This window comes from Frigoribacterium sp. PhB118 (assembly GCF_003751725.1).
Taxonomy (GTDB): Bacteria; Actinomycetota; Actinomycetes; order Actinomycetales; family Microbacteriaceae; genus Frigoribacterium.
Genome location: NZ_RKID01000006.1, coordinates 56,702 through 138,526 on the forward strand (window position 1 = coordinate 56,702; position 81,825 = coordinate 138,526).

Genomic DNA, 81,825 nt, shown 5'->3' on the forward strand with positions numbered 1-81,825 from the left:
GATGGAGCGTCGGGGCCCGACCGGCGGCCGGCCACCTGCACCCTCGCTGTGAGTCGGGGCGACCCCGGCGCATCGGCAGGTCGGACCGAGCCTGTTTCCAGGCGACGTGTAGTTAGCTCGTCCGGTGACTGCTCACCCGACCCTCTCGACGACGCCTGCCGTCCGTCGACGGGTCACGGGTCGTTGGGTGGTCGCGTCGTCGGCCTCGCTCGTCGTGCTGGCGGGCGTCTACACGATCGCGGTCCTCACCGAGACCGGCCAGTCGATCGAGGACAGCATCCTCCGCTCGGTCGACGGCACCACGTTGTTGCAGTCCGGGGTCGCGCTCGACGCCATCTCTCCCCCGGCCGTGCTGCTGGTCGTCGCCCTCACGATGGTGGTGGCGTTCCTCCGCCGCCGGCCCGGGTCGGCCGTCCAGGCGGGCGTGCTGATCATCGGCGCCACGGTCACCACCCAGGTGCTCAAGCAGCTCGCGCCCCGTCCCGAGCTGACGGGCGAGCTCTACGGCAACAGCTTCCCCAGCGGGCACGTCACGGTCGCCGTCGCCGCCGTCCTGGCGATCATGACCACCTTCGGCCGGCACGCCCGGCCCCTGTTCTACATGGTCGGTGCGGCGTTCGCGGCCGTCGTCGCCGAGCAGACCGTCGCCTTCGGCTGGCACCGCTGCAGCGACGTCGTCGGCGCCTGCGCCGTGGCCCTGCTCTGGCTCGGCCTCGTCCGCATCGCCGCCGCCCGCCTCTCACGTGACCCTCGCGGCCGCGACGACGTGGGCCCCCGGTCGCACGGGGCCACCTCGGTGGTGCTCGGCCTCGCCTTGGTCGTCTGCCTCACCCTGTCGGGCGCGATCTGGAGCATCGGCATCGGCTCCGACATGAGCCTCACGACCTCGACCGGCCAAGGGGTGCTGATGGGCGCGCGCCTCGCCGCGGCCGGCGTCGTCCTCGTCACGTGCTGGATCGCCTGGAAGCTCGACCGCAAGGCCTGACGCGCACGTGGCCCGATCGGCTCAGCCCGCGGCGCCGGTCCCGAACAACAGCCCCAGCAGGTAGGTCACGGCGGCCGCCCCGAACCCGATGCCGAGCTGGCGCAGCGCCCGCCTGACCGGGCTCGCCCCCGACAGCAACCCGACGACGGCGCCCGTGCCGAGCAGCGCGACGCCGACCAACGCCGACGCCACGACGACCGCCACGAGCCCGGACAGCCCGAACAGGTAGGGCAGCACGGCGATCACGGCCCCGGACGCGAAGAAGCAGAAGCTCGAGGCGGCAGCGCCGAAGGCCGTGCCGAGGGTCTCGTGGGTGGCGGGCTCGTCGGCCGAGCGCGCCTCCTGGTCCGGGGCGTCCGCCCAGCCAGCCGTGGCGGCGCCCGGCGCGGCCCCCGCAGGAGGCGCGCTCGGCGACGAGGCCCCTCGCCCCGCGCCCGCGAGCACCTCCCGCGCGTGGGCCTCGGCCTCGACGGGCGACATGCCCCGTGCCCGGTAGACCAGCGCCAGCTCGTTCGCGTCGACGTCGAGGTCGGGCAGCACGTGTCGCGCCGCCGGGTCGGGGGTGGAGGCGTCGAGCAGCTCGCGCTGCGACCGCACCGAGACGTACTCGCCCGCACCCATCGACAACGCCCCGGCGAGCAGACCCGACAGCCCGGTCAGCAGCACCACGTGGTTCGCGACGCCCGAGGCGCTGATGCCGAGCACGAGCGCCAGGTTGCTGACCAGGCCGTCGTTCGCCCCGAACACGGCCGCGCGGAACGACCCCGACAAGCGGTTGCGTCCGCGCTCGGCCAGGCCGCGCACGACCTCGCCGTGGATGCGTTCGTCGGCGGCCATCGCGTCGGTGGCGTCGGCGTCGGTCGCGTACGGCGACCGCGCCTCCGCGCTCTGCACGAGGGCCAGCACGAAGATCGAGCCGAAACGCCGGGCGAGCACCCCGAGCACGCGGGTGCGCAGGTCGGTGCGGGCCGGACGCCCGACGTCGGCGCCGAGCAGGTCCACCCAGTGCTGCGCGTGGCGGCCCTCGGCGTCGGCCAGGGCGACGAGGATCGCACGCTCCTCGCCGTCCCGGCGGCGGGCGAGGTCGCGGTAGGTCGACTCCTCGGCGCGCTCGTCGGCGAGGTAACGCCGCCAGCGACGCAGGTCGGCGGGGGTGCGGGTGCTCGTGCCGCCGCTGGTGCGGGTGCTGCTCGTGGGCATGGGGACAGTATCGGCCGCGAGTACGGTCGAGCGGTGACCACACCCCGGCCCCGCTACCTCGGCGTCGACCTCGCCTGGCGCGACTCGACGCCCGAGCGCCCCGCGAACGAGACCGGCCTGGCCGTGATCGACGCCGACGGCACGGTGCTCGACGCCGGCTGGGCGCGCGGCGTCGACGAGGTCGAGGCCTGGGTCCGACGCTGGTCGACGCCCGGCTCGGTCGTCGCGGTCGACGCCCCCGTGCTCGTGCCGAACGCCACGGGCATGCGGGCGAGCGAACGCCTCGTGGCGCGTGCCTACGGTCGCTGGCACGTGTCGGCCAACGCGAGCAGCGCCTCCCTGCCCTGGCTCGGCGGGCGCACCCTCGGCGAGCGCCTCGAGCGTGCCGGCGGCGTCTACGACGACGGCGTCGTGCCGGTGGCGGCCGACGCGGTGGGGCACTTCGAGTGCTACCCGTACACGACGCTCGTCGGCATGACCGAGCTCGCCTACGACGACAAGCGTCCCCGCTACAAGCGACCCGACCTCACCCTGCCGAAGGAGGCGCGGCGCGAGGCCCGCGCGGCGGCCTGCGACGAGCTGCTGCGTCGGCTGGGCGGGCTCGCCCGGGCCGAGGTGCCGTTGCGCCTCGACTCGCACCCGGTGTCGGCGGCGCTGCTCGAGGAGCCCTCGCCGCTGGTCGACCGGGCCTACAAACACCGCGAGGACCTGCTCGACGCACTGGTCTGCGCCTGGACGGCGGCGCTCCGCGCGCGGACGCCCGAGCGCCTGCAGGTGCTCGGCGTCGACACCGAGCCGGACGACCGCGGGAGGCGCGCGACGCTGATCTCACCGGCCCGCCCCGAGCAGCGCCTCGGCCCCGCCCCCGTGGCGCGGGTCGGCTGAGGGCCGCACCGCGCCTCCTGACGCGACGACCCCGGGGCGGGTCGGCGTCGGGACGCGACCCGCGCCTCCTGACGTGACGACCCCGGGGCCCGACCCGGCGTCGGGACGCGACCCGCGCCTCCTGCACCCGCCGCGTCCCGCCCGTGTGGCAGGGTGGCGGCATGCCCGCACGACCCGTGACCGTCCGCCGCACGACCGCCGACGACTGGCAGCGCGTCCGCGACCTGCGCCTCGCGATGCTCGCGGACACGCCGATCGCCTACGGCGAGACGCTCGCCGTCGCCCGTCGTCACGCCGAGGCCGAGTGGCGGATGCGCGGGGCCCGGGGCGAGGCCGAGCACGGCACCTCGCTGGTCGCGATCGACGACGGGACGGGCGACTGGGTCGGCGCCATGGGCGGCTTCCTGCAGTCGGCGGGGCAGCCCCTGCTGGTCGGCGTGTACGTCGCCCCGAGCCATCGAGGGCGCTCGGCCGGGGTCACCGACCTGCTGCTCGACGGCGTCGAGACGTGGGCCGCGACCGAGGGCGACACCCTGCGCCTGCACGTCCACGAGCAGAACGAGCGGGCCATCGCGTTCTACCGTCGACGCGGGTACGAACCGACCGGACACACGAACCCCTACGCCCTCGACCCCACCGCGCGCGAGCTCGAGATGCTCGCGCCGCTGCGCTGACCGCCGCACCCGTCCGGTGGCGAGCACGCACGACGTCTTCCTCGAGGGCGCACACGACGAGTCGCGACACCTCGTCGAGCAGACCCTGATCGATCACGGCTTCACCCTGTCGCTGGTGTCGGACGGCAGCACCCGGGCCGTCCGGGGCACGCTGGCCTCCACCCTCGCGCTGCGCGCCTTCGCCGGGCGGGCGCAGTTGCTGACCCTCGGCGTGCAGTGGTTCGTGGACGACCGGGGACGCCTCGTGGTGCGGGTCGTGCACGAGCCGGTCCTGTCGGTGCTCGGCGGCCCGGTCGGCGTCGTCCGGGCGCAGCGGGCCGTCGGCGAGGTGGTCCGGGCACTCGAGGCGGTCGCCCTCGCACGCCGCGCCCCGTGACGGATGCGACCCGCGCGCGTCCTGTCCCCCGAAACACGCGTCTCGACGCCCTGCCTGTGAGGAGCGTCCACGTCTGAACCGCACCATCTCGTGCGGCCTAGCGTTCGTCGAGATGGAGGGCGCGAGCCCTGCATCGGTGTCGTCCGGACCGTGGGTCCCTGCCCGTGAAGCTCTCCCTGCGGCCCGGCGGCGTCACGGAGAGGATGCCGGGCCCGACGGACCCGCCGTCCTCTTCGTGACGCCCGATGCCGACGTCTCGCCTCCGCCCTGCCGGCCCCGGCAAGGCCCGAGCGTGCTCGGAGCGCCTCTGGTCAGCCCGAGATCCCGTCGACGTAGAGCCACCGCCGGTCGACCCGGGCGAACCGGCTGACCTCGTGCTGCGTCCCCACGCCGTCGTCGTCGCGGAAGTGCGCCTCGAACTCCACCGTCCCCTCGTCGTCGAACGGTCCGCCCGCCTGCGTCCGCACGACGTCGAGCCGGAACCAGCGCGTGCCCGGATCGACCTCGAGCGTCGCGGGCCGCGTCGTCGGGTGCCACGTCTCGATCAGGTAGGAGGCGCGGGCGAGCACGAACGCCGAGTACCGCGAGCGCATCAACCGTTCCGCCGTCGGGGCGGGCGTCGTGCCCCGGTGCAGCGGCCCGCAGCACGATCCGTAGGTCTCGCCGCTGAGGCAGGGGCACCGGGCCGAGTCGTCGAGGTCGCGGCCGGAGCCGGCGGCGGGGGCAGCAGGAAGCATCGGGCCATTCTCCGGCACGCCCCGGCGCCGCGTCTCCGGACCCGCCTCGCGCCCGCCCCCCTCCTCTTCGCCCCGTCCCCGCGCCTCCTCTCGGCCGCGTCGGGAACTCCTGCCTCACGTCACCACCCACCCGCGCCACGCCCACCCCCACGACCCGACGCCGCACCAGCCAGGACTTGCCGACACCGACCACGCCTGCCAGTCGGCCCGAGCTACACCGTGGGCGGGCACCGGGTACACCCGGTCGGCTCCCCAGTCCGGGTCGCACCCCAAGGGGCCGCCCCCGCACTGGGCGTCGCGCTCCACGCCACGACCTGCCACGGTGATGCCGTGACGAACTCGCCGACCTCCACCTCGCACCCCGTCCACGAGCAAGAGCTCGTGTTCGCGCACGTGCGCGCGGTGCTGAGCGCGGCGGAAGCCGGTCCCGTCCTCCCCCGACTGTCCCGGCGCAGGACCGCACGGGCCCTGGCGTCGGCCGGTTTCAGCACCCTGACCGGCGAACCCGTCCGGGCGTCCGCCCTCAAGCACGACGGGACGCAGTTCTTCGACCGCTCCGAGACCGTCCTGGTCGAGTCGCTCAACAGCGGGCGACGGTTCTACGGCCTGTTCGTCGAACCGACCTCCCCGACCCACGAGGACTGGGCGACCGTCACCGACATGTTCGCCGAGCTCGGGCGTCGCGTGCACGGCCGCCTCGCCCCCGCCGACCAGTTCCGCGGCTGAGCCCTCCCGCCACACGCGAGGTCGCACCACGGTTGCGTCGTCGAACCACCCCCGTGCGTGGTTCGACGCCACGTGCGTGGTGCGACCCGACCGCCCGAGCCGCCCGAGGCGCCCGGGCTGCCCCGGCACCCCGGGCCACGCGCACGCGCCGCCCCGCACCCGGTAGCGTCGCGGCATGCACGCCCTGCCGCCCGGAGCCCTCCGCATCGTCCACCTCAGCGACGCCCACCTGCTCGCCGACGGTGCCCTGCACCAGGGTGTCGTCGACACGACCGAGGCCCTCGACCTCGTGCTGGCGGAGGCCGCGCGGGTCGAGGGGGTGCGACTGCTGGTGGGGTCGGGTGACCTGTCGGACGACGGGACCCGCTCCTCCTACCGGCACCTCCGCGAACGCACCGACGCCTGGGCCCGAGCGGCCGGTGCCGAGGTGGTGCTCGTGCCGGGCAACCACGACCTGCGCGAGTCCTTCGCCGAGGTGCTCGGCGGCGACCCGGCGAGGCCGCTCGACCTCGTGCGCGACGTCGACGGCTGGCGGGTGGTCGGGCTCGACACCTCCGTGCCCGGGGCCGGCTACGGACTGCTGCGACCCGAGCAGCTCGCCTGGTTGCGCGACGAGCTCGCGACGCCCGCCGCGCGGGGCACCGTGCTCGTGCTGCACCACCCGCCGATCGCGGCGCCGACGACCCTGCACGAGTCGCTCGCCCTGCAGGACCCGGAGGCGCTGGCCGCGGTCCTCGAGGCGTCGGACGTCCGCGTCGTCCTCGCCGGGCACTACCACCACCACGTCGTCGGCCACCTCGCGGGCGTCCCCGTGGTGGTCGCGCCCGGGGTGGCGAACGACACGGACGTGCTGGCGACCGTCGGCACGGAGCGGGCCGTGCGCGGCTCGGGCTTCGCCGTGGTCGAGGTGGCGGCCGACGGGTCGGTGCGCTCGACCGTCGTGCGCGCGCACGACCCGCGCGACGGCGACGAGGTCTTCGTGCTCGACGAGGCCGCCGTCGCCCGCATCGCCGCCGAGGCCGGACCGTCGCCCAGCGGCCGCGCGTAGGCTCGGGGCAGGCCTGCCGCCCACCCGGGGTCGGCACCTGGCCGATCGTCGAGTCGTGAAAGTGAGACCCCCATGCGCGTGGTCGTCGTCGGAGCCACGGGCAACCTGGGCACCGCCCTGCTCACCCGTCTGCAGGCCGAACCCGAGGTGACCTCCCTCGTCGGCGTCGCCCGCCGGGGGCCGCGCATGGCGACGCCGCCGTACGGCGAGGTGACCTGGTTCTCGATCGACGTCGGGGCCGACGACTCACCCGTGGCCCTCGAGCGGGCGTTCGCCGGGGCCGACGCCGTCGTGCACCTCGGCTGGGCCCTGCAGCCGAGCCACCACAAGGCCGTCATGTACCGCACGAACGTGCTCGGCACGTCGCACGTCCTCGACGCCGCCGCCCGGGCCGGCGTGCCGCACGTGCTCGTCGCGTCGTCGGTCGGCGCCTACTCGCGGGGCCCCAAGGGGCGACGGGTCGACGAGACCTACAAGACCAGGGGCGTCCGCCGCTCGAGCTACTCGAAGCACAAGTCGATCAACGAGCGCGTCATGGACGCCTTCGTCGAGCAGCACCCCGAGGTCACGCTGACCCGCATGCGCCCGGGCCTCGTGTTCCAGGCCTCCGCGGCGAGCGAGATCGTGGGACTCTTCGCCGGACGCTGGGTGCCCACCCGCTGGATGCAGCGCGTGCGCCCCCCGTTCATCCCGCTCGCCCCGCGCTTCGTGTCGCAGGTCGTGCACGCGAGCGACGTCGCGGACGCGTTCTGGCGGGCCATCGACCGCCGCGCCGGTGGGGCGTTCAACCTCGCCGCCGAACCCGTGGTCGACCCCGACCGCATCGCCCGGGCCTTCGACTCCCGCCTGCTGCCCGTGCCCTACCGCCTGTTGCGCGCCGTCGTCCAGCTCACCTGGCTGGCCCGCCTGCAGCCGACCGAGCCGGGCTGGCTCGACATCGCGGCCAAGATCCCGGTCATGTCGACCGAGAAGGCCCGAGACGTCCTCGGTTGGACGCCCCGTCACACCTCGGACGAGACCCTGCGCGAGTTCGCCCACGCCCTCGCCCACCGGACCAACCACGAGGGGTCGCACCCGCTGCACGGCTGAGCGGCGGGCCCCAGCTCGAACCGCGAGGCCGGGCCCGCGCCCGCGCCCGCGCGAGCCGCGCGCCCGTGCCACCTGCCAGCCCGCGCGAGCTCCAGGCCCTACGGCAGCGTGAGCTCGAGCAGCCCGTCGGCCCGCACGGTCACCGACACGTCCTCGTACCCGGCGACGCGCGGCAGCCCGTCGGCCGCCGGCCCGTCGTGGTCGCCCACGACCACGACCGAGGCTCCGGAGGCGCGGGCGGCCTCGAGCCCCGCCGCGGCGTCCTCGAAGACGACGACCTCGCCCGGGTCGACGCCGAGCAGCTCGGCAGCCAGCAGGTAACCGTCCGGGGCCGGCTTGCCCACGGCCACCTGCTCGGACGCCAGCACGACCGCCGGCCAGGGCACACCCGCCTCGGCCATCCTCGACCGCGCCAGCTCGTGGTTCGCGCTCGTCACGAGGGCCACCCGGTCACCCGGCAGGCTCGCCACGAAGGCGGCGGCGCCCGGGATCTCGACGGTCCCGTCCCGGGTGCCGGCCTCGACCGCCTGCAGCCCGTCGGTGAGGGACCGTGCCTCGTCCTCGGGCAGCCGGGGCAGGAACCGCGTGACGGTGTCGTGGGTCTGACGGCCGTGCGCGAACGCCAGCAACTCGACGACGTCGAGCTGGTGGTCGGCCGCGAAGTCGCCCCAGATGCGTTCGACCAGGGCGGTCGAGTCGACGAGCGTGCCGTCCATGTCGAACACGATCGCGCGGCAGGTGAGGGTCGTCATCGCCACAGTCTGCCCCGGCGCACATGCGGCACGCACCCCCACGGCGTACCGTGCCCGCATGCACGAAGACGAGCAGGACACGAAGACCGGCACCACCACGGGCGACGCCACGACGGCCACGGACGGCGTCGGCTACGCAGGCACCGCCGAGACCGCACCGGACCGTCGCGACGCCGACGACCCGACCGCGGACTTCCCGCGGAGCGAGGCGACCACCGCCGAGATGCAGCGGTCGGCGACGGAGGACTCCCCCGCCGTGGACTCCGACACCGACCTGGACGCGGTCCAGGCCCTGCCCGGTGAGGGCGGGCCGGACGACGGCGGCGACATCGAGGTCGACCCCGACGACCTCAACCTCTCGGGCGACTCGATCCCCGGCCACCCCAAGCCCGGCGAGCCCGATCCCGCCGACGCGCCCTCGGGTGACGGCGCCGCGCCGTCGCACCCGAAGCCCGGGCCGCCCCGGCCCCGCGGCTGACGCCTCCCGGACCGACCACGAAGGGCCGCACCGTCTCGACGGTGCGGCCCTTCGACGTGCGCGCCGTGGCGCGGGTGGTCCTACGTGTGTGGTGTGGTGCCGGGCGGGCCGCCCCGTGAAGAAGCTCCCGGCCCACCGGGCACCACGCGCCCACCGTGGGCGGGCTCGCTCACGGTACCGCTGCAGTCTGGGCGGGCAAAGAGCACCCTGCCAGGAAAACGCCTGTTCAGCGCCCGGAATTAGCTAGACGCACTAGTCACCGTGGCGAGCGGGTGCCCGATGCGCACCTCCGAGCAGCCATCGGGCCGATCGAGATCCCGTGGACGTCTAACCTCTCGACGACGAGTGATTCTCCACAGCCTGTCCACAAAGCGAAAACCCGCGCCCGAGGTACGGTCGAGGGCGTGACCGACCTCGCCGCAGACGCCTCCCCCACGACCGACACCGCGCCTCCTGCCCCCGTGCTCGTGGTGATCGACCGGGCCCGGGCCGGCGCCCGAGGCGATGGTCCCGGGTGGCACCTCGCCGACGCGGCGGAGCCGACCGTGAACGTCGTCGACCTGGGCGTGACCCGCGGCGACGGCATCTTCGAGGCGTTCGGCGTCGTCGACGGAGCCGTGCAGGCGCTCGAGCCGCACCTGACCCGCCTGGCACGGTCGGCGGCCCTGCTCGACCTGCCCGTCCTCGACCTCGACCTGATCCGCGAGGCGGTGCTCGCCTCGGCCGCCGCCCACGCGCCCGTCCCGTTCGCGTTGACCAAGCTCATCGTGACGCGCGGCCTCGAGGGCGTGCCCGACAGCGAGCCGACCGCGTGGGCCCGGACCGAGGTCTACGAGGACCACGCCGTCGAGCGCCGCGACGGCATCCGCGTCGTGGCGCTCGACCGCGGCTACCGGCACGACGTCGCGACGACCTCGCCGTGGCTGCTGCAGGGCGCCAAGACGCTCTCGTACGCCGTGAACAAGAGCGTGCTGCGCGAGGCCGCCCGCCGGGGCGCCGACGACGTCCTCTTCGTCAGCAGCGACGGGTACGCGCTCGAGGGGCCGTCGGCCTCGCTCGTCGCGCATTTCGGCGACCGCTTCGTCACCCCGCGCACCGACCAGGGCATCCTCGAGGGCACGACCCAGGCGGCCGTGTTCGAGGCCCTGACGGACCTCGGCCACGAGACCGCGTACGAGCTGCTGCCGCTCACCCGCGTGCACGAGGCGGACGCCCTGTGGCTGCTGTCGAGCGGGCGTCAGATCGCACCCGTGTCGGACCTCGACGGCCGGCCGTTCGCGATCGACCACGAGCTGACGACGTCGCTGGTCGAGGCGCTCTGGGCCCGTCGCACCTGAGCCCCCGCCGTTCGAACAGATGTCCACCTTGCGAACGATGTGTCGGGCGATGGTGGCGATCACCCGGTGACCTGCGAGAGTCGGGAACGCGTCGATTCACGGCGACGCGACCCGCATCACCCCGTTCCGCACGCGGTCGCAGGGCCGCAGAGATGAGCTGAACACATGAACATCGTCCACGCCTCCGGGCACCACCCCCTCGCGCACGACCTGGCTCCCACCGAGCCGATCGACATCAGCGCACTCCTCCTGGCCGAGGCCGCGGCATGAGCGCCGCCGACCTCGCCCGCCTCAGCCACGACCAGCTCGTGGCGCACGTCCGTCGCTCCGTCGACGTGACCGGCCACTACGCCGCCGACCAGCGGGTGCCCGCCGCTCGCATCGAGGTCTACCCCAAGCGTCGACCCGCCGGTCGAGCCCACCGGTCGCCGGTCGACCACGGGCCCGTCGTCTGCGGCACCGTCGTCGACATCACGCCGGGACCGAGCTACGCCGACTTCTTCGCCCCCGAGGCGCAGCAGCTCGCCACCGCCTGATCCCCGTTCGGCCTCGGCCGACCCACACGACGACCGCCGTCCCCTCGGGGCGGCGGTCTTTCGCGTTCCCGGGGGACGCAGGAGGCGCGGTGCCGATCCCGAGGACCGGCACCGCACCTCCTGCGCTCGCCCCTCCGCCTAGGAGGCGCGGCTCCGCAGCAGCGTGAAGCTCGCGTCGCGCACGAGCAGCGTCGTGACGGCGCCCTCGACCTGCTGGCCGGGGTCGCTCGACGCGGCGAGCTCCCACTCGCCGTGGGGGGCGTCGGGCACGTTGAACTCGACGACCGCCGTCGAACCGTTGACGAGGTAGGCGAACGCGTCGGCGTCCTTGTGGGTCAGCACGAAGGTGATCGCCTTGTTCTCGCCCTGCTGCCAGTCACCGCTCGAGAACGAGTGGTCGTCGGCACGGCGGACCTGCACGTGGTCGTCGCTCTCGACCTCGGGGGCGTACCGGAACCAGTCGGGCCGCAGCGCCGGGTTCTCGCGACGCAGCGTGATCAGCTCGGTCGTGAAGGCGAGCAGGTCACGGTCGGCGCGCTCCCAGTCGAACCACGAGATCTCGCTGTCCTGGCAGTAGGCGTTGTTGTTGCCGCCCTGGCTGCGGGCGATCTCGTCGCCGCCGAGGATCATCGGCACGCCCGCGCTGAGCAACAGCGTGCCGAGGAAGTTGCGACGCTGGCGGTCGCGGTACTCGTTGACCGCGGGGTCGTCGGTCGGGCCCTCGGCACCGCCGTTGAACGACTTGTTGTCGCTCTCGCCGTCCTGGCTGTCCTCGCCGTTCTCCTCGTTGTGCTTCTCGGCGTAGCTCGTCAGGTCGGCGAGGGTGAAGCCGTCGTGCGCGGTGACGAAGTTGACGCTCGACAGCGGCGAGCGACGGTCGCCCTCGTAGACGTCGGGGCTGCCGAGCACGCGGTCCGAGAACGTCGAGAGGACGCCGGGCTCGCCGTTCCAGAACTCGCGCACGTCGTCGCGGAACTTGCCGTTCCACTCCGACCAGTCGGCCGGGAAGCCGCCGACCTGGTAGCCGGCGGTGTCCCAGGGCTCGGCGATCATCTTGACGCTCTGCAGCACCGGGTCCTGGTGGATCAGCGTGAGGAACGCGCTGTGCTCGCTGGCCTCGCCGCCCTGACGGGTGAGGGTCGTGGCGAGGTCGAAGCGGAAGCCGTCGACGTGCATCTCGGTGACCCAGTAGCGCAGGCTGTCCATGATCAGGCCGAGCGCCGCCGGGTGGCTGACGTTCAGGCTGTTGCCGGTGCCGGTCGTGTCGAAGTAGTTGCCCTCGTCGCCCTCGACCAGTCGGTAGTAGGCGGCGTTGTCGATGCCCTTGAACGAGATGGTCGGGCCCATGTGGTTGCCCTCGGCCGTGTGGTTGTAGACGACGTCCATCCACACCTCGAGGCCCGCGGCGTGGAGGTCCTTGACCATCTGCTTGAACTCGGCGACCTGGCCGCCGGCCGTGCCCGCGGCCTTCGAGGCGTACTCGTCGTGCGGGGCGAAGAAGCCGATCGAGTTGTAGCCCCAGTAGTTGCGGAGGCCCTTCTCCTCGAGGTGGCTGTCCTGCACGAACTGGTGCGTCGGCAGCAGCTCGACGGCGGTGACGCCCAGGTCGGTGAAGTGCTTGATCGCGGCGGGGTGCCCCATGCCGGCGTAGGTGCCCCGGATGTCCTCGGGGACGTCGGGGTGCGTCTGCGTGAAGCCCTTGACGTGCACCTCGTAGACGACCGTGTCCTCCATCGGCGTGAGCGGACGCTGGTCGTCGCCCCAGTCGAAGTCGCGGTCGGCGATGACGTTGCGGGGCCTGGCCGCGGCGGAGTCGGACTCGTCCATCGTCTCGGGCTCGTCCATGTCGTGCCCGAAGACGGCCTGACCCCAGTCGAACGTGCCGTCGAGGGCCGTCGCGTACGGGTCGAGCAGCAGCTTGTGCTCGTTGTGGCGGAGGCCGGCGGCCGGGTTCCAGGGGCCTGCGACACGGAGGCCGTAGCGGGAGCCGACCCGCGCCTCCTCGACCACGGCGTGGAAGACGTGGCCGGTGCGGTTCGTCAGCTCGAAGCGGCGCTCGGTGCCGCCGTCGGCCTCGTCGTCGAACAGGCAGAACCAGACGTGGTCGGCGGTCTCGGAGTACACCGCGACGTGGGCGCCGCCGTCGGGCAGGGGCGTCACGCCGAGGGGGTAGGGCAGGGAGCGGGAGTCGTTCATGCTCCCAGCAGTACAGGAGGAGCGCCGCCGGCGGCCAAGCTGAGCGCCGTACCCCGCCGAGGCGTCCCGCCCGCCCGGCCCGCGCCTCCCCGCCCATGCACCCCGTTTCGAACCATGCACCCAGAAGCTTCCGGGTGCATGGTTCGAAAACGGGCACATCATTGGTCCACATGCTTCCTGCTCAGCGTGAGTCCACGGCGGGTTCTCCACCGTCCAGGAGGCGCGGGACACGCCGAGGAAGGCGCACGACACGATGGCCCGGTGCCGCACACCGAACCGATGACGTGTGAGCTGCGATTCACGGCGACCCACGGCGACGGCGCACCCGAGACGATCGCCCTCCGTGCGGGCGTGGCGGACGGCTCCCTCGTCCGCATCCACCGCGGGGTCTACGCGCAGGCGTCCTGTTGGGCTCGACTGGACTCCCGCGGGCGACACGTCCTCCGCACGAGAGGGATGGTGGCCGGCGCGGCTCGCGACTGCGTGGTCTCGCACGTCTCTGCAGTCGCCGTGCACGACCTCCCGCGCGTCTCGGACGAGTTCGACCACGCCGTCACCGTCATCGACGGCCGCCGAGTCTCGACGAAGACGTCCCCGCACCTCCTTCGACGACCGGGGAACGTGCCGGCCGACGATCTCGTGCGTCTCGGCGAATTGTCGGTCACCGGGCTCAGGCGGACGGCCGTCGACGTCGCCGGAACGACCAGCTTCGCCGATGCCGTCCTGTGCGCGGACGCGGCCCTCCGCCGACTCGTCCTGCCCGACGGGCACCGGACGGGCGCGTCGGTGACCGCCGCCGTCCTCCGCGAACGTGAGGCCTTGCTCGGCAGGCTCGGCCCCACCACCCACCCGGGTGGTCGCGCTGCGCGGCGAGCACTCCAGTTCGCCTCACCCTTCGCTGAGAACGGCGGAGAATCGCTGCTCCGCATCGTCCTGTTCGAACTCGGCCTCTCGAATGTCGAGCTGCAACGGGGATTCCGCCTCGCGGACGGGCGCACCGCACGGTGCGACGCCTTCCTGGCCGCCGACGGTGTGGCCGTCGAGTTCAACGGCTTCGTGAAGTTGACCGATCCCCGCATGCTCGCCGGCCGGACGCCCGCCGAGGTGATCCGCGACCGGACGCGACGTGATCGAGCCCTGTGCCAGCTGCCCGAGGTGCACGCCGTGGTCAACTGCGAGTTCCTCGATCTCGTGGTGCCCGCGCGACTCGCCGGCCTGCTCGGCGACGCCGACGTGCGACTCGACCCACGCCGTGTCACGGCCGCCGCGCGCGAAGCCGCTCGTCGCTTCCGCGGTGACGCCTCATGAACCCGGTTTCGAACCATGCACCCAGAAGCTTCTGGGTGCATGGTTCGAAACCGGGTGCGACGTGGGTCGGGTGGGGGTCCGGGGAGGCGGCACGGGCAGGGGCGGCTAGCTGACGTGCACGTCGGGGCGGCGGCTGCGCGAGGGCTCGGCCCGGCGCAGCACCTCGCGGGTCACCGGTGCGACCTCGCCCACCCCGGTCAGGAAGAACCGCCCCATGTTGGACAGCGGGTTGCCCTCGGTCCACTCGAAGTAGATGTCGGGCACGACGCCGGTCTCGTCGCGGATCGCCAGCAGCACGCTGGCCACGGCGTTCGGCACCGCGCCGCTCGTCGTGCGCAGCACGCGGTAGCCGTGCAGCGCGTGCCCCGTCACGACGAGGTCCTCCTCGAAGTTCGACGAGTCCCCCTTGTGCACCTCGAGGAAGATGACCGGCGAGCGCTGCGGGATGCCGCTGTACTTCCGCTCGGCCGTCAGCTTCTTCTTGTAGATCTCGGCGACCTCGCGCCCCGGCTCGTGGGCGATGACGCGGATCGTGCCGTACTCGTCGGCGTCCTCGCGCACGTACGCGAGCGCGGTGTCGTCCAGGGTGACCGAGGTCGCCCGCAGCTGGAACGACCGCTGCACGCGCGAGACGAGCGACACCGCGATGATCCCGATGATGAAGATCGCGGCGATGCGCACGCCGTCGGGACGCTCGACGACGTTGGTGATGGTCGTGTAGACGAACACGAGGGCGACGACGCCGAAGCCGATCGTGCGCTTCCGCTGGCGCGCGCGTCGTGCCGACAGCGTCACGGCCACGGAGGCGCTGGTGATCAACACGAGGACCCCCGTCGCGTAGGCCCCGCCCTGGGCGTCGACGTCCGCCTCGAACACGATGGTGATGACGAAGGCGATCACCGTGAAGACCAGCACGAGGGGACGGACGGCCCGGGCCCACTGCGGCGCCATGCCGTAGCGCGGCAGGTAGCGCGGCACGAGGTTGAGCAGCCCGGCCATGGCCGACGCCCCGGCGAACCACAGGATGCAGATGGTGCTGACGTCGTAGAGCGTGCCGAAGCCGTCGCCGAGGTACTGGTGCGCCAGGAACGCCAGGGCTCGGCCGTTGGCCGACCCGCCGGCCTGGAACTCGGCCTGGGGGATCAAGAGCGTGGTGACGAAGCTCGACAGGATCAGGAACGAGCTCATGATGATCGCGGCCGTGGCGAGCAGGCGACGGGCCCCGCGGATGCGTCCCACCGGCTTGGCCGGGGTGTCGGTCGGGTCGCCGGTGATCTGGGGCATGACGGCCACCCCGGTCTCGAAGCCCGACAGGCCGAGGGCCAGCTTCGGGAAGACGATCAGGGCGATGCCGACCATGACGAACGGGTTGCCGTGCTGCACGGTCAGCGCTTCCCACCAGTTGCCGATGACCACCGGGTTCTCGCCGATGTGGAAGAGCGACACGGCGATGACGACGAGGTTGAGCGTCAGGAAGATCGCGACGAGCACGACCGCGATGCCGATCGCCTCGCGGAAGCCCCGCAGGAAGACGGCGGCGAGCAACGCGACCAACACCAGCGTCAGCGGCACCTCGGCCCCGTGGAACCACGACGGGGCGAACGGGTTCTCGACGGCGTGCGCCGTGGCGTCGGCCGCCGACAGGGTGATGGTGATCATGAAGTCCGTGGCGGCGAAGCCGAGCAGGACGAGGACGAACAGCTTGCCGCCCCACCAGGGCAGCAGGCGCTCGAGCATCGCGATCGAGCCCTCGCCGCGCGGGCTCTCGCGGGCGACGCGGCGGTAGACGGGGAGCGCGCCGAACAGCGTCAGCAGCACCAGCACGATGGTCGCGAGGGGCGAGAGCAGCCCCGCCGCGACGGCCGCGATGGCCGGTTGGTACCCGAGGGTCGAGAAGTAGTCGACGCCGGTCAGGCACATCACCCGCCACCACGAGTGCGTCTTCTCCGGGGTCTCGGCGTGCGGACCCTGGTGCGTCCCGGCGGTCTCGGTGAGGCCGTGCAGCAGCCAGCTCCGCATCCGTCGCGTGGTCGGGTGCGGGGTCGGCGGTGCGACCCTGGCGGGTGACTCGGGCTGCGCGGACACGGGTTCCTCTCGGACGTGCGGGGCGCACCGACCGGGAGGCGGGCACGCGCCCTGCAACGTTAGGCCTCGTGCGCCTCCCGGTGGTGACGTCCAGCGTTAGGAAACCGTGAGGATCCCGACGGCGACCGCGGTCACGCCTCCTCGACGACCTCTGCCCCGGCGTCGGGCACGAAGCGGTAGCCCATGCCGAGCACCGTGACGAGGTGTCGCGGTGCGGCCGGCACGGGTTCGAGCTTCTTGCGGAGTTGCGCGAAGTAGAGCCTCAGGTAACCGGTGTCCTTCGCGTGGAAGGGGCCCCAGACCTCGGTCAGGATGGTCTCGCGCGTGATCAGCTTGTCGGGGCTGTGCAGCAACAGCTCGAGGATCTTCCACTCGGTCGGCGTCAGCCGGACGGCCGTGCCGCCGCTGCCCGCGCCGCTGCCCGCACCCGCGCCGCCGCCCGCACCCGCGGCACCGCCCGCACCTGGGCCGCCGCCCGTGCTGCCGCCCGGACGACGGACCACGGTCTTCGCCGCGAGGTCGACCTGCACGTCGCCGAACGTGACCACGGGCTGCTCGTCGTCGGTGCCCGACGGCAACCGGCGGGTCTGCGCCCGGATGCGGGCGAGCAGCTCGTCCATCGAGAAGGGCTTCGTGACGTAGTCGTCGGCGCCCGCGTCCAACGCCTCGACCTTGTCGGCGGCGTCGGTGCGGCCCGACACGACGAGGATCGGCACGGTCGACCAGCCGCGCAGGCCGGTGATCACCTCGACCCCGTCGAGGTGGGGCATGCCGAGGTCGAGCATGACGAGGTCGGGGTGCCGGCTCGCCGCGAGGTCGAGCGCCTCCCGCCCGTCGGCGGCCGTGACGACGTCGTAGCCGCGCGCCCCGAGGGTCACCTTGAGCGCCCGCAGGATCTGCGGGTCGTCGTCGGCGATCAGGATCTTCACGGCGCTCACGTGGCCGACCGTACCCGATCGGCCTCGCCTGCCCCGCCCGGCCCGGCCTCGCCTGCCCCGCCCGCCCCGGGCACCACCGGCAGCCCGACCACCATGGTCAACCCGCCGCCGGGGGTGTCGTCGAGTGCGAGCGTGCCGCCCATCGCCTCGACGAACCCCTTGCTGAGCGCCAGCCCGAGCCCGAGGCCCGTGCCGTTGTCGGTGTCGCCCAGCCGCTGGAACGCGACGAGGATCTCGTCCCGTCGTTCGACCGGGACCCCGGGGCCCCGGTCCACGACCCGCAGCTCGACCCGGTCGCCGAACGCGCTCGTCGAGATGCGGACGCTCGCGTCCGGCGGCGAGTGGCGCAGGGCGTTGTCGAGCAGGTTGACGACCACGCGCTGCAACAGCACGGCGTCGGCCCGCACGGGCGGCACCGTCGCCCGCAGCGCGAGCTCGACGTCGGCCGGCCCGAGGCCGAGCTCGTCGAGGGCGCCGAGCACGACCTCGTCGACGTCGACGTCCGCGGGCGTCACGGCGAGGGCCCCGGCCTGCACGCGGCTGACGTCGAGCAGGTCGGTGACCAGGGTCGAGAGCGAGTCGAGGCTCTCGTGGGCGGTGGACAGCAGCTCGTCCCGGTCGGAGTCGCTCCAGGCGACGTCGGTCTGCCGCAGTCCGCTGACGGCGGCCGTCGCGGCGGCCAGCGGGCGACGCAGGTCGTGACCGACGGCGGCGAGCAGGGCGCTGCGCATGCGGTCGACCTCGGCGAGCGGGGCGACCTGGCCTGCGGCCCGGCTCAGCTCGGAGTGCTCGAGGGCCGCCTCGACCTGCGCCGCGACGACGTCCAGGAGGCGCCGGTCGGCCGCCTGCAGTTCGGGTCCGGTCAGCTCGAGGGTCGCGTCGGCGCCCGCGGCGATCGACGTGGTGGTCCCGGCCGGGGACCCGGCTCCGGGACGGCCGTCGCCGGCGAGCCGCGCCTCCCCGATCTCGACCCCGCCCTGGACGACGCGCACCCGGGTCATGCCCAGGGCCTCGCGGGTGCGGCCGATCAGGGCTTGCAGGGCGTCCTGGCCGCGCAGCACGCTCCCCGCGACCGTGGCGAGCAGCTCGGTCTCGGCGAGCGCCCGGGCGGCGGCACGGCTGCGTCGTGCGGCCTGGTCGACCACGTAGCTGACGATCGCGGCGTTGAGCACGTACAGCACGAGTGCCGCCAGGTGCAGCGGCTCGGCGATGGTCAGCTGGTAGATCGGCGCGATGAAGAAGAGGTCGAGCGTCACGCCCGAGAGCAGCGCCGCGAGCAGGGCCGGCCAGATGCCGCCCGTGACGGCGACCACCACGACCAGCAGCTGGAAGACCAGCACGGTGCCCGCGATGCCGTCCTCCGAGCGGTGCCCGGCCAGCAGCCCGGTGAGCAGCGGCCCGGCCACGAGGGCGAGCACGAACCCGGCGATCACGCGGCGTCGCGACAGGGCCCCGCCGAGTCGCGGCAGCACCCGGTCGCGTCCGGCCGAGGAGTGGGTGACGATGTGCACGTCGATGCGTCCCGACTCGCGGATCACCGTCGAGCCGATGCCGGGCCCGGTCAACGCCGCGGCCAGGCGCCCCCGTCGGCTCACGCCGATGACGAGTTGCGAGGCGTTCACCCCGCGGGCGAAGGCGACGAGCGCACGGGGAACGTCCGAGCCGACGACCTGGTGGTACGTGCCGCCGAGCTTCTCGACCAGGGCCCGCTGGGCCGCCAGGGCACCCGGTGCTCCCTGCCGGAGGCCGTCCTGCGCACTGACGTGCACGGCGACGAGTTCTCCTCCGGAGGACCGGGCGGCGATGCGGGCACCCCGTCGGATCAGCGTCTCGCCCTCGGGGCCGCCGGTCAGGGCGACGACGACGCGCTCCCGGGCCTCCCAGGTGCTGTCGATGCCGTGCTCGTCGCGGTACGCCTTCAGCGCGCTGTCCACCTCGTCGGCCAGCCAGAGCAGCGCCAGCTCGCGGAGGGCCGTCAGGTTGCCGAGGCGGAAGAAGTTCGAGAGCGCCGCGTCGACCCGGTCGGCCGGGTAGACGACGCCCTCGGCCAGTCGGTCCCGGAGGGCCTGAGGGGCGAGGTCGACGAGCTCCACCTGGTCGGCCGCCCGCAGCACGGCGTCGGGCACCGTCTCGCGCTGCGTCGCCCCGGTGATGCGCTCGACCACGTCGGTGAGCGAGTCGACGTGCTGGACGTTGACGGTCGAGACGACGTCGATGCCGGCGACGAGCAGGGCCTCGACGTCCTGCCACCGCTTCTCGTGGGTGGAGCCGGGGGCGTTCGTGTGGGCGAGCTCGTCGACCAGCGCGAGCTGCGGTGCCCGCGCGAGCACCGCCTCCAGGTCGAGTTCGTCCAGCGCGACGCCGCGGTGGACGACCGCCCGGCGGGGCACGACCTCGAGGTCGCCGACCAGCGCCGAGGTCGCGCGCCGCCCGTGCGTCTCGACGACGGCCACGACGACGTCGACCCCTTCGGATCGCAACCGTGCCCCTTCTTCGAGCATCGTGTACGTCTTGCCCACGCCGGGCGCCGCCCCCAGCACCACCCGCAACCGCCCTCGCTTCATGGGCTCAGCCTGTCACCCCTGCGGACCCGAGCGTGCCGGACGGGGACCACCCGCCGGGCACACGGGAACGCCCCGTGACCACGGGGGCCACGAGGCGTATGTCTCGAGGGGACCTGGCCCCCTCCGTGGTTCAGCTGGAGGGTCGCACCCGACGCGACCCTGCGCGATCTCACAGGGGGTTGTGTGCCTGGTGCCTCTCGAGGCCGTCCGACCCGAATCGGACTCTTGCAGGATACGCGATCCGGAGGCTCCGTTGCCCATTGGGCATGGAAATTCTCAGGAAGCCCCGGCACGATGGTCCGATGCAGCAGACTCCGGCGCGTGGGGACCTCACCCGATTCGGCACGGAAGCGGTCGGCGGGCGCGACGAGAAGCGTCGGGCGACGAGCCGTGGGCTCGCCGACGCGGCCTTCCGACTGGCGACCGAGAAGGGCTTCGACGGCTTCGTCGTCGAGGACGTCACCGCTCTGGCCGGTTACTCGAGGCGCACCTTCGCGAACCACTACTCGTGCAAGGAGGACGCCGTGGCCTCGGTGCTCCTGAACAAGGCGGGCGCGGCGGTCGACGCCTCCGACCTGTCGATGCTCGCGTCCTTCCAGGGCACCGACATCGACCTGCTCGAGCTGCTGCTGCTGTCGGCCGTCGACGCCCAGCTCGTGGACTACATGATCAGCCTCCGCCACCTGCTGCGGACGCACGAACCCCTGCTGCCCTACGTGCTCGCGGTCGGCGTCCCCATGACCGAACGCGTCGGCGACGTGATCGGCCTGGCCGTCGGCCCCTCGCGGGACGACCTGACCACGTCCTTGCTGATCCACTCGACCTGGGGTGCCGTCATCGCCGTGCTGCGCGGCGTCTACGACCCCTGGGTCGACACGACCACCGACGACGAACGCGTCGACGCCCTCCGCGCCTACTGGGCGACGACGTTCGAGCGCTTCCGCACGGGCTTCGGGCCCGTCGCCTGAGCCGTGGACGCGGCGACTCCGGCCGACGAGGACATGGCCGACGAGACCCCCACCGGCGAGGTCCTGGCCGGCGGGAACATGAACGCGGTCGTCCGACAGGGTGACACCGTCCTCCGCGTCGCCGGCCCCTGGACCCCCACCGTCCATCGCTTCCTGTCGTACCTCGCGTGCGCCGGCGTCGGCGGCATCCCCCTGCCGTTGGGCGTCGAGGGCAGCCGTGAACGCCTGAGCTTCGTCGACGCCGACGTGCCCGTGTACCCGCTGCCCGACCACGTCTTCACCGACGAGGCACTGGTCGAGGGTGCGCGCCTGCTGCGCCGCCTGCACGACGCGAGCATCGGCTTCGGCCTCGACGGCGCCGTCTGGCAGGCCCCGGCGAAGGTGCCGTCCGAGGTGATCTGCCACAACGACTTCTCCCCGCACAACCTCGCCTACGACGCCGCCGGCCACGTCGTCGGGGCGATCGACTTCGACTTCGCCTCGCCCGGCCCCCGCCTGTGGGACCTCGCCTACTACGCGACGCGCGCGGTGCCCCTCACCGACCGCACACCCCCGAACGCCCCCGGCATGACCGACGCCGAGCGGCGGGTGCGGCTGCTCCTCGACGCCTACGGCAGCGAGGCGACCTGGTCCGACGTGCTGCGGGTCGCGATCATCCGGTTGCACGACCTCGCCGACATGAGCCGTGACAAGACGGTCGAGCTGGGCAACCCGCGCCTCGCCGACGACGCGGACGGGTACGAGCGCGAAGCCGCCTACCTGGCGACCCTGCGCGACTGACCTGCACGCGCCTCCTGCGCTCGTCACGACGGCGGTCACCGGACCGCAGGCGACGAGGAGGCGCGGTGCCGGCCTCGTCAGGCCAGCAGGTCCACGGCGAGGTAGCCGGCGTAGCCGCCCGACGTGCGTCCGTCACGCCGTCCCGAGGTCAGCACCTCGCCGACGTCCGAGGCGACGAGCGTCGCGCCGGCGTCGCGGAGCCGGTCGACGAGGACGTTGTCCTCGTGCAGGTCGACGGGCGCGAACCCGCCGACGGACCGGTACGACGACGCCCGCACCCCGAGGTTGGCGCCGTGCACGTGGCCGTTCGGCCGCCCGGGCGTGTGCCGGGCCGTCCAGGCCGCGATCTGCCGCGGCGAGAGGTCGGCGAAGTCCGGGCGCACGGTGCCGATCACGACGTCGGCGCCCGAGGCGGCCCGGTCGAGCTGGTCGTCGATCCAGCCCGGCGGCACGACCGAGTCGGCGTCGGTGCAGGCGAGCCACACCGCGTCGAGCGGCAGGTCGTCCGAGGGCGCGCCGAGTTCGTCCAGGGCGACGTCGACGCCGACGGCCCGTGCGACGCCGACCCCGCGGGCCTCGATCTCGAAGACGGTCACGCGGGCGTGCGCACGAGCGGCCGCCACCGTCCCGTCCGTGCAGGCGTCGGCCACGAGGACGACGACGACCCGCACCTCCGGATGGGTCCTGGCCGTGTGCCGCCGCGCGACGTCGACGCCGTCGAGGGCGCGCGAGACGAGTTCCTCCTCGTCGTGCGCGGGGACGACGACCGCGACGGCCCGCACGGGGCGGGCCGGGGTCGGGGCCGGAGTCGGTCGGGCGGGCGCATCGCTCATCGCAGGCCCGTCCGCTGGGCGACCGACCGGGGGTCGCGCGAGAAGACGTCGAGCACGAAGTCGCCCTCGACGTGGTGCGAGACCCGGTGGAGGCGCGGGTCGGCGCCCAGCCGGGCGTGGACGTCGTCCGCGCCCTGCCGGAAGTCCCCCTCGGGCTGGGTCCAGTGGCAGGCCAGGACGTCGCCGTCGTCGGCCAGACCGTCGACGATCGAGTCCACCAGCCGCCCGAACGCCTCCGGGGCCAGGTAGTAGCCGACCTCGCTGAGCACGACGAGGTCGAAGGTGCCCGACGGGTAGTCGGCGGCGGCGTCGGCCTGCTCGACCGTGACGTGCAGCAGGTTCGCGAGCCGCTCGCGAGCGGCTTGCACGGCGACCGACGACACGTCGAGGGCCAGCAGGCGGTCCGCCGCGGGGGCCAGGTCGCCCGTCAGCACGCCGATCGAGCAGCCCACCTCGAGCACGCGGCCGTAGCGCTCACGAGGCAGCGACGCCACGGTGAGGGCGCGCTTGCGGCGCTCGTACCAGCGCGTCGTGACCCGCCACGGGTCGGCGCGGCGGGCGTGCGTCCGGTCGAACGTCGCCTCGGTCGCCGGGACCGACGCCGCGGCGCCCCCGCCCTGGCCGTCCGCGTCCTGGCCGTCCGCCTGCGACCCGGCCACGACGAAGACCTCGCGCCCGCGGGTGAAGTGCCGCTCGAACACCGGGTGCAGCACGGGTGCATCCTCGGGCGCGCTCGAGAGGGGTCGGCGCTGCGAGACGTACGCCGCGAGGGCCGAGCGCTTCGCGGCGTCGGCGACGGCGTCCAGGGACGACAGCCGCAGCGACGGCCAGGGCACGTCGGGGTGGTCGGGCGTCCCCCAGTGCCACAGCCAGATCGGGTACTCGAGCAGCGTCGTGCCGGCCTGGTCCCCCTCGGCCACCAGCTCGGCGGCGATCTCGCCGAGCACGCGGTGGTCCCGGTGGCCGTCCCCGCGCCAGGGCGCCACGACCAGGCCACCCGGACCGGGCAGCAGGGGCCGCAGCCGCTCGGTGATCTCGGCACGGGCCTCGCGGACCGCCCCGTCGGCGATGCTCCACTGCACCAGCTCGACGTCGTGACCCAGCAGGTGGACCGCGACCCGCGCCTCCTCGGCCCTCGTCGCGACGAGGTCCTCGGCGCTCGTGCTCGAGCCGGGGTGCGAGGCGGCGCCGTCGGTGACCACGACGACCGTGACCGGGACGCCGCGGGCGGCCGCGTCGGCGATCAGCCCGCCGGCGCCGAGGGTCTCGTCGTCGGGGTGGGCGGCCAGCACGACGAGGCGCGACGCCGCGGACGGGTCGACGGCGCCGCCGAGCGGCGGCAGGCCGAGGAGGCGCGGGTCGGCCTCCCAGGTCTCGACCGGGGTCCCCGGCGCGCGACCGTCGAAGCTCACCACGTGGGGAGCCCGTCGCGGACGGCGTCGCGGAGCACCGTCTGACCCAGCGACGCGTCGTCGCGTTCGCCGTGGTGCTGGCGGAGGTAGAGCTCGAGGTCGGCGACGCGCTTGGCGTGGGCGGCGTCGGTGGCCAGCGGCGCGGGGCCGAGCGCACGGGACGCCCGGGCCAGCACCTCGTCGCAGGCGTGCGCGACCGTCCCGCGGACGCGCTTGACCAGCAGCCGCCCGGCGTCACCGGTCGCCTCACCGGCGTCGACGAGGTCGGCGGCCTCGACCAGAGCCCGGCGGGCGTCGGCCAGTCGCGTGTCGACGAGGCCGAGGGCCTGCAGGAGGTGCGGGTCGGCAGGGCGCTCCGGCGTGCGCGACGAGGCGGTCACCGCCGCGGCCAGCAGCGTGCGGGCCACGCCGACCGCGCCGCCGTACCAGCACGCCGCGACGCCGATCCCGCCCCACGAGAAGCCGGGACGCTCGAGGTACCACCCGGGAGCGCCGACCTCGCGTGCCTCGACGTCGTCGAAGTCGACCGGGCCGGAGGGGATCTCGACGAGGCCCCTGGCGTGCCAGGCGTCCGCCGTCACGGTCACGCCCGCCTGACGGAGGTCGACCGAGAACAGGCGACGCTCGTCGCCGACCCAGGCGGTGACGAGCGCGCCGTCGAGGGTGCCCGCCAGGGAGCACCAGGGCTTCGTGCCGGCCAGCGACCACGGACCCGACCCGTCCGGGCCCCGGGTCGCCGTCAGACGGACGCCGGGCCCCTCGGCGGCGAACACGCCCCAGGTGAACGGGTCGGCGGTCCGAGCGCGCGGGGGGACGGAGGAGCGGTCGCCGTCGCCCTCGTCGGGCAGGGTCTCGATCGCGGTCGCGGCGCCGACCTCGGCGTGCTGGTCGAGGATGGCGAGGGCGTCGAGGTGCGGTTCGGCCGCTCGGGCCGCACCGAGATCGTGCGCGGCGAGCGTCGCCAGGGCCTGCCAGAGGTCGGCCGTCGAGCCCAGTCCGGGCAGGGCCCCGTGTCGACCGAGCTCGACGGCGAGGTCGAGTGCGTCGCCCACCGAGGGCGCCTGACGGGATCGCAGCCCCTCGACGACGAGAGCGGTGGCCGTCCCGACGACCGGACCCGCGCCTCCCAGGGTGACCGGCTCGATCGGGTCGGTCGAGCGCGCGGGCGCGGAGGGACTCATGGTCTCGACGCTAGTCGGTCGTCCGATCGAGCATGGGGGTTGACAACGGGGTGGACGACAGGCGTCGGGCAGTGCGGGAGGGTCAGAACTCGTCGCTGTCGAGCGGGATGCGCTCGGCCGCTTCGGCGGTCTGGGGCTCGATTCCGCGGAGGCGGCCGATGCGCCCCTCGATGTCGTCGACCAGGGCGCCGTCGTCGATCTCCGCCTCGTCGGTCTGCTCTTCGGAGACCAGCATCTGACTGGCGGGACGGAGCAGCACCTGGAACCGCTGGTGCACCCCGCCACGATCCATGCCGGGCAGGTCGACCATGTCGGACTTGTTCTGCATGGCCAGCGCTCGCGCGTACTCGACGACGGCCGCCGCGATCGCGTCGCCGGTGACCAGGTACTCGTCGGTGTAGTGGATGCGTTTCACCCGTGGTTCTCCCTGCAGTCGAGACGACTCGTCGTCACCGATCACGCTACGCGCGACGGGGCGGGAAGGCCCCGTGCCGGGCGACGTCGGTGGGCCCTCGAGCGGGCAGAAGAAAAGCCACCCCGGAACATCTCTGGCGAGAGAGAGAACCGACGTGGCTTTCCGCGGAGCCGGTGGGATTTGAACCCACGGTTCCCACAAAGGGAACTCCACCTTAGCAGGGTGGTGCACTAGGCCGAACTATGCGACGGCTCCATGCGGCTCGCGAGCGAACGCGCAGGGACAAGCATAGCGGCCCGCAGGCCAGATGCCGAACCGGGGCCCGGGGCCGGTCGGACGTCCGGCCGGGACGGGCGTGGACAGAACCACCCGTGCCCCACCCGCTCTGGGGGGCGTGATCGGCTTGTCGGCATTTGTGCCGACACATAGAGTACCCCTGACGCCGACGACGGCCGAGGGGCCGGGGCCCGACAGCACGGGCCCGTTCACCCTTGCCGAACACGCCCCCCGACGGTCGCCGCGTCACGTGCCCCACCATCGGGCGCCGCACCCGAACGGCTGCGCCCGAGGGGCTCGCCGCCGGCACCGACGCCGGCCTCCACACCCCCCACGGTGCCGCACCCCTGATCCCGGCATCGCGGGGTTCTCATGCGTGCCGGTTCGGGCCGCCGCTTGAGGTCACCGGTCGTCCCGGCGAGCTGGTTACTCGCCGGGGCGACTTCTCGGCGGAGCGCCTAGTTCGAGCCGAACGCCACCGAGCAGGTCTGGTCGGCCGCCGTCTGGCCGGTGAGGCCCTCGATGACCTCGGTCGTCGGAGGCGTGGTCGACGCCCCCGAGCCCGGGTCGGTGGGTGCCGCCGTGTCGGCCGGAGCAGCGGTCTGGGCCGGAGCAGCCGTCTCGACCGGAGCGGCCGGGGCCTGGGTCGCCGCCCCACCGTCAACCGTGCCGGTGTTCTCGGAGCCGATGCCGGTGCTGCCCTCGGGGATCGAGAACGGGACGTCGTTCGCGATCGCGTCGAAGAGCTGGGTCGCCACGGCCTCGTCGGGCTGCACCTTGTTCTCGTAGACGCCCGAGCCTCCGGTCGTGCCGGGGTACTGGACGAAGTTGACGGCGTCGAGCGGCAGGTCCCGGAGCGCGAGACCGATCTGCACCATGGTGTCGATCTTGGTCAGCTGGTCGGACAGGGTCATGTTGCTCGCCGCGGCGCGGGCCAACGAGTAGAGCTTCGTGGGGTTGCTGAGGGTGTCGGCGCTCTTCACCGTCCGCAGCAGCGACGAGAGGTAGACCTGCTGGCTGCTGATGCGGCCGAGGTCGGACCCGTCGCCCACGCCGTGGCGGGTGCGGAGGAAGGCCAGGGCGTCGGCACCCGAGAGCACGGTCTCGCCGGCCGGGATGTCGAGACCCGTGTAGCGGTCCTTGATGGGCGTCGCGGCACACACGGGGACGCCGCCGATGGCGTTCGACATCTCGATGACGCCGTTGAACGAGATCATGCCCGCGAAGGGGATGTCGAGACCGGTCAGGCTCGAGACGGTCGAGGCGACGCAGCTCAGCCCGCCGTACGAGTAGGCCTCGTTGATGGGTCGGGCCGACATCGCCGAGTAGTACCCCGAGCCGTCCTCCTTCGCGCACGACGGGATCGGCACGACCATGTCGCGGGGGATGCTGACGGCGGTCGCGTTGGTGTGGTCGGCCGACACGTGGAGCAGGATGTTGACGTCGTTCAGGGTCGCGTCCCGCTCGCCGAACGCCCCCTGGTCCTGGCTGGCGTCGTTGTCGGTCCCGACGACGAGGATGTTGAAGCCGCCTTCGTACTCGCTGATCGACGGGGGCGCGGGCTTGGTGGTCTCGCCCTGGGCCGCCTGCAGCTCGACCCCGTCACCGAGGTCGCTGCGCACCTGGTACGCCGCGATGGCGCCGACCGAGGCTCCGCTCACGAGCAGGACGGCCACCGAGGCGGCCACCACCTTCGTGACGGCCCGCACCGCGCCTCCGCTCTTGAGCCGGCCGTGTCGGGCGACTCCCGTCGTCGCGGGGGCGGAACGGCGTCCGGAGGCGGTCGCCTCGGGTCGGGCAGCTCGTCGGCCACGGCCGGATCGGTCGCGAAGGTCGCTCACGCGGTGTCCTCTCGGTCATCGAGGGCGACCCTCGCTCGCGCGGCCTCGGGATCGTTCGAGGATCGAGCGGGCAGAAGGGCACCGTTCGGTGTACGGGCAGATGGAGATACTACCCAGGCGGTCCTGGGCCGCTGCCGGGACTCAGCCGGTCGCACGGTTCGCGACGAGCTGGACGGCGTACGAGGCGTGCCACTTGCCGGCGGCCGGTCCCCCGTTGCACTCGCCGTCGCTCGCCCCGGGCGTCTTGATCCAGAGCAGGGCGTCGAGCTTCGTCGTGCCGGTCTGCACCGAGGGCACGACCCCCAGGCCGGCCCCGGGCGCGTTGCACCACGTGCCCTTCCAGCCACGACCGTTGCGCGACGTGTCGATCACGTACCGTGCGCCTCCCGTCGCCTGCGACACCTTCTCGGCGTAGACGCGCTCGGATTCGACCGGGTAGTAGTTCGACACGTTGGTCGCGAAGCCGCGCGCGCGGTCGACACCGGCCGCCTTGAGGCGCGCGGCCATGGTCTGCGGCGGCACCCAGTTCGAGTTGCCGGCGTCGAGGTAGGCCGGGACGCCCGCGTCCGCCAGGGTCGCGACCGCCGAGGCGATGGTGGCCTCCCGCCCGCTCGTCTGCTCGGGGCAGTTGCTGATGAGCGTGAGGGCGTCGGGCTCGACGACCACGGCGACCCGGTGGCCCGCCAGCCGCGAGGCGACGAGGGAATTCCAGCGCAGGTACGCCGCGTTGTCGGCCGACCCGCCCGCCGAGTGGCTGCCACAGTCGCGGTTCGGGATGTTGTACGTGACGAACAGGGGGGTCGCGCCGACCTTCTCGGCGGCGGCGACGGTGCCGTCGATCTTCTTCACGAGCTGGGCGTCGGTCAGCCAGCTGCCGAGCCAGGTCGCCACCGGCTGCTTCGAGATCGTGCGGGCCGCCGCGGCCTCGGCGGTCCGACCCTCGGACGTCAGCGTGGTCGCGGCGCGCGCCGCCTCACCGGCGGGGTCGACGTACAGACCGCCCCGGAACAGCGTCGTGGTGGGCGTGGAGCGGATGGTCTGCGAGACCGCGGCAGGCGTCGTCACCGTGGGGACCGACGTCGAGGCCGGGTCGGGCGACACGGGCGACCCGGTCGACCCGCGCTCCCCGCGCGAGGTGAAGGCGGCGATGGCGCGCTCGGCCGACTTGGACGACCGTGCGGGCGGGCTCGACGCCGTGGTCGGCGAGGCCGTGACCGAGGTCGACGAGGGGTCGACGGGGGCCGCATGCGCTCGCGCGGGAGCGACCGCGAGGCCGACCGTCAGGGCGACGGCGACGCCGAGGACGACGGCGGCGCGGGTCGTCGGGGTCATGTGGGTCATGGCTGGGGTCCTGGTGTCGAGGGGCCCGGGCGGTGTTCGGCCCACCCGGGGTGCCGACCGGTGCGGGACCGCAACGGGGGGCTCGATCAGTGCAACACGGGGGTGCCTCGGCGTTCAGTCCCTGTTCGGGGGGACGGAGCGTTCCACTTCGGGGGCCACGGGGGTCGGAGAGGGCCTCTGGCGGGGTTCCGGGCACGGCACCAGAGGCGGTCGTCACGGCGGCCCTCGCGGCGGCCGACCTGGGAGACTGGATGGGCGGTCGCGGACGCTCCCGCGCGCGCACCAGGCCCGGGAGGACCACATGAACGGCGAGACCAACCGAGACGCATGGCGGGACTCCGTCGAGACCTGGCTCAAGGGCGACGAGCGCAACGACGTCTTCGACGGCTACCTAGACTGGTACCGCGCGCCGGTGATGGCCGACACCGACGACTGGACCCGCGACTTCTTCGTGCTGCCGGCCGTCGGTTCGGACGTGCTGCACAAGCACGCGGGCTTCGTCGACGGCGACGCCGCCGTCTCGGTCGACGACACCACCTGGCGCGACCTCAGCACCCTGATCGGCGAGGCCTTCGCGACCTACGCCGCCGCCAAGGCCTAGGAGGCACGGGTCGCGTCATCTGCGGAACGCGCGACCCGTCTGGCGGAGGGCGTGGGATTCGAACCCACGAGACATCTCTGCCCACTTGTTTTCAAGACAAGCTCCATCGGCCGCTCGGACAGCCCTCCCGGTGGCCGGACGAACTACGCCGCCACGATGTGATCACTACGCCACTTTCAACCGTGGCGTCGTGTTCATGTCGTGGCGGGATGCACGCATCGGGCAACCGGGGCCGAGTCTACCGGCTCAGAGCGTCGCGAGCACCTCGGCGAGCCCGTCGTCCAGGTCGCTCGACGTCTGCTCGCTGGCCACCGCGGCGACGTCGTCGGGCGCCTGGCCCATGGCCACCCCGCGGCCCTCGGCCGCGGCCCAGCGCAGCATGTCGATGTCGTTGCGCCCGTCGCCGGCGGCCAGGACCTGCGACCGCGGCACGTCGAGCCACTGCCGCACGCGCTCGAGGGCGGTCGCCTTCGTGACGCCGTCCGGGGCGATGTCGAGCCAGGCCGTCCAGCCGACGTTGTAGTTCACGTGCTGGAGGCCCATGCGCTCGACGGCCGTGAGGAAGTCCTCGGTGTCGTGGTCGGGCGAGACGACGACCACGCGGGTCGCCGGCCGGCCGACGAGGTCGTCGAACTCGACCTTCTCGGCGTTCAGTGCCGCCGCCGCCGCGGGGAACGACCCGCAGTACCGCAGCAGCCCCTCTTGGTCTTCGACGGCGTACCCGGCCCCCGCGTCGGCCAGCGCGTCGCGGATCGTCGACAGCACCTGGGTCGGGTCGAACTCCTCGACGTGCACGCGGCGGTACCCCGTCGGGGCCGACTCGTCACGGCCCAGCGTGATGGCACCGTTCGCGCAGACGACGTAGTCCGAGACGAGACCGAGACGCTCCATGACGGGCAGCGTCATCGACACCGAGCGTCCGGTCGCGATCATGACCTGGTGACCCTGGTCGTGGAGGCGCGTGATCTCGCCGAGGACGGCCTCGGAGATGGTGCCGTCCTCGGGCATGATCGTGCCGTCGACGTCGAGCGCGACCAGCCAGCGGTCGGCGGCGGCCACGGGCTCGTCGCCGGGCCGGGGTGCGGCTGCGGCCTGGCTCACGCGACCGGCTCGATGACCTCGAGGCCACCGAGGTAGCCGCGCAGCGCCTCGGGCACGACCACCGAACCGTCGGCCTGCTGGTGCGTCTCGAGGATCGCGACGAGCCACCGCGTGGTCGCGAGGGTGCCGTTGAGCGTCGCGACGGGAGCCGTCTTGCCGCTCTCGGTGCGGTAGCGGGTGTCGAGGCGGCGGGCCTGGAAGGTGGTGCAGTTCGACGTGCTGCTCAGCTCGCGGTAGGTGCCCTGCGTCGGCACCCAGGCCTCGATGTCGAACTTGCGCGCGGCGCTCGAACCGAGGTCGCCGGCGGCGACGTCGATGACGCGGTAGGTGAGGCCGAGTGCCTGCAGCATGCTCTCCTGGAACCCGACGAGGGCGTCGTGCTCGGCCTCTGCCTGGTCGGGGTGCACGTAGCTGAACATCTCGAGCTTGTTGAACTGGTGCACGCGCAGGATGCCCCGGTTGTCCTTGCCGGCGGCACCGGCCTCGCGGCGGTAGCAGGTCGACCAGCCGGCGTAGCGGATCGGGCCCGCCTCGACGTCGAGGATCTCGTCGGAGTGGTACCCGGCGAGCGCGACCTCGCTCGTGCCGGTCAGGTAGAGGTCGTCGGCGGGCAGGTGGTAGACCTCGTCGGCGTGGGAGCCCAGGAACCCGGTGCCGGCCATGACCTCGGGTCGCACCAGCGTCGGGGTGATCAGCGGCGTGAAGTCGTTCTCCAGGGCGAGGTCGAGGGCCATGTTCATCAGGCCGAGCTCGAGGCGGGCACCGATGCCGCGCAGGAAGTAGAAGCGCGAGCCCGAGACCTTGGTGCCGCGCTTGATGTCGATCGCGCCGAGCTTCTCGCCGAGGTCGGCGTGGTCGAGGGCCTCGAAGTCGAAGGAGGGGCGGGTGCCGTGCTCACGGAGCGTCACGAAGTTCTCTTCGCCGCCCGAGGGCACGCCGTCGATGATCAGGTTGCCGATGCCGCGCGCGGCCGCGTCGAAGACCGCATCGGCCTCGTTCGAGGCGGCCTGCGCCTCCTTCACGCGGGCGGCGAGCTGCTGTGCCTGCGCGACCAGGGCCTTCTTCTCGTCTTTCGGCGCCTTGGCGACGGTCTTGCCGAAGGCGTTCTGCTCGGCGCGCAGGTCTTCGAAGGCGGCGATCGCCGCGCGGCGGGCCTGGTCGGCCGCCACCGCGTCGTCGACCAGCGACTCGGAATCGCCCCGGGCCCGCTGGCTCTGCTTGACGAGGTCGGGGGATTCACGAAGCAACTGGGGATCGATCACCCGCCCATCCTAGGCAACGGCACCCGCGCGGCCGACGTTCTGCACAGAGCCTTCGCCTTCCCGTTACCTCACGGGGGTGCGTCCAATACGCTCGCCCCATGACCGCCACCTCCCCCTCCCCCGCCGAGCACGCCTCGGCATCCGAGCCCGAGACGGCTCGCCAGACCGCCGCGGTCGTCTACAACCCGATCAAGGTCGACCTCGACGCCATCAAGACGGCCGTCGGGCGCCACGAGTTCTCGAACGGCTGGGCCCCCACGAAGTTCTACGAGACCAGCAAGGAAGACCCGGGCGGCGAGGTGACGAAGCAGGCCCTCGCCGAGGGCGTCGACATGGTGATCGCCGCGGGGGGCGACGGCACGGTGCGTGCCGTGGCCGAGGCCCTGCAGGGCACCGACGCGTCCCTCGCCCTGCTGCCCTCGGGCACGGGCAACCTGTTGGCCCGCAACCTCGAGCTCTCGCTCGACAACCTCGACGACTCGATCGCGACGGCGTTCAGCGGTCGCGACCGTGACATCGACCTCGGCGTCGTCGACGTCGAGCGTGAGGACGGCTCGCGCGAGACCAAGGCGTTCGTCGTCATGGCGGGCGTCGGCCTCGACGCGAAGATGCTCGCGAACACCAACGACGAGCTGAAGAAGCGCGTCGGGTGGCTCGCCTACGTCGACGCCATCGCCCGCGCGCTCCGCGACGACAACAAGATCGACGTCCGGTACGAGCTCGACGACCAAGGCCGCAAGTCGATGCGCGCCCACACGATCATCGTCGGCAACTGCGGCCTGCTGCCCGCCAACATCATGCTGCTGCCCGACGCGGCGATCGACGACGGCATCTTCGACATCGTCGCCCTGCGCCCCGAGGGCTTCTTCGGCTGGGTGCAGATCTGGGTCAAGATCGTGTGGGAGAACGGCGTCATGCGCCGCACCCAGGTCGGCCGCCGCATCCTCGCCGCCAACAGCCGCGAGGTGCGCACCCTGCGCTACAACAAGGGCAAGAAGCTCGTGGTCCGCCTCGACTCGCCCCAGGACTTCGAGATCGACGGCGACTCCGTCGGCAAGGTCGTCGCCCTGCGTGCGGTCGTCGACCCGGGCGGCCTGACCGTCCGCGTGCCGGCCGACGCCTGATCGGCACGGGCGGCCGGCCGAGCGAGGCCGGTCGTCAGTGCAGGCCGCTGATCAGCGCAGGCCGCTGATCAACCCGCGCAACCAGTCGCGGGCGTCGACGAAGGCCTCGTCGTCGTACCGCGGCGAGACCTCGGCCGGGGCGCCGTCGGCACGAGGGTACGACCCGAGGAACATCACGCTCGGGCTGAAGCGCTTCAGCCCGAGCAGGGCGTCGGCCACGCGTTCGTCGAGCACGTGCCCCTCGAGGTCGATGACGAACCGGTAGCGCCCGAGGGCGTCGCCGATCGGCCGCGACTGGATGAGGCTGAGGTTGATGCCGCGGGTCGCGAACTGCTCGAGCATGTCGACCAGTGCCCCCGAGCCGTCGGCCGGCAGCTCGACGATCAGGCTGGTCTTGTCGGCACCGGTCGCGGGCGGCACGGGCACCGTCCGGCTGACCAGCACGAAGCGCGTGACGGCCTGGTCGTTGTCGCCGATGTCGCGGGCGAGCACCTCGAGGTCGTGGTGGTCGGTGATTCCGGGAGGCGCGACCGCGGCGTCCGCGGAGCCCCCGGCGCCGCCCGGCTCGAGCAGCGAGGCGGCGGCGGCCACGTTCGACGAGGCCGGCAGGTGACCGTGGCCGGGCAGGTTGCGTTCGAGCCAGCGGTGGGTCTGCGCGTAGGCGACCGGGTGCGCGTTGACGACTCGCACCTCCTCGATGCGGGTGCCCGGCCGGGCGACGAGCACGAAGTTGACGCGCACCAGGTACTCGCCGACGATGCGGAGGCCCGGCACCGTGGCGAGGGCGTCCTGCGTCGCACTGACCCCGCCCTCGACGCTGTTCTCGATCGCGATCATCGCGGCCGTGCTGACGCCCGAGACGACGTCGGCCAGGGCCTCGCCGACGTTGTTGACGCTCTTCCAGGTGGCCCCGACGGCCTCGGGCACCTGCTTGAGCGCCGCCTCGGTGAACGTGCCCGCGGGCCCGAGGTAGCTGTAGGTCGTCGAGGAGGCGCGGGTCGGCATGACGAGGAGCCTACTGAGAGCCGCCCGGGTACCGCGACGAAGGTCGGCGGCGGGTGCCAGGATGTCCCCATGACCGACCGTGCCGGAACCCCCGCAGAAGCCAGCGACCTGATCGACCCCGAAGAGGTCACGGCCGCGTACTACGAACTCGTCCCCGACGTCGGCGAGGTCGAGCAGAAGGTCGTCTTCGGCACCTCGGGCCACCGCGGGTCCTCGCTCGACGCCGCCTTCAACGAGACCCACATCGCCGCCATCACGCAGGCGATCGTCGAGTACCGCGCGGGCCAGGGCATCACCGGCCCGCTGTTCATCGGGCGCGACACGCACATCCTGAGCGGCCCCGCCGAGCGCACCGCGGTCGAGGTGCTCACCGGCAACGACGTGAAGGTGCTGGCCGACGCCGAGGGCGGCTACGTGCCGACGCCCGCGCTCAGCCACGCGATCCTGGTCTACAACAACGACCCCGCGAACACCGACAAGGCCGACGGCATCGTCGTCACCCCCAGCCACAACCCGCCCCGCGACGGCGGCTTCAAGTACAACCCGCCCCACGGCGGGCCGGCCGACAGCGACGCCACGAACTGGATCGCGAACCGCGCCAACGAGATCATCGCCGCCGGCAACGTCGACGTGAAGCGCGGCGTCGGCACGCCCGGCCGGCACGACTTCCTCCGCGGCTACGTGGGCGACCTCGTCAACATCATCGACATCGACGCCATCAAGAAGGCCGGCGTGAAGATCGGTGCCGACCCGCTCGGTGGCGCGAGCGTCGAGTACTGGGGCGCGATCCGCGACGTCTACGGCCTCGACCTCACCGTCACGAACCCGGGCGTCGACCCCACCTGGCGCTTCATGACGCTCGACTGGGACGGCAAGATCCGCATGGACCCGTCGAGCCCCTCGGCGATGGCCAGCGTCGTGCGCCGCAAGGACGAGTTCGACGTCCTGACCGGCAACGACGCCGACGCCGACCGGCACGGCATCGTCACGCCCGACGGCGGCCTGATGAACCCGAACCACTACCTCGCGGTCGCCATCGACTACCTCTACACGCACCGCCCCGAGTGGCGCGACGACGCGGCCATCGGCAAGACCCTCGTCTCGTCGAGCATCATCGACAAGGTCGCCGAGTCGCACGGGCGTCGCCTGTGGGAGGTCCCGGTCGGGTTCAAGTGGTTCGTCCCCGGCCTGGTGGACGGCTCGGTCGCCTTCGGTGGCGAAGAGAGCGCCGGCGCGTCCTTCCTGCGCAAGGACGGCACCGTCTGGACGACCGACAAGGACGGCATCCTGCTCGCCCTGCTCGCGAGCGAGATCATCGCCGTCACCGGCAAGACCCCCTCGCAGCTCTACGCCGAACTGGTCGAGAAGTACGGCGACCCGGTCTACCAGCGGGTCGACGCGGCGGCGACGAAAGAGCAGAAGACCCGTCTCGGCAAGCTCGACGGCGACGCCATCGAGGCGACCGAGCTCGCGGGCGACCGCATCACGGCCAAGCTCAGCAAGGCTCCGGGCAACGACGCGGCCGTCGGCGGCGTCAAGGTCGTCACCGACAAGGCCTGGTTCGCGGCCCGCCCCAGCGGCACCGAGGACGTCTACAAGATCTACGCCGAGTCGTTCGAGGGCCCCGAGCACCTCGCCCGCGTCCAGGCCGAGGCGAAGACCATCGTCGACGCCGCGCTCGGCGCCTGACCCGCACCGCCCGACGGGCGTGTTCGTGACGGACGGGCGACGTCGATCGCCCTCGTCCGACGAACACGCCCGTCGCGCGGTTCGCGGGGGGCGCGGCGGGCAGGCGGCGGCGGCCAGGCGGCAGGCTCAGCCCGCGTAGTCAGGGGCGGCCGGTAGGCCGAAGAACTCCTCGAGCGTGGTGACGCCCGTGTCGTGCATCTCGGTGGCGAGGGGCACGCCCACGTACCGGAAGTGCCACGGCTCGAAGGTGAAGCCCGTCACGGCGACCTTGTCCGCCGGGTAGCGCAGCAAGAACCCGAAGCGCCACGCGTTGGCCGCGAGCCACTGCCCCTGCGGTGTGTCCCCGAAGCAGGCCTGCAACGCGCAACTGAGCGGCACGGGGCTGATGTCGAGGGCGAGCCCGGTCTGGTGCTCGCTGAAACCCGGACGGGCGCTCTGTGCATCGGCCTGTGCCTGCCCGAGACGTTGGACCCAGCCGGCGTAGACGCCCACCTGGGTGTCGTACGAGCGGTAGGCGCTCTGCACCTGGAACGCCCCGGCCCCCTCGGCCTCGCCCGCCCGGAACATCTCGACGACCGCGGCAGCCGCCTCGGCGCGGAGGGTCGGCGGGTTCTGGTGCGCCACGTCGGGCGTGACGAGATCGCCGGGGACGTAGTCGACCGGGTCGAGCGCGCGCAGCTTGTCGCTGACGACCCAGAGGCTGGCGGGGTCGTCGACCGACCGGGCCGCCTTGTCGAACGCGGGTGTCGTGGGGGACGTGGGAGGCGCCTCCTCGGTCGGGGACGGGGTCGGGGTGAGCGTCGGCGAGACGGTCGCGGCCGACGTGCTCGGGCTCGGCTCGGGCGCGCCCCCCGAGCACGCGGCCAGCAGGCCGGCCGAGAGGACGACGGCCAGGACGGTGGCCGCGGGGTGCGGCAGGGAGGGGCGGCGTGACATCGCGTCGAGCCTAGTCACGAGCAACGGACCGACAGGGACGGACGATTCCTCTTGTTGTCGGATGCTTGCCCGTGAAGTAACTTTGCGTACTGCGCAATTCCTCGTCGCGCCTTCCCCTTCCAGACAGAAGAGACACCATGTCGAGCGCCGCCTCCGCACCCACGACCACGGCCCCCGCCGAGCGCCAGGGCCTGATGACCCACCGCCAGATCCTGTACGTCATCTTCGGCCTGATGGCCGGCATGTTCCTCTCGGCCCTCGACCAGACGATCGTCGGCACCTCGATGCGGACGATCGCGGACGACCTCGACGGGCTCAGCCTGCAGGCCTGGGTGACCACCGCCTACCTGATCGTGTCGACCATCTCGACGCCCATCTACGGCAAGCTCAGCGACATCTTCGGGAGGCGACCGCTCTTCCTGATCGCCATCACGATCTTCTTGCTGGGGTCCGTCGCGGCCGGCTTCTCCGAGAGCATGTACCAGCTCGCCATCTTCCGGGCGATCCAGGGCATGGGCGCCGGCGGCCTCATGGCCCTGCCGCTGACGATCATGGGCGACATCCTGGCCCCGCGTGAACGCGCGAAGTACCAGGGCTACTTCCTCGCCGTGTTCGGCATCTCGAGCGTCATCGGCCCGCTCGTCGGCGGGCTGTTCGCCGGGGCCGACCAGATCCTCTTCGTCACCGGCTGGCGCTGGGTGTTCCTGATCAACGTGCCGATCGGCATCGTGGCGCTGTTCATCGTCGTGCGGTTCCTGCACATCCCGGGCCAGAAGCGTCGCGAGAACGTGCGCATCGACTGGTTCGGCGCCGCCGCCGTCATCGTGGCCGCCGTGCCGCTGCTGCTGGTGGCCGAGCAGGGCCGCACCTGGGGCTGGAGCTCACCCGGAGCCTTCGCCTGCTACGTGATCGGGGCCGTCGGCATCGTCGCGTTCGTCGTGATCGAGCGATCGATGGGCGACGACGCACTCATCCCGCTCAAGCTGTTCCGCAACCCCACCTTCTCGATGGCGACCGTGCTCGGCGTGCTCGTCGGGTTCGGCATGTTCGGCGCCCTGCTGACGGTTCCGCTGTACCTGCAGCTCGTGAACGGGGCGACCCCGACCGAGAGCGGCTTCCAGATGCTGCCGATGATCGCCGGCCTGATGATCTCGTCGATCGTCGCCGGCCAGCTCATCTCACGGACGGGCAAGTACAAGATCTTCCCGATCACGGGCACGGCGTTCATGGCGGCCGGGTTCTTCTGGTTCACGAACCTCTCGTTCGACAAGCCGTACTGGTTCATGATGGTCGGCATGCTGTTGGTCGGCCTGGGACTCGGACAGCTGATGCAGACCCTGACCATCGCCTCGCAGAACTCGGTCGGGGCCCGCGACATCGGCGTGGCCACGTCGGCGTCGACGTTCTTCCGACAGATCGGCGGGACGCTCGGCACGGCCGTGCTGTTCTCCGTGCTCTTCAGCCGCATCCCCCAGACGATCGCGGACGCCTTCGCCGACTCGAGCCTGCAGGGCCGTGCCCAGGCCGCCCTCGCCGACCAGTCGGTGCTGAGCGACCCGGCGAACGCCGCGATCCTCAAGCTCTACCAGGCGGCCGGAGGCGGCGACACGTCGCAGGTCGGCGGCGCACTCGACGGCAACACGTCGTTCCTCAACACGGCCGACCGCCGTCTCGCCGCGCCGTTCCTCGACGGCTTCGCGAACGCAGCCGTGACGGTCTTCTGGGTCGCCCTGGTGGTGGTGCTCGTGGCCTTCGTGCTGAGCTTCTTCCTCAAGGCCACGCCGCTGCGCCAGAAGTCGGCCATCGACGAGGCAGCCGACGACGCGCGGGCCGCCGTGGCCGCCGACGCCGCGCTCGCGGCGCAGGCCGCCGCCGCGCAGACCGGTTCGCTGGTCGCCCCCGACACGGGTTCGATCGACGTCGTGCCCGCGGAAGAAGGGCGGGGCGACACCTCGCCTCGGCGCTGATCGGGTGCCCGGCGCGACGTTCGCCCGGCACCCGATCCGCTCGAGCTGGTGTCGCGACACGGCAAGTGTCGGGTAGCGTTCCCTCGACGGCGCTTCGGTGCCGAACGGTTCGTCCCGCGTCCGGCGTTCCCTGCCCGTGAAGCTCACGCGGGAGGCGAGACGACCGAAGGCCGCACACCCACGGGGTGTGCGGCCTTTCTCCGTCATGGGACGCCCCACCGAATCGATTCCCTGCGTGAAGCTCTGGTCGACACGGCGGGACGCCTCTGCCCACTCGAGGCGGACGTGTCGAGCCTAGGACGGCCACGAGCCGCAGCACAGGGGTTGACAACGAGAAAAAACCTGGTCAGTAATGATTTTTTGCTAGACGGACTAGCGACGTGGGCTAGACTCCCCCCCATGCCCGATCAGCACGCCACCGCCGCGCCCTTCGATGCGTCCGGCTATTGGTACAGCAGCAGCACCGAAGAGCGCGGCGTCACGGTGTTGAACACCCTCCGCGCCTACCGTGCCGCCGAGGTCGCGATGCGGGCCCGCACCCGCAAGTCGATGAAGATGAACGACACCGACCTCGCCGCCCTGCGGTTCCTGCTCCGGGCCCAGCGGCTCGGCGACCCCGTCAGCGCGAAAGAACTGGCCGCCCAGCTGAAGATCACCTCGGCATCGACCTCGGTGCTGATCAACCGCCTCGTCGCGAGCGGGCACATGCTGCGCCACCCTCACCCGTCCGACAAGCGCGGGGTCCTGCTGACCGCCACGGGCGACTCGAACACCGAGGTGCGCGACACCATGGCGGCGATGCACGCGCGCATGATCTCGACGGCCGAGTCGCTCGACGCCGACGAGGCGGCCGTGGTCGTGGGCTTCCTGCAGCGCATGACGGCAGCGATCGAGATCGACGACCACCACGTCGACGGCGATCCGGCCGACCGAGCGGGCACGGGCACGGGCACGGGCACGGGCACGGGCACGGGCCACCATCCGTCCTAGCCGTTGAGCGAACAACTGGTGAACTGACTAGATCGACTAACCATCGACGTGACAGTCTGACCGCACGACACCGATTCACGGCGGTGTCGTGACCGTCCGAAGTCCCACCGTTCCGCCAGGCATCGCAGGGGTGCCAGAGACGAGCCGAACATGACCACGATCGACGTCGCTCGCAGCGACCGCACCAGCGCCCGCAGCACCTTCTCCGAGGTGCGCGACACCGCCCACCAGCGAACGCTGGCCGTCATCGCGACGGCTGCCACCGGCGCGAGCGTCAGTCTCGTCGCCGCCCTGCTCCTCGCGCTCGGCGTCGTGCGATGACGTGCCCGTCGGGCTTCTCCGCCCAGCAGATGCAGGGTCTGACCCACGAGCAACTCGTGTCGTTCGTCCGCGGGTCGGTCACGACGGCCGTCTCGGCCGCCGACCTGCACGCCGTCAGACCGACTCGACCTGCGCCGACGGGAGCCGTCTGCGCATGACGGCCACCGCCTCCTCGTTGCTGTCGACGAGCAGGTAACGACGACCGAGGGCATCCGCCACCGCCCCGGTGGTGCCGCTGCCGGCGAAGAAGTCGAGCACCCAGTCGCCTTCGCGGCTCGAGGCCTGCACGATGCGACGCAGGACGCCCTCGGGCTTCTGCGTCGGGTAGCCGGTCTTCTCGCGACCGGTCGGCGACACGATGGTGTGCCACCACACGTCGGTCGGCAGCTTGCCCCGGGCGACCTTCTCGGGCGTGACGAGCCCCGGGGCCATGTACGGCTCGCGGTCGACGCTCGTCGAGTCGAAGTGGTACTTCGTGGGGTCTTTGACGTAGACCAGGATCGTGTCGTGCTTGGTCGGCCACCGGGTGCGACTCTTGGCGCCGTAGTCGTAGGCCCAGATGATCTCGTTCAGGAAGCAGTCCCGCCCGAACAGGGCGTCGAGCAGCACCTTCGCGTAGTGCGCCTCGCGGTAGTCCAAGTGCAGGTAGAGGGTGCCGTCGGGGGCCAGCAGCCGCCAGGCCTCGGCCAGGCGCGGTTCGAGGAACGACCAGTAGTCCTCGAAGCGGTCGTCGTAGCCCATCAGGTCGCCCCGGATGCGCTCGTACCGCACGCCCTTGAAGCCCGCCACCGAGGTGGTCGAGTCCTCGGCGCTGCGCACGGACGTCGTCGACCGGCGACGCTGCTGCCGCCCGGTGTTGAACGGAGGATCGAGGTAGACGATCGTGAACCCGCCGTCGGGCAGCTGCGCCGTGACGCCGAGGGCGTCACCGTGGACCACGAGGCTCGGGGAGGCGGTGGTCCAGTCGAGGGGCATCCGACCATTCTGCTGCCTGGCGGGCACCGACACGCGCCCGACTCCCGGCCCGGGGCGCGTAGCGTGTCGGGATGACCACCGAGGTAGAGAACCGCCCCACCCAGAACCAGTACGCCCTCGTCGAGGACGGCGAGACGATCGGCTTCGCGGCCTACGACGTCGCCGGCCACGAGATCCGCTTCACCCACACCGAGATCGACCCCAGCCGACGATCCGCCGGCCTCGGGGCCCGGCTCGTCCAGGGCGCCCTCGACGACGTGCGCGCGAACACCGACCTTCGCGTCGTGCCGCTCTGCCCGTTCGTGGTCGACTTCGTCGAGGACCACGTCGACTACCGCGAGCTGCTCGACCGCTGACCGCGGTGCGGCCGCCGAGGCGACCGCGGCGAAACCGCCGAGGCGGACCCCCGGCAGGAGGCGCGGGTCGCCTCGACGGCGACCCTCACGTGCTCAGGGCACGCGCGCCAACCACTCGGGCGTCGCGAACTTCGAGGTGACGAGCTGCTCGGCCTTCTCGAGCTCGGCCTCGGTGACGTGGCCTTCGGTCGCCCCGTAGAGGCCGGTGAAGGTCTGCTTGAGCCGCTCGATGATCTCGGCGCGGGACAATCCCGTCTGGCTCCGGAGGGGGTCGACGCGCTTGGCGGCGCTGGTGGTGCCCTTGTCGCTCATCTTCTCGCGGCCGATGCGCAGGACCTTCACCATCTTGTCGCCGTCCATGTCGTACGACATCGTGGCGTGGTGCAGCAGGGCCCCGTTGCCCAGGCGCTTCTGCGCGGCCCCGCCGATCTTGCCCTTGGCGCTGGTGATGTCGTTGAGCGGCTGGTAGAAGGCGTCGATGCCGAGCGACTTGAGCGCCGTGATGACCCACTCGTCGAGGTACGCGTACGAGTCGGCGAAGCTCATGCCCTGCACGAGCTCGCCCGGAGCGTAGAGCGAGTACGTCACGATCGACTGGGCGTCCATGAACATCGCGCCGCCGCCGCTGATGCGGCGCACCACCTCGAAGCCGTGGGTCGAGGCGGCGTCGAGGTCGACCTCGTTCTTCAACGACTGGAAGCTGCCGATGACCACGGCGGGCTGGTCCCACTCCCAGAAGCGGAGCGTGGGCCCGCGGCGGCCCGCTCCGACCTCTTCGGTGAGCACCTGGTCGAGTGCGAGGTGCACGTTGGGCGACACCGGGGCGTCGTGGATGATCTGCCAGTCGTAGTCGCGCCAGTCGGTCGCTTTCGAGAGGCTGCGGCGGATCGCCACGGCGATCGCCTCGGGCGAGAAGCCGAGCAACACCGCGTCGGCCGGCAGCCCCTGCTTGATCGTCGCCGCGATCGTCGCCGCGTCGGACTCGACCGGCAGGCCGTTCACCGCCCGGTCGACGGCGTCGAGCGCCGTGTCGGGCTCGAGGAAGAAGTCACCGGCGAGACGGAACCCGGCGATGCGCCCCTCTCTGACGTCGAGGTCGACGACCACGAGCTTTCCGCCTGGGACCTTGTACTCACCGTGCATGGTCGCAGCCTATGCCTGGTGCCCCACGCGGTCGTCGAGCCACCGCACCAGGTCGGCGACGACCTCGTCGCGGTTGGTCTCGCGGAACACCTCGTGCCGGGCGCCCTGGTAGACCACGAGCTCGACGTCGCTGAGCCGACTGCGGTTGACGTACGCGTCGGCGAGCTTGCGGGCGCTGGCCTCGCCGCCGAGCGGGTCGTCGTCGCCGACGAGGACGAGCACGGGGAGGTCGCTCGCGAGCCGGGTCGAGGGGCGACCCATCAGCCGCAGCGTGTCGGCCGTGCCGAACAGCTGTCGGGCCGTCGCCTGCACCGACAGGGGGTCGGCAGCCATGGCGTCGACCACGGCCTGGTCCCGGCTGAGCCACTCGTAGCCGGTGTCGCCGAGGTGGGCGTGCCGGGCGTTCAGGTCGCCCGCGTTCATGCTGCCGGGCATGCGGTAGGCCGTGCCGCTCAGCACGACGGCGTCGAACCGGTCGGAGCCCTCGTCGACGAGCTTCTGCGCCATCAACGAGCCCCACGAGTGCCCGAGCAGCACGAGCGGCGAGCCGGGGTTCTCGGAGCGCGCGATGCCCGTCAACCGGACCACCGCCTCCATCGCCCCGCGCAGCCCCGACGGGCCCAGGCGGCCGAGCTTCGTGTGGTCACCGCCCCACTGGCCGAGGCCGGTCTCGCCGTGACCGAGGTGGTCGTTCGCGTAGACCGTGTAGCCGGCCCGCACGAGGTCCTGGGCGAGGTCCTCGTAGCGCAGGGCGTACTCGCCGAGGCCGTGGGCGAGCTGCACCACGACTTTGGGCGACGCCGCCTTCCAGACGTAGTAGTGCACGGTCACGCCGTGGGCATCGGTGAACTCGTAGTCGCCTCGGGCGGCGGAGAAGGTGGGCACGGAGCCAGTCTCCCATCACGGAGCCCCGCGGGCCGGGCCGGTCCGGCCCGGGCCCGCCGGGCCCCGTCCCGTCAGCGCCGGGCGTCGACGTCCGTGCGCACCACGCCGAACGCCTGGTCGAGGTCGACGTCGACCTCGGTGCCGTCGTCGAGGCGCACGTCGACCTCGTAGGCCACGCCGGTGTCGTCGCTGCGGTCGGCGTCGGTCACCGTGCCCCCACCGGCGGCGGCGAGGGCGGCGGCCGCGGCCCGGTCGTAGTCCGCGCCGGTCAGGTCGTCGTCACGGGCCGAGTCGTCGCGGGTCGAGTCATCGCGCCCCGAACCGGCGACGGGCGTCGGGGTGGCGTCCGACCCGAGCGAGTCGTCGTCGCGGTCCTCGCCGGCGACGGGCGTCGGGGTGGCGCCGGACCCGCGCGAGTCGTCGTCGTCGACGCGGCTCGAGGTGACGGAGTAGTCGTCGTCGAGCAGCACCGTCGCCCCGCGACCGTCGGGCAGGACGACCTCGACCTCGTAGCCGACGAGTCCGTCGTCGAGGGTGTCGACCTCGGTCACGGTGCCGCCGCCGGTCTCGGCGAGCGCCGCCTCCTGGGCCCGGTCGCGGGTCTGCGCGGACACGCCGTCGTCGAGGCCCGAGGCGAGGGCCACGCCGCCGCCGCCCAGCACGAGGACGCCCGCGATTCCGCCGGCGATCAGCAGGGACTTCTTCTTGGTGAGGGTGTTCTTCAGCATGGTTCGCTCCGTTCGTGGGGCCGCCGGGCGGCCGGGTCTGTCGCTCTCTCGAGCCGATGGACCCCACTCTCGCGAGAGGGCACTGAAGCGGTCCTGAAGCGACCTGAAGATCCGTTCAGGAGGCGCGGGTCGCGTCACCGGAGCGGGCGGGTCCACGTGCCCCTCGGCGGGTCGGCGCGCACCCGCCCCGCAGGGCGGGAACCCGCCGACCACCCGGTGGGGCGCTCGGGTCAGGCGGGACCGGCGGGGAGGTGGACCACGAACCGGGCACCTCCGAGAGGCGAGGCCGTGACCGACACCGCGCCTCCGTGGACCCGGACGATCTCGCGCACGATGGCGAGCCCCAGTCCGCTGCCGCCCGCGTCGCGGGCGCGGGCCTCGTCCAGGCGCACGAACCGGTCGAACACCCGCTCGCGGTCCGCCTCGGCCACCCCGGCGCCGTCGTCGTCCACGGTGAGGACCACGCCTCCGTCGCGCTCGGCGAGGGCCACGGCGACGCGGGCGTCGGCGTGCCGGGCCGCGTTCGCGACGAGGTTGTGCACGACCTGGCCGAGCAGCCCCTCGTCGCCGTCGACGCGAGCCGGGCCGACGGCCGTGGCGTCGACGGCGAGCGGCCCCCGACCGTCGGGACGGGCGACGCCGCGCAGGCGGGCGGTCTCCGACACCACGAGGTCGTCGAGGTCGACCGGGCGGCGGGTCACGCCCAGGGCGCCCTCGTCCGCCCTGGCGAGGACCAACAGGCCCTGCACGAGCGCCGTCAACCGCGCCTCCTCGCCGAGCACGGTGCCGGCCAGGGCCGCACCGTCGATGCTGCCGGGGTGCAGCAGCGCGACCTCGGCGTGCTGCCGGATGGTGGCGAGCGGCGTCTTCAGCTCGTGCGAGGCGTCGCCGACGAAGCGCCGCTGGGCCGTCGCCGACGAGTCGAGCCGGTCGAGCATGCCGTTCAGCGTGCGGGCGAGGCGGGCGATCTCGTCGCCGCCGCCCGGGTCGGGCAACCGGTGCGACAGGCTCTGGGCCGTGACCGTGTCGACCTCGCGGCGCATCGACTCGACCGGGCGCAGGGCACGGCCCACGACGAGCCAGGTGGTGACGCCCAGCACGAGCAGGGCCATCGGGATCGCCACGCCGAGCGTGACGAGACTGGCCGAGGAGGCGGCGCTCGCCTCCTCGAGGGAGCGCGCGGCCACGACGCCGTACCCGGTCGTGACGACCCGGGCGGGGACGGGGGTGGCGTCGTCGGTGGAGGACGTGGCGTCGTCGTCCGCCTCGCCGTCGTCGGAGCGCGAGCCGCCCGACCCGGAGTCGTCGTCGGCGTCGTCGTCGTCATCCGTGGGGGTCGGCGTCGGGGTCGGGGTCGACGCGGCCGGCGTCGGCGTCGCGGTGCTCTCGACCCCGACGTCCTCGCGTTCGACGACGAACGCGTCGCCGTCGAGCGAGACCCGGTCCCCCGAACCGGACGAGGCGATCGACGAGGCGACGTCGGCGAGGTCGTCGTCGCCTCCCACGGCGAGCACGCGCCCGGACGCGTCGGTCACGACGACCAGCGACCCGTCCGTCTCGCCCGCGACGGCCACGCTCGGCGTCGAACCGATCGCGAGGGCCGACACGGCGCGGTCCACGTCGGCCGAGGCGGCCTGGCGCGGGGCGTCGGCGAGCACGGCCTGTTGCACGAGCGCGAAGACGAGGGCGAACACCCCGAGGGTCAGCGCCACGGCGAGCACGGCGGCCACGGTGATGCGCGACCGCAGCGACGCCCGTCTCACCCGACGCGGCCCGGTGCCGGCGGACGGCCCAGGCCCGGGAGCCGGGACGCGAGGGGCCCGCTCAGCCACCCCGCGCCTCCAGACGGTAGCCCGCCCCCCGGAGCGTGACGATGGCTTCTCGGCCGAACGGCCGGTCGACCTTGTTGCGCAGGTGACGCACGTACACCTCGACGATGTTGGGGTCGCCCTCGAAGTCGTCGTTCCAGACGCCGTCGAGCACCTCGCGCTTGGTCACGACGCTGCCGGCGTGACGCATGAGGAACTCGAGCACCGCGAACTCGCGGCTCGTGAGCTCGACCTCGACGTCGCCACGGTGGACGCTCCGCGAGGCGGGGTCGACGCGGAGGTCGCCGGCCTCGAGCACGACCGGTCGTTCGCGGGCACCGCGGCGGACGAGGGCGCGCAGCCGGGCGAGCAGGACGGCGAACGAGAACGGTTTGGTGAGGTAGTCGTCGGCGCCGGTGTCGAGGGCCTCGACCTGGTCCCACTCGCCGTCCTTGGCGGTCAACACGATGACGGGGGTCCAGTCGCCTCCCTCGCGCATCGCCCGGCACACGGCGTAGCCGCTCATGCCGGGCAGCATGATGTCGAGGACGACCACGTCGTAGCTGCCCTCACGGGTCCGCCAGAGCCCGTCGGTGCCGGTCGCCGCGACGTCGACCGCGATCCCCTCGGCCTCGAGCCCGAGCCGCAGACCCTCGGCCAGGGTCGCCTGGTCCTCGACGACGAGCACGCGCACGGGGCCTCCCTCGGTCGCGCCGGGTGCGCGTCGTGCCCATCATGGCGGGAGCGCGCTGAAGCGGCGCTGAAGCGGCGCTGAAGCGGACCGGCCGCGGAGGCGCGGCGCAGGACTCCCCGCACCGCGCCTCCTGAGGGACCGTCGTCAGTGCGCCGAGTAGCCGCCGTCGACGAGGTGGTAGCTGCCCGTGACGAACGACGCCTCGTCGCTCAGCAGGAAGAGGACGAGCGCCGAGACCTCGGCGTCGGTCCCGAGGCGACCGGTCGCGTGCTGCGACTCGAGGTACGAGAGCGCGTCGCCCTCGAGCGAGGCGCGGACGAGGGGCGTGTCGATGAAGCCGGGGCCGACCGCGTTGGTGCGGACGCCGCGCTTCGAGTACTCGAGCGCGGCGACCTTGGTCAGGCCGACCAGGGCGTGCTTGCTCGCGACGTAGGCGGCGTTCTGGGCGATGCCGACCGAGCCGAGCACCGAGCTCATGTTGACGATCGACCCGCCGCCCGCCTCGACCATCGCGGGCAGCTGGTAACGCAGGCCGTAGAAGACGCCGTCGAGGTCGACCGAGCGGACGCGGTCCCAGGCGGCGATGTCGTACTCGCCGATGTCGGCGGCGGGGGCGCCGATGCCCGCGTTGTTGACCGCGAGGTGGAGGGCACCGTAGGTCGTCTTCGCGAACTCGACGGCCGCCTCGGACTGCTCGGGCTTCGCGGTGTTCTGCTCGAACGCCACGGCCGTGCCGCCCGCGGCGACGATCTGGTCGACGACGCCCTGGGCCGCGTCGAGCTTGATGTCGGTGACGACCACCGATGCCCCCTCGGCCGCCAGGGAGCGCGAGATCGCGGCGCCGATGCCGCTGCCTCCGCCGGTGACGAGTGCCGTCTTGTCGCTGAACCGTGCCATGGTGCGTGCCTTCCTCGTTCGTGGGCCGACCGTCGGGGCCGGTCGGGCTCGTCGACGAGCCCGTCTGCGAACGTACGCCCGCAGGGACCCATGAGCAACAGGTGTCGTCTTGCTCCGGGCCGATCTCGTGCAGTCCGTGCACCTTCGCTCGTTCGGGGGCAGGGTGGCGGGATGACCTCCCCCACGTCCTCCCCTCCGTCCACCGCCGTCCTCTTCGACATCGACGGCACCCTGGTGGACTCGAACTTCGCGCACGTCGACGCCTGGTCGCGGGCCTTCACCGACGTCGGCCACCCCGTCGACAGCTGGCGCATCCACCGGTCGATCGGCAAGGACTCGTCCCTGCTGGTCGAGGGGCTGGTCGGGAAGGACGCCGCCGCGCGCCTCCTCGACGACGCCAAGGACGCGCACTCACGCCACTACGCCGAGAACCTCGGCGAGCGGGGCGACCTGCACGTCTTCGGGCGGGCGACCGACCTGCTCGCCGAGCTCGCTCGCCGGGGGCACGGCGTCGTGCTCGCCACGAGCGCGCCCGAGGAGGAGCTGAAGGCGCTGCGCGACCTGCTCGACGTCGAGGACGCCCTCTGGGCCGTCACCTCGAGCGAGGACGTCGAGACCGCGAAACCCGACCCGGGCATCGTCGAGGTCGCCCTCGACAAGGCGGACGTGCCGGCCGAACGCGCCGTCATGGTCGGCGACGCCGTGTGGGACGTCGAGGCCGCGCACCGGGCGGGCGTGACCTGCATCGGCGTGCTGAGCGGCGGCTTCTCCCGGGCCGAGCTGGTCGAGGCGGGGGCCGAGGAGGTCTACGACGACGTGGCCGACCTGCTCGCCCGACTGGACGAGAGCGTGATCGGTCGGCTCGGGCACGACTGAGGCGGGGCGGGCCTGGCAGGCAGGGCGGGCGGGGCGTCCTCGGCGACCGCCACCGCGCCTCCTCGTCCGTCGGGCGTGCCCCGGCTCAGGCCGCGGTGCCGGCTCAGGCCGCGGTGCCGACTCAGGCCGCGGTGCCGCCGACGTTGACCATCCAGTGCTGGCCGAAGCGGTCGTCGAGCATGCCGAACGAGTCGCCCCACGGCGCCTGCGACAGGGCCTCGTGCACGGTGCCGCCCTCGGCGAGCGCGTCGAACCATCCAGTCAGCGTCTCGGCGTCGTCGGGTCCGCCGAAGAGCGAGAGCGACACGCTGCTCGCCTCCTCGAGCGGGTACGAGTCGGGGCGGTCCGCCCCCATCAGCAGCAGGCCCGACGGCGTGGCCAGCTGGGCGTGCATGACCTTCTCGGCCTCGCCGGGGGTGCCCACGCCGAACTCGCCGAAGGTGCTGAAGGTGGGGCTGCCGCCGAAGACGGAAGCGTAGAAGTCGAACGCCTCCCTCGTCTCGGAGCGGAACGCCAGGTACGGGGTGAGCTGCACGGTCACGGGGTCCTCCTCGGGTCACGGCGCCGGTCGGCGTCGAGCCCAGGGTGGCACCGCCCGGTCCGGCGCACCAGCCCCGGATGGACGGCAGGAGGCGCGGGTCGCGCCCCCCGGGGTCGGGTCGCGTGGGTGCGCCCCCCGCCCCGGGGGTCAGGTCGCCGGGGTGCCGCCTCGCGACGACGCCCACACCTGCACGGCCAGACCGGCGGCGATGAACCCGAGCATCAGCGCGCCCATGACCACGGCCGTGCCGCCGAGTGCCCCGGCGAGCGGGGTAGCGGCACCGCCGAGCCCGAACTGCAGCCCACCCGCGAGCGCGGCGGCCGTGCCGGGCGCGCGGTGCCCGAGCGCCTGCGTCAGCGTGATCGACCCGGGGATGACCCAGCCCCAGCCCGCCGTCACGAGGGCGAGCGCGGGCCAGATCAGTGCCGGGCCGACGCCGGTCAGCGCACCGACGAGCACGAGGGCCGAGCCCACGGTGCAGGTGACGAGGCCGGCGGTGAAGAGGTGGTCCTCGGCGAAGCGCCCGACGAGTCGGCGGAACACCAGGGTCGAGGCGATCATGCACGACGCGTTCGAGGCGAAGACGAGCGTGTAGAGGCCCTCGCCGAAGCCGTACTGCTCCTGGAAGACGAACGACGACGTCGCGATGTACGAGAAGAACCCGATCGTCGCGGCGCACCCTGTCACGAGGTACCACCGGAAGCGCGGCATCGCGAGCAGCGTGCCCATCCGTCGCAGCGAGGCGACCAGCGAGCCCGCACCCGGCTCGGGGTGGACGAGCGTCTCGGGCAGACGGCGCGCGGCCGCCCAGGTCAGGGCGGCCCCGAGCACCGCGAGCACGACGAACGTCGCCCTCCAGCTCGACACCGAGAGCACGACACCGCCCACGAGCGGGGCGACGACCGGGCCGACGGCGTTGATCGCGGCGAGCGTCGCGAAGAGCCTGCTGCGCACGAGGCCCGTCGTCGCGTCGCCCACCATGGCCCGGGCGGCCACCGAGCCCGCCGCGCCGCCGAGGCCCTGCGCGACGCGCGCGACGACGAGGGTGGCCGCGTCGGGAGCCACGGCGCAGGCGAGGGAGGCGAGGGCGAAAAGGACGGTCCCGCCCAGCAGGATGCGCCTCCTGCCCCGACCGTCGCTGATCGGCCCGATCACGATCTGCCCGACCGCGAACGCGACGAGGAACGCCGTCAGGCTGAGCTGCACCTCGGCCGTCGACGCCCCGAGGTCGCGCGCGATGGCCGGCAGCGCGGGGATGTACATGTCGGTCGCGAAGGGCGAGATGCCCACGACGATCGCCACCGTCAGCACGGCACCCCTCGCGGACAACCAGGAGGGGCGGCTCGGCTCGGCCGGGACGTCGTCGTCTCTCATCGGCACGAGCCTAGGCGCGGGGCGCCCCCGGGGGTCGCGTCGCACCCGGACCGCGACCAGACGTTTACTTAGCCGAACTAAACGAGTATCGTGGCCCGGCGATGACCGACTCCGCGCCTCCCGCCCCCTCCGCCACCCGGGCCGTGCCGCACGCCCACCTCGCGACCGACGTGCGCGGCGCCGTGCTGCGGCTCGCCCGCCGCCTGCGCCAGCAGAAGGCCGACGCCGACGTCACCGACGCCCAGATGGCCGCCCTCGGCTACGTCGTGCAGAACCAACCGCTGACGATCGGGGCGCTGACCGCCCACGAGGGCGTCACTCCCCCGTCGATGAACCGGACCGTCGGCAAGCTCGTCGACGCCGGGCTGCTGCGTCGCACGGTCGACGACGACGACAAGCGCCGCGTGCTGCTCGAGACGACCGAGGCCGGCGCCGCCTTCGTCTTCGAGACGCGTCGACGTCGGGACGAGTGGCTCGTGCCCCGCCTCTCGGCCCTCACCGCGGACGAGCGCCGCACCCTGGCCGACGCCACCGAGATCCTGCGGAAGCTGACCCGCTCGTGAGCGCCATGTTCCGCAGCCTGTCGCTGTTCAACTACCGCCTCTGGTTCGCGGGGGCGCTCGTGTCCAACATCGGCACCTGGATGCAGCGCACGGCACAGGACTGGCTCGTGCTCACCGACCTGACCGACAACGACGCCACGGCCCTCGGCATCACCATGGCGCTGCAGTTCGCCCCGCCGATCCTGATGGTGCCGATCACGGGGCTGATCGCCGACCGGTTCGACCGGCGGCGACTGCTGATGGTCACGCAGCTGAGCATGGGCCTGCTCGGGCTCGGCCTGGGCGTGCTCGTCCTCACCGACAGCGTGCAGCTCTGGATGGTCTACCTCTTCGCCCTCCTGCTCGGCGTCGCAGCCGCCATCGACGCCCCGGTGCGGCAGAGCTTCGTGTCCGAACTCGTGCCCCCCGGCCACCTCACGAACGCCGTCAGCCTGAACTCGGCGTCGTTCAACGGCGCACGCCTGGTCGGCCCCGCGGTCGCCGGCGTGCTGATCGCGACGATCGGCACGGGGTGGGTGTTCCTGATCAACGCCGGCTCGTTCGCGGCCGTGCTGCTGTCGTTGCGGTTCATCCGGGTGGCCCAGCTCGAGCTGAAGCCGGCCGTGTCGCGGGCCAAGGGCCAGATCCGCGAGGGGTTCCGGTACGTGCGCGAGAGGCCCGACCTCGTCGTCGTCTTCGTCATGGTCTTCGTCATCGGCACCTTCGGCCTGAACTTCGCCATCTTCACCTCGACCATGGCCAGCGTCGAGTTCGGTGTCGACGCGAGCGGGTTCGGCCTGCTGTCGTCGGCGATCGCGGTGGGGTCGCTGGTCGGCGCCCTGCTCTCGGCCCAACGTGAGAAGCCCCGCTGGCGCGTGCTCGTCACGGCGGCCCTGGCCTTCGGCGTGACCTGCCTCGTCGCCGCCGTCATGCCGACCTACTGGAGCTTCGCGGCCGTGCTCGTCACCGTCGGACTCGCCTCGATCACCCTGATGACGACGGCGAACGCCACCGTGCAGCTGACCACGGCACCCCGCATGCGCGGGCGCGTCATGGCGCTCTACATGGCCGTCTTCACCGGCGGCACGCCCCTCGGCGCACCGATGGTCGGCTGGGTCGCGAACGTCGCCGGACCGCGGTGGGCCATCGGCGTCGCGGCGGCGTCGGGCTTCGTGGCGGCCGGCGTCGCGATCGTCTGGCTCGTCCGCGGGCAACACCTGCGGGTGCGCCGCGTCCGTGGGGGCGAGCCCGAGCCCGTCACCGGAGCACTGCCCGTGCTCGGGGCGGGCCGGTTCCACTACCGCCTGCAGCACGACGGCGACGCGGCCGCCGTCCGGGCGCGCGACGAGACCGCGGCCGAGCTCGCCGTCGACGAGGGCACGGCGACGCGACCGTCCTGACCAGGAGGCGCGGCGCCGGCGGGTCAGAGGCGCGCGTAGACCAGCAGGGACGCCAGCAGCACGACGAACGGCGCGATCAGCAGCACGTTGAGCAGCTTGTGCTCGACCATCACGGCGACCCACTCGCGCAGGAAGGCGCTCGGCACGTAGTACGCGGCGGTGGGCGCCCCGACCACGTCGGCGCTGCTGCCGGCATCCCGTGCCAGCAGGGCGGCGCGCAGCACGTGGTAGTTGTTCGTCACGGCCAGGGTCGACCCGGTCCGACCGGCGTCGGCGAGCACCTTCCCCGACAGCACGAGGTTCTCGCGGGTCGAGCGCGACTCGGTCTCGGGCAGCACGTCGGCCGGGTCGGCCCCCTGGGCGATCAGGTACTCGGCCATGGCCTCGCCCTCGGGACGCGGTTCGTCGGCCCCCTGACCGCCCGACGGCACGAGCACCGGCCGCCTCACGCCCTCGGGGGTCGCGCGGTAGATCGCCAGCGCCCGGTCGAGTCGGCTGCGCAGCAGCGGCGGCACCTCGCCGCGGATCAGCCCGGAGCCGAGAACGATCAGGGCGTCGGGCTGCTCGCGCACCCGGGGTCGGGCGTAGACGAGCGACCACAGGGTGAACGCGGCGAACGTGAGCGCGGCGTAGCCGGTGACGAAGACCACGACGATGCCGAGCCCCACGGCTGCGTCCTGGAGGGCCGCGACGTCCGACCGGCGACCGGCCTCGACGATCACGACGACGAGCAACGGCACGCCGATCAGCGCGATGCCGACCAGCAACGACAGCAGGTTGCCGAGGCTGCGCCCCTCGGACCGGAGCATGGTGACGCCGTTCGCGATCGCGAAGACGGCGAGCGCGAGGACGAGCAGGGGCACGAGCGCCACGGCGACGAGGAACACGAAGACGAGCGGCGGGAACGCCGCGACGAGGACGTTCGCGGCGGCGACGACCCCGAAGCCCCCGGCCATCAAGAGGAACACCCCGTTGCGGAACCGCCGGGCGTCCCGCCGACGCGACGCGGCGAAGAGCAGCAGGAAGACGACGGCGATGCCGGCCGAGATCGCGGTCATGAGCAGAGGCTACCCGCAGGGCGCAGTGCAATCCGGAGGGCGGCAGGGGAGAGAATCTCGGCGCGAAATAAGGGAGCTTGCGACCGCGTGCCGAAAATCTCGGAGGAGCCGGTGGCGTAGCCACTTGAACGGAGACCCGGAGGTGGCTACGAGGGAGCGCAGCGACCGAGCCGCCGAAGGCTTCACGGCAAAAAGACGTGCCCGAAGGGCATTGAGCGCCGCGCAGCGGCTCCCCGGGAGCGCATCGACTCCCCCGGACCGCAAAACGGTCCGTTCGCTACTGTCGACCCGTGCTGATGCGAGTCGTGATCCTCCTAGGCGTCGGCCTCATGGTGGTCATTGCCGTGGTCGCAATCGTGCTCACGGTGAAAGACATTCGCGCCAATCGCTCCATGTCTCCCCGAGCGCTCATGACGTTCTGTGCGGCCGGCATCGTCGCGGCCGCGACCATCGCCTACGCCATCATCTGACACGAGCGCTCGTCGGCCGGCACCGGACTCGAGAACGGCCGGCGGGCACGAAGAAGCCCCCGCCCGGCTGGGGGGAGCCGGAATGCGGGGGCTGCTGCTGCCTAGCGGGTTAGGGACCACCCGGCAGCTCTCGGCCAGCTTGGGGGGAAGCTGACCGGAGCCAAGCTACGCGCGGCCCCTGACGGCCCTCTCGGGCTCAGTAGGGAGCGACTGAGGTCACGATGCGATCCTCAGGGAGCGTGGCGCGCACCTGGTCGATTGCGTCGGCCGGCGTCGGGGCGCCTGTCTCGACGGCCACGGCCTCGGCGCTCGTGTCGCCCTTGGGGCGGTGCCTGACGAACCAGCTCATGCCAGGGCGCTACCCGCGGTCACGACGGCCACTCGTCCGGGTCGGGGTGCAGCCGGCCCGTGAGGGCAACGTCAAGGACCAGCCCGACACCGCCGACGCATTCTCCCGACGATTCGACGTCACCTACCCGACCGCCATTGACGCAAACACGGGAAGCGTCCAGCTCGCATTCGCCGGCAAGACGGCCCCCAATGCCACCCCAGCCACATTCGTCCTTGACCCCCAGGGGCGCGTGAGCGCTCGAGTCTTAGGGGCCGTCGACCCATCGATCCTGCGAGCACTCGTCAAGACCGCGGCCGCTACGCCCGAGCAGTCACCCGGCGGCTGACGCTGCTGCGGGGCTGCTAGCTTTCGACCGTGACGACCGCCCCGGTATGGCCTGGCCAAGCAAACGAACCGCGCGACGCCCCACCGGCTACCAGCCCCTTTGCTCTGACGTCGAGCATCGTGGCCCTCGTGGCCCTCGTCGCCTACGTCGCTCTCTACGCCACGATGTGGGCCCCGGTCGCTCTCTGGGACAACGAAGGCTGGCTGTTCTTGTACCCGCTATTCCTCGCGGCCTGGGTGCCCGTCGGCATCCTCTCCGCTGCGTCCCTCGGCCTCTCGATCGCCAGTTCGGTACGACACGAAGCACGGCGATCCCTGGCAATCGTGAGCCTCGCCATGGCGGCGCTATTGCTCACTGCGTCCCTGCCGGCCCTTTGGTTCGGGCCCGGCCCCCTCTAGACACCGCAGGTCGACCTGCGGCGCGCAGAACCCAAGACCCGAGCCCGCACGCGCGCTCATTGGTGTCTCGTTAGACGATCGGTCTCCGATCAACGGTGGAGGCCAGTAACTCCCCCGAAGCTACGGGGCGCCGGCTATCTCGATAGGTCAGTCGGAAACTGATCTCGGTGAGCGTTCCTCCATCGGACACCTCGCAGGGCGTCGCTCGAAGTCGAGAGACCCCGGGCTGCACCCGCCCTACCAACTACTGTCCCGTCGCACGGCTCCCCGTAAGCTGGACGTGTTCCGCAACAGGTGAGGAGAACGTCGTGGGGTCGAGGTGGTCACGTCTTCTTCGTGGCTCGCTGACGACCGTTCTCGCTCTGACCGTTGCCGCGTTCTCCCATGTCGCTGGCGGAGGCTCCGCACCGGGGGTTCTCGGCATCGGCCTCGCTCTCGCGTTCGCCCTGCCGCTGGCGGTCTCGGTGACGGGCAAAAAGCTCTCCGCCGCCCGCCTGTCGATCGCGGTCGCGTTCGCGCAGCTCGCGTTCCACACCCTGTTCTCCCTCGGCGCCAGCACCACCGCGGTGACGGCGACTGGCGGCGGACACCACGGCCACGACGCCCTGATCCTCGAAAGCGATGACGCCGCCGGCATGGCAGGGATGGCCGGGATGCACGCCGGCCCCTCCATGTGGATCGCCCACGGCGTCGCCGCCGTCGCGACGATCGTCGGCATCTGGTTCGGAGAACGGACCGTCCGGGCCCTGGCCGACCTCGCCAGAGAAGGCATCTCGGCAGTCGTCTGCGCCATGGGGCTCGTTCTCGTGCTCGTCGCCGAGCCCGTGCAGCTTCGCGCTGTCGTGGCGAGGGCGGCACGTCTCGTCCCCCACGTCTCAGGTCTTGCCTGGTCGACGCAGCCTCACCGCGGCCCGCCGGTCGTTGCCTGACTTATCACTCCGTGACGACACCACCCGGTGCCGTCTTGTAGCGCTCGACGCCGCCCTCTGAGGGGCGCGAGCGTGTCGCACACCCGCACCTGACCATCGCTGCCGCCATCCGGCGCGAAGTCAGCTGAAGCCGGGTGTGACCGTGATCTCGACCTCCGCCCCGGCTCTTGTGGCCGTGGTGGGTGGTCTGTTCGGTGCCGCACGTCGGCGCCTGTCAGGACGTCTCCCTTGTTCCCCTTCCTTCTTTCTCTCTACCCGCGCCTTCGCGGTGGACGGTCTTCGTGAGTACTCGGCCGCCCGAGCTCGACGACGTCGACCTCGAGACCGGAGTCCCCCCGTTGCCGCCGTTGCGCCCCGTCGGCTCGGTACTGGTTGCGTGCGTACCTCTCGCTGTCGTCGTGACGCTGGTGGGCTTGCTCTCGACCGGCGCCACGACGCAGACGCTGATCATCGACCCCGGCGACCTCGTCACCTACGGCCTGCCGGTCGCCCGGATCGTGCACGACCTCGCCGCCGCCGCGACCATCGGGCTGTTGGTGCTCGCGGCGTTCGCCCTCCCGGGGCAGAACCGTGCCCCGGGGGTGCTGAGCTTAACCCAGTTCACCGCCGTCCGGTGGGCGTCATGGGCTGCCGGCGTCTGGTTCCTCGCAGGGGGCGTCGTCATCGTCCTCACCGCCGCGAGCGTCATCGGGGTTCCCTTGTCGGACCCGATCTTCCGCCGCCAGTTCCTGTTCTTCGCCACCGGCCTCGAGCTGGGCCAGTCCCTGCTCGTGTCGACCTTGTGCGTGCTGGTCGTGTTCGTGATCAGCTACCTGACCCGCAGCGTCTCGTGGACTGGCGCCGCAGCAGCCCTCTCCCTGCTCGCCCTGCTGCCCCTCTCGCTGTCCGGGCACGCGGCCGGCAGTGACGAGCACGCCAACGCGGTGAACAGCCTCGCCATCCACCTCCTCGGCGTCACCGTCTGGGTCGGCGGCCTGACCGCGCTGATCCTGCTGCGGAAGAAGGTCGGTGGTGGTCTGCCCGTCGTTGCCGCACGGTACTCGGCCCTCGCGGGATGGTCCTTCGTCGCGGTCGCGCTCTCGGGCGTGGTGAACGTCTCGCTTCGCTTCGCCGGGATCAGCGACCTCGTCACGACCGAGTACGGCCTGCTCGTGTCAGCGAAGATCCTGATCCTCCTCGCCCTCGGTGTCGCCGGAGCCCTGCACCGGCGCCGTGTGATCCCAGCCCTGGTCCGTGAGCCCGCCCGGCGTCGGGGGTTCGTGCGGCTGGCCCTGGCCGAGGTCGTCCTGATGGCGGTGGCCATGGGGCTGTCGGTCGCGCTGTCCCGGAGCGCGCCTCCTGTGCCTCAGACCTCGATCGCGAACGTCGACCCGCGGTCGTCGCTCATCGGGTTCACCTTCCCCGAGCCGGTGTCCGTGTCCCGCATGCTGACCGCGTTCCACCCCGACTGGGCGTGGCTCGCGATCGCCTCGGTCTTCGCCGGTCTGTACCTCGCCGGGGTGATCAAGCTCAGGAGGCGCGGCGACCGCTGGTCCGTGGCGCGCACCGTCCCCTGGGTGGCCGGCTGCGTGATGCTCGCCTACGCCACCAGCGGTGGCCCCGGCGTCTACGGGGCTGTGCACTTCAGCACCCACATGATCCAGCACATGCTGCTGATGATGTACGTGCCGCCGCTGCTCGTGCTCGGCGCCCCCGTCACCCTGCTGCTGCGGCTCGTTCCGGCCCGGCGGGACCACAGCCGCGGCGTCCGCGAATGGGTGCTGCTGCTGACCCACTCCCGCTACGCGCAGTTCGTGACGCACCCGATCGTCGCCGCGGTGGTGTTCGCGGGCAGCCTGATCGCGTTCTACTACACCGGCTGGTTCCGCTGGTCGCTCGAGACCCACCAGGGGCACCTGCTGATGACGGTGCACTTCCTCATCAGCGGCTACCTGTTCTTCTTCGTCCTCATCGGCCTCGACCCCGGCCCGAAACGGCCGCCGTACCCGATGCGGCTGATCATCCTGCTGGCCACGATGGCGTTCCACGCCTTCTTCGGCCTGGCGATCATGTCCGGCACCGAAGTGCTCGCCCTCGACTGGTGGCACGCCCTCGACGCCACCGACGACACCGCCCTCCTCGCCGACCAGGTCACCGGCGGCGGCATCGCCTGGGGCGCAGGCGAGTTCCCCGTCGTCCTCGTCGCTCTGATGGTCGTCCGGCAGTGGTCGCGGTCCGAGGAGCGCGCCGCGAAACGGTACGACCGGAACGCCGACCGCGACGACGACGCGACCCTGCGCGCCTACAACGACCAGCTCGCCCGTCTGAACGGCACCGACACCCCCCGGAGAGACTCATGACCCCCACCACCTCCCGCACCCCCACCCGGACCGCAGGTGCCGTCCTCGCCGCGGTTCTCCTCGCTGTCGCGGCCGCTGTGGGTGTCGCAGCCCCCGCGCAGGCGCACGACCAGATCATCTCGACCTCCCCCAGCGAAGACGGTCACGTCGACACCGCCCCGGCCGAGGTGTCGATGGTCTACACCGACTCCCTCATCGAAGTCGGCGCCGTCGTGCTCGTGATGGACGACACCGAGAAGGACTGGGCCGACGGCCCCGTCGCCCTCGACGGCCCCAACGCCACCCAGGCGATCAAGGCCGGCATGCCCGACGGGATCTACCAGGTGCGGTGGCGCGTGGTGTCGAGCGACGGCCACCCCATCTCCGGTGTCTACGACTTCGCCGTCGGCACCGCCACCCTCACCGCCGACACCGGCACAGAGACCGACTCGAACACCCAGGCGACCGCCGACCCAGCCGCGGCCGGCCCTGACGAGGGCACGGCGTCTGGTGCGACGTCGACGACCAGCACGGTGTCCTCCACCGTCGTCATCGGGCTCCTCGGAGCCGTCGCCGGGATCGCCGTCTTCGGCGGCGTCCTCTGGTTCCACAGCCGCCGCACCTCATGACTTCCCTGACCCACCACCACCTACAGAAAAGGATCACCATGCGTACCCTCACCACCACCGGCCTCGCCGCTTCCGCTGTTCTCCTGCTCGCCCTCACCGGGTGCAGCGCCGCCAGCCAGGACAGCGCCGAAGCGGACACCAACACCGAAGCAGCTTCGCTGTCGATCGACGACGCCTGGGTCAAGGCCGCCGACTCCGGCATGTCCGCAGCGTTCGGGACCCTCGAGAACGACTCCGACCAAGACGTCACCATCGTCAAGGCCGAGTCCGACGCCTCGCCCATGATGGAGTTGCACGAGACCGTTGCGAATGACGCCGGCGAGATGGTCATGCAGGAGAAGAAGGGCGGGTTCGTCATCCCCGCTGGCGGCTCGTACGAGCTCGCCCCCGGCGCCAACCACCTCATGATGATGGGCCTCGATGCTCCTGTCACCGCCGGTGACGAGGTCGGGTTCACCCTCACCCTCACCGACGGGTCGACGTACGAGTTCACCGCTCCCGCGAAGGACTACTCGGGTGCGAACGAGACCTACGAGGGCGACGACATGTCCGACATGGACATGTCCGGCACGGACGCGGACCAGTGACCCCCGACACGACTCCTGACGAAGCTCCCCGGGGCGTCAGCCGGCGGCATCTCCTCTTCGGAGGGGCGGCCGCCGGCCTCGGCGCCGCCGGCGCCATCGGCCTCAGCTACACCGCCCGGGGTACCACCTCGACCGCGGAGACGGCTGACGCGAAGCTGTCCGGTGCCGAGACGATCCCGTTCTACGGCACCCACCAAGCCGGCATCGACACGGCCCCCCAGGCCCACGCCGTGTACTACGCCCTAGACCTGCTCTCCGGAACGGATGCGGCGGCGTTGCGGCGAATGATGCAGGTCCTCACCGACGACGCCGCCCGCCTCAGCCAGGGAGACGCAGCCCTCGCCGACAGCGAACCCGAACTGGCCTACGTCCCTGCACGACTGACCGTCACCTTCGGGTTCGGGCCCGGCCTCGTCACCCGTGCCGCCGGTGCGGGTGCGGTCCCGTCGTGGCTGGGGCCGCTGCCGGCGTTCAGCGTCGACCGGCTCGACCCGGCCTACGGCGACGGCGACCTGCTGATGCACATCGCTGCGGACGACCCGATGACCGTTGCCCACGCCGCCCGGATGCTGCTGAAGGACACCCGCTCCTTTGCCACCCTCCGGTGGACCCAGACCGGGTTCCGGCGTGCCTCCGGGTCGGAGCTGAAGGGCACGACCATGAGGAACCTCTTCGGCCAGGTCGATGGGACCGTCAACCTCGAACCCGGAACGGCGGACTTCGACAAGCTCGTCTGGCGGAACACCGGTCAGGCCTGGATGACAGGGGGCACCGGGTTCGTGCTCCGCCGCATCTCGATGGACCTCGACAAGTGGGACAAGCTCGACCGGTCCGGGCGCGAGCAATCCGTCGGCCGGACCTTGTCCAACGGGGCACCGCTGACCGGGGTGAACGAGCACGACGAGGCGGACTTCGAGGCGAAGACCCCGATCGGGTTCCCGGTGATCCCGGAGTTCTCCCACATGCGCCGGGCCCGGTCGGACAACCCCGACGAGCGCATCTTCCGCCGCGCCTACAACTACGACGACGCCCCCACCCCAGGGTCGTCGGTGTCGAATTCGGGGCTGCTGTTCGTGTCCTACCAAGCCGACGTCACCACCCAGTTCGTCCCCCTTCAACAACGCCTGAGCGATCTGGACCTGCTGAACGAGTGGATCACCCCCGTCGGGTCGGCAGTGTTCGCGATGCCCCCCGGCTGCACGAGCAGTGGCTACATCGGCGACACCCTCTTCTGACCCTCCTGCACGTCACCGCACCGCCTCCTTCACGAGCCACGAAAGACACCATGACCGAGACCCTGCAGCGTCCCACCCCGGCCTCTGACACCCCTCCCCCGCGCCCGAGCACCTCGAAGGGGTGGCTGGGGCAGCTGCTGCTGCGGCTGCACTTCTACGCCGGCATCCTCGTCGGCCCGTTCATCCTCATCGCCGCCCTCAGCGGCGCCGCGTACGCCGTCACCCCGCAGATCGAGCAAGTCGTCTACGACCGCGAGCTGCACGCCCCCGTCACCTCGACCGCCCTCCCCCTCGCGGAGCAAGTCGAGGCGGCTGAGGCGTACGCGGACGACGACACCCTCGTCGCTGTCCGGCCTGCCCCGGAGCCTGGTGACACGACCCGGGTCATGTTCACCGGCACCGGCCTCGGCGAGAGCGAGACCCGGTCGGTGTTCGTCGACCCCGGCACCGCCGAGATCCGCGGCGACCTCACCACCTACGGCACCTCCGGCGCCCTCCCCATCCGCACCTGGGTCGACCACCTGCACCGCAACCTCCACCTCGGCGAGACCGGACGTCTCTACTCCGAACTCGCAGCGTCCTGGCTCGGTGTCGTCGTCCTCGCCGGTGCCGCCCTCTGGGTCATCCGGTACCGGAAAGCCCGCCGGGCCCGGCGTGACATGGTTCGCCCGAACAACACCGTGACCGGGTACCGGCGCATCTTCTCCTGGCACGCCTCCACCGGGATCTGGCTCCTCGTCGGAGCCCTTTTCCTCTCGGCAACAGGGATCACCTGGTCGACCTACGGAGGCGCCAACGTCGACAAGCTGCGTGCAGCGCTCGACTGGGGCACCCCCGCCGTCGACACCGCCCTCACCGAGACCGCCGGCCCCACCTCCACCGGCGACCACGCAGGCCACGCCGGCCACGACAGCTCCGCACCCGCAACCGATGATGCCTCAGCCCCGGTGATCGAGCCGACGACGTTCGACGAGGTCCTCGGAGTCGCACGTAGCGTCAACGTGAACACCGGGCTGGTGCAGATCACCCCGCCGACCACGGCAGACACCGCCTGGGTCGTGCAGGAGATCCAACGCAGCTACCCCACCGAGGTCGACTCCGTCGCCATCAACGGCGACACCCTCGAAGTGGTCGACCGCACCGACTTCAAGGACTTCACCCTCGCCGCGAAACTCACCCGGTGGGGCATCGACACCCACATGGGCCAGCAGTTCGGGCTCGCCAACCAGATCGTCCTCGTCATCACCGCCCTCGGGATCGCGACGACGGTCGTCTTCGGATACCTGATGTGGTGGAAGCGCCGCCCCACCCGCCCGGGAGCCCTAGTTGGCAAGCCCGCCACCGCTGGGGCCCTCGCCCGGGCACCCTGGTGGGGCACCGCCGCGGTGATCGTCGTCGCTGCCGGCATCGGATGGTTCCTGCCCCTGCTCGGGATCTCCTTGATCGGGTTCGTCGTCGTCGACGCCATCGTCACCGCGACACGATCACCCGCCGCACGCCGATAGGAACTCGCAGGACGGGCAGACCCATCGGGGCTGCCCGTCCCGCACTCGTCGTCAGGAAGACTCGACGCATGCCCCTGCACCGTGACTACCGCCTCCTCGACGGACCGCCGCCCCTGGCCGACTACCTGCGGCTACGACTCGAGAGCGGCCTGTCACCTAAGAGCGAAGCTCAGGGTGCCGGCGCCCTGACCGGGTCTTGGACCTTCCGCCACGTCGTCGACGCCGGAGAGAACGTCGTCGGGATGGGTCGTGTCGTCGGCGACGGCGACTGGTACTTCCTCATCGCCGACATGGCCACCCTCCCCGCGCACCAAGGCCGAGGGATCGGAGGCGCAGTCCTGGACTCCCTCCTCGCTCACATCGCAGAGCACGCGCCCTCGGGGGCCTACGTGACTCTGACGGCGGACCCACCGGGCAGGCACCTCTACGAGCACCGCGGCTTCGTCAACGTCGCCCCCGGACGAACCGGGATGCACCTCGTCATGCCCACTCCAGGTGTCCGATAGACGATCGGTCACCGAACGCGTCCGCACCTCAACTACTCCACGGAAGTGCACTGATCTTGCCGTCTCGATAGGTCAGTCCGAAACGTATCTCGGTGAAGGCTCTCTTATCGGGCGCCTGGTTCACTGGTGTCAGGTCCCCTGATTTGAGGCCGGTAGGACCAGCTCAAGCGTCGTCCCGGTGGGGGACGTTGCGGCTACCCGGACACTGCCGCCGTGACGAAGAGCAACCTCTCTGACGAGTGCGAGGCCGATGCCGAAGCTGGGACGGCTGGCGTGTGCGTTCGTCCCGGTGTTTTCGGGTGCCGGGTCTGAGCGGGCGAACCGGTCGAAGACCCGGGTTGGTTTGATACCCGTTATGCCTCGTCCCTCGTCAGTCACCGTGATGATGGCCGAGTCACGCTCGAGGCGGGTCGACACGGTCACGGTTGATCCCGAGGGGGCGTGGCCGATGGCGTTGTCGACCAGAGCAAGTACCGCCCGGCGGAGGCTCGCAGTCGGCGCATCAACAAGTGCGAAGCCAGCAGCGTCATACCGCAGGGCTACATCGCGCTCGTCAGCGAGGACTGACATCGACCGAAGGACGTCCTCGACGACGTCGTTGAGATGCACGGGGTCGGACATGGTCGAAGCAGCGGAAGAGTCTCCTCCCGCTGCTTCGAGCAGGTCGCCGACGATGTCGATCAGGGCCCGCGAGTCGTCACGGAGTCTCGCGAGATCAGCGGTGACCTTGTCGTCGGCTGTCGCTGCGCCGCCGGTGATCTTGCGCTGCAGCGCCTGGAGGCGGGCGTCCAGGACAGCAAGAGGTGTCCGGAGCTCGTGGCTGGCGTCGGCGACGAACTGTCGTTGCACGCGGAGCGCGTCGCCGAGTGGCCGGACGGCACGGCGGGCAATGACTACGGTCACGAGGCCGGCGAAGACGACGCCGGCGACTCCGAGCACAATGAGGCCGGCTACGACGTCCGTGGCCGAGACGAAGACCTCGCCCTGTCCGGCGGCGGCGACCTGCTCGAGGCGCTCCTGCGGGACGGTCTGGTGCAGCACCCACGCGATGGTGAGTGCGAGGGCGCCGACCACGACGAGGCCCGAGACGAGCACGATCTGTCGGCCGATCGACCGGGCGGCGGCCTGCAGGGCCGCGGCCTCGGGATCGGCCTGGCCACGGGCCCGCCCTCGTCGTCTGGTCACAGCGCTCCGATCCGGTACCCGCGCCCGCGCACGGTGAGGACGACGTCGCGGTCGACCTTGCGGCGCAGGTAGCTGACGTAGGTGTCGACGGTGCCGAGCTGCTCCCCGTGCGGGAACACCCGCGCGAGCAGGTCGGCCCTGTCGAAGGTGTGGTCGGGGCGTCGGGCGAGCTCGGCGAGCAGGGCGCTCTCCCGCTCGCTCAGCACCACGCGGCTGGACCAGGGAGTGACGACGATGCGGCTCTCGGGATACAGGCGCGCCTCCCCCAGGTCGAGCCAGCGCTCCTCGGCGGCGAACGACCGCGTCAGGGCGCGCAGCCGGGCGAACAGCTCGTCGAACTCGAATGGCTTGACGAGGTAGTCGTCCGCCCCGCCGTCGAGCCCCGCGACCCGGTCGGCGGTCGTGCCGAGCGCGGTCAGCATCAGCACGGGGGTCGTCACGTGCTCGCGACGGAGGGTCGCGACGAGCTCGGTGCCCTCGAGCCCCGGGAGGCGCCGGTCGACGACTAACACCGCGTACCCTCCTACCCGGGCGGCGTCGAGCCCGCGTCGGCCGTCGGTCTCGAGGTCGACCTGCCAGGCCTCGCCGAGCACGTCGGCCACGATGGGCCCGAGCCCGGGGTCGTCCTCGACCAGCAGGAGGCGCGGGCGCGCGTCAGGACCGGTCACCCACCGCCTCCTCGCCTCTCGTCGTCGTCGCTGCGTCGTCCTTCTGCGCCCCGCCGGCGCGGGAGCGCCGCAGGGCGGTGACCACGATCGGCAGCACCGACACGACGACGAGCCCGACGGCGAGCAGGTCGATGTGGTCTGCCACGAACGGTAGGCCACCGAGCAGCGATCCGAGCACCGTCATGCCGACGGCCCACAGGAACGCGCCGGTGACGTTCCAGACGATGAACTTCCGGTACGGGTAGCCGCTGGTGCCGGCGGCCAGGGGCACGAAGGTGCGGACGACGGGCACGAACCGGCCGAGGACGAGGGCCTTGCCGCCGTGCCGCTCGAAGAACGCCTCGGCCTGCTCGAGGTGCGCCGTCTTGAGCACGCGGGCGTCGGGGCGGAACCAGCGGCGCCCGAACCGGTGGCCGAGGAAGAACCCCACTTGGTCGCCGGCCGCCGCCGCGAGGAACGCGCAGAGCGCGATCACCACGACGCTCAGGCCGAGACTCTGGTGCAGCAGCCCTGCGGTGACGAGCAGCGAGTCGCCCGGCAAGAAGGGGAACAGCAGGCCCGACTCGACGAAGATCATCAGCGACAGGCCGCCGAGAGCCCACGGGCCCATGCCGGCGAGGAGGGTCTGGGGGTCGAGGATGCTCACGCCCGGGTCCGTCCTTGGTCGATGGTCGGGATGGAGTTCGGCGCAGACGGTCCGATGGGGTGGCCAGTCCTCGAGCGCCGCTGGACCCGGTCGAGGAGGCGCAGCCACGGCGGCAGGGCCAGCGCCACCACCGAGCAGCCGAGCACGACAGAGGCGAGCGTGTCGCTCGGGTAGTGCACGCCCACCCAGACGCGCGACAGCCCGACGACCGCCACCGCCGCCGCGCACATGGCGATGACGACTCCAGCGCGGCGACGCCCCCAGGCGATCAGAACCAGCGCGAGTGCGAGCCCTGTCGCGAGGGCTGTGTGCCCGCTGGGGAACGAGAACGAGTGCGGCTCGATGATCAGGGGATCGACGAGCAGCCCCGGGTCGGGCCGATCGCGCTGCACGACGAGCTTGACCAGCTCGGCCGCGGCCCACGGCCCGACCGCGACGCCGAGGACGGTAATGGCCGCAGCCGCGCGACGACTCACGACCCACACCGCCACGACCAGCAGCAGCACGAGGGCCGCGCCGAGCTGCGGCCCGAGCAGCCGGTCGACGAGCAGCGCCACCCCGTCGAGCACCGGTTCGTGCGCGCGGCTCGCGTGCTCCACGAGGTCGAGGTCGACCTCGCTCACGCCGCCCGCGCCCGAGGTGATCAGCAGCCCCGCGACGACGACGCCGACGATGCCGGTCGCGCCCCACGCCGCCCACGCCCGGTCGTGGACGGACGCTCGGACGGCGCGGAACAGAGGAGGCGCGGTGCGGCCACGAGAGAGCGCCGACGAGTGCGGACGGTGCAGGACGGTCATGCGCCGAGGCTCCGCCCGGCCGTCCCAGAAACCGCCCAGACGTACTCGCGGGCTCGTCAGCACCCGGGCCGTCGCTGCCCAGCGCGGTTCTGGGGGAATTCTGGGAGTTGACGCGCGAAAGTCACTCCGGGGTTTCCCTCAGCCTCACCCCGGGCATTGATCGCGACTTGATCGCTGTGAACTGCGAGAAAGAGAAGCACATCCATGGACTGGCAGCTCAACGGCCTCCCTCTGCACCCGCTCATCGTCCACCTCGTCACCGTCGCGTTCCCGACAGCGTCGCTGCTGATCCTGGTCGGGGCATTCTGGCCCGCGCTTCGTCGACGACTCGGCATCATCACCCCACTGATCGCCCTGGTCTCGCTGATCGCCGTTCCACTCGCGACGTCGTCGGGTGAATCGCTGGAGGAGCGGGTCGGCGGCAGCGCACTGCTCGAGACCCACACGGAGCTGGGCGACACCCTGCTGCCTTGGGCGATCGCGGTGTTCGTCGCCGCCGTGGCGCAGTGGGCGTGGCAGCACTGGGTGCTGACGCCCGACACAAAACGGCCCCGTCCCATTGTCCGCGGCAGCGCACGACTGATCGTCGGCACCCTGCTGACAGTCCTGGCCGTCGGTACAAGCATCGGCGGGATCATCACGACGGTCCAAATTGGTCACTCGGGTGCGGAGGCCGTCTGGTCGGACTCGAGCGAGGGATGACACCCGATCTGGTGAGGGCAGGCTCCTCTGCGTGGCAGCCGAACCCCTCGGGTGCTGTGATGGCGTCATGACTGACGCGTCACCTCTCCCCACCCATCCCGACGAGCCCCACGCCGGGAGCCTGGCCGGTCGCCTCAACTGGCTCCGTGCCGGCGTCCTCGGCGCGAACGACGGAATCGTCTCCGTCGCCGCAGTCGTCGTCGGCGTCGCCGGGGCGACAACATCAACCCCGGCCATCGCCACCGCCGGCATCGCCGCCCTGGTCGGCGGGGCAATATCGATGGCCCTCGGTGAGTACGTTTCGGTCAGCAGCCAGACCGACAGCCAACGAGCACTCATCGAGAAAGAGCGCGCCGAGCTGGCCGCCGACCCCGAGGCAGAACTCGAGGAACTGACCGCACTCTGGCGCGCCCAGGGACTCAGCGACGACACCGCCGCCCGCGTCGCCGCCGAGCTCACCGAGCGCGACGCCCTCGCAGCACACTTGTCAGCCGAGCTGCACATCGACGAGGCCGACGTCGCCAACCCCTGGCACGCCGCCCTCTCGTCCGCCATCGCGTTCCTCGCCGGGGCGATCCTCCCGCTCCTGGCCATCCTGCTGACGCCTGCCGGGCTGCGCGTGCCGGTCACCGTCCTGGTCGTGCTCCTCGCCCTCGCCGCGACCGGCGCACTCGGGGCACGCCTGGGCCAAGGCGCCGTCGGACGCGCGACCCTCCGCGTCGTCATCGGCGGCGCGCTCGCCCTGGCGGCGACCTACCTCGTCGGCACCCTCCTCGGCACCGCCGGAATCGCCTGAGCCGGCCTCCCCGACAGCACACAACGACTCAGAAAACCCCCATCTCGGGAACTCACCGGGAGCATCAAAAACCCATGGTCCGTCCCAAGTTTTGTCATAGGTAGACCATAGGTTCAGGCGTTCTGATCGGTATTGTCCACCTCTCCGGTGAGACCCGCAGGCCCGGCAGGCCGCTCCCGAACGGACACACCATGACCGCGACGTTGCACCACACCCCACCGGCTCCGCCCTCCCCACCCACCCGGTCGACCTCTCAACACGACCTCACGGCCGGCCGTTCCCTTGCCGCCAGGGCCCGCCGTCGCCGGGCAGCAGTCGACCTGCTGGCGATCGCGGTGTGGGCTTCTGCGGCGATGGCGGTCACCCTCTGGCTGACGTCGGGCAGCGTCGACCTCTCCGGCCCCGGGCAGGTCATGATCGCCGCCGGCATCGTCGCCGGCCTGGTGGGCACCGACCTGATCCTGGTCATGCTCGTGCTCGCAGCACGCCTGCCGGTCATCGACCGGCTGGTCGGTCACGACGCCGCGATGGCCCAGCACGGCAAGCTCGGTAAGCCGGCCCTCTACCTGCTGCTGACGCACGCGGGCCTGCTCATCGGCGGCTACGCGGTCGAGGCAGGCGACAGCGTCGTGGCCGAAACGGTCGGCCTCTGGAACACCCCCGACGTGCTGCTGGCGTTCCTCGGCCTGGGAGGCCTCGTCGCCGTGGTGTGGACCTCGATCGTCGCGGTCCGCAAAGTGCTCTCCTACGAGGGGTGGCACGCCATCCACCTGCTCTCGTACGCCGCCGTCGCCGTCGCTATCCCCCACCAGCTCTCACAGGGACAGATGCTCGCGCAGGGCACCTGGGAGCGCGCGTACTGGATCGCCCTCTACGTGGCCGCGCTCGGCTCGGTCGCCGTGTTCCGTTTCGCGCTCCCCGCCGTCAGGTCCCTGCGCCACGGCGTGGTCGTCACGCACGTCGAGCGCATCGCCGACGACGTCGTCTCCGTCCACCTGCATGGCCGTGACCTCGACCGCCTTGGCGTGGTCGGCGGCCAGTTCTTCGTGTGGCGGTTCTGGGCGCCCGGACTCTGGTGGCACGCCCACCCGATCTCGCTCTCCGCCGCGCCGACCGCGACGGGCATGCGCCTCACGATCCGCGCCCTGGGCAGGGGCAGCGCCTCCCTGACATCCCTCCGCGCCGGCACCCGTGTCTCCTTTGCCGGCCCGTACGGGATCTTCACCGAAGCCGCCCGCACCTCCACGAGGGTCGCGGTCGCCGCCTCCGGCATCGGCGTCACCCCCGTGCGGGCGTTCCTCGAGCGCCTCGACGCACCGGCCGGCGCCGTGACGATCCTCCTGCGCGCCCGGTCCGAGCGCGAGACGTTCCTCTGGCACGAGATCGCCGCCTGGGCGCACGCCCGCGGCCACCAGGTCGTTATCAGCGTCGGCCCCCGGGGCCGAGGGTCCGCGTCCTGGCTGGCCGAGGGCGACACCTCCCGAGGCGTCACGGCCGCGAGCGTGTTCCCCGACCTCGCCCACTCCGACCTGTACGTCTGCGGCCCCGGACGCTGGAGCGACCTCGTCGAGCAGGACGCTGTCGCAGCCGGGCTGCCGGCCGGCCAGCTGCACCGGGAGAGGTTCGACTGGTGAGAGCACGCATCGTGATCGGCGGCCTGCTCGTCTCCGCCGGCATCCTCGCCGTCGGCGTCGAGTCGACCGTGACCCAGCTGTCCGCCACCACCTCGCTCGTGCAACCACTGGCCGGAGCGGCTCCGTCGTCGGGCGGCACCGGCACCGCAGGCGACTCGGGCGACTCGGGCACCTCCGGTGCGGCCCCGTCATCGAGCCCGTCGCAGTCAAGCGCCTCGGGCAGCAACCCCGCCGCCACGAACGGCCTCACAGACGGCACGTACACCGGCACGGCCGTCTCCACCCGCTACGGCACCGTCCAGGTGCAGGTGACCATCAGCGGCGGGACCTTCGGCGACGTCACCGCCCTGCACCTCACCGACGCGGACGGGCGCAGCGTCCAGATCAGCGCCCGCGCCGCGCCTGTCCTGGCCCAGGAGGCGGTCGCGGCCCAGTCCGCGTCGATCGACACCGTCTCGGGTGCGACCTACACATCGGACGGGTACCTCCAGTCGCTGCAGTCCGCCCTCGACCAGGCCCGGTAATCCCGTGGCCCACGTCTTCGCCACCATGGGCACCGTCGTGTCGGTCCGCGTCGACGACGATGCCGTCGACGCGGCGACCCTCGACGCGGTCGAGGCGGTCTTCGACGACCTCGACCGTGAGTTCAGCCGCTGGCGACCAGACTCCCCCGCGTCGCAGATCGCCGACGGCCAGCTGTCGCTGCTCCGTTCGTCGGAGGCCCACAGGGAGCGCTACGCCGAAGCCCTCCGTTGGCGTGCCGACACCGCAGGGGCGTTCACGCCCCACCGTCCCGACGGCACGGTCGACCTCGCGGGCACGATCAAGGCAGCCGCGACCGAGGCCGCCGGCAACGTCCTCGACGCCGCCGGCCACGAGCGCTGGTGCATCAACGCCGGGGGCGACGTCCTGACCCGAGGAGGCACACCCGCGCACCCCTGGACCGTCGCGCTGGCAGACCCCGACGACCCGCAGCACGTGCTGCGCGTGGTGTCGCTCCACGGCCCGCAACGAGCCGTGGCGACCTCGGGCACGAGCCAGCGCGGCGAGCACGTCTGGCGGACCGATCCAAAGAGCACCTACCGGCAGGTGACCATCGTCGCCGACGACCTCATGACCGCCGACGTCCTCGCCACCGCGATCCTCGCCGGCGGCCCCGCGACCAGATTGCTCGCCGAACAGGGCTGGCCCGTCCACATCGTCACGGTCAACCGCGCAGGCGAGCCCGCATCCAGCTCGGGGCCATGACCCAGGCACCCCGAGTACAGCTGATGCCGGAGCCGCAGCTCCCGCCCCACCCCACCGACAGGAGACACGCATGCCCCTCATCAGGATCGACCTCGTCAAAGGCCGCTCGGACGAGCAGATCGCCGCGATCGGCGACACCCTCATGCGGACCCTCGTCGACGTCTACGACCTGCCCGAGCGCGACCGCTTCCAGATCGTCACCGAGCACGCCCCCGGCCGTCTCACCGCCCTCGACGTCGGACTCGGCATCGACCGCTCCGAGCAGGTCGTCATCATCCAGATCTTCACCCAGGCCGGGCGCAGCACCGACGAGAAACAACAGTTCTTCCGCACCCTGGCCGAGAACCTCGCGGCCGTGGGCGTCGCCGGCGAGGACCTCGTGATCGGCTTCGTCGAGAACGGCCCCGCCGACTGGTCGTTCGGCTTCGGCCGCGCCCAGTACACAACCGGGGAACTCACCACACCAGGAAACTGACCACCAACACCAGCGCCCAAACACTGTCGCGACAGCCGATTGCCTGACAGACACTTCCCTGGTGCGCTCAGGCGAGGGTGAGGAAGAGCTTCTCAATCTCGTCGACCGTGAGCTTTCGCCCCGCCGCGATGCCGTCGACGGGCTTCGCGTCGTCGTCGGCGACGAGACATTCGCGCATCGCCGTCGAGACGATAGCGAAGCCAGCGCGGTCGAGGGCGCTGCTCACGGCGGCGAGTTGGGTGACGACGTCGCGGCAGTCGCCCCCGTTCTCGATCGCCGTGATGACGGCGGCAAGCTGCCCTTGGGCACGCTTAAGGCGGTTGGCGACCTTGCGGATCGCAGCGGGATCGTGCAGGGCGCCGTCGGTAGGAGCAGTGTCGGTCATGCGCGGTCCACCGGGTTGCCGGCGGCGATCCATGCGGACGTGCCGCCTTCTACGTTGACGGCGTCGAAGCCGTGAGCGGTGAGTGTGGCGGTCGCGCGGGCGCTTCGGCCTCCGGACTGGCAGATGATGTGCACCGGGGTGCCCGTGGGCACGTCGCCCAGGCGGTCCTCGAGTTGGGACAGGTGCAGGTTGCGGGCGCCAGGGACGTGGCCGCTGGCGTATTCGTCCGCCTCGCGGACATCGATGACGACGGGGGCATCGAGGGTGGCGAGCTGGTCGACGGTGATCTGGTTCATGGGATCTCTTTCGTGGAGTGCTTCGAATCTGCGATTCTGCGAGTGTCGTGGGGTCAGGCGGTTGCCGAGGCAGAGCGGTGGGGTGCGGTGCCGGCACGCCAGGTGAGCCAGCCGCCGTCGAGGTTACGGGCGTCGTGGCCGAGCTGGGTGAGGAGTCTCGCGGCCGTGTGGCCACGCTGCCCCACCTGGCAGTGGACCACGAGCGGCCCATGCGGCAGTTCGGTGTGCCGAGCCCGGAGATCGTCCAGGGGAAGCGAGATCGCGCCGGGGATGGAACCGGCCTCGTGCTCAGCCGCTGAACGGACGTCGATCAGGGTCGCCCCGGATGCCGTCAGCGCGTCGAGTTCGTGCCACTGCGCTGTGCGCGTCGCGCCCGTCGCGGTGTTCTCGGCGACGTAGCCGAGCATGTTGATGGCGTCCTTCGCGGAGCCGTATTGGGGTGCGTAGGCGAGTTCGAGTTCGGAGAGGGCACTGCCGGTGAGGCCGGCGGTCATCGCGACGGCGATCACGTCGATCCGTTTGTCGACGCCGTCACGCCCCACGATCTGGGAGCCGAGGATCTGGTCGGTCACCGGGTCGACCAGTAGTTTGATCGCCATCTGCTGTGCCCCTGGGTAGTAGCCGGCATGGGAGGACGGGTGGGTGTGCACGACCCGGACGTCACGACCTGCCGCACGGAGGCGCTTCTCGCTCCACCCAACCAACGCCACGGTCAGTCCGAGCACGCCGAGGATCGACGTCCCGAGGGCCGGCCGGGCTGCGGTCGAGGAGACGCCAGCGACGTCGTCCGCCGCAGCCCGGCCGTGCCTGTTGGCGAGACCTGCCATTGTCACGAGGGTCGGTTCAGCATCGAGGTGGTCGATCTTCTCGACGCCGTCTCCGACCGCCCAGATCGACGGGTCGCTTGTCCGCTGGTGGGCGTCGACGGCGATGCCTCCGGTGGGCCCGATGACGAGTCCAGCCTCCCGGGCGAGGCGGCTCTCGGGGCGGACTCCGCTCGCCTCGATCACGAGATCAGCGGCGACGGTCGTGCCGTCGCTGAGTTCCACCAGGCCGCCGGATGTCCCCGCCACCGTCGTGCCCGTCCGGACATCGACGCCGGCGGCGACCAGTGCATCGTGCACCGGAGCAGCCATCTCGGGGTCCAGAGGAGAGAGGACGTGCGCTCCACGCTGCACGAGGGTGACCCGTGCATGGCGGGCAAGGAGATTCTCGACGGCTTCGAGGCCGATGAAACCTGCCCCGATCACGAGGACGTCAGCCTGCCCGGGGGCCCCGCCGAGAACGGCGTTGACGTGGTCGACGTCCTCGACGCTGCGCAGGGTGTGCGTCGGGATGACGCCTGCCGTCACGCCGGCCGTGGCCCCAGCGCCCGCAGCGAGTACGAGGTCGTCGTACGGTTCAACTGAGTGCCGCCCGGTCGCGAGGTCCACGACCTCGACCGTCTTGGCGGCAGGATCGATCGCGGTGACCTCGTGGCGGACGCGGACGTCGAGCGCGAAGCGCGCGGACAAGGACTCGGGCGTCTGCAACAGCAGCGACGAGCGATCCGGAATCACGCCGCCCACGTGGTATGGCAGGCCGCAGTTGGCGAAGGACACGTACGCGCCCCGCTCGAAGACCACGATGTCGCGCCTCTCGTCCAGGCGACGCAGTCGAGTCGCCGCGGACATACCGCCGGCAACACCTCCGATGATGATCGTTCTCATGCTTGCCACGATACCCCTGGGGGTATACGTTCGTCTAGTGCCGTCAGTCGACGGCGACCGTTGAACGAGAGGACCCCCCATGTGCCGACAGGTGACCTGCAAGGTGTGCGGCAAGGCAAGTTGGGCTGGCTGCGGCCAGCACGTCGACCAGGTGATGGCCGGCGTACGACAGGCGGACCGATGCCCTGGCCACGTGAAGGAAAAGAGCCAGGGAAGCTTCTTCTCGCGCCTGTTCGGACGCTAACTTCCGCTTGACTGTGAGGAAGTCGATCGGTCGCGGGACGCTCGAGAGCGCCGGCCACTCCCCCGTAGTTGCAGGACGCGGATCGCCTCGATAGGTCGATCCGGAATCCCTCTCGGTGAGGGATCGGCTATCGAGGCACCCGACCCGCTGCGATGCGCGATAGCGGAACGGTTCGGCTCGGCTCGGCTCGGCTCGGCTCGGCTCGGCTCGGCATAGCCTGAAGCTCTCGCTATCGAGAGGGACCTTCATGCACCTACCGCGCACGTCACGAAAGAACACGATCACCGCCCTGTTCTTCAAGGTCGCAGCTGGCTTGGGCACGGTCATCGAGTTGCTCTTTAACTTCTGGGGGCCGACGCGCGTGCACGGCAGTGCGACCCCTCCGCGGCGGAAGCGTCGGTGAGCCGCTGTATCGACCCGAACTATCTCGGGGAGCCCCGCCGCGAACACGATGAGACCACCGGAGGATCGCTCCTCTTCACTCGTGCGTGCGAGACGTGCCGCTGACGGTCGACATCAGCACGAAGACGAGGACGGACCTCTGATGCTGAGATTTTTCGTCTCGACTTCCGTCGTGGCCGGGTTCATCGTCGCGGGGTGGCATTCGATCGGTCCCGAGCAGCCCGTGTTCGCGATCGTGGTCCAGTTTCTCCTCATGGCCTGGGCGGCTTTCACCATCACGGAGCATTTCCCTCCTCTGCGAGGCAGATGGTGGAGGGTCTCGGAGCGGCAAGCGAGCTTCTTCCGGATGGCCGGTGTCGGTGCGTTCGGTCGCTTGCTCACCGTTGTCGGCTGGAACCGAGTCATCACTCGGGAGCGCAACTACCAGGTCACACGAGCAGGGATGCTGGCCCTCGAGCAACACACTCGTCGTTCAGAGGTCGCGCATCTGCTGTGTGCCGCTGCGGGGCTCGGCCTCGCGGTGGCTGCGCTCGTGGCCGGCACCTCCCCCGGTGCCGCCTGGTTGATGGTGTCGACGATCGTCTTGCAGCTGTACCCGGCCATGCTCCAACGATCCGTTCGGGCACGCCTTGGACGGGTTGTCTAGTCAGGTCCTCTCGGCCTCTCGCGTCACCTGTGACCCCGCGGGACTTGCAAGCTCGATCCGGACCGCTAGACGATCGGCTATCGGGACACCGCGTCTCTGTCGAGGTAAGACCGTAAGGTGGCGCTGTGTCTGATCGCGAGTTCGTCGTCGACCCCTTCACGCAGACCGAGGTGCGTGTCCCCTCCGGCATCTGGCCGGAACAAGCCATCGAGCACGCTCGGCGAAGTCGCAATGGGGAGCTCCGACGCATCCGCTTCTTCCTCGACTGGGGTCACAGGTACCCCCTTTGGGAAGACGGCTCAGACGGCTACACGAAGGAACCCGGCGACTACGGCCTGTCCGCAGATCTCGGGGAGCGCCTCCACGCGTGGTACCAGACGTGGGCGCAGCATTGCAGTCCCGAACACGGCTGGTCTGATGAACAGCTCCACCAGGTGTGGCTCGTTGCCGGCCACCGTCTCGCCAACGAGGTCGAACTCGAGGTCTACGACTTCGCGGACGTGATCCGCGAGTTCGATCGCTGACCGGTCGCCGATCGTCTATCGGGCAGCCATTTCCAGTCGGATGGCTGCAAAATAAGGGTATGGCAACAGCCCTAGATCCACCGGTCACGGCATCTGAGCGCGCTCTGCGAAGATCGGTCCTCGGACAGTTGCCCCTTTTCGCCATCCTGGGCACCATCGTTTGTGCTCAGCTCGTGTTTCGCACTAACGGGGATGGTCTCTCGTGGGCTTTTCTCGCGCTGTTTGTGGTGTTCGCTGTCCTGGGTGCCGCGCAAATCGCTGGAGACCTTCGGGCAGTCGGCGCATGGCGGCGAGTTATCACTGAGCCTGGAGAAACTCTCCTGTGGGGCACCTCTGCCCAGCGAATCCTGGCGACCGGCGGCGGGGGCTACGCAGGGGTGTTCGCCCTCTCGTCGACACGCCTGCGATACCTACCCCGAGCCTTGGCCCGAATTCGAGGCGCTAGCCCTGCCGAATGGTCTCTGGACCGACTGGGCACAGTCAGCATCGAGCCGAACGATCAACGAAAACGCGTCCGTGGTAGCCGATGGGTCGTCCTAAGCGTCGAGCAGGAGAACCCGATCACACTGCTCAACAATCATCAAGACCTCCTGGCGGACGACCTCCACACGGCCCTGCTCCGCGCACGACATGAAAGCAGGCCCACGGACTGAGGCAACGAACGCCCCCTACCTCGAGAGCTCGACGGCCGCGTTCAGTCATGGTCTCCGCAAATTCCTTTGCCACGTCCTGCTCAAGCTGGCGAAACTTTCAGCCACCGGCCCCGAACGCTGGCGCAGATGGCGATCGTCTATCGGGCACATGCGGAGTGGAACACGTGGACGCGATGAAGATCGATTCGTTGCACACTGAACCATGCAAACTCCTGCAGCGCAGAGGAGGAAGCGACTGGCCTCCGGACTGATCATCACGGCAATCCTGCTCGTCGCCGGTCCCCTCGTAGCCGACCTGGTCGCCCCTGACCGTCCTTGGCTGCTTCACCTGGCTGGCGCCCTCCCCGTGGTGGTCCTCACGATCGGGATTCAGTTCTGGCACCGAGCCGACAAAGTCTTTGACCGCGGCTTTGAGCCTGAGGACGAAGACGACAAGCCCACGGACACGCCGAGTCAGTGAACGATCCCCTAACGGGACGCCAAAGTCGCAGGTGACCCAGTGGTAAATAGCCCGTTAGGCTCCGAGCATCTGTCAACCCGAACGACGGAGTTCTCCTTGACCAACCCTTCCCTAGATAGCGCTGCCCGATGGGCAGCCGCCGAAGACCTAGCCCGCGGCGAGACCGACGAGGGCCTCCCCAGACGTCGCAATCGTGTCATCGCCCAAGTCGCAGTGCTCATCACGGCCTCCTGGCTTGTCGGCGTTGTCCTCACCTTGGTCTTCCTTCCCGGCGGGGGAAACGCCCCCGCCGACGAGGGCCCCCGTACGGCCCGGTTCATCGCACAGCTCGTTTTTCTCGTGCTCGGTCTCATGATCGGAATAGGCGGCTTCATTTGGGCCAAGCGTTCCGGTCACTACGTGACCCGATGGCGCGCTGTCGCGAGTCCCCTCGACCGGGCCGAGAGGAAGTCAGTGCGCCGGCAGATCACGGGAAAAGACGCCCCAAACCGCGACCGTCTACTCGTGTTGGTCGCGGCTGCGAACCAAAGCCGGCGCGCAGTTCTCGGTGTTGCACCTATCTATGCGGCGCTGCTGCTGTTCGCAGTCTCCACCGCGATCGGAGCGAACGTGCTGTTCCTGACAATCCTCGAACTCGGCGTCAGCGTGCTCTTCGTTGTGGTGGCGATCCAGCTGGTCATCCTCTATCGACGCATGGGCATCTTCATCGACCGCTTCCAAGGATCTGCGGCGTGAGCGCGCCCGAGGAATTTCCTGCACCCCTTGCGCGTGTTCCCTCCGCCGTTTTCGGTGCCATCACCGGTCTCGGCATGGGCATCGTCATCTTTGGCTGTGTCCTGTTCGGCGGCGGCTCTCTCTTGCTCGCAACCTTCGTGGGGCTCGGCCTCGGGCTGCTATTTGGGATCGGCTTCGCGATCTTTGCAGCGTGGACCAAACGCGCCCACAGCCGCAACGAAGTCTCTGTAACCCAGCGCATCAATCGAGCCGTTCTTACAGGCCGTCTACCCGCCACGGCGAACCTGAAAGAGTGGCTGCCCGCTCTCGAACGATCCCGGCAATTCTGGAAAGCCATCACTGTGGCGGGCCTGATCATGTTTCCTGCCTTGGCCGTTGTGACGATCATCCTGCTCGTCGAAGATCCGCTGGAATGGCGCTCGTGGGTCCAGCTCGCATTCTTCACCGTGTTCGGCGTTTTCTCGCCTTTGCAGGGCCGACTGCAGCTACGACGCATTCGGAACATCCGAACCGCACTCGAAACCGCACGGAGCTTCTAACGGTTTCCCCCGAGCTGCAGCCAAAGCTTGCCGACACACGATCCCCTATCGGAACGGACCGAGCAGAAGACATTGCGTTGAGCTGAAGTCGTGTGCGTATGCTCGCAGCATCACCAGCCGCACTGTCGCGAAGGGTAGAACACGATGATCCGACGACGCGTCCTCGAAGCTTTTGCAGGAGCAAGCGTTCTCTGCTTAATGCTCTCAGGATGCAGCGGAACCGCTGCGGCGGGAACCGACGACCTGCCAACCTTCACGTCGATGGACCAACTCGTCTCCGCCGTTGATGAGCACCTTAGCTGCGACACCGACCCTGCCGGAGATCCTGTCACCCCGATGAACGGCGATGCCCTGCCCACGGACCAAGTGCTGTGCCTGCCTCACGTGCAGATCGACCTCTATGGGGACCAGGCCGCACTGGACAAGGCTCTTGACCTGTGGAGCGATACCCAACAAGGTCCCGTGCCATTGGTGCATGGCGGCAACTGGATGGTGGTGGACCTCACCGGGGTGGCTACTGGTGAGCCGTCGGCCGTTGACCTAGAAGGGCTTGCATCAGAGATGGACGCCGAATACGAGACCGTCGCCTCCTGACGACGCGTCCTTGACCGGCGAGCGATCGTCTATCGGGCACACGACGGCCCCGTGCCCGCTTGGCAAAGCAATCAAGACTGCGCGAACCAAGCGACCATGCAAACCACCCCCACAACAGCGATAGAAACCGTGAGCACAGCGAAGCGGAGGCGACGCTCTTTCGACATCGCCTTGCCGCCACTGAAACGAGCGGCCGTGACTACATTCATCCCAACGGCGACGACGACGCACACAAGCCCGATCGCAAGGAGAAGGTCTGCGGGTGCCATGGCACTCATCTTGCTCTGCCACCTCGCGTGCCCGTCTTCATTCCACCTGCTTTTCGCTCACCTCATCGGCGCATAGCCCGGCAGGCGATCGTCTATCGGGCGCTAACTCAGGTTGACGCAAAACACGTTTGTCAGGGACTCAGTCGTCATCCCACTCGTCGCGCATCTCCTTTGTAAGAACTGCGACCTGAACCGTCAGGGCCCCAAGGAGTTCTTCGCGGTTGAGCCTGTTTGTCGTTCTGTATGCCCACGTCGCTTCCCCCTCGGCATTCAAGGTCTTCACGAGTACGAACGCCTCAATAGCCGTCTCGCCTTCCTCCAGTGGATGGACCTCTAAGCCCGCCAGAGCCTGCTCGATCGGGACACGCTGTTCGCCTGATGTCGGATTCCCGGAGTGACTACCCATGCCACGAGTAAACCCATTCTTTGACCCGAGCAGTCGCGCCCGCTGGCCGATCCCTCATCGGCCCTCTCAAGGCAGGAGTGTCGAGGGTCGAGAGGCCATCACCAGAAAGACGCCGGGAACCGTTGCTGCAGGCGCCGGAGGATGCGAAAAGTAGACTCGTCATCCAAGCCCGTGACCGTCTGCCACAAGGAGCCGGCTCCGACGATGGCCGAGGCGAACACGATCTCAGTTGCCAATAGGATGCGTCGCCAATCCTCCGGAGGCAGCGCAGCCTTCGCCTTCAGCGCAGCCGACAACCTCTCCTCCTCCTCGAAAAAACCAGCCGTGCTGGTGAACCCCATAGCGACGGCCATCGCATCCGTAAGATCAGCAGGGCCTCCCCATTGCCCGAGGCCTTGCCATAGCAACGTTCGCTCGTCATCGCTCAGCTCGAAGTGGACCGGCTCGGAGGCCGAGCCCTCATCAAACGCGTTCACGACTGCTCCCCTCGTTGAATCGCGCGGTAGACCGTCGAGCGGGCGACGCCGAATAGCTCCGCGATCTCGCTCGTCGTGTGGGCGCCTGTGCGATGGAGCTGCACCAGGTGCTTCTCCTGCGAGGAAGTCAGCTTCGGCTTACGGCCACGGAGCTTGCCGGCGGCCTTGGCGATCGCCATGCCCTCACGGGTGCGGGCTCGGATGAGGTCGGCCTCGAACTCGGCGACCATGCCGAGGACGTTGAACAGGAGCCGGCCGACAGGGTCGGTGGGGTCGTAGACAGCTCCCCCGAGGTTCAGCGAGACACCCTTCTTCGTGAGCTCGTCCGCGATGTCGGTGGCGTCGCGCAGCGACCTGGCGAGACGGTCGAGCTTCGTGACCACTAGAACGTCGCCCTCCCGACACGCAGCAAGTGCCTCACGCAGACCCGGCCGCGCTCGAGTCGTCCCCGACTACCCGTGGTCAACATGCACGTGTTGATCGTCAACACGGAGCGCTGCAAGACCGTCACGTTGTGCTGCGAGATCTTGTCCCGAGGTCGAGACGCGGGCGTATCCGATGAGCATCAGATAACTGTAGCGTTTATACCCCCGTCACCGGGCATTTTTACGGGACAGGCATACGCGAATCCGCAGGCCAGGCGGCACTTGACCTCAGGCGGCCGAGACAGACGCGCGAAGGTGTCCCGATGAACGACCGTCTAAAAGACGACTTGTGCGGGCAGCTTCTTGCGGCGAAGGGGCCCAATCCTCTAAGTCGAAGATCAGGCCCCTGGCAGATGGCGTCCCCGTCTAGATGGTTCCTCCGTTAAGCCCCAAAATGGCAATCACAGCCACACCAACAATGACTCCCGCCACGACGGGCAGTAACCATTTGTGGGCTCGTCCCGTAGATCCGAAGAGGCCTCGGAGTAGGAAAAGAGCGGCCAACCCGAGAAAGACAGCAGATCCTATCGACCAGAGAAATGGCCGATCAAGGGCAATGCGCTGCCAAGCGAAGAAAGATCCTGCAGCCAAAGACAGCAAGGTAGCTACCCCGAACTTCGATAGTTCGTTCTTCCGCGTGGGCTTGTGGTCCATGGCTTGCCTTCCGCTCAACATTGCGTACTCAAGAATCCCACGCCAGACCCCAGGACAAAGCCGGTTACCCCGACGACCGCTGCAGCAGCCCCGGCGGTTGCGATGCTTGCTCCCAAGAACACAGCCCCAATGAGGACGGTGGCGGCGTAAGTCCCGTACACGCACCCAGCACTGGCAAGTCCCGTCGGATCGTATTGATTTACAGGATCGCCTCCTGAGAAGCCGTACCTGTTTGCATCATTCGGGCTCAGTGGTGAGTCCAGGGTGTCCTGCTGGGTCCAGGTGCCGGTGGTGGGTTCGTACCAGCGGAGCCCGAACTTCACGAGCCCCGTGCCGCGGTCTTGGATGCCGGCCTTGAACGAGTACGGGTTCTGGCCTGCACCGCTGCCGCTGCCGCCAGCGGTAAGGGCACGGGTGCCGTAGGGGTCGTAGGCGTAGGAGAAGGAGTTGGTAGAGAAGTCCGTCAACAGACCCACCGGGTTCCCCAGACCATCCCACACGTACAGGGCCGAGATGTCCGACGAGGTCGTGAGCATCAGGGCTTGCCCGGTGATCGGGTCGGAGTACACGTGCGAGCCGGAAGTGCCGCCGGTGTACTTGACGATCGTCGGGTTGCCATTCTGGTCGGTCTTGCCGTAGGTGGCGGTGTAGCTGGTGCCACTGGAGACCGACTGCGACAGGACGGCCTTTTGGTCGACACCGGCGTAGGTGTAGCTGCTGGTGATTCCGTTCTCGACGGCTCCGGTCATCTGCTGGGCGGCGTTGTAGGTGAACGTCGTCGTCGGGGACGCGGTGAGGTTGCCGGTCCCGTCGTAGGTGTACCCGGCGGTGGTGATCTGGTTCGCGGCGTTGTAAGTCAGGGTCTGCGAGGACGGGTTGGCACCGGTGACGACGGCGGTGAGGCGGTTGCCCCTTGCGTCGTAGGTGTAGGCGTACGTGTTCGCGCCCGTCCCACCGGACTGCGCAACGTTCGTCACGCGGCCCTGGGTGTCATAGCTGTAGGTCGTGACCTGCCCGGTGAGGTTGTCACGCGACCACTGCAGCTTCTGGCGATCGTTCGCTTGGGTGGTGCCGCAGGTGGGGGCGGCGCTGGTGGTGTTGTAGCAGTAGGTGGTGTCGTAGACCGCGGTGTTGCTGCTGTCACCGGACCCGGTCCAGGCCTTCAGGCTCGAGACCCGGCCGGAGGTGTCGTACCCGGTGGTCTGCTTCCCGGCCCAGGTGGTGTGGTTGCCGCTGGACTGCAGCCAGGTGTTGATGCGGCGCCCGTTGGCGTCGGTCTCGTACTCGATGGCCTGCGTCGCACCGCCCTTGGGGTACGTGGTCTTGGTGAGCACGTTCGAAGCGTCGTAGGTGTTCGTGTACGTGCCGAAGGAGTCGACCTGGCTGAGCTGGTTGCCGGCCTTGTCATAGGTGTAGCTGACCGTGCCACCACCCGCAGTGTTGGCCGTGGAGAGCTGGCGGCCGAGCTGGTCGTAGGTGTTGGTGATCGTGCCCGTAGCGCTCTTGCTGGTCAGGACGCGGCCGGCCTTGTCGAAGGTCTTCGTGTCCACCAGGGACGCGCTATTGGCGCTGGCGGCCTGGACCTGACGGTCGAGCTTGTCGTAGGTGAACCGCATCGTGTTCCCACGACCATCGGTCTCCGACGCCTTCCGCCCGTAGGCGTCATACGTGTACGCCTTCGCGCCGAGGCTCGTGCCGGTGACGGGGGTCATGCCGGAGAGCTGCTTGTTGGCGTTGTAGCTGTAGACGGTCTTGTTCGTGCCGTTACC

Annotated in this window: 83 protein-coding genes, 2 tRNA genes and 3 pseudogenes (1 of these 88 running past the window's edge); 45 read left to right on the forward strand and 43 right to left on the reverse strand. The window is 71.0% G+C overall.

Annotated elements, in window-relative coordinates; translation table 11 throughout:
* Nucleotides 1-52, forward strand: the 3' portion of a protein-coding gene (locus tag EDF21_RS15220; protein WP_123571934.1) for an MFS transporter. The gene continues 1,364 nt to the left of window position 1, outside the view; only the last 52 of its 1,416 coding nucleotides appear in the window; the start codon falls outside the window, past its left edge; it ends in the stop codon at nt 50-52.
* 72 nt (nt 53-124) lie between these two features.
* Complete coding sequence (locus tag EDF21_RS15225) at nt 125-985, forward strand: phosphatase PAP2 family protein (RefSeq protein ID WP_148053721.1); 861 nt, start codon at nt 125-127, stop codon at nt 983-985.
* A 21-nt stretch (nt 986-1,006) separates the two neighbouring features.
* Here the strand turns inward: EDF21_RS15225 and EDF21_RS15230 are convergent, their stop codons facing one another.
* A complete protein-coding gene (locus EDF21_RS15230) occupies nt 1,007-2,185 on the reverse strand; it encodes a VIT1/CCC1 family protein (protein ID WP_123571935.1) in 1,179 nt (392 codons plus the stop codon).
* Between the two features lie 33 nt (nt 2,186-2,218).
* Between EDF21_RS15230 and EDF21_RS15235 the strand changes: the two genes are divergently transcribed.
* The 3 genes from EDF21_RS15235 to EDF21_RS15245 all read left to right on the forward strand — a co-directional run bounded on the left by EDF21_RS15235 (nt 2,219) and on the right by EDF21_RS15245 (nt 4,120).
* The gene (locus EDF21_RS15235) at nt 2,219-3,070 is read left to right on the forward strand and encodes a DUF429 domain-containing protein (RefSeq protein WP_056047240.1); all 852 of its coding nucleotides are present in this window, start codon (nt 2,219-2,221) and stop codon (nt 3,068-3,070) included.
* Nucleotides 3,071-3,231: 161 nt separating this feature from the next.
* Nucleotides 3,232-3,744, forward strand: a complete 513-nt coding sequence (locus EDF21_RS15240) for a GNAT family N-acetyltransferase (RefSeq protein WP_123572007.1) — start codon at nt 3,232-3,234, stop codon at nt 3,742-3,744.
* Between the two features lie 16 nt (nt 3,745-3,760).
* Nucleotides 3,761-4,120: a hypothetical protein gene (locus tag EDF21_RS15245; protein ID WP_123571936.1), complete on the forward strand. Its 360-nt coding sequence runs from the start codon at nt 3,761-3,763 to the stop codon at nt 4,118-4,120.
* A gap of 311 nt (nt 4,121-4,431) precedes the next feature.
* On the opposite strand, the gene EDF21_RS15250 is transcribed toward EDF21_RS15245, so the two are convergent.
* Nucleotides 4,432-4,857, reverse strand: coding sequence for a YchJ family protein (locus EDF21_RS15250; RefSeq protein WP_123571937.1), 426 nt, complete (start codon nt 4,855-4,857; stop codon nt 4,432-4,434).
* Nucleotides 4,858-5,187: 330 nt separating this feature from the next.
* Here EDF21_RS15250 and EDF21_RS15255 point away from each other — a divergent pair, with 330 nt between their 5' ends.
* From EDF21_RS15255 to EDF21_RS15265, 3 genes are all read left to right on the forward strand, one after another.
* Nucleotides 5,188-5,583: a hypothetical protein gene (locus EDF21_RS15255; RefSeq protein WP_123571938.1), complete on the forward strand. Its 396-nt coding sequence runs from the start codon at nt 5,188-5,190 to the stop codon at nt 5,581-5,583.
* 175 nt (nt 5,584-5,758) lie between these two features.
* The gene (locus EDF21_RS15260; RefSeq protein WP_123571939.1) at nt 5,759-6,631 is read left to right on the forward strand and encodes a metallophosphoesterase; all 873 of its coding nucleotides are present in this window, start codon (nt 5,759-5,761) and stop codon (nt 6,629-6,631) included.
* A gap of 72 nt (nt 6,632-6,703) precedes the next feature.
* Nucleotides 6,704-7,720, forward strand: a complete 1,017-nt coding sequence (locus EDF21_RS15265; protein WP_123571940.1) for an NAD-dependent epimerase/dehydratase family protein — start codon at nt 6,704-6,706, stop codon at nt 7,718-7,720.
* Nucleotides 7,721-7,818: 98 nt separating this feature from the next.
* Here the strand turns inward: EDF21_RS15265 and EDF21_RS15270 are convergent, their stop codons facing one another.
* Nucleotides 7,819-8,472: an HAD-IA family hydrolase gene (locus tag EDF21_RS15270; protein WP_233568539.1), complete on the reverse strand. Its 654-nt coding sequence runs from the start codon at nt 8,470-8,472 to the stop codon at nt 7,819-7,821.
* A 58-nt stretch (nt 8,473-8,530) separates the two neighbouring features.
* Here EDF21_RS15270 and EDF21_RS15275 point away from each other — a divergent pair, with 58 nt between their 5' ends.
* The 3 genes from EDF21_RS15275 to EDF21_RS15285 all read left to right on the forward strand — a co-directional run bounded on the left by EDF21_RS15275 (nt 8,531) and on the right by EDF21_RS15285 (nt 10,823).
* On the forward strand, nt 8,531-8,950 hold the full coding sequence (locus EDF21_RS15275; RefSeq protein WP_148053722.1) for a hypothetical protein: 420 nt from the start codon (nt 8,531-8,533) through the stop codon (nt 8,948-8,950).
* A gap of 404 nt (nt 8,951-9,354) precedes the next feature.
* Entirely contained in the window at nt 9,355-10,287 is a 933-nt protein-coding gene (locus EDF21_RS15280; protein ID WP_233568540.1) for an aminodeoxychorismate lyase, read from the forward strand.
* Nucleotides 10,288-10,553: 266 nt separating this feature from the next.
* On the forward strand, nt 10,554-10,823 hold the full coding sequence (locus tag EDF21_RS15285; RefSeq protein ID WP_123571943.1) for a hypothetical protein: 270 nt from the start codon (nt 10,554-10,556) through the stop codon (nt 10,821-10,823).
* Nucleotides 10,824-10,961: 138 nt separating this feature from the next.
* Here the strand turns inward: EDF21_RS15285 and glgX are convergent, their stop codons facing one another.
* The gene (glgX, locus tag EDF21_RS15290) at nt 10,962-13,019 is read right to left on the reverse strand and encodes a glycogen debranching protein GlgX (RefSeq protein WP_123571944.1); all 2,058 of its coding nucleotides are present in this window, start codon (nt 13,017-13,019) and stop codon (nt 10,962-10,964) included.
* Between the two features lie 279 nt (nt 13,020-13,298).
* Between glgX and EDF21_RS15295 the strand changes: the two genes are divergently transcribed.
* On the forward strand, nt 13,299-14,327 hold the full coding sequence (locus tag EDF21_RS15295) for a hypothetical protein (protein ID WP_148053723.1): 1,029 nt from the start codon (nt 13,299-13,301) through the stop codon (nt 14,325-14,327).
* Between the two features lie 105 nt (nt 14,328-14,432).
* Here the strand turns inward: EDF21_RS15295 and EDF21_RS15300 are convergent, their stop codons facing one another.
* From EDF21_RS15300 to EDF21_RS15310, 3 genes are all read right to left on the reverse strand, one after another.
* Nucleotides 14,433-16,346: an APC family permease gene (locus EDF21_RS15300; RefSeq protein ID WP_123571946.1), complete on the reverse strand. Its 1,914-nt coding sequence runs from the start codon at nt 16,344-16,346 to the stop codon at nt 14,433-14,435.
* A gap of 197 nt (nt 16,347-16,543) precedes the next feature.
* A complete protein-coding gene (locus EDF21_RS15305; RefSeq protein WP_123572009.1) occupies nt 16,544-17,341 on the reverse strand; it encodes a response regulator in 798 nt (265 codons plus the stop codon).
* 5 nt (nt 17,342-17,346) lie between these two features.
* A complete protein-coding gene (locus EDF21_RS15310; RefSeq protein WP_123571947.1) occupies nt 17,347-19,914 on the reverse strand; it encodes an ATP-binding protein in 2,568 nt (855 codons plus the stop codon).
* Between the two features lie 302 nt (nt 19,915-20,216).
* On the opposite strand from EDF21_RS15310, the gene EDF21_RS15315 reads away from it, so the two are divergent.
* Both EDF21_RS15315 and EDF21_RS15320 read left to right on the forward strand, forming a co-directional pair.
* Nucleotides 20,217-20,882 (forward strand): TetR family transcriptional regulator, encoded by a 666-nt coding sequence (locus EDF21_RS15315; RefSeq protein ID WP_056047276.1) that lies wholly within the window; start codon nt 20,217-20,219, stop codon nt 20,880-20,882.
* Between the two features lie 33 nt (nt 20,883-20,915).
* Nucleotides 20,916-21,662, forward strand: a complete 747-nt coding sequence (locus EDF21_RS15320; protein ID WP_123572010.1) for an aminoglycoside phosphotransferase family protein — start codon at nt 20,916-20,918, stop codon at nt 21,660-21,662.
* Nucleotides 21,663-21,739: 77 nt separating this feature from the next.
* Here EDF21_RS15320 and EDF21_RS15325 read toward each other — a convergent pair whose 3' ends face one another.
* The 7 genes from EDF21_RS15325 to EDF21_RS15355 all read right to left on the reverse strand — a co-directional run bounded on the left by EDF21_RS15325 (nt 21,740) and on the right by EDF21_RS15355 (nt 28,961).
* Nucleotides 21,740-22,495, reverse strand: coding sequence for a glycosyltransferase (locus tag EDF21_RS15325; RefSeq protein WP_123571949.1), 756 nt, complete (start codon nt 22,493-22,495; stop codon nt 21,740-21,742).
* The gene (locus EDF21_RS15330) at nt 22,492-23,910 is read right to left on the reverse strand and encodes a PIG-L family deacetylase (protein ID WP_123571950.1); all 1,419 of its coding nucleotides are present in this window, start codon (nt 23,908-23,910) and stop codon (nt 22,492-22,494) included. The genes EDF21_RS15325 and EDF21_RS15330 overlap by 4 nt, the downstream gene beginning before the upstream one ends.
* On the reverse strand, nt 23,904-25,088 hold the full coding sequence (locus EDF21_RS15335; RefSeq protein WP_123571951.1) for an acyl-CoA dehydrogenase family protein: 1,185 nt from the start codon (nt 25,086-25,088) through the stop codon (nt 23,904-23,906). Before EDF21_RS15335 ends, EDF21_RS15330 begins: the two co-directional genes overlap by 7 nt.
* Before the next feature lie 82 nt (nt 25,089-25,170).
* A complete protein-coding gene (locus EDF21_RS15340; RefSeq protein WP_148053724.1) occupies nt 25,171-25,503 on the reverse strand; it encodes a hypothetical protein in 333 nt (110 codons plus the stop codon).
* 165 nt (nt 25,504-25,668) lie between these two features.
* Nucleotides 25,669-25,758: transfer RNA gene (locus EDF21_RS15345), tRNA-Ser, on the reverse strand.
* Nucleotides 25,759-26,237: 479 nt separating this feature from the next.
* Nucleotides 26,238-27,620 carry an LCP family protein gene (locus EDF21_RS15350; RefSeq protein WP_123571953.1) on the reverse strand — a complete coding sequence of 461 codons (1,383 nt, stop codon included), beginning with the start codon at nt 27,618-27,620 and terminating at the stop codon, nt 26,238-26,240.
* Nucleotides 27,621-27,761: 141 nt separating this feature from the next.
* Entirely contained in the window at nt 27,762-28,961 is a 1,200-nt protein-coding gene (locus EDF21_RS15355) for a glycoside hydrolase family 6 protein (protein WP_123571954.1), read from the reverse strand.
* Between the two features lie 301 nt (nt 28,962-29,262).
* On the opposite strand from EDF21_RS15355, the gene EDF21_RS15360 reads away from it, so the two are divergent.
* On the forward strand, nt 29,263-29,562 hold the full coding sequence (locus EDF21_RS15360; RefSeq protein ID WP_056047292.1) for a hypothetical protein: 300 nt from the start codon (nt 29,263-29,265) through the stop codon (nt 29,560-29,562).
* Nucleotides 29,563-29,602: 40 nt separating this feature from the next.
* Here EDF21_RS15360 and EDF21_RS15365 read toward each other — a convergent pair.
* From EDF21_RS15365 to serS, 3 genes are all read right to left on the reverse strand, one after another.
* A tRNA-Ser gene (locus EDF21_RS15365) sits at nt 29,603-29,690 on the reverse strand.
* Between the two features lie 118 nt (nt 29,691-29,808).
* Nucleotides 29,809-30,663: an HAD family hydrolase gene (locus EDF21_RS15370; protein WP_233568541.1), complete on the reverse strand. Its 855-nt coding sequence runs from the start codon at nt 30,661-30,663 to the stop codon at nt 29,809-29,811.
* Nucleotides 30,660-31,925, reverse strand: a complete 1,266-nt coding sequence (gene serS, locus EDF21_RS15375) for a serine--tRNA ligase (RefSeq protein ID WP_123571955.1) — start codon at nt 31,923-31,925, stop codon at nt 30,660-30,662. The genes EDF21_RS15370 and serS overlap by 4 nt, the downstream gene beginning before the upstream one ends.
* Nucleotides 31,926-32,023: 98 nt before the next feature.
* On the opposite strand from serS, the gene EDF21_RS15380 reads away from it, so the two are divergent.
* Complete coding sequence (locus tag EDF21_RS15380; RefSeq protein ID WP_056227383.1) at nt 32,024-33,049, forward strand: diacylglycerol kinase family protein; 1,026 nt, start codon at nt 32,024-32,026, stop codon at nt 33,047-33,049.
* A gap of 51 nt (nt 33,050-33,100) precedes the next feature.
* Here EDF21_RS15380 and pheA read toward each other — a convergent pair whose 3' ends face one another.
* The gene (gene pheA / locus EDF21_RS15385) at nt 33,101-34,054 is read right to left on the reverse strand and encodes a prephenate dehydratase (RefSeq protein ID WP_123571956.1); all 954 of its coding nucleotides are present in this window, start codon (nt 34,052-34,054) and stop codon (nt 33,101-33,103) included.
* A 69-nt stretch (nt 34,055-34,123) separates the two neighbouring features.
* Here pheA and pgm point away from each other — a divergent pair, with 69 nt between their 5' ends.
* Entirely contained in the window at nt 34,124-35,743 is a 1,620-nt protein-coding gene (gene pgm, locus EDF21_RS15390) for a phosphoglucomutase (alpha-D-glucose-1,6-bisphosphate-dependent) (RefSeq protein WP_056047304.1), read from the forward strand.
* 126 nt (nt 35,744-35,869) lie between these two features.
* Here pgm and EDF21_RS15395 read toward each other — a convergent pair whose 3' ends face one another.
* Complete coding sequence (locus tag EDF21_RS15395) at nt 35,870-36,679, reverse strand: M15 family metallopeptidase (protein WP_123571957.1); 810 nt, start codon at nt 36,677-36,679, stop codon at nt 35,870-35,872.
* A 137-nt stretch (nt 36,680-36,816) separates the two neighbouring features.
* Between EDF21_RS15395 and EDF21_RS15400 the strand changes: the two genes are divergently transcribed.
* From EDF21_RS15400 to EDF21_RS16790, 3 genes are all read left to right on the forward strand, one after another.
* Entirely contained in the window at nt 36,817-38,646 is a 1,830-nt protein-coding gene (locus tag EDF21_RS15400; protein WP_233568542.1) for an MDR family MFS transporter, read from the forward strand.
* 399 nt (nt 38,647-39,045) lie between these two features.
* Nucleotides 39,046-39,636, forward strand: coding sequence for a MarR family winged helix-turn-helix transcriptional regulator (locus tag EDF21_RS15405; protein ID WP_123571958.1), 591 nt, complete (start codon nt 39,046-39,048; stop codon nt 39,634-39,636).
* 150 nt (nt 39,637-39,786) lie between these two features.
* A complete protein-coding gene (locus EDF21_RS16790; protein ID WP_158612940.1) occupies nt 39,787-39,957 on the forward strand; it encodes a hypothetical protein in 171 nt (56 codons plus the stop codon).
* Nucleotides 39,958-40,071: 114 nt separating this feature from the next.
* Here EDF21_RS16790 and EDF21_RS15410 read toward each other — a convergent pair whose 3' ends face one another.
* Complete coding sequence (locus EDF21_RS15410; protein ID WP_123571959.1) at nt 40,072-40,932, reverse strand: site-specific DNA-methyltransferase; 861 nt, start codon at nt 40,930-40,932, stop codon at nt 40,072-40,074.
* A gap of 71 nt (nt 40,933-41,003) precedes the next feature.
* Here EDF21_RS15410 and EDF21_RS15415 point away from each other — a divergent pair, with 71 nt between their 5' ends.
* Complete coding sequence (locus tag EDF21_RS15415) at nt 41,004-41,288, forward strand: GNAT family N-acetyltransferase (RefSeq protein WP_123571960.1); 285 nt, start codon at nt 41,004-41,006, stop codon at nt 41,286-41,288.
* Between the two features lie 93 nt (nt 41,289-41,381).
* Here the strand turns inward: EDF21_RS15415 and EDF21_RS15420 are convergent, their stop codons facing one another.
* From EDF21_RS15420 to EDF21_RS15445, 6 genes are all read right to left on the reverse strand, one after another.
* Nucleotides 41,382-42,431 carry a biotin/lipoate A/B protein ligase family protein gene (locus EDF21_RS15420; protein WP_056047318.1) on the reverse strand — a complete coding sequence of 350 codons (1,050 nt, stop codon included), beginning with the start codon at nt 42,429-42,431 and terminating at the stop codon, nt 41,382-41,384.
* 9 nt (nt 42,432-42,440) lie between these two features.
* On the reverse strand, nt 42,441-43,316 hold the full coding sequence (locus EDF21_RS15425; protein WP_123571961.1) for an alpha/beta fold hydrolase: 876 nt from the start codon (nt 43,314-43,316) through the stop codon (nt 42,441-42,443).
* A gap of 71 nt (nt 43,317-43,387) precedes the next feature.
* Nucleotides 43,388-44,044, reverse strand: a complete 657-nt coding sequence (locus EDF21_RS15430; RefSeq protein ID WP_123571962.1) for a PepSY domain-containing protein — start codon at nt 44,042-44,044, stop codon at nt 43,388-43,390.
* 230 nt (nt 44,045-44,274) lie between these two features.
* Nucleotides 44,275-45,807, reverse strand: a complete 1,533-nt coding sequence (locus EDF21_RS17110; RefSeq protein ID WP_233568543.1) for a HAMP domain-containing sensor histidine kinase — start codon at nt 45,805-45,807, stop codon at nt 44,275-44,277.
* Nucleotides 45,808-45,868: 61 nt separating this feature from the next.
* Entirely contained in the window at nt 45,869-46,546 is a 678-nt protein-coding gene (locus EDF21_RS15440; protein ID WP_056047329.1) for a response regulator transcription factor, read from the reverse strand.
* 144 nt (nt 46,547-46,690) lie between these two features.
* Nucleotides 46,691-47,443, reverse strand: coding sequence for an SDR family NAD(P)-dependent oxidoreductase (locus EDF21_RS15445; RefSeq protein WP_056047333.1), 753 nt, complete (start codon nt 47,441-47,443; stop codon nt 46,691-46,693).
* 171 nt (nt 47,444-47,614) lie between these two features.
* On the opposite strand from EDF21_RS15445, the gene EDF21_RS15450 reads away from it, so the two are divergent.
* Entirely contained in the window at nt 47,615-48,319 is a 705-nt protein-coding gene (locus EDF21_RS15450) for an HAD family hydrolase (protein WP_123571963.1), read from the forward strand.
* Nucleotides 48,320-48,440: 121 nt separating this feature from the next.
* Here the strand turns inward: EDF21_RS15450 and EDF21_RS15455 are convergent, their stop codons facing one another.
* Nucleotides 48,441-48,860, reverse strand: coding sequence for a VOC family protein (locus tag EDF21_RS15455; protein WP_123571964.1), 420 nt, complete (start codon nt 48,858-48,860; stop codon nt 48,441-48,443).
* A 147-nt stretch (nt 48,861-49,007) separates the two neighbouring features.
* On the reverse strand, nt 49,008-50,234 hold the full coding sequence (locus EDF21_RS15460; protein WP_123571965.1) for a multidrug effflux MFS transporter: 1,227 nt from the start codon (nt 50,232-50,234) through the stop codon (nt 49,008-49,010).
* Nucleotides 50,235-50,335: 101 nt separating this feature from the next.
* Between EDF21_RS15460 and EDF21_RS15465 the strand changes: the two genes are divergently transcribed.
* Nucleotides 50,336-50,797 carry a MarR family winged helix-turn-helix transcriptional regulator gene (locus EDF21_RS15465; RefSeq protein ID WP_055978010.1) on the forward strand — a complete coding sequence of 154 codons (462 nt, stop codon included), beginning with the start codon at nt 50,336-50,338 and terminating at the stop codon, nt 50,795-50,797.
* On the forward strand, nt 50,794-52,176 hold the full coding sequence (locus EDF21_RS15470; protein WP_123571966.1) for an MFS transporter: 1,383 nt from the start codon (nt 50,794-50,796) through the stop codon (nt 52,174-52,176). The genes EDF21_RS15465 and EDF21_RS15470 overlap by 4 nt, the downstream gene beginning before the upstream one ends.
* A 23-nt stretch (nt 52,177-52,199) precedes the next feature.
* Here the strand turns inward: EDF21_RS15470 and EDF21_RS15475 are convergent, their stop codons facing one another.
* Nucleotides 52,200-53,234 (reverse strand): YdcF family protein, encoded by a 1,035-nt coding sequence (locus EDF21_RS15475; protein WP_123571967.1) that lies wholly within the window; start codon nt 53,232-53,234, stop codon nt 52,200-52,202.
* Between the two features lie 290 nt (nt 53,235-53,524).
* On the opposite strand from EDF21_RS15475, the gene EDF21_RS15480 reads away from it, so the two are divergent.
* Entirely contained in the window at nt 53,525-53,704 is a 180-nt protein-coding gene (locus EDF21_RS15480; RefSeq protein ID WP_123571968.1) for a hypothetical protein, read from the forward strand.
* Nucleotides 53,705-53,900: 196 nt separating this feature from the next.
* On the opposite strand, the gene EDF21_RS16795 is transcribed toward EDF21_RS15480, so the two are convergent.
* On the reverse strand, nt 53,901-54,053 hold the full coding sequence (locus EDF21_RS16795; protein WP_158612753.1) for a hypothetical protein: 153 nt from the start codon (nt 54,051-54,053) through the stop codon (nt 53,901-53,903).
* 447 nt (nt 54,054-54,500) lie between these two features.
* Here EDF21_RS16795 and EDF21_RS15490 point away from each other — a divergent pair, with 447 nt between their 5' ends.
* The 8 genes from EDF21_RS15490 (at nt 54,501) to EDF21_RS15525 (ending at nt 62,488) form a co-directional block, all read left to right on the forward strand.
* A complete protein-coding gene (locus tag EDF21_RS15490) occupies nt 54,501-54,779 on the forward strand; it encodes a hypothetical protein (RefSeq protein WP_123571970.1) in 279 nt (92 codons plus the stop codon).
* 167 nt (nt 54,780-54,946) lie between these two features.
* Complete coding sequence (locus EDF21_RS15495) at nt 54,947-55,708, forward strand: hypothetical protein (RefSeq protein WP_148053725.1); 762 nt, start codon at nt 54,947-54,949, stop codon at nt 55,706-55,708.
* Between the two features lie 398 nt (nt 55,709-56,106).
* On the forward strand, nt 56,107-58,047 hold the full coding sequence (locus tag EDF21_RS15500; protein WP_233568544.1) for a cytochrome c oxidase assembly protein: 1,941 nt from the start codon (nt 56,107-56,109) through the stop codon (nt 58,045-58,047).
* Entirely contained in the window at nt 58,044-58,655 is a 612-nt protein-coding gene (locus tag EDF21_RS15505) for a copper resistance CopC family protein (RefSeq protein ID WP_123571973.1), read from the forward strand. Before EDF21_RS15500 ends, EDF21_RS15505 begins: the two co-directional genes overlap by 4 nt.
* Nucleotides 58,656-58,693: 38 nt before the next feature.
* Nucleotides 58,694-59,242 carry a copper chaperone PCu(A)C gene (locus EDF21_RS15510; protein ID WP_123571974.1) on the forward strand — a complete coding sequence of 183 codons (549 nt, stop codon included), beginning with the start codon at nt 58,694-58,696 and terminating at the stop codon, nt 59,240-59,242.
* On the forward strand, nt 59,239-60,477 hold the full coding sequence (locus EDF21_RS15515; RefSeq protein WP_123571975.1) for a Dyp-type peroxidase: 1,239 nt from the start codon (nt 59,239-59,241) through the stop codon (nt 60,475-60,477). The genes EDF21_RS15510 and EDF21_RS15515 overlap by 4 nt, the downstream gene beginning before the upstream one ends.
* A 50-nt stretch (nt 60,478-60,527) precedes the next feature.
* Nucleotides 60,528-61,982, forward strand: coding sequence for a PepSY domain-containing protein (locus EDF21_RS15520; protein WP_123571976.1), 1,455 nt, complete (start codon nt 60,528-60,530; stop codon nt 61,980-61,982).
* A gap of 68 nt (nt 61,983-62,050) precedes the next feature.
* Nucleotides 62,051-62,488: a GNAT family N-acetyltransferase gene (locus EDF21_RS15525; RefSeq protein WP_123571977.1), complete on the forward strand. Its 438-nt coding sequence runs from the start codon at nt 62,051-62,053 to the stop codon at nt 62,486-62,488.
* A 129-nt stretch (nt 62,489-62,617) separates the two neighbouring features.
* Here the strand turns inward: EDF21_RS15525 and EDF21_RS15530 are convergent, their stop codons facing one another.
* The 4 genes from EDF21_RS15530 to EDF21_RS15545 form a co-directional block, all read right to left on the reverse strand.
* Nucleotides 62,618-63,529, reverse strand: coding sequence for a HAMP domain-containing sensor histidine kinase (locus tag EDF21_RS15530; RefSeq protein ID WP_158612941.1), 912 nt, complete (start codon nt 63,527-63,529; stop codon nt 62,618-62,620).
* 140 nt (nt 63,530-63,669) lie between these two features.
* On the reverse strand, nt 63,670-64,341 hold the full coding sequence (locus EDF21_RS15535; RefSeq protein ID WP_123571979.1) for a response regulator transcription factor: 672 nt from the start codon (nt 64,339-64,341) through the stop codon (nt 63,670-63,672).
* Nucleotides 64,328-64,987 (reverse strand): DedA family protein, encoded by a 660-nt coding sequence (locus EDF21_RS15540; RefSeq protein ID WP_233568545.1) that lies wholly within the window; start codon nt 64,985-64,987, stop codon nt 64,328-64,330. The genes EDF21_RS15535 and EDF21_RS15540 overlap by 14 nt, the downstream gene beginning before the upstream one ends.
* The gene (locus tag EDF21_RS15545) at nt 64,984-65,784 is read right to left on the reverse strand and encodes a phosphatase PAP2 family protein (protein WP_123571980.1); all 801 of its coding nucleotides are present in this window, start codon (nt 65,782-65,784) and stop codon (nt 64,984-64,986) included. Before EDF21_RS15545 ends, EDF21_RS15540 begins: the two co-directional genes overlap by 4 nt.
* A gap of 204 nt (nt 65,785-65,988) precedes the next feature.
* Between EDF21_RS15545 and EDF21_RS15550 the strand changes: the two genes are divergently transcribed.
* From EDF21_RS15550 to EDF21_RS15575, 6 genes are all read left to right on the forward strand, one after another.
* Nucleotides 65,989-66,486, forward strand: a complete 498-nt coding sequence (locus tag EDF21_RS15550) for a DUF2231 domain-containing protein (protein WP_123571981.1) — start codon at nt 65,989-65,991, stop codon at nt 66,484-66,486.
* A 67-nt stretch (nt 66,487-66,553) separates the two neighbouring features.
* On the forward strand, nt 66,554-67,282 hold the full coding sequence (locus tag EDF21_RS15555; protein ID WP_123571982.1) for a VIT family protein: 729 nt from the start codon (nt 66,554-66,556) through the stop codon (nt 67,280-67,282).
* Nucleotides 67,283-67,635: 353 nt separating this feature from the next.
* Entirely contained in the window at nt 67,636-68,916 is a 1,281-nt protein-coding gene (locus tag EDF21_RS15560) for a ferric reductase-like transmembrane domain-containing protein (RefSeq protein ID WP_233568546.1), read from the forward strand.
* On the forward strand, nt 68,913-69,440 hold the full coding sequence (locus tag EDF21_RS15565) for an FMN-binding protein (protein WP_123571984.1): 528 nt from the start codon (nt 68,913-68,915) through the stop codon (nt 69,438-69,440). The genes EDF21_RS15560 and EDF21_RS15565 overlap by 4 nt, the downstream gene beginning before the upstream one ends.
* A 4-nt stretch (nt 69,441-69,444) precedes the next feature.
* On the forward strand, nt 69,445-70,164 hold the full coding sequence (locus tag EDF21_RS15570) for an FAD:protein FMN transferase (protein ID WP_123571985.1): 720 nt from the start codon (nt 69,445-69,447) through the stop codon (nt 70,162-70,164).
* Nucleotides 70,165-70,234: 70 nt separating this feature from the next.
* Nucleotides 70,235-70,639, forward strand: a complete 405-nt coding sequence (locus EDF21_RS15575) for a tautomerase family protein (protein WP_123571986.1) — start codon at nt 70,235-70,237, stop codon at nt 70,637-70,639.
* 67 nt (nt 70,640-70,706) lie between these two features.
* On the opposite strand, the gene EDF21_RS15580 is transcribed toward EDF21_RS15575, so the two are convergent.
* From EDF21_RS15580 to EDF21_RS17280, 5 genes and pseudogenes are all read right to left on the reverse strand, one after another.
* Complete coding sequence (locus tag EDF21_RS15580) at nt 70,707-71,024, reverse strand: metal-sensitive transcriptional regulator (RefSeq protein WP_123571987.1); 318 nt, start codon at nt 71,022-71,024, stop codon at nt 70,707-70,709.
* Nucleotides 71,021-71,320: a rhodanese-like domain-containing protein gene (locus EDF21_RS15585; RefSeq protein ID WP_123571988.1), complete on the reverse strand. Its 300-nt coding sequence runs from the start codon at nt 71,318-71,320 to the stop codon at nt 71,021-71,023. The genes EDF21_RS15580 and EDF21_RS15585 overlap by 4 nt, the downstream gene beginning before the upstream one ends.
* A gap of 53 nt (nt 71,321-71,373) precedes the next feature.
* The gene (locus tag EDF21_RS17270; protein WP_370274469.1) at nt 71,374-71,655 is read right to left on the reverse strand and encodes a rhodanese-like domain-containing protein; all 282 of its coding nucleotides are present in this window, start codon (nt 71,653-71,655) and stop codon (nt 71,374-71,376) included.
* A 33-nt stretch (nt 71,656-71,688) separates the two neighbouring features.
* Nucleotides 71,689-72,147 (reverse strand): annotated as a pseudogene (locus EDF21_RS17275) (CoA-disulfide reductase); the annotation flags it as partial.
* A gap of 39 nt (nt 72,148-72,186) precedes the next feature.
* Nucleotides 72,187-73,110 (reverse strand): annotated as a pseudogene (locus EDF21_RS17280) (FAD/NAD(P)-binding oxidoreductase); the annotation flags it as partial.
* A 737-nt stretch (nt 73,111-73,847) separates the two neighbouring features.
* On the opposite strand from EDF21_RS17280, the gene EDF21_RS15595 reads away from it, so the two are divergent.
* From EDF21_RS15595 to EDF21_RS15620, 6 genes are all read left to right on the forward strand, one after another.
* Nucleotides 73,848-74,321 carry a hypothetical protein gene (locus tag EDF21_RS15595; RefSeq protein ID WP_148053726.1) on the forward strand — a complete coding sequence of 158 codons (474 nt, stop codon included), beginning with the start codon at nt 73,848-73,850 and terminating at the stop codon, nt 74,319-74,321.
* A gap of 125 nt (nt 74,322-74,446) precedes the next feature.
* Nucleotides 74,447-74,845 carry a hypothetical protein gene (locus EDF21_RS15600; protein WP_123571991.1) on the forward strand — a complete coding sequence of 133 codons (399 nt, stop codon included), beginning with the start codon at nt 74,447-74,449 and terminating at the stop codon, nt 74,843-74,845.
* 855 nt (nt 74,846-75,700) lie between these two features.
* Complete coding sequence (locus EDF21_RS15605; RefSeq protein WP_123571992.1) at nt 75,701-75,958, forward strand: hypothetical protein; 258 nt, start codon at nt 75,701-75,703, stop codon at nt 75,956-75,958.
* Nucleotides 75,959-76,054: 96 nt separating this feature from the next.
* Nucleotides 76,055-76,693: a hypothetical protein gene (locus tag EDF21_RS15610; RefSeq protein WP_148053727.1), complete on the forward strand. Its 639-nt coding sequence runs from the start codon at nt 76,055-76,057 to the stop codon at nt 76,691-76,693.
* Complete coding sequence (locus EDF21_RS15615) at nt 76,690-77,232, forward strand: hypothetical protein (RefSeq protein WP_123571994.1); 543 nt, start codon at nt 76,690-76,692, stop codon at nt 77,230-77,232. Before EDF21_RS15610 ends, EDF21_RS15615 begins: the two co-directional genes overlap by 4 nt.
* A gap of 144 nt (nt 77,233-77,376) precedes the next feature.
* Entirely contained in the window at nt 77,377-77,826 is a 450-nt protein-coding gene (locus EDF21_RS15620; protein ID WP_148053728.1) for a hypothetical protein, read from the forward strand.
* Nucleotides 77,827-78,234: 408 nt separating this feature from the next.
* On the opposite strand, the gene EDF21_RS15630 is transcribed toward EDF21_RS15620, so the two are convergent.
* The 4 genes and pseudogenes from EDF21_RS15630 to EDF21_RS15645 form a co-directional block, all read right to left on the reverse strand.
* Complete coding sequence (locus tag EDF21_RS15630; RefSeq protein ID WP_123571997.1) at nt 78,235-78,501, reverse strand: hypothetical protein; 267 nt, start codon at nt 78,499-78,501, stop codon at nt 78,235-78,237.
* A gap of 98 nt (nt 78,502-78,599) precedes the next feature.
* Entirely contained in the window at nt 78,600-78,977 is a 378-nt protein-coding gene (locus tag EDF21_RS15635) for a hypothetical protein (RefSeq protein WP_123571998.1), read from the reverse strand.
* Nucleotides 78,974-79,543: pseudogene (locus EDF21_RS15640) on the reverse strand (recombinase family protein). The gene EDF21_RS15635 and the pseudogene EDF21_RS15640 overlap by 4 nt, the downstream one beginning before the upstream one ends.
* 527 nt (nt 79,544-80,070) lie before the next feature.
* The coding region (locus tag EDF21_RS15645) for an RHS repeat-associated core domain-containing protein (protein ID WP_304984901.1) at nt 80,071-81,825 on the reverse strand (1,755 nt) is incomplete at its 5' end.

What these genes read in the sequence shown, in the direction of transcription:
- EDF21_RS16795 (WP_158612753.1), bottom strand. Translation starts at nt 54,053, where the DNA reads ATGAGCTGGTTCGTCAGGCACCGCCCCAAGGGCGACACGAGCGCCGAG.
- pgm (WP_056047304.1), top strand. Translation starts at nt 34,124, where the DNA reads ATGACCGACCGTGCCGGAACCCCCGCAGAAGCCAGCGACCTGATCGAC.
- EDF21_RS15580 (WP_123571987.1), bottom strand. Translation starts at nt 71,024, where the DNA reads ATGACCGACACTGCTCCTACCGACGGCGCCCTGCACGATCCCGCTGCG.
- EDF21_RS16790 (WP_158612940.1), top strand. Translation starts at nt 39,787, where the DNA reads ATGACCACGATCGACGTCGCTCGCAGCGACCGCACCAGCGCCCGCAGC.
- EDF21_RS15265 (WP_123571940.1), top strand. Translation starts at nt 6,704, where the DNA reads ATGCGCGTGGTCGTCGTCGGAGCCACGGGCAACCTGGGCACCGCCCTG.
- EDF21_RS15420 (WP_056047318.1), bottom strand. Translation starts at nt 42,431, where the DNA reads ATGCACGGTGAGTACAAGGTCCCAGGCGGAAAGCTCGTGGTCGTCGAC.
- EDF21_RS15465 (WP_055978010.1), top strand. Translation starts at nt 50,336, where the DNA reads ATGACCGACTCCGCGCCTCCCGCCCCCTCCGCCACCCGGGCCGTGCCG.
- EDF21_RS15395 (WP_123571957.1), bottom strand. Translation starts at nt 36,679, where the DNA reads ATGTCACGCCGCCCCTCCCTGCCGCACCCCGCGGCCACCGTCCTGGCC.
- EDF21_RS15545 (WP_123571980.1), bottom strand. Translation starts at nt 65,784, where the DNA reads ATGACCGTCCTGCACCGTCCGCACTCGTCGGCGCTCTCTCGTGGCCGC.
- EDF21_RS15335 (WP_123571951.1), bottom strand. Translation starts at nt 25,088, where the DNA reads ATGAGTCCCTCCGCGCCCGCGCGCTCGACCGACCCGATCGAGCCGGTC.
- EDF21_RS15325 (WP_123571949.1), bottom strand. Translation starts at nt 22,495, where the DNA reads ATGAGCGATGCGCCCGCCCGACCGACTCCGGCCCCGACCCCGGCCCGC.
- EDF21_RS15505 (WP_123571973.1), top strand. Translation starts at nt 58,044, where the DNA reads ATGACCCCCACCACCTCCCGCACCCCCACCCGGACCGCAGGTGCCGTC.
- EDF21_RS15460 (WP_123571965.1), bottom strand. Translation starts at nt 50,234, where the DNA reads ATGAGAGACGACGACGTCCCGGCCGAGCCGAGCCGCCCCTCCTGGTTG.
- EDF21_RS15410 (WP_123571959.1), bottom strand. Translation starts at nt 40,932, where the DNA reads ATGCCCCTCGACTGGACCACCGCCTCCCCGAGCCTCGTGGTCCACGGT.
- EDF21_RS15295 (WP_148053723.1), top strand. Translation starts at nt 13,299, where the DNA reads ATGACGTGTGAGCTGCGATTCACGGCGACCCACGGCGACGGCGCACCC.
- EDF21_RS15260 (WP_123571939.1), top strand. Translation starts at nt 5,759, where the DNA reads ATGCACGCCCTGCCGCCCGGAGCCCTCCGCATCGTCCACCTCAGCGAC.
- EDF21_RS15520 (WP_123571976.1), top strand. Translation starts at nt 60,528, where the DNA reads ATGACCGAGACCCTGCAGCGTCCCACCCCGGCCTCTGACACCCCTCCC.
- EDF21_RS15560 (WP_233568546.1), top strand. Translation starts at nt 67,636, where the DNA reads ATGGCGGTCACCCTCTGGCTGACGTCGGGCAGCGTCGACCTCTCCGGC.
- EDF21_RS15525 (WP_123571977.1), top strand. Translation starts at nt 62,051, where the DNA reads ATGCCCCTGCACCGTGACTACCGCCTCCTCGACGGACCGCCGCCCCTG.
- EDF21_RS15585 (WP_123571988.1), bottom strand. Translation starts at nt 71,320, where the DNA reads ATGAACCAGATCACCGTCGACCAGCTCGCCACCCTCGATGCCCCCGTC.
- EDF21_RS15450 (WP_123571963.1), top strand. Translation starts at nt 47,615, where the DNA reads ATGACCTCCCCCACGTCCTCCCCTCCGTCCACCGCCGTCCTCTTCGAC.
- EDF21_RS15240 (WP_123572007.1), top strand. Translation starts at nt 3,232, where the DNA reads ATGCCCGCACGACCCGTGACCGTCCGCCGCACGACCGCCGACGACTGG.
- glgX (WP_123571944.1), bottom strand. Translation starts at nt 13,019, where the DNA reads ATGAACGACTCCCGCTCCCTGCCCTACCCCCTCGGCGTGACGCCCCTG.
- EDF21_RS15430 (WP_123571962.1), bottom strand. Translation starts at nt 44,044, where the DNA reads ATGCTGAAGAACACCCTCACCAAGAAGAAGTCCCTGCTGATCGCCGGC.
- EDF21_RS15270 (WP_233568539.1), bottom strand. Translation starts at nt 8,472, where the DNA reads ATGACGACCCTCACCTGCCGCGCGATCGTGTTCGACATGGACGGCACG.
- EDF21_RS15355 (WP_123571954.1), bottom strand. Translation starts at nt 28,961, where the DNA reads ATGACCCACATGACCCCGACGACCCGCGCCGCCGTCGTCCTCGGCGTC.
- EDF21_RS15550 (WP_123571981.1), top strand. Translation starts at nt 65,989, where the DNA reads ATGGACTGGCAGCTCAACGGCCTCCCTCTGCACCCGCTCATCGTCCAC.
- pheA (WP_123571956.1), bottom strand. Translation starts at nt 34,054, where the DNA reads ATGCCGACCCGCGCCTCCTCGACGACCTACAGCTACCTCGGGCCCGCG.
- EDF21_RS15445 (WP_056047333.1), bottom strand. Translation starts at nt 47,443, where the DNA reads ATGGCACGGTTCAGCGACAAGACGGCACTCGTCACCGGCGGAGGCAGC.
- EDF21_RS15415 (WP_123571960.1), top strand. Translation starts at nt 41,004, where the DNA reads ATGACCACCGAGGTAGAGAACCGCCCCACCCAGAACCAGTACGCCCTC.
- EDF21_RS15300 (WP_123571946.1), bottom strand. Translation starts at nt 16,346, where the DNA reads ATGCGGAGCTGGCTGCTGCACGGCCTCACCGAGACCGCCGGGACGCAC.
- EDF21_RS15275 (WP_148053722.1), top strand. Translation starts at nt 8,531, where the DNA reads ATGCACGAAGACGAGCAGGACACGAAGACCGGCACCACCACGGGCGAC.
- EDF21_RS15620 (WP_148053728.1), top strand. Translation starts at nt 77,377, where the DNA reads ATGATCCGACGACGCGTCCTCGAAGCTTTTGCAGGAGCAAGCGTTCTC.
- EDF21_RS15310 (WP_123571947.1), bottom strand. Translation starts at nt 19,914, where the DNA reads ATGAAGCGAGGGCGGTTGCGGGTGGTGCTGGGGGCGGCGCCCGGCGTG.
- EDF21_RS15380 (WP_056227383.1), top strand. Translation starts at nt 32,024, where the DNA reads ATGACCGCCACCTCCCCCTCCCCCGCCGAGCACGCCTCGGCATCCGAG.
- EDF21_RS15630 (WP_123571997.1), bottom strand. Translation starts at nt 78,501, where the DNA reads ATGGGTAGTCACTCCGGGAATCCGACATCAGGCGAACAGCGTGTCCCG.
- EDF21_RS15315 (WP_056047276.1), top strand. Translation starts at nt 20,217, where the DNA reads ATGCAGCAGACTCCGGCGCGTGGGGACCTCACCCGATTCGGCACGGAA.
- EDF21_RS15555 (WP_123571982.1), top strand. Translation starts at nt 66,554, where the DNA reads ATGACTGACGCGTCACCTCTCCCCACCCATCCCGACGAGCCCCACGCC.
- EDF21_RS15510 (WP_123571974.1), top strand. Translation starts at nt 58,694, where the DNA reads ATGCGTACCCTCACCACCACCGGCCTCGCCGCTTCCGCTGTTCTCCTG.
- EDF21_RS15400 (WP_233568542.1), top strand. Translation starts at nt 36,817, where the DNA reads ATGTCGAGCGCCGCCTCCGCACCCACGACCACGGCCCCCGCCGAGCGC.
- EDF21_RS15230 (WP_123571935.1), bottom strand. Translation starts at nt 2,185, where the DNA reads ATGCCCACGAGCAGCACCCGCACCAGCGGCGGCACGAGCACCCGCACC.
- EDF21_RS15250 (WP_123571937.1), bottom strand. Translation starts at nt 4,857, where the DNA reads ATGCTTCCTGCTGCCCCCGCCGCCGGCTCCGGCCGCGACCTCGACGAC.
- EDF21_RS15475 (WP_123571967.1), bottom strand. Translation starts at nt 53,234, where the DNA reads ATGACCGCGATCTCGGCCGGCATCGCCGTCGTCTTCCTGCTGCTCTTC.
- EDF21_RS15605 (WP_123571992.1), top strand. Translation starts at nt 75,701, where the DNA reads ATGCAAACTCCTGCAGCGCAGAGGAGGAAGCGACTGGCCTCCGGACTG.
- EDF21_RS15360 (WP_056047292.1), top strand. Translation starts at nt 29,263, where the DNA reads ATGAACGGCGAGACCAACCGAGACGCATGGCGGGACTCCGTCGAGACC.
- EDF21_RS15285 (WP_123571943.1), top strand. Translation starts at nt 10,554, where the DNA reads ATGAGCGCCGCCGACCTCGCCCGCCTCAGCCACGACCAGCTCGTGGCG.
- EDF21_RS15405 (WP_123571958.1), top strand. Translation starts at nt 39,046, where the DNA reads ATGCCCGATCAGCACGCCACCGCCGCGCCCTTCGATGCGTCCGGCTAT.
- EDF21_RS15320 (WP_123572010.1), top strand. Translation starts at nt 20,916, where the DNA reads ATGGCCGACGAGACCCCCACCGGCGAGGTCCTGGCCGGCGGGAACATG.
- EDF21_RS15575 (WP_123571986.1), top strand. Translation starts at nt 70,235, where the DNA reads ATGCCCCTCATCAGGATCGACCTCGTCAAAGGCCGCTCGGACGAGCAG.